This is a genomic window from Desulfovibrio aminophilus DSM 12254 (genome assembly GCF_000422565.1).
Taxonomy (GTDB): domain Bacteria; phylum Desulfobacterota; class Desulfovibrionia; order Desulfovibrionales; family Desulfovibrionaceae; genus Aminidesulfovibrio; species Aminidesulfovibrio aminophilus.
Genome location: NZ_AUMA01000009.1, coordinates 1 through 112,283 on the forward strand (window position 1 = coordinate 1; position 112,283 = coordinate 112,283).

The window sequence follows — 112,283 nt, forward strand, 5'->3', positions numbered from 1 at the left end:
TTGCTGCAAAAAATCCTTCTCCACAGTGAGTTGGCCAATCTTGGCGTGAAGCTCTTTGATCCGCGCCTCGTCGCTTTGTTGGGCCTTTTGGGCCTTGCCCGCAAAGCCGACCGCGATCTGCTCCTTGGCCTGCTGCTTCCACTGGGAAACCTGATTGGGATGCACGCCGTACTTGCTGGCAAGCTCGGACAGGGTGTGTTCTCCGGACAGGGCGTCCAGGGCGACTCGGGTCTTGAATTCTGCGGTAAACTTTCTTCGCGGCTTGGACATCAAAAGCCTCCTTCAGGCTTCTTACGTCCACCTTAGCTCATGGTCCAGTTTTCCGAACCCACTTCTGTCTTCCGCGCGCAGTGCATCCAGGGCTGCAGCTCCATCCTCATACGCGAAGACAAGATGCCCCATGTCTGTGAGATAGTCCGCGAGGGTCTCACAAATTCGCTTCTCATCATCAAGAATAAGGATTGTGTGCTGCATGAGGTCAACTCCACTCAACGGCAAACTACGCTATATTTGAAATAAAATCATCAATAACAATATAGCAGGCCCTACTTCACATAGCTGTCAACCATCCTATCAACCGATAGGAGACCAGGGTTGACTATGCATAGTGTAATCTTTGATCAACTGGCCAATGATTTTCTCGCTATAAGTCATGGTCCACGTGCCTCGGGACTCCTTCAGTCTTCAACATGATTCCGGCTTCAGGAGTTCACCCTGTTGACCATATCCATCGGTACCGCCAATCATGCTAGTCGATTATACCCGTTGGAGTCCAGTGGTGGCCCCAAGGGGGAGTGCCCTGCCGCTCCGGCACGTGAAAACACCAAGCACATGAGCTACGCAATTCCATCGATGAGAAGGGGCTAGAGTTTCCCATCGTGCGCTCTTGGGCTTGCATCCGGGGGGACATATTGGGCCGATCCCGCGCAACCCGCCGGGACAAAGTGCTCTTTCAACTTGCCCTGCTCTGGGGATGAACTCGATGAGAGTATCTTGAAAATCCTTCCGAACATCGCCCGCAGCATCTTGTCAATAAATTGTATTTATTAACTTTTTATAAAAAAGCCGACCTCATTCAAGGGCAAAAGCCGTCTTTGCTTCTGTTTTCGCACGTAGCTACCCGGTTCCTCAAAGGGAGTCAGGTTATGATCATCACCCACTCTTCGCTCCTTTATTGGCCGGAAAGACTGAGAAGCAACTCCCGGAGAATGGACCGCGTGATTTGGCCGGTGAAGAATGCCGTGAGGAGACTCGTCCCTAGGGCAGCCAGGATGATCATGGGAATCAACGCATACACACTGCGACGTGCTTCCTCTTGCATCGACTGCAAACCCTCCAAACGCTCCAGCAACCATCTCCAGAGCTTGGCTCGAGGTAAGGACTTTTGTATTTCTTTAAGCTGAATAACCAGTTGGCTCAACGCCTCCCGGATCTCGGTCTGAGTCATCGCCTCTCCCGTGGTCATTCGCTCCCTGGGATTGACCGCAATCACTGCATCCCGAATCTCGTGCAACAGGGCCAACACCCCCTCGGCCCGGTCCATGGCCTTCGCCGCCTCTGTCTGCTGGGTCTGACGCAGCCGCTCCACCTTGGAAACCGTGTCCGTCTCGTTGCTCATGCCGTATCTCCAGTTCTTTGATGACGCCCAAGGCCGCATATCTTCTGCCAAGCTGAGAGCCTTTGGCCCGATAGCCGCCAAGCCCGAAGCTCAGTCCTCTCAGCGCTCCGGCCTTCCAGTTTTCTCTCACCTCAACACCAGTCAACTCCAAACGCGCTTTGAAATCATTGAAATCAACGGCTGCCTGCAACGCCGACTCAATGCACGCTTGGAGAACGATTTTTTCAGGAGGTTCGCCCGTTCGAGCCAGGCGCTGCACATGCCGACTCGGCGACTGTCGCCGGGGTAAACGCGCGGCTTCACCAGGAGTCATGGCACCTAACCGCAGCCCCAGCTTCCGCTCGATCACCTGGATAATCCGCGCTGAGCGGGCGTAGTCATTGCTGTCAGAGACACGCGCCGGTCGGCCGAAGCGGTCTTGGCGCGTGGGGTCGATGGCCAGAGCGCAGAGGTGCAGGTGCTGGCAGCCAGCGTCTTCATGGATGGCCGCAAACCAAGGGACAGAGCCATATCCCATGCGTTCCATATAGTGGATCGCGGCCCAGGACCATTGTTCCATCGTCAACCGCTCCCCCGGGGCCAGACTCAAGGTCCGGTGCAAAACCGGTTTCGATAGGTCACGGCGAGCCGCCCGCAGCCACACAGAAAGCGGCAGGCCGCAGGCCTGAGCTCGCGCTTGGGCATCTGCATGGTCCTTTGAGCTCATCCGGACACCGACAATGTGTTCCAGGCGGTTTTTTTCTTCGGCCGAGCCATCAGTCATGCCTTCCGGACGCCGGACGGCCGAGCCCGCAGGGCGACGGGGGTCGGGTTTCCGTGCAACGGAAACATGCGTCCCTCCTTACACCGAGGCAAGAAGCGACGAATTCCCTATGGAGATCAGCGCCGCACATAATCAGGAGGCCCCGCCGTTTTTCCTTGGCCGACCGGGCTTACGAAGATGAGGCGATTGGGAGGCGGATTCCGGCGCAGAAGGAGCGCCGGCATTTATGCCCTGCCGGACAGCCTCGGCATCAAGCCAATTGGAGATGTCGCTGGCCCGCCATAACAGCTTGCCACCAAGGCGAAGTGCGGGAGGCAAAGACCGGCCACGGTGCCGCCGAAGGCGAATGCCTCGCGGAGTGGTTCGCAGGAGTTCCGCCAGTTCCTCTATCGTCAGCAGCTTATCCACGAGCGTTTCACCTCATCTTCACGTCGTTTCCCTCTGCTTAGCGGCGGACGCTCTCCACTGAAATCCGCATGATTCATCACTTGGACTCTCTTGCCGACCTAGCGCGCGAGCGGCGGATGCCGTTTTCGCATCTGGGCAGATGCCCCTCGCCGGATTTCGCAGACGGAGGAGCGCGACAGGAGTATGGAGACAATTTGGAGACGGTATCAGTGAAAGAGGAAGAAACAGCGCGGAAAAAGCGGAGACAATACGGAGACAGTCAAGGTGGAAAATCGTTTCTGAAGGCCTAAAATGAAAAAGCGGATTGGTATTTAACCATCCGCTTTTCAATGCTTTCTTGGTCGGGGCGAGAGGATTTGAACCTCCGGCAACCAGCTCCCAAAGCTGGCGCGCTGCCAGACTGCGCCACGCCCCGACCGGTGGCGGTTGCTTACGTGAAAAGCCGTCCGCCCGCAAGGCGCGTCAGCCCAGGCCCACCCCGGCGATGGCCTCGCCGCAACGCGCGCAGCGCCCGTCCTTGACCTCCAGCCCGGTGACCGCGAAGCCGAGACGGCGGATCACCACCTGGCCGCAGGCAGGGCAGAAGGTGTGCCCGTGCTCATTGCCCGGCACGTTGCCCACGTAGACGTAGCGCAGACCGGCCGCGTTCCCGGCGGCCGCGGCGCGCTCCAGGCTGGCCAGGGGCGTGGGCGGCAGATCCTGCAGCTTGTACTGCGGGTGAAAGCGCGACACATGCCAGGGCGTGTCGGGGCCCAGCTCCCGGGCGATGAACCCGGCGATGTCCCGCAGTTCCCCGTCCGAGTCGTTGAGTCCGGGGATGAGCAGGGTCGTGACCTCCAGCCACCAGCCCAGGGACCGGATGCGGCTGAGGTTCTCCAGCACGGGCGCGAGCTTGCCACCGCAGCGGTCCCGGTAGAACTCCTCGGTGAAGGCCTTCAGGTCGATGTTGGCCGCGTCCACCAGCCCCGCCAGTTCGTCGAGACAAAAGCGGGACATGAAGCCGTTGGACACGAGGATGTTCTTGAGGCCCCTCTCGCGGGCCAGCCGGGCGGTGTCCTGCACCAGCTCGAAAAAGACCGTGGGCTCGGAGTAGGTGTAGGAGATGCTGGCCGCCCCGCATTCCAAGGCCGCCGCCAGAAGCGATTCCGGGGTCGCCGGATGCCCTGCTATGCGCCCCCCCCCGCGCGGCGGCTGGGAGAGCGAGGCGTTCTGGCAGAAGGAGCAGGAAAAGTTGCAGCCGGGCGTGCCGAAGGAAAAGGTCTGGGTTCCTGGATGAAAATGGTAGAGCGGTTTCTTCTCAACGGGGTCCAGGTTGGCCGCGGCCACCCGGTCGTAGACCAAGGTCAGGAGTGTTCCGGCCTGGTTCTCTCGCACGCCGCAACGGCCGCGATCACCGTCGTCGATGCGGCAGAAATGGTTGCACAGGCGGCACTGGACCTTGCCGCCGCCCAGCGCTTCCCACAGCCTGGCCTCGCGCATGGTTCGCCTCCGGAGTATGCCGCCATTGTATCCCAGCCCCGGCGAAAAGCAACGGCGAGACGCGGAATCAGCGCCTAGTCCCCTTATTCGTGGCGTTGACCCCCACGTCCACGCCGATGACCATGTTCTCGTACCAGTCCCGTTCGGGATGACTGCGCGGCACGGACTCGATGCGCAGACCGTCGGTGGCGTTCTCCGTGATGGTCGTGACCTCGTCGGCGTTGCGGGTGCCGAAGGTGTTGTCCTGCCTGTTCTTGGCCGTGTCCTTGTTGGGAAACTTTCCGGCGGCGGCGGGCGTCGAAAAGGCGACGGCCAGAACCAGGCAAAGGACGGCGACGAATGAACGCATGGCGGCTCCTCGCGGGGTTCGGAACCCCGTCTTCACGGGAAACACTGTCCCTCTTTTTCTCGAACCATGCAAGCTTCGCGCCGGGAGAAAGCGAGGAAAGGCCTTGAACTCCGCGTCGCCTGGACTTATATTTTGGAACAGGCGCTTTGCCGACAACAGACACAGGAGAACCGCCCCCCCATGCCCAAGCGTACGGACGCCTACAAGGCCGCCGGAGTGGATGTCGAAGCCGCCGGCGAATTCATCTCGCGCATCAAGAAAATGGTTGCCGGAACCTTCACCAAGGGTGTGGTCACGGACATCGGCGGCTTCGGCGGCCTGTTCAAGCTCGACCTGAACAACGTGGAGAACCCCGTGCTGGTGGCCGGGACCGACGGCGTGGGCACCAAGCTCAAGCTGGCCTTCCAGTTCGACCGCCACGACACCATCGGCATCGATCTCGTGGCCATGAGCGTCAACGACGTCCTGGTCCAGGGCGCCAAACCGCTGTTCTTCCTCGACTACTTCGCCACGAGCAAACTCGACACCGAGCGCGCCGTGAGCGTGCTCTCGGGCGTCGCCGACGGCTGCAAGCAATCCGGCTGCGCCCTGCTGGGCGGCGAGACGGCCGAGATGCCGGGCTTCTACGCCGAGGGGGAGTACGACCTCTCGGGCTTCTGCGTGGGCATCGTGGACGACCGGCGCATCGTGGACGGTTCGACCATCACCATTGGGGACCGGATTCTGGGTCTGGCCTCCAGCGGCCTGCATTCCAACGGCTACTCCCTGGCGCGCAAGGTGTTCGACGCCTCCGGCCTGAAGCCCTCCGACCCCTTCCCCGGCGACGAAGCCCGGACTGCGGCCGAGGTGCTCCTCCAGCCCACGCGGATCTATGTCCAGCCGGTGCTCAACCTGCTGCGCGACCTGACCATCAAGGGCATGGTGCACATCACCGGCGGCGGCTTCTACGACAACGTGCCGCGCGTCCTGCCCAAGGGCGTGGCCGCGAGCTTCAGCTTCGGTTCCTGGCCCGTGCCCCCGGTCTTCCGCTGGCTCAAGGAGCAGGGGGGGCTGGACTGGCCGACCATGCTCCAGACCTTCAACTGCGGCGTGGGCTACATGCTCATCGTGGGCAAGGACGTGGAGGAGGACGTGCGCAACAGGCTCAAGGGCATGGACCTGGAGGCTTACGTCATCGGCGAGATCGTCAAGGCCAAGTCCGGCCAGGAACAGGTGGTCGTCAGCTTCCCCGCCGAAAGCTGCTGAGACCGCTCAGCGTCTTTCCATGGGCCGCCGGGAGTTCGCGCTTCCGGCGGCTCATTCGTTCCAGCCCGGCCCAACGTTCTCGATGCGGGTCAGCTCCAGCGTGAAGTGGCCCACGGCCACCTCGCTGCGGACCTTCACCGGCAGGCGGCGCTCGTCGGCAGAAATCCAGACGATGAGCTTGGCGCCCGGGCTCTTGCGGAAAACCCCGCCCACTTCGGCGACATTCGGCTCCACCCGGAAGCAACGGAACTCCCCGGCCTCGGTGCGCACGGTCTCGATCCCCCCGATGCGGGCCATGCCGCGCACGAACTTCTTGCCGTCCGTCACCGGACCCTCGAAATCCATCCCCGTGATCAGGGGTCGGGTGCGGAAGTGAAAGAGCATGGACAGCGGGTCGAAGGCCTGGGGCGGCCAGATGAACAGCTCGTGGCGCACCTCGCCCTGGATGCTGCGCACGGCCCGTGAAAGCAGCCAGTTGAACTCCACCCGGGCGTCCTTGTGGTAGCCGCCCTCGTTCTGGTCCGAATGGAAGGACAGGGCCCGGGTGAGGTCGTAGTCGGTCTCGGACTCGATGGTCGTGCGCACCTTGTAGAAGGCGTCCACGAAGGAGTTGCTCCGGGCCTGGCCGCGAAAGCGCAGCACCGGCCCGTCCGGACGCCGCTCCACGGGCAGAACCTCCAGCACGGCCGTGCCCGCCGGAACCACGGTCCAGGAGATGGCGTAGGTCAGGCGTTCGCCGGGAGCGAAGGGAAAGCCCGGACGCTGTCCGGCGCGGGCCGGAACGGCCGCGGCCAGGAGCGCCAGGCCCAGAAGGAACGCAAGCAGTCGGGCCGGAACGCGCATTCGCACAAGGTGTGGTCAGAGGGTCCGGATGTCAAGATCGACGCCCGGCGGCGAAACACTTGCCCACAAGCCCGCCTCGCGTTAAAAATGAACCGAACCCGCTGGAAGAGGCTTCCTTTTTCCACCGGAAAACCGAGCAAAGGAGACCGCGACATGCTGTTACGGAAGCGGGCATGGGACATGATGCGGGAGGACTTCCCCTCCATCCGCGAGGACGACACCCTGGCCGAGGCCATCCGGGCCCTCACGGCCGCCATGAAGGAATCCCCCGAGAACCATACCGTGGTGGTGCTCAAGAAAAACGGCGCCTTCCGGGGCGTGACCACCATCTGGAACGTGCTCAAGGCCGTGCAGAACACGGTGCTCAAGGACGACGCGCTGAAGAACATCGAGGAGTCGGACTGGGACCAGACCTTCGCCCGGGCCTGCACGGTCTGCACCCAGACCGGCCTGGAGGCGCACCTGGAGACCGACGTGGCCATGCTCAAGCCCGGCGACGCCCTGCTCACGGTCCTGGACAAGTTCCTGGCCAAGAAACGCGGCTACGCCGTGGTCGAGGAAGGCGACCGGGTCATCGGCATCGTCTATGCCGGAGACCTGTTCCGCGAGATCGCCAGGGACATGGTCCGGGCGTTCTGATCCGCCACGGGCGGCAAGGAAACGAAAAGGCGGCCGGGAATCCCGACCGCCTTTTTTCGTCCGCTCGGCTCGGATCTACTTCTTCTGGTTCTGGGTCACGACCATGGCCTGGAGGTGCTTGGTCATCTCCGGGTCGTAGCCTCCGTCCTGGGACAGGGCGGACACGGCCTTGAGCGGGTCCATGGCCTCCGCGTGGGGCCGTTTGACGGTCATGGCGCAATAGGAGTCGGCCACGCCGCACAGCCGCCCGGCCGGGCTCAGGGCCGCGCCCGCGATCTTGCGGGGGTAGCCCGTGCCGGTGAGGCGTTCATGGTGCTCCAGGACGCAGGCCTCGACCTCCGGGAACTTGAGATCCAGCTTGGCCAGCATCTCATAGCCCAGCATGGGATGCTGGAGAACCTTGGAACGCTCGTCGGGCAGCAGGGGCTTGGGCTTCTCCCGGATGAACGGCGGGATCTTGGTCATGCCCATGTCGTGCAGGAAGAGCCCGGCGGCCAGATGGTCGAAGCTCTTGCGCTTCATCCCGCCCTCTTCGAAGTTCTTGGCGTTGAGCCGGATGTGCAGGGCCAACCCCATGATCCCGCTGTTGAAGGCGTGGTTGGGCAGGGAGTGCTCGGGATGCAGACGCCGGGTCAGGGCGCGGATGCGCTTGGGGTCGTTCCAGAGGTACTCGGTGAGGACCATGAGGTCGGTCCAAAGCTTGGCGAACACGGCCGGAACCGGCTGGTCCAGGAACTCGCCCAGGCGGCGGGTCATGGCCTGCTGGAAGATGTCCGCGATCTCCTTCTCCTGCAGGTTCTTGTCGATGAGCACCAAGTCGAGCTGGTAGCTGATGTGCTTGACGTAGACCGCGTGGTCGGCGCGGGAGACGAAGACCAGCCCCTCGTCCGTGAGCCCGGCCAGTTCCTCCACCTGTTCGTTGGAGAGGCGGCCGCCCACCTGGAAGTAGGGCATGATCCGGGCCACGTCCTCCTTGAAGCGAAAGATGTTCAGGGGTGGACGGTATTTGTTGAAACTGCCCAGGATGTCCTTGTTGATCTGGTAGAACTCCTCGGAAAGCCCGTCGGGCACGTCCATCTTCTGCTTGGCGCTCATGCTCCGCTCACTTTTCGAAGATTTTCACCACGTTGGTCTGGGTCTGGATCTGGTTGCGCCGGGGCTGCCCGGCGGTGACCACCACCGTATCCCCGGCGGCGAAGGCCGGGGAGTCGCAGACGAACCGTTCGGTTCGGTCCTGGTGGGAGTCCTCGCCCTCGGGCGGCGCGGCCGGGATCACCCCCCAGGAGAGGTTCGTGAAGTGGCGCACTCGGGCGTCCGGCGAGAGAGCGTAGACCGGCTGCTTGGGCCGGCAGGCGGCCAGGATGCGGGCCGTGGCCCCGGAGGTGCTGTGGCAGACGATGGCCTTGGAGCGGGTCTTCTGGGCCAGGAGCGCGGCGGCGTAGGCCAGGAAGCGCGCGGGATGCTCCTGGTCGCCAGGGGCCTTGGGCCCAGAGGAGGATTCGAAGTGGAACTCCTCGGCGGTCTGGGCGATCTTGCGCATGAAGGCCACGGCCTTGTCCGGATACTTGCCGATGGCCGTCTCCTCCGAGAGCATGATGCAGTCCGCGCCGTCCAGGATGGCGTTGGCCACGTCCGTGGTCTCGGCCCGGGTGGGCAGGGGGCTGTTGACCATGGAGAGGAGCATCTGGGTGGCCACGATGACCGGCTTGCCCGCCGCGTTGCAGGCGTTGATGATCCGCTTCTGGATCGCCGGGATGTCCGAAAGCTCGCATTCCAGGCCCAGGTCGCCGCGGGCCACCATGATCCCGTCGGCCTCCTCCAGGATGCGCTGGAGATTCTGGATCGCGCCCCGGCGTTCGAGCTTGGCGATGATCGGCAGGGTCTTGCCGAGCTGGCGCATCTCGGCCTTGAGGGCGCAGATGTCGTCGGAACTCTGGACGTAGGACATGGCCACCACGTCCACGCCGATCTGCAGGCCCAGGGCCAGATCCACCTTGTCCTTGGAGGTCAGGGCGTCCAGGGGCGTGGTCTTGCCCGGAAAGGCGATGCCCTTGCGCGGCGGGGCTATGCCCGCGTTCTCGGCGGTCATGCGCACCAGGAAGTCGTTCTCGCGGCCGGTGACGTGGAATTGGAGCATCCCGTCGGAAAGGGCCACCATGTCGCCGACCTTGAGGCTCTTGATGACCGCGGGCTGGTCCAGACAGATGACCGGTTCGCTCCGGCCCTCCTCCTGGCCCGGAACGCCCAGGAGCACCTCGTCGCCCCGGCTGATCTCCAGGGTGCCCAAGCCGATGTCGCAGGTGCGGATCTTGGGCCCGGAGAGATCCTGGAGGATGGACAGGGTCACGCCCAGCTTGCGTTCCAGCCCTCGGATGATGTCCACCAGCCGGATGAAGCCCTCCTTGCCGCCGTGGGAGAAATTCAGCCGGAAGATGCGCGCGCCGGCGTCCACCAAGGACTGAACGGCGTCCTCCTCCGAGGATGCCGGCCCCAGGGTGGCGATGATCTTGGTGTGCATGGTCCCGTCCCTTTCGCGGCGCGGCGGAGCGGGCGCGCCGTACAGTCTATATCAATAAAAAAATAAAACCATCGAACACACGATCGCCCTGCTTTCCGGCACCGGCGCGGCTCCCGGCCGGTACCCCTGGAAGCGAGTCATATCCTCATTTTTTCATGTTGGAAATGTCTTTTTCAGGTTGACATTCCCTTGTGTTTGGAACAAGGGTGGGAGTACGTATAAAAAACGTGGGAAAAAGTGCCGAAAGGTGGAGTCGGAATGAAGTTCCGCGGTCACGCGCACCGCAGCCTGGACCCCAAGGGCCGCATCATCCTGCCGCCGGAGTTCCGCGACCAGATCTTCGCGGAAGTCCAGGACGGCAGAATCGTGCTGACCATCTTCGAGGGCCACGTCATCGGCATCACCCCGGCGCAATGGGACAAGCTCGAGGCCGAGCTGCAAAAGAAAAGCAAGAACCCCAGCCGACAGCTGCGGGACTTCATGCGCATCCTCTACTCCGGCTACGAGGAGGTCCAGGTGGACTCCCAGGGCCGCATGCAGTTGCCCGCGCACCTGCGCAAGAGCGGCAAGCTGAACAAGGAGGTCGTCCTCCTGGGCGTGGGCGACCGTTTCGAGATCTGGGGCGAGGAGAGCTATCAGAGCCTGCTGGAGCAGGACTACAGCGATGTCTCCGACGAGTTGTCCGATGCCGGCGTCATTCTGCCCTTCTAACGGGGCGGAACCCTGCAACGGAGGCGCGTCGGGCGCGCACGTCACGGTTCTTTTGCGGGAGACCGTGCAGTGGCTCGCCCCCAGGCCGGGAGGTCGCTACCTGGACGGCACCCTGGGCCTCGGCGGACACAGCGAGGGCATTTTGCGGGCGGCCGGCGGCGAGGCCGAGATCCTGGGCCTGGACCGCGACCGGCAGGCCATGGATATGGCCGCGAAGCGGCTGGAGCCCTTCGGCGGGAGAGTGCATCTGGAGAACACGTCCTTCAGCGGCTTCGAGGCGGCCCTCGACCGCCTGGGCTGGGATCGCGTCGACGGCGCGGTGCTCGACCTCGGCGTGTCCTCGCTCCAGTTGGACACCCCGGAGCGCGGCTTCAGCTTCATCGCCGACGGGCCGCTGGACATGCGCATGGACCAGGGATCGGGCTTCAAGCCCGCGCGCGTCCTGGTGAACAAGGCGGGATTCGAGGAGTTGCGGAGGATCATAGGCGAATACGGCGAGGAGCCCATGGCAGGGCGCATCGCGCGGGCCATCGTGCGCGAACGGGAGCAGGAAGAGATCGTCTCCACGGCCCGCCTGGCCGAGATCGTGTCCCGGGCCTACCCCCCCGACCGTCGGCGCCAGGCCCGCAACCATCCGGCCACCAAGACCTTCATGGCCCTGCGCCTGGTCGTGAACCGCGAGCTGGACGAACTGAGCGAATTTCTGGAGCGCATCCCCGAGCGGCTCATGCCCGGGGCGCGCGTGGCGGTCATCGCCTTCCACTCCCTGGAGGACCGCATCGTGAAACAGGCTTTCCGCCGTCAGGAAAAAGGCTGCGTCTGCCCCCCCCGGCAGCCGCTCTGCACCTGCGGCCGGAAGCCGACCATGAAGATCCTGACCAAGAAACCGCAGGTTCCGGGCCAGGGGGAGATGGACGCCAACCCCCGCAGCCGCAGCGCCAAGCTGCGGGTGGCCGAACGGCTGCCGCTGGAAGGGGGCCGCGCGTGAGCGCCGCGCGTGGAGGATTCTGGGTCATGGTCCCTCTCCTGGCCCTGGCCCTGGCCCTCGGGCTGGCCTCGGTCTGGATGAACATCGAGCGGGTGGACCTGGCCTACACGCTGAAGAAGATGGAACACGAGCTGAGCGACAAGAGCACGCTGGCCGACAAGCTGGGAGTGGAGCGGGACAACCTCATGGCTCCCTATCAGCTCAAGCGGCTGGCCGACAAGTTCGGACTGGGACCGGCCGGTCCCGGGCAGATCCGCCGCCTGAACCAGGCGGAGGAAGCCGGGACGGCCAACCCTTGAGGCCCTAAGAGATGGCGAGAACAAAAAAGCAAGGCCGGGACTTCAGCAAGTTCAAGCTCGCGACCGTCGCCGGCCTCTTTGTCGTTCTCCTGACGGCCCTCTGGGTGCGCGCGGGCTATCTCCAGCTCTACCGGGGCTCGCAGTTGGAGGCCCTGGCCTCGCGCCAGAGCTACGCCGCCGAGTTCGAGCGCGGCCAGCGCGGGCGCATCCTCTCCCGAGACGGCACGGTGCTCGCCACCAGCGTGGAGGCCCACTCGGTCTACGCCCGGCCCATCGACGTGCCCCAGCCCGCCGCCGCTGCGCGCAAGCTGCGCGAAATCCTGGACATCCCCGAAGCCGAGGTGCGCAAGCAGCTCGGATCGCGCAAGAACTTCGTCTGGATCAAGCGCCAAATCAGCGACGTGCAGGCCAAGGCCGTGGCCGAGGCCCATCTGGACGGCGTGCATCTGACCACGGAGTACAACCGACTCTACCCCAACGGCCACCTGGGCGGCCAGATTCTCGGCTTCGTGGATGTGGACGGCAAGGGGCTGGAAGGCGTGGAGGCCACCTTCGAGGAGCTCCTGGCCGCCGGGCAGGCCAAGCTCGTGGTCCAGCGCGACGCCGCCGGCCGCCGCCTGTACCTGGACGATCAGGGCCGGGAGATGGACATCAACGGCCGCGACGTACGCCTGAGCATCGACTCCCATATCCAGGACCTCACCGAGCAGGCCCTGGCCGAGGCCGTGCGCAAGTACGAGGCCCAGAGCGGCATGGCCATCGTGGTTCACGTCAAGAGCGGCGAGATCCTGGCCCTGGCCAACTACCCCTTCTTCAATCCCAACGTCAGCCGCAGCAGCCCGGCCTCCGTGCGCCGCAACCGCGCCGCCCTGGACGTCGTCGAACCCGGCTCGACCATGAAACCCTTCCTGGTGGCGGCCGCCCTGGAGGAGAAGGTCGTCACCCCGGAGCAGCTCATCGACTGCGAGAACGGCAAGTGGAAAATCCGTTCCAAGATCATCCGCGACGACCACCCCCACCGCTGGCTCACGGTGAACCAGATCATCCGCTACTCCAGCAACATCGGCGCGGCCAAGGTGGGTCAGGCCCTGGGCTCCCAGCGTTTCTACGACTATCTGCTGCGTTTCGGCTTCGGCTCCCGTCCCGGCGTGACCGCCCTCTCCGGGGGCAGCGGCATCCTGCACCCCGCGCAGTCCTGGTCGGACATCGACCTCGCGGCCATCTCCTTCGGCCAGGCCATCGGCGTCACGGCCCTGCAGATGGCCAAGGCCTATCTCTGCCTGGCCAACATGGGCGAGGCCAAGCCCCTGCGCCTGGTTCTGGACCCGGCTCCGGAAGCCCCGGAAGCGGGGGGACGGGTGGTGAACGAGAAGGCCGCGCAGGCCGTCCTGTCCATGATGCGCGAGGTGGTGGAGATGGACGGCACGGGCAAAAAGGCCCGCATCCCGGGCGTGCCCGTCGCGGGCAAGACCGGCACGGCCCAGAAGGCGGGCAAGGGCGGCTACAGCGACGAGCGGCTGTCCTCCTTCGTGGGCCTGATCCCCGGCGACAATCCGGAATTCCTGGTCCTGGCCCTGGTGGACGAACCCAAAACCATCTCCTACGGCGGCGTGGTCGCCGCGCCCGCCGTCAAGGACATTGCATCCCGGGCCCTGGCCTACTATGGAAGGCTGCCTGACGCGCCTGAGGAGGCCGAGGAGACCCGGCCCGACCCGGACCCATCGAGCATGACGGCCCAGGTGCTGCCCGCCGGGCAGCCCCGCACGCCGGGGGAAATGGTCCCGGACCTTTCCGGCCTGCCTCTGCGGCGGGCCGTGGAGCTTTTGGTGCAGAAGGGCATCGTCCCGGTCGTCAAGGGCCGGGGCATGGTCGTCAGTGGACAGAAACCCGCCGCGGGCGAACCCTGGCCCGAAGGGAGGGAAGGCAAGGATGATGTTTTTGTTCTCATCCTCTCCTAGCAACAGGCGCAAGGCGAAAAGGAACGAAGAGACCGACATGCGCTGGCTGGAACTTTTGGATCGCGTCCGCGCTGGACTCATGGTCCGCACGGATTCGCGGCTGATCACCCCGGGCGAGGTCTTCGCGGCCATGCCCGCCGCCGGGGACAAGCGCGACGGCTTCATCGCCGACGCCGTGTCCCGGGGCGCGGAATTCGTGGTGGCCGAAGGCCCCGTGGCTCGCGACATCCTGGGCGGGGCCGCGCTCATCGAACGCCCGGACGCCACCGAGGCCCTGGGCGAGCTGGCCAAGGCCTACTTCAAGACCGGCCAGGCCGTGATGAAGATCATCGGCGTCACCGGCACCAACGGCAAGACCACCACGAGCTACCTCATCGAGCACATCCTGACCTCGGCGGGCCTCAAGGTCGGCCTGCTGGGCACCGTGGCCTACCGCTGGCCGGGCTTCAGCCTGGACGCCAGCCTGACCACCCCCGGCTGCTGGCAGCTCCACGAGCTTTTCGCCAACATGGAGAAAAGCGACGTGGACGTGGCGGTGATGGAGGCCTCCTCCCACGCCCTGGATCAGAACCGCGTGGCGGGCCTGGAATTCGACGCGGCCGTGCTGACCAACGTGACCCAGGACCATCTGGATTACCACGGGGATATGGAAACGTATTTCCGCGCCAAGTCTAGACTTTTTCACGACTGCCCTCGGCCGGACAAGCGCTGCGTGCTCAACTGGGACGACCCCTACGGCCGCCGTCTGTTGGCCGACACGCACCCCTCCCTGGGCTACGGCCTGACCGACGCGCCCCTGGGCGACACGACCCTGGCCGGGACCATCCTGTCCTGCACCGGCAAGGGTCTGCACCTGCGCATGTCCTACAAGGGCAAGACCTGGGAGTTGGATTCCCCGCTGGTGGGCGCGCACAACGCCCAGAACCTCCTGGCCGCCCAAGCCGCCTGCCTCTCGCTGGGATTGTCCTGCAAGGAGGTCCGCCGCCTCGCGGAGTTCAAGGGGGTGCCCGGCCGTCTGGAGCGCGTGGACAACGAGCGGGGCCTGGCCGTGTTCGTGGACTACGCGCATACCCCCGACGCCCTGGTCAACGTGCAGAAGACCCTGCGGGCCCTGGACTTTCAGCGGCTCATCACGGTCTTCGGCTGCGGCGGCAACCGCGATCGCACCAAACGCCCGCTCATGGCCAGGGCCGTGGCCGAATACGCCGACGTGGCCGTGCTCACTTCGGACAACCCGCGTTTCGAAGACCCCTCGGCCATCATGGACGACGCCCGCCCCGGGCTGTCCCAGGGCGGCCGCGAGATCGAGATCGTCGAAGACCCGGACCGCTACCGGGCCCTGTGCGAGGCCGTGGCCCTCATGCGCGAGGGCGACGTGCTGCTGGTGGCGGGCAAGGGGCACGAGACATACCAACAGGTGGGCGGCAAGAAGCTGCCCTTCAGCGACGTGGAGGCCGTGCGCCGCGCCATCCGGGAGGTTCTGGGGTGAAGCTGACCCTGCGCGAGATGGAGACCTGCCTCACAGGCGCGCCGGAAACCCCGCAAGGGGTCGACCGTCCCGTGGCCGCCGTGCGCACGGACAGTCGTTCCGTGGGCCGGGGCGAGGTCTTCGTCTGCCTCTCCGGCGAACGCTTCGACGGGCACGAATTCGCGTCCCAGGCCGTGGCCCAGGGGGCCCTGGCCGTGGTCGCCGCGCGGCCCCTGCCTGAAATCACCAAGGTTCCGGTGATCGTGGTCCGCGACACCGTGGCCGCCCTCGGCCGTCTGGGCCGCTTCCTGCGCGACCGCACGCGGGCGAAGGTGGTGGCCGTCACCGGCACGGCCGGAAAGACCACGGTGAAGGAAATGATCGCCCGAGTGGCCGGGACGCGCCTTTCCGTGGCCAAGAACTTCAAGAACTTCAACAATCAGATCGGCCTGCCCCTGTCCATCTTCGCCGCCAGCGGCGAGGAGGACGTCTGGGTGCTGGAGGCTGGCATCAGCAAACCCCACGACATGGCCGAACTGGGCTTCATCCTGGCCCCGGACTTGGCCGTGATCCAGAACATCGGCCCGGCCCACCTGGAAGGACTCGGCAGCCTGGAGGGCGTGGCACGGGCCAAGGCCTCCCTGCTCAGGCACCTGAAGCCCGAGGGTGCGGCCCTGGTGAACCGCGACTATCCCCTGCTCTGGAACGAGGCCCTGGCCCTGCGCCCCGACGCCGTGGCCTTCTCGGCCACGGATGCCTCGGCCGCGCATTTCTGCGCCTTTCTCGGCCCGGAGCCCGACGCCACCGGCCGTTTCCGGCTGAAGACCCCGGGCCTGGACCGCGAACTGGTCCTGCCCTTCTGCGGCGCGCACTTCGCGGAGAACGTCGCGGCCACGGCCGCCGTCGCCCACCACCTGGGCCTGCCGCCCGAGGCCGTGGTCGAAGGGCTCTCCGGCTTCACCCGCCCGGACCAGCGCTTCTGCTGCCTGCCCGGCGCGGCCTGGACGCTCATCGACGACACCTACAACGCCAACCCGCTGTCCATGACGCGGGCCATCGAGACGGCCCGGAGCATGGCCGGGGACCGGCCCCTGGTCCTGGTCCTCGGCGCCATGGGCGAACTGGGTCCGGAAGCCGCCGAGGCCCACGAGGAGCTGGGACGCTTCCTGCGCGGCGTCGCGCCGGCGCGGGTCTTCTTCCAGGGCGGTTTCGCCCGCGACGTGGCCCGGGGCTTCGGCTCCAACGGCTCGGCCCCGCTCACGGCCGTGGACGATCCCGACCAGATGCTCAACGCCTGGCGGCAGATGGGTCTGCCCGGCGGCGTGGCCCTGGTCAAGGGCTCCCGCTCCGCGCGCATGGAGCAGTATGTGGCCGCCCTGGCCCGCGAACTGGGATGCTCGGTCCCGGGAGGCAAGACGGCATGATCTACCATCTGCTCTATCCCCTGGCGACCCAGATCGGGGCCTTCAACGTCTTCCGGTACATCACCTTCCGCTCGATCTACGCCCTGCTCACGGCCCTGGTCCTGACCATCGTGCTCGGCCCGGCCATGATCCGCTGGCTGACCAAGCTCAAGTGCGGGCAGTACATCCGCGAGGACGGCCCGCAGCACCAGTGCAAGCAGGGCACCCCGACCATGGGCGGTCTGCTGGTGGGCCTGGCCGTGGTGGGCAGCACGCTGCTCTGGGCCGACCTGCGCAACCACTACATTTGGCTGGCCCTTTTCGTCTTCACCGGCTTCGGGGCCGTGGGCTTCGCCGACGACTACATCAAGGTGGTCAAGAAGCGGAACAAGGGCCTCTCGGCCCGGGCCAAGTTCCTGGGGCAGCTCCTGGTGGCCGGCGTGGCCGTGACGGCGCTCATCTTCGAACCGGTCTACTCCACCAAGCTCTCGGTGCCCTTCTTCAAATACTTCGTGCCGGACCTGGGCTGGTTCTACCTGCCCTTCGCCCTGGTGGTGCTCATCGGCGGGTCCAACGGCGTGAACCTCACCGACGGGCTGGACGGCCTGGCCACCGGGCCCATTGTCGTGGCCTCGGCCACCTTCGCCATCTTCGTCTACGTGGCGGGTCACGCGGGCATCGCGGACTACCTGAACATCGCCCATCTCCCCGGCGTGGGCGAGGTCACGATCATCTGCGGCGCGCTGGTGGGCGCGGGGCTGGGCTTCCTCTGGTACAACGCCTATCCGGCCCAGGTTTTCATGGGCGACGTGGGCAGCCTGTCCATGGGCGGCCTGCTCGGCTTCATCTCCGTGCTCTGCAAGCAGGAACTGCTGCTCGTCCTGGTGGGCGGCGTGTTCGTCTTCGAAACCCTCTCGGTGATCCTCCAGGTCGGCTACTTCAAGGTCACGGGCGGCAAGCGGATCTTCCGCATGGCTCCCCTGCACCACCATTTCGAGATGAAGGGCATTCCGGAATCCAAGATCATCATCCGGTTCTGGATCTTCTCCATTCTCATGTCCCTCATGGCCCTGAGCACGCTCAAGCTGAGGTAGGACGACGTGACGACATCGGTGCGAAACGCGACGGATCGGGTCCGCGACAAGCAGGTCGTGGTCGTGGGCGCGGGCAAGTCCGGCCTGGCCGCCGCGCGTCTGCTCCTGGAAAACGGGGCGCGCGTGGCCCTGGCCGACGCCAAGCCGGAGATTTCCGCCGAGGTTCTGGGCGATCTGGCCGGACGCCTGGACCTCCGCCTGGGCGCGCACACGCCGGAACAGTTCCGCGACGCCGACCTGGTGGTCCTCTCCCCCGGCGTCCCGGCCAAGAAGATCGCCGCCGCCCTGGCCCCCGTGGCCCCGGAAAACGTGGTGGCCGAGCTGGAGTTCGCCTCCTGGTTCCTGGAGGCCCCCATCCTGGCCGTCACCGGCACCAACGGCAAGACGACGACCACAACGCTCGTCTCGCGCATCCTCGAGGACGCGGGCAAGACCGTGTTCACCGGCGGCAACATCGGCACGCCCCTGTGCGAATTCATCCTCCAGGGCGGCCGCGCCGACGTGGTGGTCCTGGAGGTCTCCAGCTTCCAGCTCCAGAACTGCCGGACCTTCAAGCCCAGCGTGGCCGTGCTCCTGAACTTCGCGCCCAACCACCTGGACTACCACCTGGACATGGAGGAATACCTCTCGGCCAAGCTGAACCTCTTCGCCCGCATGGACGGGAACGGCACGGCCATCCTGCCCGAGGAGATGCGCGACGAACTGTCGAAACGCGACTTCACCCGCGCCCGCATGGTCTGGTTCGCGCCCACGGACCGCTTCCCGGCCCCGCACCTGCACGGCGCGCACAACCGGGCCAACGTGGAGGCCGCCTGGCAGGCCGCGAAACTCTTCGGCGTGGGCGAGGAAAGCGCCCGGGCCACCGTGGCCGCCTTCCTGCCTCTGTCGCACCGGCTCCAGACCGTGACCGAGAAGAACGGCGTGCTCTTCGTGGACGACTCCAAGTCCACCACCCTGGACTCCACGGCCGCGGCGGTGAAGAGCTTCGAACGGCCCGTGCGCCTGCTCCTGGGCGGGGTCTTCAAGGGCGGCGACGTGGCGAGCCTGCTCCCGGCGCTCGACGGCCGGGTGGTGGAGATCGGCCTGTTCGGCGCGGCCCGCGAAATCTTCGAGCCTGTCCTGGGCGGCCGTTTCCCGCTCTTCTGGGAGCTGGACCTGGACAAGGCCGTGCGCCGTCTGGCCGCGAACAGCCGTTCCGGGGACGTGATCCTGCTCTCCCCGGCCACGGCCAGCTTCGACGCGTACACGAGCTACGGGGCCCGGGGCGACCACTTCCAGCGCATCGTGAGGGAACTGCCATGATGAACGAGGCCGGACGCGTTCCCGAAACCGCCAAGCACCCGGACTGGTGGCTCCTGGTGGCCGCCCTGCTTCTGGCGGGATTCGGGATCATCATGGTTCTCTCGGCCAGCGGGATCATGGCCGAGCGCTACTATGGGGACAAGTACATCTTCTTCAAGAAGCAGGCCGTGTACGCGGCCCTGGGCCTGGTGGCCATGTTCTCGATCTACCGTCTGCCGCGCAAGTTCTTCTACAACACGACCTATCTCTGGGTTCTGGGCGTGATCCTGCTCCTGGGCCTCTGCGCCCTCACGCCCCTGGGCGTGTCCGCGGGCGGCGCCAAGCGCTGGCTCCGCCTTGGTCCCGTCTCCATCCAGCCCCTGGAGTTCGCCAAACCGGCCCTGGTCCTCTACCTAGCCTATTTCTTCTCGCGCAAGCAGGAGTTGGTGAAGACCTTCAGCGTGGGCTTCCTGCCGCCCTTCTTCGCCACCGGGGTGCTCTGCCTGCTTCTGCTCCTCCAGCCGGACTTCGGCGGCGCGGTCTTCTTGGCCATGCTCCTCTTCTTCATGTGCTTCGTGGGCGGCACCCGATTCATCTACCTGCTGCTCTCGTTCCTCTTCGCGGGTGGGGCCGGCTGGCTGCTGATCAGCTCCTCGCCCTACCGCTTCAAACGCTGGACCGCCTTCCTGGACCCCTTCAAGAGCGCCCAGGCCGAGGGATACCAGCTCGTGCAATCCTTCTACGCCTTCGGCTCCGGCAAGCTCTTCGGCGCGGGCCTCGGCGCGGGCCGCCAAAAGCTCTTCTACCTGCCCGAGGCGCACAACGACTTCATCATGGCCGTGGCTGGAGAGGAACTGGGCTTCATCGGCCTCTCGGCCGTGCTGTTGGTGGTGGCGATCCTGCTCTGGCGGGCCTTCTCCATCGCCTACCGCCAGGAAGACCTGCAGGACCGCTTCACGGCCTTCGGCATGGCCTCCATTCTGGCCCTGGGCAGCGTGCTCAACCTGGCCGTGGTCCTCGGCACGGTGCCGCCCAAGGGCGTGCCCATGCCCTTCGTCAGCTACGGCGGCAGCAGCCTGATCGTCTGCTTCGTCTGCGTCGGATTCCTGTTGAACCTTTCGCGGAGCGCGGTGCGGTGGAGAAAATCGTGATCACCACCGGCGGCACCGGTGGCCACATCTTCCCGGCGCTGGCCGTGGCCGGGGAAATCCTGAAGCGACACCCCCGCTGCGGGGTGCTCTTCCTCGGCGGCCCCGGGCCCGAAGGCGAATTGGCCCGCAAGGCCGGTCTGGAGTTCCGCGAACTTCCGGCCAAGGGCATCGTGGGCCGGGGGCTCAAGGGCCTCTTCGCCTCCACCTGGCTCGTCGGCGGCCTGTGCAAGGCCCTGGCAGCCCTGCGCTCCTTCCGGCCCCAGGCCGTGATCGGCTTCGGCGGCTACGCCGGGTTCTGCCCGGTGTTGGCGGCCCGCATCCTGGGCATCCCCACGGCCGTCCACGAGCAGAACTCCGTGCCCGGCGTGACGAACCGCATCCTCGGAAAGGTGGCCCGGCGGATTTTCCTCTCCTTCCCGGACCGCGCCGGGGCCTTCCCGGCGGCCAAGACCCGGCTCACCGGCAACCCCGTGCGGCCGGAGATCGCCGCCGTGGGCGCGGCCGCCCCCCGGGCTCAGGGGCGCAACCTGCTCGTGCTCGGCGGCAGCCAGGGCGCGCGGGCCGTGAACGACGCCGTGATCGCGGCCCTGCCGCTGCTGCGCGAAGCCCGGGTGGAGATCGTGCACCAGGCCGGCCCCGCCGACGCCGAACGCGTGCGCCGGGCCTACGAGGAAGCCGGGCTGGACGGCTTGGCCGTGCGCGGCTTCATCGAGGACATGGCCGGGGAATACGCCCGGGCCGATCTCCTGCTCTGCCGCTCCGGGGCCACCACGGTCTTCGAGGCCGCCGCGGCAGGAAAACCCGCCGTGCTGGTGCCCTTCCCCCACGCCACCCACGACCACCAGACGGTCAACGCCCGGGCCCTGGCCGAGGCGGGCGGCGCGGTGGTCCTGGCCCAGTCCGGGCTCACGGCGCGCGTGCTGGCCGACACGGTGACGGAACTTCTGGACGATTCCTCCCGGCTGGCCGGAATGGCCCGCGCCGCGCGCTCCTTCGCCCGGCCGGACGCGGCCTCGGCCATCGTGGACGGGATCGGGGAACTGCCGCTTCGGGCGGCCTGAGAAGAGGACGAGAGAATGACCGCAGCCCAAGGCCCCATCGTTTCGTCGCACACGGCCCAGTCCGTGCACATCATGCGCAGCCGCGTGAACACCATCCACATGGTGGGCATCGGCGGCGCGGGCATGAGCGGCATCGCCGAGGTGCTTCTCAACCTCGGCTTCGCGGTCACGGGTTCGGACCTCTCGGCCGGGGCCGCCGTGCGCCGCCTCAAGACCCTGGGGGCCACGGTCTTCATCGGCCACGGCGCGGAGAACGTCACCGAGGCCGACGTGCTGGTGAAGTCCACGGCCATCGCCGAGAACAACCCCGAGTTGGCCCGGGCCCGCGAACTGGGCATCCCGATCATCCCCCGGGCCGAGATGCTGGCCGAGCTGATGCGCCTGAAGACCGGCATCGCGGTGGCCGGAACCCACGGCAAGACCACCACGACCTCGCTCCTGGCGACCATCTTCACCGAGGCCGAACTGGACCCCACGGTGATCATCGGCGGCCGCCTGAACACCTACGGATCCAACGCCCGCCTGGGCGAGGGCGAATACCTCATCGCCGAGGCCGACGAGTCCGACGGCTCGTTCCTCTGCCTCTCCCCGATCATCACTGTGGTCACCAACGTGGACAAGGACCACATGGACCACTACCCCGATCTGGCGGCCATCGACCAGGCCTTCACCCAGTTCATGAACCACATCCCGTTCTACGGCATGAACGTGGTCTGCGGCGACGACCCCGGCGTGCAGCGCCTCCTGCCCGCCATCAAGCGCCCGGTGTTGACCTACGGCCTGGGCAAAAGGAACCGCCTGCGCGGCGAGATCATGGCCTCGCATCTGCGCAGCGTGTTCAAGGTCGGCCTGGACGGCGAACCCTGGGGCGAGGTGACCCTCTCCCATCCCGGCCACCACAACGTGCTCAACGCCCTGGCCGCCATCGGCGTGGCCATCGAGGCCGGACTGCCCAAGGAGGCCATCCTCCAGGGCCTGGCCAACTTCGGCGGCGTGGGCCGCCGCTTCGAGAAGAAGGGCGAACGCAAGGGCGTGCTCGTGGTGGACGACTACGGCCACCATCCGGCCGAGATCAAGGCCACCCTGGACACGGCCAAGGCCTGTTTCCCGGAACGCCGCCTGGTGGTGGCCTTCCAGCCGCACCGCTTCACCCGCACCCAGGCCCTGTTCGGGGACTTCTGCAAGGTCTTCGACGGCGTGGACCAGCTCCTGCTGACCGAGATCTACCCGGCCTCCGAGGCCCCGATTCCCGGAGTCAACGGTTTGTCCCTGGCCCAGGGCATCCGACAGGTGAGCAAGACGGCGGTGCGCTTCTTCCCGGATTTCGCGGCCATGGAGCGGGCCCTGCCGGAATGCCTCAAGCCCGGCGACCTGTTCCTGACCCTGGGCGCGGGCAGCATCTGGCAGATCGGCGAGAACTGGCTCAACGCCGCAGAGGACGCGGAGTAGGATCATGGCCCTGAGCGTGCGCGAAAAACCGCTCCTGCGGGAGCTGACCACCCTGGGACTGGGCGGAACCGCCCTGGCCGAGGCCGTGGTGCGCGCCGAGTCCGATCTGGACGAACTCTCGGGGTTCTTCGCCCGTTCCGGCGGCCGTCCCTTCGTGCTCGGCGGCGGAAGCAACATCCTGGCCCTGGACGAGGATTCGGACCTGGTGCTGGTGAGCGTCCGCAACGCCGACCTGCCCGAGGCCCCGGCCGGGAACGGCGCGACGCTGGTCCGCGCGGGCGCGGGCCTGCCCCTGCCCCGGCTGCTCAAGTTCTGCGAGGAGACCGGGCTCTCCGGCCTGGAGCCCCTGGCGGGCATTCCCGGCCGCGTGGGCGGGGCCGTGGCCATGAACGCCGGATCCTACGGCGCGGAGATGAAGGACCTGCTCGCCCGGGTGCGTCTCTGGACCCCGGATCGCGGGCTGTTCTGGGTCGAGGCCCGGGACTGCGTCTTCGGCTACCGGCATTTCGAGGTCCCGTCCGGGATCGGCCGCCACCTCGTATGGGAGGCCGAGTTCCGCCTGGCCTGCGCCGACCCGTCCGCCGTGCGGGCCAAGGCCCGGGAGATTCACGAGCGCAAGAAGGCCACCCAGCCCGTGAACGCGCGCAGCGCGGGCTGCGTGTTCAAGAACCCGCCCGGCAAGAGCGCCGGGATGCTTTTGGACCAGGCCGGATTCAAGGGCCGCCGCGTCGGGAACATGGCCTTTTCGGAACTGCACGCCAATTTCCTGGTCAACCTGGGCGGAGGCCGGAGCGCCGAGGCCCTGGAGCTTCTGGACACGGCCCGGGCCACCGTGCTCGACCGGTTCGGGGAACGCCTGGAAACGGAGGTCATCATCCTGTCATGAGCACGCTGGCCATGCGGCAAGGCCGCCTCAAAATCGGCGCCAAGCGCGGCAACCGCTTCAAGAAGGCGTCCCGTCCGGCGGGCTCGCCCTCGCGACTGTCCTCCGGGGTGTCCCTGTTCGCCGGGCTCTGCCGGGGCGCGCTCTGCCTGACGCTCCTCCTGGGCGTCCTCGGCGCCCTCGGCGTGGGGCTGCTCTACGGCTACCGCTACGTGACCATCCATCCCTATTTCTCCCTGCGCGAAATCCAGGTCACGGGCAACGAACGCCTGAACTACGGCGAGGTGCTCACTCTGGGCGACCTGGCCCTGGGCCAGAACTGCCTGGACGTGAACGTGGCCGAGGTGGAGCGGGCCCTCTCCCAGAATCCATGGGTGGCCCAGGCCTCGGTGCGCCGCGAACTGCCCAACCGGCTGTTCATCCAGGTCAAGGAGCGCGTGCCCGTGTTCTGGGTCCAGCGCGAAGGCAAGCTGCTCTACGCCGACGCCTCGGGCGCGGTCATCGCGCCGGTGGAGCCGGGCCGATTCCACTCCCTGCCCCTCTTGGAGGTGGACAAGGAGAGCGCCGGAGACTCCCGGGCCCTGGCCACCATCGTGGGCATGATGCAGAGCCGCGACCTGCCCTTCGGTCTGGGACAGATCGCCTGGGTCCATCTGACCTCCTCGGGCGACGCGGAATTCCAGCTGGATACCGAGGGCTTCACCCTGCGTTTCCCCATGCGCGACTGGCGCTCGGAGCTGTCGCGCATCGCGGCGGTCTGGCAGGATCTGCGCCGCCGGGGAGAGCTTCCCGGGGTCGCCTCCATCGCCGCTGTGGAGGGCATGGTCTGCGTGAAGAAAAAGACGCCGCAACACTCTTCGTGAGCGCGCGGCATGACGGACGATAACGATACGGACGACGGACGGGCCGCGGCCCGAGAGAGCGAAACAAGGAGAGGAGAGGCATGGCCAAGAGCGACATCGTAGTGGGCCTGGACATCGGGACCACCAAGATCGCGGCTGTCGTCGGCGAGGTCACGCCCGACGGCGTGGACATCATCGGCATCGGCACGAGCCCGTCCACGGGATTGCGGCGCGGCGTGGTGGTGAACATCGAGCAGACCGTGCAATCCATCAAGAAGGCCCTGGAAGAGGCCGAGCTGATGGCCGGATGCGAAATCCGCTCGGTCTACGCGGGCATCGCCGGAAGCCACATCAAGGGCTTCAATTCCCACGGCGTCATAGCGGTCAAGGGCGGCGAGGTGACCCAGCGCGACGTGGACCGGGTCATCGAGGCGGCCAAGGCCGTGGCCATCCCCCTGGACCGCGAGGTGATCCACACCCTGCCCCAGGAATACATCGTGGACGACCAGCGGGGCATCGCCGACCCCCTGGGCATGGCCGGGGTGCGCCTGGAGGTCAAGGTGCACATCGTCACCGGGGCCGTGACCTCGGCCCAGAACATCGTCCGCTCCTGCCACCGCGCGGGCCTGGACGTCTCGAACATCGTGCTTGAGTCCCTGGCCTCCAGCAAGGCCGTGCTCACGGCCGAGGAGCGCGAGATCGGCGTGGCCCTGGTGGACATCGGCGGCGGCACCACCGATCTGGCCATCTTCTCCAAGGACTCCATCAAGCACACCTCGGTGTTGGCCCTGGGCGGCAACAACCTGACCAACGACATCGCCTTCGGCCTGCGCACGCCGATGATGAGCGCCGAGAAGATCAAGGTCGACCACGGCTGCGCCCTGGCGGACCTCTTGGCCGACGACGAGGTCATCGAGGTGCCCAGCGTGGGCGGCCGCGAGTCCCGGGGCATGTCCAAGAAGGTCCTGGCCGAGATCTGCGAGCCGCGCTGCGAGGAGATCCTGGCCCTGGTGGACCAGGACCTGATCAAGTCCGGCTACAAGAACCTCATCGGCGCCGGAGTGGTGCTCACCGGCGGCACCTCGCTCATCCACGGGATGCAGGATCTGGCCGAGCAGATCTTCGACCTGCCGGTGCGCATCGGCTACCCGTCCGGCATCGGCGGGCTCAAGGACGTGGTCAACAGCCCCAAGTTCGCCACGGCGGTGGGGCTCCTGCTTTACGGGGCCGAGGAGGAACGCGGCCACGAAAAGCCGTTCCGCATCCGCGACGAAAACGTCTTCAACCGCATTCTGGGCAAAATGAAGAAATGGTTCTCTGACATCGCGTAGAAACCGGGGATTTTGGGGATAACGAGGACAACCAGCAACGGTCACAGGGAGAGGAGGACATCATGCAATACTTCGAGATCGAGCACGACACGAGCGCCAAGATCAAAGTGGTGGGCTGCGGCGGCGGCGGCGGAAACGCCGTGAACAACATGATCCAGTCGGCCCTCAAGGGGGTCCAGTTCATCGTCGCCAACACCGACGGACAGGACATCAACAAGTCCCTGGCCGAGAACAAGCTCCAGATCGGCGAACGCCTGACCAAGGGCCTGGGCGCGGGCGCCAACCCGGACATCGGGCGCGAGGCGGCCATGGAGAGCATCGAGACCATCCGTGAGCAGGTCACCGGCGCCGACATGGTCTTCATCACCGCAGGCATGGGCGGCGGCACCGGCACCGGCGCGGCCCCCGTGGTGGCCCAGGCGGCCCGCGAGGCCGGAGCCCTGACCGTGGCCGTGGTCACCAAGCCTTTCTACTTCGAGGGCAAGCGCCGCCTGGAGCAGGCCGAGCGCGGCATCGCCGAACTTCGCAAGGTGGTGGACTCGATCATCACCATTCCCAACGACCGTCTCCTCCAGCTCGCGGCCAAGAAGGCCAGCTTCCAGGACATGCTCAAGAAGGCCGACGAGGTTCTCTACTACGGCGTCAAGGGCATCGCGGACCTGATCACCGTGCATGGCCTGATCAACCTGGACTTCGCCGACGTGAAGGCGGTCATGTCCAACTCCGGCCTGGCCCTCATGGGCACCGGCATCGCCTCGGGCGAAGGCCGCGCCAAGGAGGCCGCCATGAAGGCCATCACCAGCCCGCTGCTGGAGGACGTGTCCATCGAGGGCGCCAAGGGCGTGCTCATGAACATCTCCTGTTCGCCGGACATGACCATCGAGGAGGTCTCCGAGGCCGCCAACATCATCTACAAGGAAGCCGACGACAACGCGCAGATCTTCTTCGGCACGGTCTTCGACCCGGACGCCGGGGACGAGATGCGCATCACGGTCATCGCCACGGGCATCGACAACGTGCGCGCCGAGGCCGAGCGTCCGGCCCGTTCCGGCCTGACCCTGGTCAACCCCAAGGCCCAGAGCCAGGGCGTGGTGGCCCCGCCGACCCGCCGCATGCACAAGGTGGTCATGAGCGAAGACCGGAACATCCCGGCCTACCTGCGCGCCGGCATCAACAACGAGGCCCAGGCCGTGGAGCCCCAGCCCATGCGCCGCGCCGCCGTGGCCGGTCCCGGCGAGGAGGAGTTCATCTTCGAGGAAGACGAGCTGGACGTCCCGGCCTTCATCCGCAAGAAGGCCGACTAGCGCGTCCGGCGGGAACGGCATGGGCTCGACGCGCGGCCTCTACTTCGGGCGGACATCCCCGCCGCCCGTGGAACATGGCGGCCGCCTGCCCGTGGCCCTGGCCATTCCCGGCGACAAGGGGCCGGCGCTCTCCACCTTGGGCTGGCAGGCCGTGTACCGGCTGCTGGCCGCCGAGGCGGAACTCTCGGTGGAGCGGTTCTTCCTCGGCCGGGGGCACGACGTCCCCCTGTCGGAAGAAGGCAAGGCATCCCTGTCCTCGTTCCCGGTTCTGGCCTTGAGCGTCTCGTTCGAGGAGGACGTCCTCCGCCTCCTCCGAGCGCTCAAGGCCGCGGGAATCCCCAGGCTGCGAAGTGAGCGGCCCGATCCGCCCCTGCTGGTGGCGGGCGGGCCGCTCTGTTTTCTCAATCCCGCCCCCCTGGCCCCGTTCTGCGACCTGATCTGGGTGGGCGAGGCCGAGGCGGGCTTCGCGGACCTTCTCCGCGAACTCAAGGGGCACCTCTTCTCCGGCGGCGATCCCCAGGACTTTCTGGCCGCCGTGGCCGACCGGCCGGGCGTCTACGTCCCGGGCCGCACCCGCGCGGCCACGCCCAGGGTCGTGGCCGGGGACGGCGGCCCGCTCCTGGCCGAGCCCGCCTTCTCTTGCTTCACCGGACCCGAGGCCGTCTTCAAGGACGCCCTGCTCCTGGAAGTCAACCGGGGCTGTCCCTACGGCTGCCGCTTCTGCGCCGCCGGATACATCTACCGCCCGCCGCGCCACGCGGCCCTGGCCGACCTCCAGGCCATCGTGGAGGACATCCGGCCGCCCAAGGTCGGACTGGTGGGCACGGCCCTCACGGACTGGCCGGACCTGCTGCCCTTCCTGCGCTGGCTCGACGAACGCAAGGTGAAGTTCTCCCTCTCCTCCCTGCGCGCCGACGGGCTCACCGAGGAACTGCTGACCTTTCTGCGCGCCTGCGGGGTGCGCACCGTGACCCTGGCCCTGGAGGCCCCCAGCCGCCGCCTGCGGCTGGCCGCCAGCAAGAAGCTGGAGGAGGCCGACTTCCTGCGCGCCGTGGAACTCTGCGCCCGCCACGGGGTCAACCACCTGCGGGTCTACTGCATCATCGGCTGGCCCGACGAGAACGAGGCCGACTACGAGGAGTTTTCCGGCTTCCTGGGCGAGATCGCGACCGCCCGGGAGCGCGGACAGGTGCGCAAGAAGGAGTTCCTGCGCCTGACCCTGGGCGTGAGCTGCCTGGTGCCCAAACCCTGGACACCGTTCCAGTGGGCGCCCATGGCCTCCGAGGAATACCTGGACGACGCCCTGCGCCGGATCAAGGCCATGCTCAAGCCCTACAAGGGTTTCAGCCTGTCCGGCGACGACGCCTTCCTGGCCCGGGTCCAGGGCCTCATCTCGCGGGGCGGCGAGGACGTGGCCGAACTTCTGCTTCTGGCCGCCGACCACGGCGGCTGGAAAAAAGGCCTGGCCCTCTGGGGCGGCGACATGTCCGCCGTGCTGGACCACGAGCGCGGCAAGGACGAGGCCTTTCCCTGGGAGGTCGTGGACCTGGGCGTCCGCCGCGAACACCTCCGGCGCGAGTGGGAGCGGAGCAAACAGGCCAAGCCCTCCCCGGGATGCCCACCGGCGGGCTGCGAGGCCTGCGGCGTCTGCGGCCTGGGCCGCCGCCGAAACGGAACCTAGCGCCACGCCTGCACTCTCTTGCACAATCCGCGAAAATTGTGCATCATATTGCACAAATAGGCGCTTCAATTTGAGCGCAACACATCGGTATACAATGGGAATCATCCTTGGCACGGTCCCTGCTATTCCTCTTCATTCTTTCCCGCACCGTGCACATGGAGGTATGCGCATGAGCAAACGTTCGGTAATGGCGATCGCGGCCCTGGCCGCCCTGCTGGCCCTCTCGGCCGTGGCCTTCGCGGGCCAGGGACGCGGACCGGGAGGCGGCATGGGCTCGCTCTACGCCGGGCTGACCCCGGAGAAACAGGCCGCCGTGGACAAGATCTTCGAGAAGCATCAGAAGAAGATCTTCGAGCTGCGGGAGCAGTATTGGGCCAAGGACACCGAGCTGGACGCCTTGACCGCCTCGGGCAAGGCCGAGAAGGCCGACATCCAGTCCCTGGTGGCCGACATGTCCAAGATCCGGCTTCAACTGGACCAGGAGCGTCAGGCCTTGGCCGCCGAACTGTCCAAGGAAACCGGCGTGAAGTTCGGTCCCGGCGGCGGTTTCGGCCCCGGCATGGGCTTCGGTCCTGGCGGCTGCCCCGGCTACGGCGGCTGCGCCGGGTCCGGCGGCTGCCCCGCATACTAGAAGGTTTCTTCGTCAATCACCGGGAACGCGCGGGGCGGTTCGGGATGGCCCCGGGCCGCCCCTGTCCGCGTCCCGAGGGGATCGACGGAACCGGTCCCGGCCGCGCACGCTCGGGCCGCCGGAACCCGGAACAGGCATGGAAATCCGTCAGTCGAACAAGGAACAGGGGCCCATCGTGGCCGCGGTCCTGGCCCTCATCCTCCTGGGCCTGGGCAGTCTTTTCCTGACCTGGCAGAGCATCGAACGCCAGCGTCGGATCGTGGACGAGCACATGGTCCTTTCCGGCCGGGCCATTCTCTCCGGCGTCGAGGCCAACCTCTCCCGGGCCATGCGCGGCCTGCGCCAGAGCCCGAACATGGCCGGCGCGGCCCGCTCCCTGATCAAGGAACTGCTCCAGGAACTCGCCACTTCCGACGACATCGCCTTCGCCGGGATCTACGGCCCGGACGGCGGACTGCTCATCTCTTCCGGCAAGGACTCCGAAGAGTCCAAGCCGGGCCTGCCCGCCGAAGCCCTGGAATCCCTGGAGCGCGACGGTTTCTGGTTCGGACTGGCGCTCATCGGGAACAAGCGTGTCCTGCTCTCCGGGCTCCAGGCCCGGCCCGGACTCTCCATGTTCTGCAATTTCGCCGGACGCCCGCACGAGTCCGAAGAGGAGCCCGGCCTTGGCCGCGGCCGCGGCGGCATGGGCTTCGGCCGCCACCAGGGCGGCGAGGCTCCGCCGGTCTACCTCGTGGTGGGTCTGAACGCCGAGCGCCACCTGACCCAGTTCAACCAGTACCGCCGCGCGGCCCTGATCCAGACCGGCTATGTGCTCCTGGCCGCCATAGTGCTCTGGTCCCTGGCCTTCGCCTACCTCCGCCGCCGCGAACAGGCGCAGAAGCTCGTGCGCCTGGAACAGTTCCAGTCCAAGCTCCTGGACCACATGCCCGACGGTCTGGTGACCCTGGGCAGCAACGGCGAAATCCTGGCCGCCAACGGCTCGGCCGTTCGCCTGCTGTGCAGCGAGGACTGCAAGGACGCGGCCTGCCTGGCCGGACGCAACTGGTCCGAGTTCCCCTTCCCCGCCGGACAGGGTCGCCCGGAATGGCGGCAGCACGAATACCGGGGTCAGCTCCTGGAAGTTCTGGCCCTGCCCTACCGCAACGCCGAGGAGGAGAAGGGCGCGCCGGACAGCCTCGTGCTCATCCGCGACCGCACCGAAATCCGGGCCCTGGAGGAAGACCTCAACGAGGCCCGCCGTCTGGCCGCCATCGGCTCCCTGGCCGCGGGCGTGGCCCACGAGGTGCGCAACCCCCTGAGCTCCCTGCGCGGCTTCGCCCAGCTCTTCGCCGACAAGCTCAAGGGCCAGAAGCCCCTGGACTCCTACGCCGCCACCATGGTCCAGGAGGCCGACCGCCTGAACCGCGTGGTCACGGACCTGCTTTTCCTGGCCCGCCCCCGGGAGCTGGCTCCCGCCGAAATCGACTTGGCCCAGGCCGGAGCCACGCTCTTCGACCTGCTCAAGCTCGACCTGGAGCACAAACACGTGGCCGCGACCCTGGACCTGGAAGCCCCGACGGTCCACGCCGACCCCGACGGACTCCGGCAGGTGCTCCTGAACCTGGCGGTGAACAGCCTGGAGGCCCTCGGCGAGGAAGGCGGACGCATCGAGATATCCTCGCGCCGCAACGGCTCGGGCGTCTGGATCACTGTCACGGACAACGGCCCGGGCATGCCCGAGGAGGTCCGCCGCCAGGCCCTGGAGCCCTTCTTCACCGCCAAGACCCAGGGCACGGGCCTCGGACTGGCCATCGTCCAGACCATCATGCGCGGGCACAAGGGCAAGGTGCTCATCGAGTCCGAGCCCGGCCGGGGCGCCAGCGTGAAGCTCTTCTTCCCCGATCCGGCGCCCGCCGCCGAAACCACGGAGACCCTATGAACGACGACATCCGCACCGTGCTCGTGGTGGACGACGAGGCCGGGCATCGGCTCATGGTCCGCGCCGTCCTGGAGGACGCGGGCTGGAACGTGCTCGAGGCCGGTTCCGGCGAGGCCGCCCTCCAGGTTCTGTCCCGCCAGCCCGGGGGCCTGCCCCACGTGGCCCTGGTGGACATGCGCATGCCCGGCATGGACGGCCTGACGCTCCTGCGCGAACTGCACGCCCGGCGGCCCGGCCTGCCCGTGGTCCTGCTCACCGCCTTCGGCTCGGTGGGCACGGCCGTGGAGGCCATGAAACACGGGGCCTTCGACTATCTGACCAAGCCCGCCGACAACGAGGAACTCAAGGCCGTCCTGGACAAGAGCTACGAGTACCGCCGCCTGCTGGACGAGAACGACCGCCTGCGCCGCCGCGCCGGGGGCGAGGGCCCCGTGCTCGTGGGCGCGAGCGCGGGCATGAATCATGTGCGCGAACTCATCGACCAGGCCGGCCCCAGCGAGGCCTCGGTGCTCATTCTGGGCGAGTCCGGCACGGGCAAGGAGCTGGTGGCCGAGGGCCTGCACCGGGCCAGTTCCCGGGCCGCCCGGCCGCTCATCAAGGTCAACTGCGCGGCCCTGCCGGAAAACCTGCTGGAAAGCGAACTCTTCGGCTACGTCAAGGGCGCCTTCACCGGCGCGGTCAAGGACAAACCCGGCCGCTTCCAACTGGCCGCCGGGGGCACGCTCTTCCTGGACGAGATCGGGGAGATGCCCGCCGCGCTCCAGGCCAAGCTTCTGCGCGCCCTGCAGGAGAAGGTCGTGGAGCCCCTGGGCGGGGTCAAGGCCGTGGAGACCGACGTGCGCGTGGTGGCAGCCACCAACCGAGATCTGGCCGCCGAGATCAAGGCCGGACGCTTCCGCGAAGATCTCTATTACCGCCTGGCCGTGCTGGAGATCGACATCCCGCCCCTGCGCGACCGGGTGGAGGATCTGCCGCTGCTGGTCAGCCACCTCATGGGCAAGCTCGGCAAGAAGAACAACAAGGAAATCCGCAGCGTGACCCCGGCCTTCCTGGACGCCCTCTCGCACTACCACTGGCCCGGCAACGTGCGCGAGCTGGAGAACGTGCTCGAACGCGCTCTGATCCTCTCGCGTTCGGACGTGCTGGGGCCCGAACTCCTGCCGCCGCAAATCCTCGGACCCCAGCCCGAACAGGCCGCGAGCCCGGCGGCCCCGGCCGCGCCCGCCTCCCTGGAGGACGCCGAGCGCGAGGCCCTGGTGCGGGCCCTGGGGGCCCACGGCGGACACCGCGAAAAGACCGCCGACGCCCTGGGCATCTCGCGGCGGACCCTGCAATACAAGCTCAAGCGCTTCGGGCTCACGCGGCGCTGAGCGCGTTTGACAAGAACGCCCGGGACCGCTACTTCAAAGCCCCCCACAACCGACCCGGAGGTACGTCATGCGCGAACAAGTGCTGGCAGCCATCGCCAAAATCCGCCCCGTGCTCCAGAACGACGGCGGCGACATCGAACTGGTCGAGATCACCCCCGAGGGAGTGGTCAAGGTTCGCCTGCAGGGCGCCTGCAAGGGCTGTCCCATGTCCCGCATGACCCTCAAGCACGGCGTCGAGCGGGTCATCCTCAAGGAGGTCCCGGCCGTGAAATCCGTCGAGGCCGTGGACTAGGAGCCGCAATGAGCCAGATCGTCACCCGTTTCGCCCCCAGCCCCACGGGCTACCTGCACATCGGCGGGGCGCGCACCGCCCTGTTCTCCTGGCTGCTGGCCCGCCACTCCGGCGGACGTTTCCTGCTGCGCATCGAGGACACCGACCTCGAACGCTCCACGCCCGAAGCCACCCAGGCCATTCTCGATTCCATGCGGTGGCTCGATCTGCACTCCGACGGCGAGATCGTCTACCAGCAGGCCAGGGCCGCGCGCCACAACGAGGTCATCGACCAGCTCGTGGCCCTGGGCCAAGCCTACTGGTGCGACTGCGCCAAGGAGCGGGTGGAGGCCATGCGCGAGAAGGCCCGCGCCGAGGGCCGCAAGCCCAAGTACGACGGTTCCTGCCGCGAGCGGGGCCTGGGCCCGGGCGAGGGCCGCGTGGTGCGCATGAAGACCCCGCTGGACGGCTCCGTGGCCTACAAGGACATGGTCAAGGGCCCCATCGCCGTGGCCTGCGAGGAGCTGGACGACATGATCCTGCGCCGCTCCGACGGCTCGCCGACCTACAACCTGGCCGTGGTGGTGGACGACCACGACATGGGCGTGACCCACGTGCTGCGCGGCGACGACCACGTGAACAACACCCCGCGCCAGATCCTCATCTACCGCGCCCTGGGCTGGGACGTGCCCGAATTCGGCCACGTGCCCATGATCCTCGGCCCGGACAAGAAGAAGCTCTCCAAACGCCACGGCGCGCTCTCGGTCATGGAATACGAGAAGATGGGCTACCTGCCCGAAGCCGTGCTCAACTATCTGGCCCGCCTGGGCTGGTCCCACGGCGACCAGGAAATCTTCTCCCGCGGCGAGCTGGTGGCCTGCTTCAGCACCGAGAACCTGGGCAACTCCCCGGCGGTCTTCGACACCCAGAAGCTGGAGTGGCTCAACGCCCACTACATCAAGGAATCCGACCCGGCGAGGCTGGCCGTCCTGCTGCGCGACTTCCTGGGCCGCGACCTGGGCCCCGAGGCCCTGGCCGACACGCCCCAGATCCTGCTGGAGGCCGTGGTTCCGCTGCTCCAGCCCCGGGCCAAGACCCTGGTGGAGATGGCCGAGATGGCCCGCTTCTTCGTGGTCGACGCGGCGTTCATCGCCTTCGACGAGAAGGCCGTGCGCCAGCACCTCACCCCGGAGAACCGCACCCTGGTGGAGGAGTACGCCGACGCCCTCGAGCACCTGGAGGGCGGCTTCGACGAGGCCGCCATGGAGCCCATGACCGAGGCCTTCCTCTCCGCCCGCGACCTCAAGTTCAAGGCCGTGGCCCAGCCCCTGCGCGTGGCCCTCACCGGCCGCACCGTGAGCCCCGGCCTGTTCGAGACCATGCGCGTGCTCGGCCGGGAGCAGACCCTCAAGCGCCTGCGCCGGGTCACGGAACTCTAGGAAAAGCGTCCTTGCCTCGGGGCGGGTCCGGCGGTATCCTCAATCCGCTTGGCCCGACCCCGACGCGGAGGACGACCGTGCTCGAGTTTCTCGGCAAGAAGAAAACCTGCCGTCTCCTGGCCCAGACCGAGGGCCAGCACGTGGAGATGCACGCCCGCTTCCGGGCCTTTCTCACCCACAACTACGACGCCTTGTCCGCCCTGGCCGCCCTGGAACAGGTCTACCACTCCGGCAGCCCCTTCGGCATGGCCCAGGTGCGCAAGCTCTATGACGGGCTGGCCGCCTCGGTGCGCGACATGGCCGAGGCCCTGAACGTCCTGGCCCACGGCCGCTACGCCGCCCTGGCCGGGGCCCTGGAGCGCATCGACGCCGAGGCCCGGGCCGTCCTGGAAACCCGGGCCCTGCCGCCGGACTGCCCCCTGATTCTGCCCCTGGAGGCCGTCGGAGCCGCGCAGATTCCCTTCATCGGAGCCAAGGCGGGCAATCTGGCCCGCCTGGGCAACGAGCTGGGCGTGCCCGTGCCGCGCGGCTTCGCCGTCACGGCCCGGGCTTTCGAGCTGTTCCTGGACAGCGCCGGGCTCTCCGAAAAGATCGCCGGGCTGCTGGACGGCCTCGACCAGGAGGCCCCGCGGGCCCTGGAAACCACCTGCCGCGACATCCGCGCCCTGATCCTCGCCGCCGACCTGCCTCCGGAACTGGCCCGGGAGGTGAACGCGGCCTACGCCGCCCTGGAAGCCCGCACCCGGCCCGGGGTATTCGTGGCCGTGCGCAGCAGCGCCGTGGGCGAGGACACCGAGGCCTCCTTCGCGGGCCAGTACGCCACGGTCCTCGGCGTGGACCGGGCCGGGTTGGCCGCGGCCTACAAGACCGTGGCCGCCAGCAAATACACCCCGCACGCCCTGCTCTACCGCACCCGCCACGGCCTGGAGGACCGCGACGCGCCCATGTGCGTGGCGGTCATCGAGATGATCGACGCGGCCGCCGCCGGGGTGGCCTACACCCGCGACCCGGGCGCGCCCGGGGCCGAGACGTTCCGCGTGGCCGGGATCTGGGGCCTGGGCGAACCCCTGGTGGGCGGCGAGGTTTCGGCCGACACCTTCATCCTGGACCGCCGGGGCGGCGGAGTGCTGCGCGCCGAGATCGCGCGCAAGGAACGCCGTCTGGTCTGCGTCCCCGGGGGCGGCGCCCGCATGGAGGACGTGCCCGAGGAACTGCGGCGGGCCCCGGTGCTGGACTCGGACCGGCTGGCCGAACTCCTGGGCCACGGCCTGGCCCTGGAACATTTCTTCGGCGGCCCGCAGGATATGGAGTGGGCCGTCGGCCAGGACGGACGGCTGGTGCTCCTGCAATGCCGCCCCCTGGGCCTGGAGTCCGAGGAGCCCGAGGCCGGGGAGGTGGCCCGCGACCTGGAGCCGCTGCTCACGGGCGGACAGACCGCCTCGCGCGGGGCGGCCTCGGGCCGGGTCTTCCTGGCCGACGGCCGGGATCTCGCGGGCCTGCCGGAGAACGCCATCCTCGTGGTCCGCACCACCAATCCGGCTTACGCCGCCCTGGCCGGGCGCATCCGGGGGCTGGTGGCCGAGGTGGGCAGCGCGGCCAGCCACCTGGCCTCGGTGTTGCGTGAATTCGGGGTGCCCGCCCTGGTGGACGTCGCCGGAGCGACGGCATCGCTACCCGAGGAAGAGCTGGTGACGCTGGACGCCGACGGCCGACGAATCCTGCCCGGCGAGGTCTCCGAAGTGTTGGCCGCCCGGACCCGCCGCCGCGCTTTGGCCTTCGAGACTCCGGCCCACCGCCGCCTGCGCGCCCTGCTGGACCACATCTCGCCGCTGCATCTCACCGACCCGCACGCCCCGGAGTTCACCCCGGACGGCTGCCGGACCCTGCACGACGTGATCCGTTTCGCCCATGAGAAGATCATGAAGGTCGTCTTCGACCTCTCCGGCGCGGCCGCTGGAACCCAGGCCGCCAAGCTCACGGCGGCCGTGCCCCTGGACATCCGCGTGGTGGACCTGGGCGGGGGCCTGCGGCCCGGACTGAGCACCTGCGACACCGTGCGGCCCGAGGACATCGTCTCGCGCCCCATGCGCGCGGTCTGGCGCGGCTTCATGCACCCGGGCATCACCTGGTCCGGGGCCGTGAACTTGGACCTGCGCAACCTCTTCACCCTCTTCGCCTCCTCGGCCGCCGGACTGTCCGGGCCCGACGCCCCGGGCGGCGAGAGCTTCGCCGTGCTGGCCGCCGACTACCTCAACTTCAACGCCAAGTTCGGCTACCATTTCGCCAACGTGGACAGCATCTGCGGCGACGACCCGGCCCTCAACTACGTCACCGTGCAATTCGCGGGCGGCGCGGGCAACTATCTGGGCAAGTCCCTGCGGGTGAATTTCCTGGCGGGAGTGCTCACGCGCCTCGGTTTTACCGTGCATCTTTCCGGCGAACTGCTGGAGGCCTCGCTCCCAGGCCTTCCCGCCGAGGACATGGAGCGGGCCCTGGACCAGCTCGGACGGCTCCTGGCCTCCAGCCGCCTGTTGGATGTGGCCATCTCCCGCCAGGCCCAGGTGGAGCCCATGGTCGAGGCCTTCTTCAACGAGGACTACGACTTCCTGGACCGGGCCACGGCGGTCCGGCTGCCCGGTTTCCACGCCGTGCTCGGCCGCTGGAGCCGCGTCGAGGACGAGGGCCGGGTCTGGGTGGAGCAGGACGGTTCGGCCTGGATGCCGCGCCTGTCCGCCGGGTTGTCCGGCTTCCTGACGCGGCTGGTGGGCCCGCGCTACCAGGAGTTCCTGGACACCATCGGGGCCTACCACTACTTCCCGCTGGCCGTGGCCAAGGGTGCGGAGATGGCGGACGGCCGCCTCGAGGTTCTGGTCCGGCCCCTGTCCGGGGTGGTGGACCGCGCCGGAGGCATGGCCTTCGGCCTGCGCAACCTGGGGAACTACTTCGTCTTCAGGATCAACGCCGTGGAGAACAACGTGGTCTTCTCGGAGTTCGTGAACAGCCGCCGCCACATCCGGGCCATGCGCCACCTGCCGCTGGAGAGCGGCCGGACCTACGCCCTGGCCGTGGAGGTCGGAGACTCGCGCATGCGCGGTTTCGTGGATGGGAAGCCGGTGCTGGAATACGACGCGAGCCGCCGGGTGCGCGGCCACGTGGGGCTCTGGACCAAGGCCGACTCCGTGACCCGCTTCGCCGCCCTGGTCCAGGAGACGGCCTCGGACCGCAAGACGCTCTGCTAGGCGGGGTCGCCGGGCCAGCGGGCCGCCAGCACCCGGCGATGGAGCACCACGGGCTCGGACTCGATGCCGTAGGCCTCGTCGCCCGGGTAGAGCCGGGCCCGCTCGGGGTCGTCGCCCGCGAAGGCGCGGATGGCGTCCATGGACTCCCAATAGGTGACCAGGGTGATGACCAGCCCTTCCGGCGCGTCCCGCTCCAGGATCTGATGGCCCAGGAAACCCGGCAGGGACTCGGCGTCGCGGACACCGGTGCGGTCCAGATGAAGAAGAAACCCCTCGCGCCGGTCGCGGGGGCATCGGCAGCTCCATTCCCGGGCGATCACGGCCGGCCCCCTTGTCCGGCGTCGTCCAGGGCCTCCAAGGCCAGACGAACGGCCAGGGCCACGCACTCCAGGCAGGTTTCGCGCATGTTGCCGTCCTTGTAGCGCGCCTGCCCCTCGGGGGTGCGGAAGTCGCAACCGATGATCTCGTAGCAGTTGGTGGAGCCGTAGGCGGCCGTGAAGCCCTCGATGAGGTGCTGGGTCGGGGCGTAGGCCAGATCCAGGAGTTCCCGCTCGGGCCGGTCGCGGCCGACGAACAGGCTCAGGGCCAGGATGCCGCCGGTCACGGCCCCGCACGTCCCGCAGGTGCGCGCGAGGCCGGAACAAAAGGCCGTGGCCAGGCGTGGAATGAGAGGCGACTCCAGGCCCTTGGCCCGGGTCACGGCCAGGAGCACGCTTTCGGCGCAGAGCCAGCCTTCCTGCATGAGTTGGCGGGCGTTGCGTTCCACAGTCACGGGACACCTCCGTCTGGTTGCAAAAAAAAACCCCGGCCATCTGGCCGGGGCTCACGTACACTGGCTCGCGGCCGGAATTATTCGGTCTCGGCGGTGCGCTTGGCCGGCTTGACCACCGCGCCGGAACGGATGCAACGGGTGCAGGCGCTCACGGTCATGACCTGGCCGTTGGGGGCCTGATGGCGCACTTTCTGAAGGTTGGGCAGAAAGCGGCGCTTGCTTTTGTTGTTGGCGTGGCTCACATTGTTGCCGGACTGGGGAATCTTGCCGCAAATATCGCAAATCTGGGACATGGTGGCCTCCTCGCGCGCGTGGCGTCGTTCTTCGTCTTCAGGCCCCGGCCGGAGAGGGCTCCAGGCGGCGGGGAAGGGACTCTTTACCTCCTCTCCAGGCAAAACGCAAGGGCTTTTTTCTTGACAAGGACCACCGGCTCGGCTAGGGGGGTCGGTTGCGAGGGGTATATGTCCAAGATTTGGGTGGAACTGGCCGACATCCCGGCTGAAGGCCGGGTCTTTTCTTTTGAGGACCAGGGGTTCTGGCAGGAATCCCTGCGGACCTGCGTCCTCTCCGCGACCATCGCCGCGCCCCTGCGCGCGGAGGTCACGGTTCTGCCGGACGAGCGGGGCGCGCTCGTGCGCGGAACCCTGCGCGGCTCCGTCGTTCTGCCCTGTGACCGCTGCTCCGAGGATTGCGAACAGACCGTGGACGAGGAGTTCGAGGTTTACGAGGAACTGCCCGCCGAGGGCGGCGAGTCCGCCGAGGAGTCCCGCGTGGTCGAGGAGGACGGAGTCCAGCGCCTGAATCTGGGCGCGGTGCTCTGGGAGCAGTTCGTCCTGGCCCTGCCGCCCAAACCGCTCTGCCGCGAGGACTGCAAGGGCCTGTGCCCCCGCTGCGGCGGCAACCGCAACTTCCAGGAATGCGACTGCGCCGAGGGCGGCAACGACCCGCGCCTGTCGGTCTTCCGCAATCTGAAGATTTCCTAGCCCTCGGGTAATCATTGCCCCCGGGACCGAATCGCGATATTCTCAACCTTGAGGAGAAAATGCCATGGCTCAGCCGAAAAAGAAGACCTCTCAGTCCCGGCGCAACATGCGTCGCTCCCACGACCACGTGGCCGTTCCCAACGTCATCTACTGCGAGTGCGGCGAACCCACCCTGTCCCATCGCGCCTGTTCCGTGTGCGGCACCTACAAGGGCCGCAAGGTGACGCCCGACGGTGATGCTCAGTAAGACGCCACGCATCGCCGTCGACGCCATGGGCGGCGATTTCGGACCCCGCGTCAACGTTCCGGCCGCCGTGCGCGCGGCCGAGCAGGGCGCGTCGATCATCCTGGTCGGCGACGAGGCTCAGATCCGGGACGAACTCTCGCGCTGCAAGACCGAGGGTCTGGACATCCATGTCGTCCACGCCTCCCAGGTGGTGGGCATGGACGAAAAACCTTCCGAGGCCCTGCGCCGCAAGAAGGATTCCTCCATCCAGGTGGCCTGCCGTCTGGTCAAGGAAGGCCAGGCCGACGGCGTGGTCAGCGCGGGCAACTCCGGCGCGGTGGTGGCCTGCGGCATGTTCACCGTCGGCCGCATCGCGGGCATCGACCGGCCCGCCCTGGCCGGGATCATGCCCACGGAAAAGCGCCCCTGCATCCTCATCGATGTGGGCGCCAACGTGGACTCCAAGGCCTTCCACCTGGCCCAGTTCGCCATCATGGCGGACGTGCTGGCCCGCGACGTGCTGGGCGTGCCCAAGCCGCGGGTCGGGCTCCTGTCCATCGGCGAAGAGGAAGGCAAGGGCAATTCCGTGGTCAAGGAGGCCTTCGACCTCCTGCGCAAGTCCTCCATCAACTTCATCGGCAACGCCGAGGGCCGGGACATCTTCGCGGGCAACTACGACGTGGTGGTCTGCGACGGGTTCGTGGGCAACGTGGCCCTCAAGCTTTCCGAGGGTCTGGCCCGCAGCTTCGGCAACCTGCTCAAGGGCGAACTCAAGCGAGGGCTGCTGTCCAAGCTGGGCACGCTGCTCTCCCTGGGAGCCCTGACCCGCTTCGCCAAGCTCGTGGACTACGCCGAATACGGCGGGGCCCCGCTCCTGGGGCTCAAAGGCATCGTCATCGTCTGCCATGGCGCGAGCAACGTGAAGGCCATCACCAACGCCATCCGCATGGGCTCCACCTTCACCGCCAACCGGGCGCACCAACACATCGAGCGGGATCTCGAGGCCAACAGCGAGATCGCCCGCTTCGGCCGGCCGTCCGCCAAGGCGTCGTAACGCGAGCACGGTCCGGGCCGCCGGCCCCACAGGAGTCGCCATGACCAAGAGCTACATCCGTGGACTGGGCTTTCACGTCCCCGAACATATTCTGACCAACGCCGACTTCGAGCGCATGGTGGACACCTCCGACGAGTGGATCACCAGCCGCACCGGCATCAGGCAGCGCCACGTGGCCCAGGGCGAAACCTGCTCCGAGCTGGCCCAACACGCCTCCCTCCAGGCCCTGGAAAAGGCGGGCATGTCGGCCGAAGAGCTGTCGCACATCCTGGTGGCCACCTTCACCCCGGATGCCTACATCCCCTCGGCGGCCTGCACCCTGCAGCACCGTCTGGGCCTGTCCGGCCGCTACGCCGCCGACCTCTACGCCGCCTGCTCCGGCTACCTCTACGCCCTGGAGACGGCCCGCTCCCTGGTGGCCCTGCACCCCGAAGCCAACGTCCTGACGCTCGGCAGCGAGGTCATCTCCTCGCGCACGGACTACACCGACCGGGGCACCTGCGTGCTCTTCGGCGACGGCGCCGGCGCGGCCATCGTCTCCGGCGCCCCGGGCCATGACAGCGCCGAGATCCTGGACGTGATCCTCTCCTCGGACGGGGCCCTGGGGAACCTGCTGGCCGTGCGCGGCGGCGGTTCGGCCTTCCCCTACAAGCCGGGCGACACCATCCGGCGCGACTTCTTCGTCGAGATGCAGGGCCGGGAAGTCTTCCGCCACGCGGTGCGCTCCATGCTCTCGGTGAGCGCTGAGATTCTCGAACGCAACGGCCTGACCCCGGACGAGGTGGACGTCTTCATCCCGCACCAGGCCAACCTGCGCATCATTGAGGCCGTGGGCGACAAGGTCGGCGTGCCCCGCGAGCGCATCTTCATCAACGTGGACCGCTACGGCAACACCTCGGCGGCGGCCGTGGCCATCGCCCTGGCCGAGGCCCGGATCACCGGCTTCATCAAGAACGGCGACCTGGTCCTGCTGACCGCCTTCGGCGGCGGCTTCACCTGGGGCGCGGTGCTGTTGCGCTTCTAGCGCGCGTCCTCGCGGCGGTTTGCAGTCCGGGAATTTTTCGGATATTCGAACGCAGTCCGAGCGCACTGAACAAAGGATGAAAGCATGAGCGAACTTTCCCGCGTCGCCCTGGTCACGGGAGGCTCACGCGGCATCGGCCGCGCGGTCGCCGAACGTCTGGCCCGCGACGGCTTCGCCGTGTACCTCACCTATGTCTCCCGGCCCGAGGAGGCCGAAAAGACCGTGGCCGCCATCGCCGAATCCGGGGGCACGGCCAGGGCCTTCCGCGTGGACTCCGGCGACTCCGCCGCCGTGGCCGCCTTTTTCGCAGAGGAGATCAAGGACAAGGTCGAACTGGAAGTGCTCGTGAACAACGCGGGCATCACCCGGGACGGTCCGCTCATCCGCATGAAGGACGAGGACTACGACAAGGTTCTGGCCGTGAATCTGCGCGGCTGCTTCATCTTCCTGCGCGAGGCGGCCAAGATCATGATCCGTCGACGCGCGGGCCGGATCATCAACATGGCATCCGTGGCCGGGCAGATGGGCAACGCCTACCAGGCCAACTACTCCTCGGCCAAGGCCGGGCTCATCGGCCTGACCAAGTCCGCAGCCCTGGAACTGGCCCCCCGCAACGTCCTGGTCAACGCCGTGGCTCCCGGCTACGTGGACACGGAGATGACCGCCGTGCTGCGCGAGGACGTGATCCAGGAGATCATCAACGCCGTGCCTCTCAAGCGCTCCGCCACGCCCTGGGAAATCGCCTCCGCGGTCTCCTTCCTCGCCGGGCCGGACGCCACCTACATCACCGGACAGGTCCTCGCCGTCAACGGCGGCCTGTATATGTAATCTGGCGATAACACAGCATATTCACATCTGGAGGGAAATATGTCCATTGCCGAGAAAGTGAAGGGGATCATTGTCGACCAACTGGGCGTCTCCGCCGACGAAGTCAAGCCCGAAGCCTCCTTCGTGGAAGACCTGGGCGCCGACTCCCTGGACCTCACCGAGCTGATCATGGCCATCGAGGAAGAGTTCGACATCGAGATCGATGACGAGGACGCCCAGAAGATCGTCAAGGTCAAGGACGCCATCGACTACATCGAGAAGAACAAAAAGTAGAACGGCCGAGGCCGTCACCGCCGCCGCCAGGGATGGGCGTCTTATGCCCGGGCCGGGCGTAAGGCGCTCCTCCATTTCATTCCTTTTGGACGCGCGCCCGGCGAAAGCCCAAGCAACCCAGGATCATCCATGAAACGAGTCGTCGTCACCGGCCTGTCCGCCATCACGCCGCTGGGAACCGACCTGGCCTCCAGTTGGGAGGCCCTGCTGGCGGGCAAGTCCGGCATCGGTCCCCTGACCAAGTTCGACTGCGCGGCCTATGAGACCCGCATCGCCGGAGAGGTCAAGGGCTTCGAGCCCGAGCGCTACATCCCGGCGAAGCAGGTCAAGCGCATGGAGACCTTCGTCCAGTACGCCGTGGCCTGTTCCAAGATGCTGCTGGAGGACGCGGGCTGGCAGGTGCCGCCCGAGGAGGCCGCCACCACCGGCGTGATCATCGGCGTGGGCCTGGGCGGGCTACAGACCATCGAGTCCATGCATCAGAAGCTCCTGGAAAAGGGGCCCTCGCGCATCTCGCCCTTCTTCATCCCGATCATCATCGCCAACATGGCCGCCGGACAGGTGTCCATTGAAACCGGCGCGCGCGGACCCAACGTCTGCACCACCACGGCCTGCGCCTCGGGCACCCACGGCATCGGCTACGCCTACTCCGAGATCAAGCTCGGCCGTTGCGAGGCCATGATCTGCGGCGGCGCGGAGTCAACCATCACGTCCCTGGGCGTGTCCGGCTTCAACGCCCTCAAGGCCCTGTCCACGCGCAACGACGATCCCCAGCGGGCCTCCCGGCCCTTCGACCGCGACCGCGACGGCTTCGTCATGGGCGAGGGCAGCGGCCTGCTGCTTCTGGAGTCCCTGGAGCACGCCCGGGCGCGCGGAGCGCGCATCTACGCCGAGGTCGTGGGTTTCGGGGCCTCCGGCGACGCCTACCATATGACCGCCCCGCCCGAGGACGGCTCGGGCATGGCCCTGGCCATGAGCGCGGCCATCCGCGAGGCGGGCGTGCCCGTGACCGATATCGACCACATCAACGCCCACGGCACCTCCACGTCGCTCAACGACGCCTGCGAGACCCGGGCCATCAAAACGGTCTTTGGCAAGCACGCCTACAAGCTCTCCATCACCGGCAACAAATCCATGACCGGCCACCTCCTGGGCGCGGCCGGCGGCGTGGAGTCGGTCTTTTCGGTGTTGACCCTGTGCGAGGGCAAGATTCCGCGCACCCTGAACCTGGAGAACCCGGACCCGGAGTGCGACCTGGACTACGTGCCCGAAGGCATGCGCACGCAACGGGTGAACTACACCCTCTGCAACTCCTTCGGTTTCGGCGGCACCAACGCCTGTATGCTGTTCAAGAGATTCGAGGACTGAACCCGGGGCGCGACCCGGCCATGCAAGTGAGGCGGTCATGGAAGAATTGATGATGCAGGATCCGGGAGTCGCCGCGGCCATTTCCCGCGAGGTCGACAGGCAGATGTCCAAGCTGGAGCTCATCGCCTCGGAGAACTTCACCTCCACGGCGGTGCGCCAGGCCATGGGCAGCGTCATGACCCACAAGTACGCCGAGGGCTACCCGGGCAAGCGCTACTACGGCGGCTGCGAGTACGTGGACCAGGTCGAGAACCTGGCCCGCGACCGGGTCAAGGCCCTCTTCGGCGCGGGCTACGCCAACGTGCAGCCCCACTCCGGCTCCCAGGCCAACATGGCCGTGTACTTCGCGGTCTGCAAGCCCGGCGACACCGTGCTCGGCATGGATCTCTCCCACGGCGGACACCTGACCCACGGCAGCCCGGTGAACTTCTCCGGCCGTCTGTACAACATCGTCTCCTACGGCGTGGACAAGGAGACCCAGACCATCGACTTCGACCAAGTGGAGCGCCTGGCCAAGGAGCACAAGCCGAAGATGATCGTGGCCGGCGCCAGCGCCTACCCCCGGATCATCGACTTCAAGCGCTTCCGCCAGATCGCCGACGAGGTGGGCGCCGTGCTCATGGTGGACATGGCCCACATCGCGGGCCTCATCGCCGCCGGCGAGCACCCCTCCTGCATCGAGCACGCCCACTTCACCACCTCGACCACGCACAAGACCCTGCGCGGCCCGCGCGGCGGCCTCATCCTGGCCGCCGAGGACCAGGAAAAGGTGCTGAACTCCCAGATCTTCCCCGGCATCCAGGGCGGCCCGCTCATGCACGTCATCGCGGCCAAGGCCGTGGCCTTCGGCGAGGCCCTGGCCCCGGGTTTCCAGGAATACCAGTCCCAGGTGGTCAAGAACGCCAAGGCCCTGGCCTCGGCCCTGCAGGAGTCCGAGTTCAAGCTCGTCTCCGGCGGCACCGACAACCACCTCATGCTCATCGACCTGACCAACAAGGACATCACCGGCAAGGACGCCGAGATCGCCCTGGACAAGGCGGGCATCACGGCGAACAAGAACACCATCCCCTTCGAGACCCGCTCGCCCTTCGTGACCTCGGGCATCCGCCTGGGCACCCCGGCCTTGACCACCCGGGGCATGATCGAGGAGGATATGATCGTGGTGGCCGAGGCCATCACCGCGGCCATCGAGAACTGGCAGTCGGACGCCGTGCTGGAGGAGATCCGCGAGGAAGTGGAGGAATTCTCCCGCAGCTTCCCGCTGTTCGCCTGGTAGGAGGCGGCCATGAGCCGATTGCCCTGGCCCGACTACTTCATGAGCATCGCGCACCTGGTGGCCGAGCGCTCCACCTGCCTGCGGCGCAAGGTGGGGGCCGTGGCCGTGCGCGACAAGCGCATCCTGGCCACGGGCTACAACGGCCCGCCGTCCAACGTGCCGCACTGCGAGGACGTGGGGTGCATCCGGGAACGCCTGGGCATCCCCTCGGGCCAGCGCCACGAACTCTGCCGAGGTCTGCACGCCGAGCAGAACGTGATCATCCAGGCCGCCGTGCACGCCATCTCGCTCAAGGGCGCGATCATCTACTGCACGACCCAGCCCTGCCTGATCTGCACCAAGATGCTGGTCAATTGCCAAGTGGAGGCCATCTACTACGCCGGGGCCTATCCCGACGAGCTGGCCGAGGACATGCTCAAGGAGGCCGGTGTCCGTCATGAACTGCTGCAAGGAGACTTTACAACCCGCTGAGGCCCTCATGGCCCGGGCCGTGGAACTCGCCCGCCTCGGGCGCGGCGCCACGGCTCCCAATCCCTGCGTGGGAGCGCTGCTGGTCCGCGACGGAGCCATCGTGGCCCAGGGCTGGCACGAAGCCTTCGGCGGCCCGCACGCCGAGGTGGAGTGCCTGCGTCAGGCGCGAGAAAAAGGCGTGGACGCCTCGGCCTGCGAACTCTACGTCACCCTGGAGCCCTGCAACCACCAGGGCAAGACCCCGCCCTGCACCGAGGCCATCCTGGCCGCCGGAATCCGCAGTGTGGTCGTGGGCTGCGCCGACCCCAACCCCGAGGTGGCCGGAGGCGGCGCGGAACATCTGCGATCCAAGGGCGTGAACGTGCGCCTGGGCGTGCTCGAGGGCCCCTGCCGCGACCTCATCGAGGACTTCCGGCTCTGGAAGACCACCGACCGACCCTTCGTCATCCTCAAGATGGCCGCCACCCTGGACGGCCGCATCGCGGCCCGCGGCGGGCGTCCGGAACCGATATCCTGCCCCGAGTCCCAAATCGAGGCCCACCGGCTGCGTTCCGTCTGTCGGGCGGTGATCGTCGGCGGCAACACCTTCTATTCCGACGACCCGCTGCTCACCTGCCGCCTGCCGGGGCTGGCCCCGGACCATGTGCAGCCCTTCGCGGTGGTCGTCACGCGGCGGCTGCCCAAGGCCCACAACTTCAAGCTGCTCCAGGACCGGCCCGAGCGGGTGGTCTTCTGGACCAGCGAGGAGGAGGCCCGTTCACTGGCGTCCGGAACGCTCACGGAGCGCGGCTGCCGGGTCTGGGGCCTGGGCCGCGTCGAGGAGGGCCTGGACCTGCGCCAGGGTCTCGTCCGCCTGCGCGCCGAACTGAACTGTTGGAACGTGCTCTGCGAAGGCGGCGGCCGCCTGGCCATGAGTCTGGCCACCCAGGATCTGGTGGACGAGTTGACGCTCTTCCTGGCCCCCAAGGTGCTCGGCGACGAGCAGGCCAAGGCCCTGTTCTCCGGCCGCAAGGCCCAGAGCCTGGCCGAGGCCCGCGACTTCCGGCTCCTGGACTGCGCCCGCAGCGGCCGGGATCTCATGCTCACCTACCGCCCCAAGAGGACAGACTGATGTTCACCGGACTGGTGCTCGGAACGGGCGTGGTCGAGGCCGCGCAGCCGCGCGGCAGGGAAACGCGACTCACCGTGCGGGCGGACTTCCTGGGCGATGTGGTCAAAGGCGAATCCATCGCCGTCAACGGAGCCTGCCTCACGGCCGAGGCCGCCGACCGGGGCCGCTTCTCGGCCTACGCCAGCGCCGAGACCCTGTCCAAATCCTCCCTCGGCGGCCTGCGCGCCGGGGCCAAGGTCAACCTGGAGCGGGCCCTGGCCCTGGGCGATCGCCTGGGAGGCCATCTCGTCTCCGGCCACGTGGACTGCCTGGCCCAGGTGGAGTCGGTGACCCCGGCGGGCGAATCCGTGGTCATCCGACTGAGCTTCCCCCGAGAATTCGGCTCCCAGGTGGTGCCCAAGGGATCCGTGGCCCTGGACGGGGTCAGCCTGACCGTGAACGAATGCGGCGAGGACTTTCTGACCGTGAACGTCATCCCGGCCACCCAGGGTGAGACCACCATCGGCCAGTGGCGCCCCGGCAGGGTGGTGAACATGGAGACCGACCTCATCGGCAAGTATGTGCTGCGGATGCTCGGACCGTGGACCGAAAAGACCGGGGCCCCGGCTTCAGGCATGACCGCGGAATTCCTGCGGCGAAACGGCTTCTAGCCCGCCGCCCGCTCCGGTCCGGCCGCTCAGGCGGCTCGGAGGCCCATGACGCTCGAATCCCCCCAGGCCCGCATCAGCGCGGCCGCCACCGAGATATTCCTCTCCCGGCCGCAAAACTGCGCCGAGGCCGTGGTCCTGGCCCTCAACCGCCACCTCACCGGCGGCCTCGCCCCGGCCCAGGCCGCGGGAGTGGCCTCGGGCTTCTCGCTGGGCCTGGGCGGCGCGGGTTGCCTCTGCGGCGCGCTTTCCGGGGCCACGCTCTGTATAGGCCTGTTCCTGGCCCCCAAGGGCGACCGCCTGGAGCGCCGCGCCGCACGCAAGGCCGCCAAGGCTCTGCACCACTCCTTCCTGGAACTCCACGGCTCGGTCTGCTGCCGGGAACTCTGCCGGGCCCTGGGCGACGAAACCGAGGCCCGCGCAAAACGTTGCTCCGCGCTCACCGGCTACGCCGCGGCCGAGGCCGCCCGGCTCATCCTGGAGACCCGCCCGGAACTGGCGGGCACGGGCTTCGCCCCGGCTCCGGGCCTCTTCTCCCGCCTGCGCCGCCTCCTGCGCCCCTGATTCCCCGACCCGCTTCGCCCCGTCCGACGGCGCTTCGCGAACCACGGAAATTTCTCTTGCCTTCCGCGCCGGGCATTCACTACCCTTGACCGTAAGGAGAATGCCGTGTCCTTCAGCGCAGCCGATCCCGACAGCTTCGACACCATCCCCCCGCGCCAGTGGGCCGGGGCGGACGTGACCAGTTACGTGATGAGCTTTCCGGGCCTGCTCTGGCGCATCGAGCCCGCGCGGGCGCGCATCGAGTTCCTCAACGCCCACCGGGTCGAGGCCCTGGGCGAGAAGACCAGCCTGCTCCTGCGCAGCGCCGAATACCGCAAGGCCGCCATCGAGGAGCCGGACCTGCCTCTGGTGGAGAGCTTCATGGACGCCCTGGGCCGAGGAGGCCCCTCGGGCTGCGTGTTCCGCCTGCGGAAGACCGAAGGCCGCCGGACCTGGCTCAAGCTGCGCTGCTGGCCCCTGCCCGGCGACCCCCGCTACGCCGTGGGCTACCTCATCGAGGTCACGGACAGCGCCGAGACCATCAAGAGCATCATCGAGAAGGACTCCGAGCTTCAGCTCATGATCGATCTGGCCGAGAATCCCGTGCTTCTGGTGGACTTCGACGAAAAGACGGTCATCGCCCAGAACGCGGCGGCCTCGGAGCTGTTCCTCTACAGCCCGGACGAATTCCGGCGGCTGTCCTTCGCGGACCTCTACCACCAGGGCATGCGCGGCACGGTGCAGAAAATCGAGAACGAGGTGCTCTTCGACAAGAAGTGGGAGGGCAAGCTCGGCTTCCGGCGCAAGACCAACTCCGCCTTCACCGCCGACGCCGCCCTGCGTTTTCTGGTCTGCAAGGAACGCCGCCTGCTGCGCGTCTCGCTCACGCACATCGAGAGCCTGGGGGGCAACGGCGAGGAAACTTCCTCCGGCAACGGCCTGTGCGCCGGGCTGGCCAGGAGCCTGACCGAGCGGCTGGCGGGCAAAAACGACATCCACGAAATCCTGGAGATATTCCTCCAGGCGCAACTGCCGCGCCATTCCTTCGACGCGGTCATGTTCTCCGACATCCACACGAAGAAGAACAAGGTCTTCGTCTACGGCGCGGGCGAGCCCTTCGCCCACGTGGAGCCCGGAGAAATGTATTCCTATGAGGGAACCATCGCCCAAAGCATCGAACGCTTCCGGCTGGACCACCTCATCGTGGAGGACACCCTGGAGAGCATCAAGGCCATCGACTGGGCCTTGTTCATCCCCAAGGGAATCCGGTCCTATTTCGCCAAACCATTTTACCAGCGCGGAACGTTGCGGGCCGTGCTCGTGCTCTGCTCGCGGGAACCCAACGCCTTCCCGGCCTCGGGCCTGCCGGAATACACCTGCCTCTTCGAGCCGTTCGAGGCGGCCATCAAGTCCTGGCGGGCGGCCCAGCGCCGTTCCCGTTCCTCCGGCGGTTGATCCCCGGCGGCCAGCGGCCAGATTTACCCCCAACGCCCCGGCAGCGCCCGGGGCTTTCTTTTGTCATTTTTTCCTGAAATTGGTTCATCCAAAATTTCCATTTCATTTCAAAGCTGTTGCGGTTTTTCCCGTATTTCACCTTTCATTTTTTCAAGCTGGTTGTTCTTCAGCCGTGATTCATGCGATTGGTGTTACCAGAGAACGACGATCCGACATCCGACGGAGGTTGCCCATGAGCCCGGAATCCGCCGCCAGGCAGATCAGCAAGGAAGAACATTCCCTGGAAGCCCTGCTCAGCATGGTCCGGGACGAACGCTTCGAGCTGGGAGGACGCCTGCCCACGGAGCGCGCCCTGTCCGAGCAGTTGGGCGCCAGCCGCAACACCATCCGGGGAGCCCTGCGCGTACTCGAGGCCAAGGGGCTGGTGGAAGTGCGCCCGGGGAGCGGCTGCTATCTGCGCTCCCGCCGCGAGATCCAGGGTGAGTTGAACACGGAGGCCGTGGACTGGTCCTCCCGTCTGGAAGCCTGCTACCTCATCTTTCCCCGCATCGCGACGCTCTGCACCGAACGCATCAGCGCAAGCGGCATCGCCGCCATGGAACTGCGGCTCATGGACCTGAGCCGGGCCCTCTTCGCCCGCAATCCCGACGCCCTGCGCGAACACCTCAACGGCTTCGCCCGCGACATCGCCGGGGGCACGGGCAACCCGGCCCTGCGCGCCGTGGTCGAGGCGCTCTGCCCCGGCAACAGCCCACTGTTCGGAATCATCTTCTACCTCCAGGACTACGAACGGGAAATGCTCTTCGGGGACACGGCAAAGATCGTCCAGGCCATGAAACGGCGCGATGCCGGCGAAGCCGCGCGCTGCATGGAGGAGCGCATCCTGCGGCTGGCCTCCCTGCTGGAGCGCCACGCCGACGTGCCGCTCTCGCCGCTGCTCAAAAGCGAGGGCGAACGGCTGGAGGTCTTCGGCTGATGACACGCTGCACACGCAAGGAATTTCTCGGCCTGTTCACCGGCAGGTGGCGGCCGGCCCCCGAGGCCGTCCGGGAGGAGCCCGGAGCCGACGAAGGGTTGGACTCGCTCTGGGCCGACTTCCCCGACGCCCTGCTGGCCGAGGAGGCGCGGCGGCTGGGGCTGGACCCCGAGGGGCTGGGACGCGCGGCGATGCTCTCCGCCGTGCGTCGGGCCATGCTTTCGCAGCAGGAACCACGGAACGTGGACAAGGATACGGACCCCAGCGCGGGCCGCCCGCCGGCCCAGGAGGCGACGAGCCATGAAGCGAAAATGAACGCCGACCCGTCGACCGAGGCCCCACTGTCCCGGCACCCTTTTGCAAGGAGAGAAGGAACATGAATCCTGGTCCCGTGCCTTTCCTCGAGGCGCGCAAGCTGGAAAAGCGCTGGAAGGGCCCCGTTCCGGCGCTGGTGAACCTCCTGTTCACCCTGGCGATCTTCTACGCCACCTGGTGGATATTCCAGGATCCGCGCGGCCTCATGCGGCTGTACACCCCCTACGTGGGCTACAACTACACCCGCTGGATCCTCATCGTGCTCATCTGGATCGCCTACATCTTCGATTTCTGGCCCTTCAAGCGCACCTGGCTGGAGCGGGCGCACCCCCTGGTCAAGGGCGCGGTGCTCACCCTGCTCACGGCGGGCGTCCTGCTCACGCTCATGAAGGGCTTCTTCGAAGGCCTGCTCGGCAACTACGCCATGGCCTACTTCAATCCCGAGCAGCTGACCAAGCTGCCCGGCGTGACCGCCTTCTTCGCCGAGGAATACGCGGCCACGGCCTGCCTCATGTTCGCGGCCATCGCCTCCTGGCTCTCGCCCTCCTGGATCGTGGCCATGGAGTCCGCGCCCTGGCAGGATCTGAAGCAGCCCGCCCGCGGCCTGAGCATCTGGGTCATGACCTTCTTCCTGAGCACGCTGGTCTACTTCATGACCATGCACTCGCACATGGGCATCCTCTACTACCCCTGGCAGGCCTTCACCTCCATCACCCCGCCCTACTGGGAGAACTTCGCCAACACGGTCTCGGGCAACTTCCACATCGCCTGGATCATGTGCTGCACCGTGGTGGTCTGGCTGGTGGAGACCATCTGGGAGCGCTATCCCTTCAGCACGATCAAGAACCCCTGGCTGCGGCGCATCTCCCTGTTCGTGGCCATCATCGCCATCTCCCTGGCCCTGAACTTCTTCCTCTACTACGCCCAGGAGCTGGCCTGGGGCGAGGCCATCCGGGGCTCCCGCCGCGACGCGGCCCCCGACTGGCGCTGGCTGCACGTGGGCGAGACGGCCATCTTCTTCCTCGTGCCCGCCCTGTTCCTGTACATTTACTGCGACAACTGGCCGCGCAAGTTCTCCACCCCGGTGAACATGCTCGTGCGCACGATCATCATGGTCGTGGGCGGCCTGGCCATCTACGCCCTCTACTATAGGTACGCACACCTCTTCCTGGGCACCCAGAAGGGCTTCTCGCACCCGCAGCAGTTCCCCATGATCCCGATGATCTGGCTCATCAACATCTGGCTCATCAACACCTGGTTCATGGACAACTGGCCGGGCTGGAAGCTGCGCATGAAGACCGCCGAGGAACTGCGACAGGAGCACCTGGCCCGCGAGGCCGAGCACACCTGGAGCCCGCGCATGGTCCCCGGCTTGGCCGTGGGCGCGGTGGTCGGCGTGGCGCTCTACTTCGTCACGGTCTGGGCCCTGCCCCAGGTCTCCAACGCCATCAACCTGATCCCCAAGTAACGAGGAGAACACCATGTCCGACACGAACAACACCTCGTTCACCCGGCGGGACTTCATCAAGGGCGCGGCCCTGGGAGTGGGCCTCGGCGCCATCGGCGCCATGGGCCTCTATTCATACTCGCCCATGAGTCGCCAACACATCGCCCAGGTCCAGCGCAAGATGACCGACTTCGGCGTCTGCAAGAGCGTCAAGGCCCGGGTCATCTCCGAGACGAGCTGGTTCGACAACGCAACGCTCATGGGCGACATCAAGGCCGCCGGCGGCCTGCTCGTGGACCAGTACACCTACAACTGGCCGCCCTTCGGCGACGGCACGGGCCTGGGCAAGGGCTCGTACGAGAAGGGCATCGCCAAGATCAAGCACCTGCTGCCCAACCGCCTGGAAGAAGCCTGGGAGATCACCCGGAACCTTTCCGTACATCCCGAAAACCCCGGCGGCTTCGCGGCCCTGGTGGAAGTGGAACAGATGGACGGCAAGGTCCGCAAGTTCCTCCTGGACTCCGGCTGGTCCTACAAGTGGATGGACGAATGCTTCAAGCGCGAGGGCATCGACAAGATGCTGGCCAACGGCGAGATCGAGGCCCTGTTCATCTCCCACGAGCACTTCGATCACTACTGGGGCCTGCCCGTGACCCTCAAGTACGCCCCGGGCATCAAGGTCTACATCCCGGACACCTTCTACCCCTCCGGGCTGCAGTACATCGCCGACTCCGGGCACAAGGGCGAGGTGGTCAAGGTCAAGAAGGGTCTCTGCCCGATCCTGCCGGGCATGGCCACCTACGTGTTCGACGTGCCGATCATCTGCAAGGTCTTCGGTGAGCAGTCCATGTACTTCAACGTGGCCGACCTGGGGCTGGTGAGCATCACCGGATGCTGCCACCAGGGCATCATCCTCTTCGCCGACACGGCGTACAAGGAGCTCAAGTACGAGAACGACAGGTTCCACGGCCTCTACGGCGGCCTGCACATCTCGCCGTTCGACGACTGGGATCCCAAGTACGACGACCTGGTCATCGGCCTGAAGAAGTGGAATCTGGAGAAGGTCGGCTGCAACCATTGCACCGGCCTGGTCACGGCCAAGAAGTTCATCGACAGCGGCTATCCCGTGGTCCGGGGCACGGCCCGTTTCCGCACCAAGGACACGGCCTACCTGGGCAACGGCGACACCATCGAGTTCAAGAAGGCGTAACCTCCGACCGAGGGCTCCCCCTCGCACAGGGGGAGCCCTCTCCGGCGCGCGCATGAACCTCTTCGACATCACCCCGGTCCGCATGGAGGACGCCCAGGGGGCCTGGCTCCCGAGCTTTCTGCGCGCCCTGCTCCTGCGGACCCAGTTCAGCCACTCCCGGGCCCGGGCCCTGGGCTGGCGCGGCCTGCGCCCCTCCTTGGCCTTCGGCGAGTCCTGGACCTGCCGCATCGCGGGTCGCCCGGGCATCTTCGGCCTGCTCTTCGAGGGCGAGGAGATGACTTCCGAGGGACTGCGCGGCCGTTTCTCCCTGCACCTCTTCCCGGACCCGGGCGACCCCCGGGCCGAACTCCTGCCCCTGGACGCGGCCGTGACCGCCCAGCGGCCGGACTACTGGGATCTGGTGCGTGAATTCCAGGGCCGGGACGAGACGCGGGCCTCCTTCCGACTCGGCACGCTGGAGATGACCGCCGCCGCGGACGGCCGCTCCCTGGCCCTGGTTCTCGCGGCCCCCACACGGCGCAAGCTCATCTCCTTGGACGGCCTGGAATGGCCCCCGGGATCGGGAAACCACATCGTCCCCCCGGGCGGCCTGGAGTCGAACCTGGCGGCCTTCGGCCCGGCCCTGCGGTTTTTCCGCGTCCTGGCGGCCACCGTCACGCATGTCCTCGGTCGCGCGCCCCGGACCCGGAGCCTGGAAAGTCTGCCGGGCTGGATTCAGTGGCGACGCGGCGCGGAGGTCTTCCGCGGGAAGGACGAGGCCGTGCGCCTGTTGCGTCTGCGCCTGGAGTACGGCGAAGCCCCGGCCGGGGCGGCCGACGGGCCGCCGCGCCGCCAGCCCTGGGACTTCAGCCACGACCCGGCCTGGTTCGAGGCCCGCGACCCGGGCGGCCGCGAAAACCTGCCTGAACTGTTCGTACTCACCGGGTTCCTGGGTTCGGGCAAGACCAGCCTGCTGCGCCGCTTCGTGGAGCACTGCCTGCAGCGCGACCGCTTCGTGGCCGTGATCCAGAACGAGATCGGGGCCGTGGGCCTGGACGGCAAGCTCCTGGAGCGGGACTCCCAGGTCCTGGAGATGGACGAGGGTTGCGTCTGCTGCTCGCTCTCGGGCCAGCTCAAGAAGGGTCTGGCGCGCATCCTGGAGCGCTACCGGCCGGACGTGGTGGTCCTGGAGATGAGCGGGCTGGCCAACCCCAAGAACCTTCTGGCCGAGCTGCGGGAGCTGCGCGACCTGGTGCGCCGGGGCCCGCTGGTGGCCGTGGCCGAGGCCTCTGGGCTGGAGGAGCTGCTGCATGGCAGCGAGGTGGCCCGCGACCAGTTGGCCGCCGCCGACGTGCTCGTGCTGAACAAACGCGACCTGCTCGACCCGGACCGGGCGGAACAGTCGCGCGCGGCGGCCCAGGCGGTCAACCCCCGGGCCCTGGTCCTGGAGGCCGAACACGGCGACATCCCCTTCGGCCTGCTGCACGACCCGACCCTGGCGCGCGAGGGTCTGGCCTGGGACGACCTGCTGCCGCACTTCCACGAGCACGGCACCCACGCCGGGGAAGGCTTCGCCGCCCGGACTCTGCTTCTGGAGGCCCCGGTTCCGGCCGAGGCCCTGGGCCCGGCCCTGGAACGCGCGGCGGCCCGGGCCTTCCGGGTCAAGGGCATCGTGGACGTGCTCGGCGAGGAGTGCCCCGTGCTCGTCCAGGCCGTGGCCGGACGACTGGAGACCTCGCCCCTGCGCGGCCATGCCCGGCCCGAACGCTTCCTGGTCTGCATCGGCCGCGAGCTGCCCGAGGACTTCGCCGAAGCGCTGGCGCGCGACCTGGAGGTCGGGCGGGCCTGACGGGCTGCCGCGCTCAGCCCGTCATCAAGGCCATTCAAAAAAAACATCCACGCATAGCGCCGCCCCGCGCGGATTGTTCACCGGCCCGCTAAAGTTTTTCCTCAATCGTCCGATGGGAATCTCAGATCAGGGATGACAGTCCCCCCGGGGGACGGAACCACGGACGGTTTCATGCAGCCCATTCTCTTCTCCATCATCACGCCCAGCACGGGGCGCAGGCCGAAGGCCCTGGCCGCCGCCGTGCGCTCGGTGCGCGCGGCCGTGGACTTCGCGGGCCTGCCGGAGGGTGCGGTGGAGATGCTCGTGGGCTTCGACGGGGTGCGCGGGGAACGGCCGCCGGACCTGGACCTGGCCCGCTTCCTGGACCTGCCCAAGGACGAGGACTGGGGCAACGGCATCCGCGACATCCTGCTCAAGATCGCCAAGGGCGAACGCGTCCTGTTCCTGGACGACGACAACTCGCTCAAACCCCACGCCCTGGCCGCCTACATGGACCACCTGGATGCCGAAATGGTCGTGGCCCGCATCGACACGAGCCTGGCCTTCGACAAGCCGTTCATCCCCGAAGACGCCCCCGGCCGCGATCCCATCCGCCAGTGCAACGTGGATCCGCTCTGCCTCTCGCTCTCGCGCGAGCTGGTGGTCACGCGTTGCGGCGGCTGGGTGCACAAGGGCCGCTACGAGGCCGACTTCCTGAACATCCGCCTCTGGAGCCGCCGGGCCAGAAGCCTGCGGCTCATCGACGACATCGTGGCCACTTACGACTCCGGCCGCAGCCTGGACGCCCGCGCCCTGTCGCGGCGGCAGATGCACCTGCTGGACCGTCTGGCGGAGGAACGGCGCGGCCCGGCCCCGGGGTTCGCGGTCCGGGCCGCCGTATGACCTACTTCCCGACCAGCTTCCGACCGATGGAGAAGCCCGGACCGATCACCGGCCCGGTGGCGTGGTACATCCGGCCCGAGGGATCGTAGAGCACGGGCCGGACCTTCTCCATCACGGCCTTGCCCGCCTCGTTCAGCACCGACTCCTCGGCCAGCACGTCCACGATCTCGCCCACGAACTGCGTGTGCAGGCCCAACTCGTGGACGAAGAGCACCCTGCACTCCACCACCAGGGGGAACTCGCCCACATAGGGCGCGTCCACCGTGCCGCCGCGCACGGGCGTGAGTCCGGTGGCGGCGAATTTGTCCGTGTCGCGGCCCGAAACCAGGCCGAAGGCGTCGGCCAGATCGGCCTGTTCGGCCGAGGGTACGTTCACCGTGAAGGCCTTGCGGGCCATGATGCAGCCGTGGGTGTAGGTGGCCGCGCGCAGGGACACGGCCAGACAAGGCGGCTTGGAGCAGCAGATGCCGCCCCAGGCGGCGGTCATGGCGTTGGCCTTGCCCTCGGCGTCATAGGCGCCCACCAACCAGACCGGCGTGGGCATGGCCAGGGTTCCGGCTCCCAGGGATTTCTTCATCATCAACCTCCCGACGCCGAAAGCGGCGCCTGTCCAGGTCATGACCCAGACCGCCGCATTTGGCAAGAATCGGCCGGGCGCCCGGAACATCCATACAATACGCTGAATTTGCTGGTCGAATTTTGTTGCCCCCGCCCTCTTCCCCCCGGGGGGCCTTTTGGGCTATGAAGCGGGATTACGATTCTTTGACACATTGCGGCCGCCGGGACCCACTCGGCCTCGCGTGGCCGAGAGAGGTGAACCATGCCTTTGTGCACCATTGAAGAGGCCATGGAAGACATCCGGCGCGGCCGGATGGTCATCATGGTCGACGACGAGGACCGCGAGAACGAGGGCGACCTCGTCTGCGCGGCGGAAAAGGTCACGCCCCAGGCCATCAACTTCATGGCCACCCACGGCCGGGGCCTGATCTGCCTGGCCATGGAGCCCGAGTTCATCGACCGGCTCAGGCTGCCGCTCATGAGCCAGCACAACCAGACCAAGTTCGGCACCAACTTCACGGTCTCCATCGAGGCCCGCGAGGGCGTGACCACGGGCATCTCGGCCTTCGACCGGGCGACCACGATCCTGACCGCCGTGGGCGACACGGTGCAGCCCCAGGACATCGTCACCCCGGGCCACGTCTTCCCCCTGCGGGCCCGCGAGGGCGGCGTGCTCGTGCGCGCCGGGCAGACCGAGGGCAGCGTGGACCTCTGCCGTCTGGCCGGATTGAAACCCGCCGGGGTCATCTGCGAGATCATGCGCGAGGACGGCAACATGGCCCGCATGCCCGACCTCGTCCCCTTCGCCGAGAAGCACGGCCTGAAGATCTGCTCCGTGGCCGAGCTCATCCGCTACCGCATGAAGTTCGGCGGGCACATCGTGACCAAGGTGGCCGAGGCCGAGCTGCCCACCCGCTGGGGCCACTTCCGCACCGTGGCCTTCCAGTCCGAGGCCGACAACCGCACCCACATCGCCCTGATCATGGGCGACGTCCACCCGGACGAACCCACGCTCGTGCGCGTGCACAGCGAATGCCTCACCGGCGACGTGTTCGGCTCCATGCGCTGCGACTGCGGCCAGCAGCTCGCGGCGGCCATGTGCCAGATCAACCGCGAGGGCAAGGGCGTGCTGCTCTACATGCGCCAGGAGGGCCGGGGCATCGGCCTGGGCAACAAGATCAAGGCCTATCATCTCCAGGACGAGGGTCTGGACACCGTGGAGGCCAACCAGCGCCTGGGCTTCGCGCCGGACCTGCGCGAATACGGCACCGGGGCCCAGATCCTGGTCTCCCTGGGCGTCTCCAAGATGCGCCTGATGACCAACAACCCCAAAAAAATCATCGGCCTGGAAGGCTACGGCTTGGAGGTCGTGGAGCGGGTGCCCATCGAAATGACGGCCTGCGACATGAACCTGAACTACCTGACCACCAAGAAGGAAAAGCTCGGGCACCTGCTGGAGCTGAAGAACCGCAAGAACTGAGCGGAGGATATCATGAACATCAGGACCATCGAGGGAAAGCTGGAGGCCGGGAAACTCAGATTCGCCCTCATCGCCGCCCGCTTCAACGACTTCATCGTGGACAAGCTCGTCTCTGGGGCCCTGGACTATCTCCTGCGCCACGGCGCGGACGAGAAGAACATCACCCTGACCCGCATCCCCGGCGCCTTCGAGATGCCCGTGGTGGCCCGCAAGCTGGCCGCTTCCGGCAACTACGACGGCGTCATCTGCCTGGGCGCGGTGATCCGGGGCGCCACCCCGCACTTCGACTTCGTGGCCACGGAATGCGTCAAGGGCATCGCCCACGTGGCTCTGGAGACCGGTGTGCCCGTGGGCTTCGGCGTGCTGACCACTGACACCCTGGAGCAGGCCATCGAGCGGGCGGGTTCCAAAGCCGGCAACAAGGGCGTGGAAGCGGCCCAGGCCGTGCTGGAAACCGTGCGCGTCCTGGAGCAGCTCTAAAACATGGCGCAGAAAAAAGGCACGCGCCGGGCAGGCCGCACCCTGGCCTTCCAGGTGCTCTACGGGTTGGCCTTCGCCCCGGCCGAGGCCGCTCCCTCGCTGGAATGGACTCTCGCCGAAAATCCGGCGGCCCTGGACGAAACGTCCGACGAGGTCAAGACCTTCGCCTGGGAGCTGGTGCGCGGGGTCTGGGCCAAGCGCGACGAATTGGACCAGATCATCCACAAGCATTCCAAGCACTGGAAGCTGCACCGCATCGCCAAGGTCGAGCTGGCCATCCTGCGGCTGGCGCTCTACGAGATGCTGCACTGCGCGGACATCCCGCTCAAGGTGGCCATCAACGAGGCCATCGAGCTGTCCAAGCAATTCGGCGACGAGAACTCGCGCAACTTCATCAACGGCATCCTGGACGCCGCGGCCAAGACCGTGGACAACGGCGATCTCGGGGTGGACAAGAAATTCTGACGGGACAAGGAACATGGCGCTCGGCAAATACGATCCGGAACGCATCGAGAACAAGTGGCAGGACGAATGGAACTCGTCCCGCTGCTTCGAGGTCGAGGTCGACCCCTCGCGGCCCAAGTACTACGTGCTGGAGATGTTTCCCTACCCCTCGGGGAAGATCCACATGGGACACGTGCGCAACTACTCCATCGCGGACGTGGTGGCGCGCTACAAGCGTATGCGCGGCTTCAACGTGCTGCACCCCATGGGCTGGGACGCCTTCGGCCTGCCCGCCGAAAACGCGGCCATCAAGAACAAGTCCCATCCGGCCCAATGGACCTACGGCAACATCGCCGAGATGCGCGCCCAGCTCAAGCGCCTGGGCTACTCCTACGACTGGCGGCGCGAACTGGCCACCTGCCGGCCCGAATACTACAAGTGGGAGCAGCTCTTCTTCCTCAAATTCCTGGAAAAAGGCCTGGTCTACCGCAAGAACTCGCCGGTGAACTGGTGCGGGTCCTGCCAGACCGTGCTGGCCAACGAGCAGGTGGAGGACGGCCGCTGCTGGCGCTGCGACTCCGAGGTGGAGCAGAAGCAGCTCGAACAGTGGTTCCTGCGCATCACGGCCTACGCCGACGAGTTGCTGGACGACCTGAAGATGCTCGAGGGCGGCTGGCCCGAGCGCGTGCTGACCATGCAGCGCAACTGGATCGGCCGAAGCGTCGGCGCGCAGGTGAAGTTCCAGGTCAAGGGCATGGACGAGGTGGTGGAGGTCTTCACCACCCGGCCGGACACCCTCTGCGGGGCCACCTTCATGAGCCTGGCCGCCGAGCATCCCCTGGTGGAGAAGCTCATCGCCGGTTCGCCCGAGGCCGAGAAGGTGCGCGCCTTCTGCCGCGACGTGGCCAACATGGACCGCATCAAGCGCGGGGCCGACGACCTCGAGAAAGAGGGCGTCTTCACCGGCGCGTACTGCATCAACCCGCTCACCGGCCGGGAGATGCCCATCCACGTGGCCAACTTCGTGCTCATGGGCTACGGCACCGGCGCGGTCATGGCCGTGCCCGCCCACGACCAGCGCGACTTCGAGTTCGCCCGCAAGTACGATCTTCCCATGCGGGTGGTCATCCAGCCCAAGGGCGAGACCCTGAATCCGGCGGCCATGACCGCGGCCTACGCCGACCCCGGCATCCTGGTGAACTCCGGCGAATTCGACGGCCTGGAGAACGAGAAGGCCAAGGAAACCATCGTCGCCCGGCTGGCTGAACGGAACCTGGCCAAGCCCACGGTGAACTACCGCCTGCGCGACTGGAACATCTCGCGCCAGCGCTTCTGGGGCGCGCCCATCCCGGTGGTCTACTGCGAGAAATGCGGCATCGTGGGCGTCCCGCCCGAGGATCTGCCCGTGCGCCTGCCCGAGGACGCGGTCATGCGCACCGACGGCAAGTCGCCGCTGCCGTTCATGGACTCCTTCGCCCAGGCCTCCTGCCCCAAATGCGGCGGCCCGGCCCGGCGCGAGACCGACACCATGGACACCTTCGTGGAGTCCTCCTGGTACTTCCTGCGCTACACCTCGGCCCGCCTGGACACCGCGCCCTTCGACGCGGCCGCGCTCAAGTACTGGGCCCCGGTGGACCAGTACATCGGCGGCATCGAGCACGCCATCCTGCACCTGCTCTATGCCCGCTTCTTCACCAAGATCCTGCGCGACGAGGGCTACCCGGTCTCCGACGAGCCCTTCGCCCATCTGCTGACCCAAGGCATGGTGCTCAAGGACGGGGCCAAGATGTCCAAGTCCAAGGGCAACGTGGTGGACCCCAACGCCATGATCGGCCGCTACGGGGCCGACGCCACCCGTCTGTTCATCCTCTTCGCCTCTCCGCCGGAGAAGGATCTGGAGTGGAGCGACGCGGGCATCGAGGGCGCCTACCGCTTCCTGGGCCGCATCTGGCGGCTGGTGGAGGAGCTGGAGGGCGCGCTCGTGGCGGTCAAACCCTGCGCCCCGGTGGAGGGCGAGCTTTCGCCCCGGGCCAAGGATCTGCGCCGCAAGGAGCACGATACCGTGCGCCGCGTGACCCGCGACATCGAGAACGCCTTCCAGTTCAACACGGCCGTGGCCGCGCTCATGGAGCTGGTCAACGAGCTGTACGCGGCCAAGGACGAGCTGCGGACCCGCCCCGAAGGCCCCAGGGTTCTGTCCTCGGCCGTGGCCACAACCCTGGCCCTGCTCTCGCCCGTGGCCCCGCACCTCTGCGAGGAGCTGTGGCAGGTTCTGGGCCACGCCACGCACCTCTCCGAGGAGCCCTGGCCGCTCCACGACGAGGCCGCCCTGGCCCGCGACGAGGTGGAGGTGGTGGTCCAGGTCAACGGCAAGGTGCGCGGCCGGGCCAAGCTGGCCACCGACGCCTCCGAGGAGGAGGTGCGTTCGGTCGCCCTGGGCCTGGAGAACGTGGCCAAGCACCTGGAGGGCAAGGAGATCGCCAAGATCGTGCTCATCCCCGGCAAGCTGGTGAGCATCGTGGCCCGCTAGGGCCGCGGAGGAACGGCATGCGGCGGATCGTCCGGCTCTTCCCGCTCCTGGCCCTGCTGCTCCTGACGGCGTCCTGCGGCTACAACCTGGGCTCCGAGGGGCCGGTGAGCATCGCGCCCCAGGCCCGAGATCTCTATATCGAGCGGGTGGACAACCCCACGACCTTCCCCTGGATGGAGTCCCGTCTGCGCGGCCTCTTCCGCGACGAGATCACGCGCCGGGGCTGGGCCCGCTGGGTGGACCGCAAGCAGGCCACGGGCCTGGTGACCATCACGGTCCGGCGCTACCTGCGCAACACCTCGGTCTACGACCGCAAGGAAGAGACCCTGCGCTACAACGCCACGCTGTACATCTCGGCCCGCGTGACCTCCCCCCTGGACGGCTCCGTGCTCTGGGAGTCCGGCGAGGTCACGCAGACGGAGCCCTTCTTCCGGGGCGAGGAACGCGCGGTGGACGATCTCGTCACCGAGCTGGCCGTGCGCCAGCTGGTGGACCGCATGACCCAGGGATACTAGGAGGTCCGGCGTGGCCAGGCAGGGCTATTCCCTTCTCGTCTGTCCCGACCCGGTCCTGTTGCGCCGCAGGGTGGAGGCCCAGGCCGCCGCGGGCGGAATGGCCTCGGCCGAACGCAAGGTCTTCTGGGGCGACGAGCCCGATCCCCTGCCCGGAGCCTTCTGGGAGGCCCTGACCCTCAAGAGCCTCTTCTCCAGGCCCAAGATCCTGGTCCTGCGCCGGGCCAACGCCCTCAAGGCCGAGGCCTGGGACCGCCTGGACAAGGCCCTGCGCGCGGCCAATCCCGACGTCTGGGTCTTCCTCTGCCTGGAGGGGGCCTGGGAGCGCAACAAGGCTCCCGTGCCCGCCGTGCTGACCAAGCGCGGCCTCTGGAAGCACGCCGAGTCCTCGGGCTGGGTCTGGCAGTCCCGGGGCCTGGACGAGAAGGGTCTGCGCCTCTTCGTGCGCGACTGGACGGCCGAGCGCTCGCTGACCTTCGAGCCCGGGGCCCAGGAGGCCCTCTGCCGGGCTTTGCCGCTGGACGCCGCGGCCCTCTCCCTGGAGCTGGACAAGCTCGACCTGGCCGCCGGGGACGCCCGCCTCGTGCGCAAGGAGCACGTGGAGCTGGTCCAGGGCGAGGAGGAGATGGACCTCTTCGCGCTCCTGGACGCCCTGGCCAAGGGCGCGTCCCCGACCCAGATCTGGAAGCGGGTGCTGGACAACCGCGCCGAGTCCGAGGGCATGCTCTTTCCCCTGCTCGGGGCCCTGGCCCGCGAGGTCCGGCTGCTCTGGATGCTGGCCTCCGGCGAGGAGGACGACCTCAAGGTCCACCCCTACGTGAAGCAGCTCAAGGCCCCCCTGGCCCGCCGCCTGGGCCGTCCCGCGCTGACCCGGCTCCTGGACCTGGCCCTGGAGGCCGAGGTGGGCGTCAAGACCGGCGGCCGCAAGCCCGAGCAGGCCCTGGAGCTGCTGGTGGCCGAGCTGACCGGGATTCTCGGTCCTGCGAAGGCGCGGCGGTGAGCCCGGCCGAACGCCCGCACTACACCGGCCACCGGACCCGCCTGCGGGAGCGCTTGCAACGCGATCCCTCGGCCCTGGCGGACTACGAGCTGCTGGAACTTTTCCTGGCCCAGGTTCTGCCCAGGCGGGACACCAAGCCCCTGGCCAAGGCGTTGCTGGAACGCTTCGCCGGGCTGCCCGGGGTCTTCGCGGCCCCGGAGGCGCGCCTGCTGGAGGTGGACGGTTTCGGTCCCTCCCTGGCCGCGCACTGGACGCTCATCCGCGAACTCTGGGCCCGGCTCTCGGAAACCGCGCTGCGCTCCCGGGAAGTGCTCCGCGGCCCCGAGGAGGTGGTCCGGGCCGCCCGGGCCCGCTTCGGCCGCTCGGCCTCGGAGGAGTTCTGGGCCGCCCTGCTGGACAACAAGAACCGTGTCCTGGCCTGGGAGCGGATCAGCCGGGGCACCGTGGACCAGACCGCGGTCTACCCCCGGGAAGTCCTGGCCCTGGCCCTGAAGCACCAGGCCTCGGGCCTGATTCTGGTGCACAACCATCCCGGCGGCGATCCCACGCCCTCGGAGCCGGACGTGCGCCTCACCGCGCGGCTGGCCCGGGCCGCCGACGATCTCGGCCTGCGCGTGCTGGACCATCTCATCGTCACCGAGGACCGCCACGCCAGCCTCCAGGAGATGGGACTTCTGGAAAAGGGGAGATAATCATGTCCCATGCTTTGCACTGCGTCGTAGAAGGGAAGGTGCAGGGGGTCTTCTTCCGGGCCTTCACCCGCGACGAGGCCCTGCGCCTGGGCCTCACCGGCTGGGTCCGCAACCTGGCCGACGGCCGGGTGGAAGCCGTGGCTCGCGGCCCCGAGGCGGCCCTGGCGGCCTTCAAGGACTTTCTGCACCGGGGTTCGCCCATGGCCCGGGTGGATTCGGTGCAATGCGAAGCCGTGGACGACCCCGAGGAGTTCAACGGCTTCGAGATCCGCAGGTAGCCGGATCGACGCGTTTTTTCCGCCCCCGCACTTGCCATTGCCGCGATCGGCATTAGTTGGGAAGGGTGGCGGCCCAAGGCCGCTTTTTTTCACGAACCCAACCCCCAAACGAGGGATGCGCCTTGAAGAAGAAGAAATCCCCCATCAAGCCCCTGCCCATGCGCCGCAACGGCTCGGAGCCGCGGGCCGAGGAGGTGGAGCGGGCCATGTCCGCTCCCGCCGCCGGCTCCGCCTCGCCCGGCGGCCCCCAGGTGGAGTCCGGCGCGGAGGACCGCCTCCAGGCCGAGGCCCAGATCCCCCAGACCATGCCGGTGCTGCCGGTGCGCGACATCGTGGTCTTCAACTACATGATCCTGCCCCTGTTCGTGGGCCGGGAAAAATCCGTGAAGGCCGTGGACGCAGCGCTGTCCTCGGACCGCTACATCCTCATCCTGACCCAGAAGGACGAGACCGTGGACGACCCCGGGGCGGACGACCTCTACCAGGTCGGCACCGTGGGCATGATCATGCGCATGCTCAAGATGCCCGACGGCCGCCTGAAGGTCCTGGTCCAGGGACTGGCCCGCGCCCGGGTCAAGAACTTCATCCAGTCCGAGCCGTTCCACATGGCCGAGGTGGAGGCCCTGCCCGAGCAGGAGGTCAAGGAGCTGCGGCCCGAGCACGAGGCCCTCATGCGCACCTCGCGGGAGCAGAGCGACAAGATCCTCTCCCTGCGCGGCATCTCCTCGGCCGACATCATGGGCGTGCTGAACAACGTCACCGAGCCCGGGCGCCTGGCCGACCTCATCGCCTCCAACCTGCGCATGAAGGTGGAGGAGGCCCAGAAGATCCTGGAGTGCATCGAGCCCATCAAACGCCTGGAGATGGTCAACACCCAGCTCATGAAAGAGGTCGAAGTGGCCTCCATGCAGCAGAAGATCCAGAACATGGCGCGCGAGGGCATGGACAAGGCCCAGCGGGACTTCTTCCTGCGCGAGCAGATGAAGGCCATCAAGAAGGAGCTGGGCGACGAGAGCTCCGAGTCCGAGGAGTTCGAGGAGCTGCGCCGGGCCATCGAGAAGGCCGGGCCGCCCAAGGAGGTCCGCAAGGAGGCCCTCAAGCAGCTGAACCGCCTGGAATCCATGCACCCCGAGTCCTCCGAGGCCACGGTCATCCGCACCTACCTGGACTGGCTGGTGGAGCTGCCCTGGAAGAAGCTCTCCCGCGACCGCCTGGACATCAAGGCGGCCAAGACCATCCTGGACGAAGACCACTACGACCTGGAAAAGGTCAAGGAGCGCATCCTCGAATACCTCTCGGTGCGCAAGCTGAACCCGAAGATGAAGGGCCCGATCCTCTGCTTCGTGGGCCCGCCCGGCGTGGGCAAGACCTCGCTCGGCCGCTCCATCGCGCGCAGCCTGGGCCGCAAGTTCCACCGCATGTCGCTGGGCGGCATGCGCGACGAGGCCGAAATCCGGGGCCACCGCCGCACCTACATCGGCTCCATGCCCGGGCGCATCGTCCAGGCCATGAAGCAGTGCGGCACGCGCAACCCGGTGGTCATGCTGGACGAGATCGACAAGCTCGGCGCGGACTTCCGGGGCGACCCCTCGTCGGCCCTGCTGGAGGTCCTGGACCCGGAGCAGAACTTCTCCTTCACGGACCACTACCTGAACGTGCCCTTCGACCTCTCCAAGGTCATGTTCATCTGCACGGCCAACACCCTGGACACCATCCCGGGGCCGCTGCTGGACCGCATGGAGGTCATCCGCATCCCGGGCTACACCGAGCAGGAAAAGGTTCATATCGCCCGGCGCTTCGTGCTGCCGCGCCAGGCCAAGGAGAACGGGCTCACCGAAAAGGAGGCCCTGTTCAGCGACGAAACCCTGGCCAAGATCGTCCGCGACTACACGCGCGAGGCGGGCCTGCGCAACGTGGAGCGCGAGATCGGCTCCATCTGCCGCAAGATGGCCCGCAAGAAGGCCGAGGGCGAGAAGGGCCCGTTCAAGGCCACCCCGGAGAACCTGCACAAGTACCTGGGCGCGCCCAAGTTCCTGGACGACGAACGGGAGACGGTCCTGCCCCCCGGCGTGGCGGTCGGCTTGGCCTGGACCCCGTACGGCGGCGAGATCCTGCACATCGAGGTGAGCACCATGCCCGGCACGGGCAAGCTCATCCTCACCGGCAAGCTCGGCGACGTGATGAAGGAGTCGGCCCAGGCCGCGCTGTCCCTGGCCCGGGCCCGCGCGGACCAGTACGGCATCGCCCCGGACTTCCACGAAAAGCGCGACATCCACATCCACGTCCCGGCGGGCGCCACGCCCAAGGACGGCCCCTCGGCGGGCGTGACCCTGGTCACGGCGCTCATCTCGGCCCTGTCCGAGACGCCCATCTGCGCGGACCTGGCCATGACCGGCGAGATCTCCTTGCGCGGCCGCGTGCTGCCGGTGGGCGGCATCAAGGAGAAGATCCTGGCGGCCGTGTCCCACGGCATGCGCCGGGTGCTCATCCCGAGCCAGAACAAGAAGGATCTGGAAGAGGTGCCCGCGGAGCTGCTCAAGCGCATCGAGGTCAAGACCGTGGAGCGCATCGAGGAGATCTGGCCCCTGGCCTGCAAGAAGGCTCCCGGCAAGGGCGACAAGGCCAAGGCCGCTCCGGCCGAGAAGGCGGCTCCCAAGGCCGCCGCTGAAAAAGCCCCGAAGGCCCCGGCGAAAAAGGCCGTGGACAAAAAGACCACGGAAAAGAAGACGGCCCCCGCCAAAGCCCCGAAGGGGTCGAAGGGGCCCGGAAAGACCAAGCCCTCGGGGACGAAGAAGAAATAGCGCCGCGACCAAACACGGCGTCACGGCCGGGACGGAACCACCGTCCCGGCCTTTTTTCGTTCCGGGAACGAAAAAGGCCCCGGCGGAACCGGGGCCTTCTGGCGTCATGGGAAAAAAGAGACCGCTACTCGCTCTTGGGCGGCAGGATGACCTTGCTGACCTTGGTCTTGTCCGGAGCGCCGCCGTCGTTCCACTTCAGGGCGCCGTAGGCCACGCAGAAGACCGAGGCCAGAATGCAGGCCCAGTAGGCCAGGGCGATTTCGACGCTTCCGAATCCGAGCATGACGGCCTCCTTCGACGGGTCGGTGTTCCTCGTGTGATCTAGTCCCGGCCGCTTCGTCCTGTCAAGAACGCGCGCGAAGAGACCGACGTGGACGGCCGAACCCCGTTGACAGGTCGAACCGTTTTGGGCAGGAATAAGTACTCACTTTAAGCCGGGTTCAGCGCCCGGCGCACCCCATCGACGTTGACAGGACCGGAGGTTTTCCCATGACGATCGCGCGAGCCGCCGCCCTCGCCCTGGCCGCCTTGCTGGCCCTCGCGGGCTGCTCCAAGGAATCTGACAGCGTGAAGATCGGCGCGGTGCTCTCCGTCACCGGCCCGGCCTCCTTCCTGGGCGAGCCGGAGAAGAACACCCTGCTCATGCTCCAGGACGAGATCAACGCCAAGGGCGGCGTCGAGGGCCGCAAGCTGGAGATCGTGGTCTACGACGACGAATCCGACGTGAACAAGTGCGTCATGGCCGCCAGGAAGCTCCTGGACCAGGACAAGGTGGTCGCCGTGCTCGGCCCGAGCATATCCGGCAACACCCTGGCCATCATGAAGCTCTTCGGCCCGGCCAAGACCCCTCTGGTCTCCTGCTCGGCCTCGGAAAAGATCATCTCCCCGGTGGATCCCTGGGTCTTCAACACGCCGCAGCTGGACCGCCACGCCGTGCTGCGTATCCTCCAGGACGCCAAGAAGAAGGGCTACGCCAAGATCGCCATCCTCACCGTGTCCGACGGCTACGGCCAGTCCGGCCGGGCCGTGCTCCAGGAGCTGACGCCCGCCCAGGGCCTGACCCTGGTGGCCGACGAGGTTTTCGGCCCCAAGGACACGGACATGACCGCCCAGCTGACCAAGATCAAGGCCGCCGCTCCGGACGCCATCATCTGCTGGGGCACCAACCCCGGCCCGGCCGTGGTGGCCCGCAACCGCGTCCAGCTGGGCATCGACACGCCGCTCTACATGAGCCACGGCGTGGCCTCCAAGAAGTTCATCGAACTGGCCGGGGACGCCGCCGAGGGCATCGTCCTGCCCGCCGGGCGGCTCATCGTGGCCGGGCAGCTTCCCGACGACAACCCCCAGAAGGCCCTGCTGGTCGGCTACGCCGAGCAGTACGCCAAGCGCTTCAACGCCCCGGTGTCCACCTTCGGCGGCCACGGCTGGGACGCGCTCATGCTCACCGTGAACGCCATCCGCGCGGGCAAGTCGGCCAAGCCCCAGGACATCCGCGACAACCTGGAGAAGACCTCCGGGTTCCCGGGCACGGCGGGCATCTACACCTACTCGCCGACGAACCACAACGGCCTGGACGAAAACGCCTTCGTCATGGTCGTCATCAGCAAGGGCGACTGGAAGATCGCGGAGTAGCGGCGCGGGGGCCGGGAGGCGACCCCTTCCGGCCCCGCCCGAATCCGGACGCGGCGCATGGACCCGGCGAGCATCCTGCAATACTGCATCACCGGCCTGACCGTGGGCAGCACCTACGGCCTGGCCGCCCTCGGCTTCACCATCATCTTCAACACCACCGGAGTGATCAACTTCGCCCAGGGCGAATTCGTCATGCTCGGCGGCATGGTCAGCGTCTTCGCCCTGCGCGGAATGGGCCTGCCCGAGCCCGTGGCCGTGGCCCTGGCCGTGCCGGTCGTGACCCTGGCGGGCGCGCTGGTGGAACGCCTGGTCATCCGCCCGGCCTCGGGGCGACCGGCCATGGACCTGATCATCATCACCATCGGCGTGTCCATCCTCCTCCGGGGCTTGGTCATGCTCGTCTGGGGCAAGGACACCCACGCCCTGCCGCCCTTCTCCGGCGAGACGCCCATCCCCTTCCTCGGCGCGGCGCTCATGCCCCAGAGCCTCTGGGTGCTCTCCATCACCCTGGCGCTGCTGGCCGGGCTCAAGTACTTCTTCTCCGCCACCCTGCACGGCAAGGCCATGCTGGCCTGCTCCCACGACGCCAAGGCCGCCTCCCTGGTGGGCATCGGCGTGCGGCGCATGGTGCTCCTCTCGTTCATGATCTCGGCCTTCGTCGGGGCCGTGGGCGGGGTCATCCTCGCGCCCCTGACCATGACCAGCTTCGACGTGGGCGTGCTCCTGGGACTCAAGGGCTTCGCCGCCTGCATCCTGGGCGGTCTGGGCAACCCCTTCGGCGCGGCCGCCGGGGGCCTGATCCTGGGCGTGCTGGAGTCCCTGGGCGCGGGCCTGATCTCCTCGGCCTACAAGGACGCCATCGCCTTCGTCATCCTCCTGGCCCTGCTCTTCGTCCGGCCCTCGGGCCTGTTCGGCGCCAAGGACGCCAAGCGGGTCTGAGATGGGCGGCTTCCGCGTCGACGCCCTGCGGCTCTGCGCCCTGGCCGCCGCCCTGGCCCTGGCCCCCCTGGTGCTGTCCGGCGGCTACCACCTCACGGTCCTGACCATGTGCTGCCTGCACGCCATGATCGCCGTGGGCCTGAACCTCCTGGTGGGCCACGCCGGGCAGATATCCCTGGGCCACGCCGGATTCTACGGCCTGGGGGCCTACACCACGGCCGTGCTCACCTCGACCCTCGGCCTGCCCGTGCCCCTGGGCATGGCCGCCGGGGTGCTGGCCGCCGCGGCCGTGGCCTTCCTGGTGGGCGTCCCCTCGCTCAAGCTCACCGGCCACTACCTGGCCATGGCCACGCTGGGTTTCGGAATCATCCTCTCCATCCTCTTCAACGAAACCGTGGCGATCACCGGCGGCCCCTCGGGCTTCACCGGCATTCCCCGCCCGGCCGTGGCCGGAACGCCGCTGGGCGATCTGGCCTACTACTTCATCGTCGCCGGGTCGCTCTGCCTGGTCCTGCTCCTGTCCCTGAACCTCCTCCACTCCCGCCTGGGCCGGGCCCTGCGCGCCCTGCACACCTCGGAAAAGGCGGCCCAGGCCATGGGCATCGACGTGGCCCGCCACAAGCTCTTCGTCTTCGTGCTCTCGGCGGGCTTCGCCGGGCTGGCCGGGGTGCTCTACGCCCACTACCTGACCTTCATCGCCCCGGCCTCCTTCGGCTTCTCCTTCTCAGTGGAGCTCATCGTCATGGTCGTGCTCGGAGGCATGACCAGCCTCCTCGGCTCGGTGCTGGGGGCCTTCTTTCTGACCGTGCTGCCGGAGTTCCTGCGCGTCTTCGAGAACGTGGAGGTGCTCCTCTTCGGCCTGATCCTCGTGCTCTGCATGCTCTACCTGCCCGGCGGGCTGGCGGGCGGCTTGGCCGCGCTGACGGAACGGCTCCGCCGGACGGCCCGGGAACGGACGCGTTCCGGGGAGGCCGCCGATGGCTGAGCCGCTGCTCTCCTGCTCGGGCGTGAGCGTGCGCTTCGGCGGAGTCCAGGCCCTCCTGGACGTGGACTTCCAGGCCGAAGACGGGAGCATCGCCGCGATCATCGGCCCCAACGGCGCGGGCAAGACCACCCTGCTCAACGTGCTCTCGGGCATGGTTCCGGCGGATTCCGGCTCCGTCCGCCTGGGCGGCCGCGACCTGAGCCGGGCCAGGGCCTTCGAACGCAGCCGCGCGGGCATGGTGCGCACCTTCCAGAACCTGGAAATCTTCTCCAACATGAGCGCCCTGGAGAACGTCATGACCGGCTGCCACGGCCGCCTGGAGCTGCCGGTCTGGCACAGCCTGCTGCGCACGCCCCGTTCCCGGGCCCTGGAGCGGGACATCCGGCGCGATGCCGAGGCGGCGCTGGATTTCGTCGGCCTCGCGGACGCGGCCGATACCCCGGCCCGCGATCTGGCCTTCGGTAGGCAACGCCTCCTGGAACTGGCCCGGGCCCTGGCCGCCGGGCCGATGCTCCTGCTTCTGGACGAACCGGCCGCCGGGCTGAACATGTCCGAGACCAGGGCCCTGGGCGGCCTGATCCGGCGCATCCGCGACGAGCGCGGGGTGGCCGTGGTTCTGGTGGAGCACGACATGGACCTGGTCATGGGCGTGAGCGACGCGGTGCTCGTGCTCTGCTTCGGCCGGGTCATCCGCCACGGCGCGCCCGCCGAGGTCCAGCGCGACCCCGAGGTGGTGGCCGCCTATCTCGGCGCGGACGAGGACGAGGCATGAGCGGCCCCCTGCTCACGCTGAAGAACGTGGACGTGTTCTACGGCAAAATCCACGCCGCCCGGCGGGTCTCCCTGCACGTCAAGGCGGGCGAGATCGTGGCCCTCATCGGCGGCAACGGCGCGGGCAAGACCACGCTCCTGACGGCGGTCTCCGGGCTGCTGCGCCCGGCCGGGGGCGAAATCGCCCTGGCCGGGGAGAGCATCCTGGGGCTGGCCCCGGAGCGCGTGGTGCGTCTGGGCCTGTCCCACGTGCCCGAGGGGCGGCTCGTGTTCAGCCCGCTCTCGGTGGAGGACAACCTCCGGCTCGGGGCCTACACCCGCCGCGGCCGCGAAGGCCGCGAGGCCGCCGCGCGCACCCTGGCGCGGATCTACGAGATGTTTCCGGTGCTGGCCGAGCGCAGGGCCCAGGCAGCGGGCACCCTCTCCGGCGGTGAACAGCAGATGCTGGCCCTGGGCCGGGCGCTCATGGCCGGGCCGAGACTCCTGCTCCTGGACGAGCCGGGCATGGGCCTGGCCCCCCTGGTGGTCCGGGACATCTTCCGGCTCATCGTGCGGCTGCGCGACGAGCTGGGCCTGACCGTGCTCCTGGTGGAGCAGAACGCCCGGAGCGCGCTGCGCATCGCGGACCGGGGCTACGTGCTGGAAACCGGCCGGATCATCCTCCAGGGACCGGCGGACGAACTGCTGGCCAACAAGGACGTGCAGCGGGCCTATCTGGGCCGCGACCTCGACGCCCGCTAGCCAAAGGGAGGCGGCGATGTACTGGCAAGCCGACTGCGAATGCATGAACCGCTCGGACCTGGAGATGGTCCAGCTGGAGCGCCTGCAATCCACCCTGACCCGGGTGGCCCGCAACGTGCCGCTCTACAGCAGGCGGTTCGCCGAGCTGGGCCTGGATCCGGACCAGATCCGCTCCCTGGACGACGTGCGGCGGCTGCCCTTCACCACCAAGGCCGACGTGCGCGACAACTACCCCTATGGTCTGTTCGCCGTGCCCCTGCGCGAGGTGGTCCGGCTCCAGGCCTCCTCGGGCACCACCGGCAAGCCCACGGTGGTCGGCTACACCAAGGGCGACGTGCGCCGCTGGTCCGAGCTGGTGGCCCGGGTGCTCACCGCCGGGGGCGTGACCAAGGACGACGTGGTCCAGATCGCCCTGAACTACGGCCTGTTCACCGGCGGCTTCGGCTTCCACTACGGGGCCGAGCGCATCGGGGCCTCGGTCATCCCCAGTTCCAGCGGCAACACCCGTCGGCAGATCATGATCATGCAGGACTACCGCGCCACGGCCCTCATCTGCACCCCGAGCTACGCCCTGCACCTGGCCGACGCCCTGGCCGAGATGGGCGTCGGCCGCAACGACCTGACCCTGCGCGTCGGCCTCTTCGGGGCCGAGCCCTGGTCCGAGCCCATGCGCCGCGAAATCGAGGAGCGGCTCGGCGTCCAGGCCACGGACAACTACGGCATCAGCGAGGTCATGGGCCCGGGCATCGCGGGCGAGTGCCTGGAGCGCCAGGGGCTGCACATCAACGAAGACCACTTCCTGGCCGAGATCGTGGACCCGGAGAGCGGCGAGCCCGCGGCCCCGGGCGAAACCGGCGAACTGGTGCTGACCACCCTGACCAAGGAGGCCTTCCCGGTGGTGCGCTACCGCACCGGCGACCTGACCCGGCTCATCGACGAGCCCTGCCCCTGCGGCCGCACCTTCCGGCGCATGGCCCGCATCCCGGGCCGGGCCGACGACATGCTCATCATCCGGGGCGTGAACGTCTTCCCCTCCCAGGTGGAGGCCATCCTCCTGGAGAGCGGACTGGCGGGCCCGCACTACCAGATCGTCCTGGACCGCGAGGACCGCATGGACAAGGCCACGGTCCTGGTCGAGGCCCCGGAATCCTTCTGCACCGACCGCATCTCCGAGTCCCAGGGCGTCATCGAAAGCCTGCGTCGCAAGCTGGAGGAGCTGGGCGTGTCCTTCGACGTCCGCCTGGTGGAGCCCAGAACCCTGGAACGCCCGGAAGGCAAGGCCAAACGGGTGCTCGACCGCCGGACCCTCTGATCCGGGCATTGCCTTTTCCGCGTCAGCGCCTATTCTAACCCGGTCCGCCCCCGGCGTTGCCAGACGCCCGCTTTTCGGGCTATGACCCGGGGGCTTTCATCCCGTTCGGAGGTTCGATCCATGCCCATTTTCGAATACAAGTGCGGCAAGTGCGGCCAGGAGTTCGAGGAACTCGTCTTCGGCGAGGACACTCCGGCCTGCCCCAAGTGCGGCTCGACCAAGACGTCCAAGCTCATGTCCCGCTGCCGGGCCAAGAGCGGCGGCGACGGAGGCGGTGACTTCGACATGGCCCCCTCGGGCGGCGGCGGAGGCGGCGGCTGTTCCAGCTGCTCCGGCGGCAGCTGCTCCACCTGCGGCCACTAGCATCGACGGAGCCGCCCACCAGGGGCGGCCTCTCCCGCATGAGCCCGAAAGGATGTCCATGAAGACACTGACCATCGCCACCCGGGGCAGCGCCCTGGCCTTGTGGCAGGCCGAGCACATCTCGGCCCTGCTCCGCGCCCGTCACCCCGGCCTTTCCGTGAACCTGCTCACGATCAAGACCATGGGCGACAAGATCCTCGACGTGCCCCTGGCCCAGGTGGGCGGCAAGGGCCTGTTCGTCAAGGAGATCGAGGAAGCCCTGCTGGACGGCCGGGCGGACATCGCGGTGCACAGCATGAAGGACGTGCCCACGGAGCTGCCGCCCGAGCTGGTGGTGGGCGTGAACCCCGAGCGCGAGGACTGCACCGACACGCTCCTGTCCGTGAACTTCGACGGGCTCAAGGCCCTGCCCAGGGAGGCCAGGGTCGGTACGAGCAGCCTGCGCCGCCAGGCCCAGCTCAAGGCCCTGCGCCCGGACCTCCGGGTGGAGTCGCTGCGCGGCAACCTGGACACTCGGGTGCGCAAGCTCGTGGAAGGACAGTACGACGCCATCGTGGTGGCCACCGCCGGGCTCAAGCGCCTGGGTCTCTCCGCGCCCAAAAGCGAAGTTCTCGGACCGCCGGATTTCCTGCCCGCCGTGGCCCAGGGAGCCCTGGGCATCGAGTACCGCGCGGACCGGCCGGAAGTGGCCGAGCTGCTGGCCTTCCTGGACCATCCGGAAACGAAGATCCGGGTCCGGGCCGAACGCGGCTTCCTCACCGGCCTGGACGGCGGCTGCCAGGTGCCCATCGCGGCCCATTCCCAGGTGATGGGAGGGATCGTGCATCTCACCGGCTTCGTGGCCGACACCGAGGGCGGCCGGGCCGTGCGCCTGGAACACGCCGGGCCCGTGGCCGAGGCCTGGGAGATCGGGGCCGAACTGGCCCGCCGGGTGCTGGCCGCCGGAGCCGCCGAGGTGTTGAAGGAAGTCTATGCCGCGGGAATCAGGCACTGATCCCGACAGGGCCGCGCTGAAGGCCCTGCAAGCCCTGCCGGGCATCGGCCCGAGCATGGCCCGCGATCTGCTGCGCCTGGGCTTTCACCGGCCGGACGACCTGCGCGGGGCCGACCCCGAAGAGATGTACCGGCGGCTGGAGGCCCTGGAGGGTCGCCACGTGGACCGCTGCGTGCTCTACGTCTTCCGCTGCGCGGTGCATGTGGCCGAAACCGGCGGCCCGGACCCCGCGCTGCGCCTGTGGTGGAACTGGAAGGACCGCGCCTGACGGGCGCTTCGGATCGTCCCTCCCGTCATGCGCCGGCGGCCGCCTAAATCCAGAGCGTCTTGAGGATTTCCCGCACGATGGCCTGGCGGGCCTCCATGAAGTCCGCGCGCGGATTGTCGGAGAGGATGTTCAGGGCGAAGGGATAATTCTTCCCTTCCTTCTCCACCCAGCCCACGAACCAGCCCAGCCGCAGGCCGTTCTTCTCGGTCATGCCCGTCTTGCCGCGCAGGATGCGGCCCTCCACGTCGTGCTCCAGGACCATCATGTCCTTGACCGCCTTCTGGGCCTTCTCCGAGAAAACGAGCTCCCCGGCGCTCAGGCGGCGCAGGAAATCCACCTGTCCCAGGGCCGAGATGCGCAGATCGCCCTCGATCCAGAAGGGGTCCGGCCCGCTCGTCTCGGCGTTGCCGTAGTTCATCTGCGACAGGCGGTTGCGGATGGACTCCCGGCCCATGCCGTCGGCGATCTGCTGGAAGACCCAGACGGCCGAGGAGCGGAAGGCGTCCTTCATGGTCAGATCGCGGTTCCAGGCCGGGTTGCCCCGGTCCTTGCCGTCCCAATGGAAAACCTGATCCGGGCCGGACACGGCCCCGCTGTCCAGAGCCAGAAGCGCGTTCACGATCTTGAAGGTCGAGCAGGGCGGGAAGTTCCGCTCGGCCACCTCGTGGTTGTAGATCACCAGGCTCTCGCGGCGCGGATCGTAGAGCACGAAGGAGCCGTTGACCCCGTACTGGGCGAAGAAGCGGCCGAAGTTCTCCCGGCCTTCCAGGCGGGGTTCCTTGGAACAGGCCAACGCGGCCAGAAGCAGGACCAGCGCGCCCAGGACGATGGACAGACGACGCATGACTTTTCCCTTTTCAGCCTTCGCTCACGCCGGCGTCGGCGAACGAGGCCATGTTGTTGAAGATGTCGGCGGCGCAGCGCAGCAGGAAGACGGTCATGGCCGCGCCCGTGCCCTCGCCCAGGCGCAGGCCCAGGTCGAGCACCGGCTTGAGCCCCAGGGCCGCCACGGCCCGGGCGTGGCCCGGTTCCGCCGAGGCGTGGGACAGCACGCAATACCCGCGCACGTCCGGGCAGATGTGGGCGGCGGCGGTGTAGGCCGCCGTGGAGATGAAGCCGTCCACGCAGACCACCTGGCGGTTTTTCGCCCCGCCGAGAATGAGTCCGGCCAGACAGGCGATCTCCAGCCCGCCCAGGGCGGCCAGAATCCCGAAGGCGTCGGCCGAGGCCACGACCCCGGCGTTGGCGGCCAAGCCGCGCTCCACCACGCCGATCTTGCGGGCCACGGCGTCGGGGGCGAGCCCGGTGCCCGGGCCGGTCATCCCGCGCGCCGAAAGCCCCAGGTAGGCGCAGTAGAGGGCCGTGGACGGCGTGGTGTTGGCGATGCCCATGTCGCCGGTGCCGAGCACGCGCACACCCTCGGCGGCCGCGCGGTCGGCCAGGGACACGCCCAGAAGCAGCGCGGCCAGACACTCGTCACCGGTCATGGCCGGGCCCTTGGCCAGATTGGCCGTGCCCTGGGCCACCTTGCCCCGGATCAGGGCCGGGTGCTCGTCGAAGTCATCGCCCAGGCAGCCCGCGTCGACCACGTAGAGCTGAACGCCGGAGGTCTTGCAGAGCACGTTGATGCCCGCGCCGCCGTTCAGAAAGTTGAGCACCATCTGGCGGGTCACTTCCTGGGAGAAGAGGCTCACGCCCTCTTCCGCCACGCCGTGGTCGCCGGCAATGGTGTATATCCGCGCCGGGTCGGCGCGGGGACGGCCGCCGTCCTGGACGCAGGAAAGCTGGACCGCGAGGTCCTCCAGGCGGCCCAGGCTGCCGCGCGGCTTGGTCAGGTTGTCCAGGTGGGCCCGGGCGGCGGGCTCCAGGCCCGCGTAGTCCACGGGCCGGATGGCGGCGACGACGGCTTCCAGTTCCTTGCGCATGAAGTGTCTCCAGACTGAGTTGCGGAACACCCGCTGATACGCCCCGGACGCGGGTTCTGTAAACCCCCGCCCCCCCGGCGTTCCCCGGCGGTTGCCGGGCCGAGCGGCACTGTGCTACGGCTGGCCGACATGGAACGCCGACTCTGCGTCCTGCACGCCAATTGCCAGGGCGACCCCCTGGCCGCGCTGCTGCGGCTCTGCCCGGAATTCGCAGCGCGCCACGACATCCGCCTGTTCACCAACTACACCCGCGAGCCGGTGCCGGACGAGGCCCTGGCCTCCTGCGGCCTGTTTCTCTACCAGCACCTGGGCCCGCAGTGGGGCGATCTCTCCTCCGAGGCCCTGCTGAAGAAAATCCCCCGCGAGGCGGCGGCCCTCTGCGTGCCGAACATGTTCTTCATGGGCTACTGGCCGCTCTGGCACAACGCTCCGGGCTTCGACTTCCGCGACCGCTTCCTGGACCATCTCCTGGACATGGGCCTGTCCAAGGCCGAAATCCTGCATCTGTACCTGCGCACGGACCTGGCCCGAAAATACGACCTCCAGGCGCTCCTGGACGAATCCCTGGAGCGTGAGCGGCGGCGTCAGGCCCACACCCCGGTGCGCTATCTGGACGCCGTGCTGGCGGGCTTTCGTGAGAAGATGCTCTTCAACACGGTGAATCACCCCGGACCGGAACTCATGGCCCTGGCCGCCCGGGGCGTGCTGGCCGAGCTGGGCCTGACGGCCCCGGCCGAGGCCGACCTGCTCTCCGCGGCGCGGCTCTTTCCCGAGTTCCAGATGCCCATCCACCCCCAGGTGGCCGAGTTCCTGGGTCTGCCCTTCGCCGGGCCGGACACCGAATACCGCGTCTTCGGCAAGAAGAAGACCTTCGCCCAGTACGCCGAGGCCTACGTGGACTGCCGCCTGCTGGGCATCGACGACTTCACCGCCTACCTCCACCTGCGATGAAGAACAGCGTTGAAACCGTCGTCTGCCTGGGCGGGACGTTCTTCTCCCCGTCCCTCAAGGAGCTGGGCCTCGAGGTCCGGCATCTGCCCCTGGCCCGGGGCGAAATCCTGGACTGGGACGGCGTGCGCCGCCGCGCCGGGCTGGAGCCGGACCTGCTCTTCTACCTCGACCGCAGCCTGCCGCCGCCGATCGTGGGCCTGGAGACCCTGCCCTGCCTCACGGCCTTCTGGTGCATCGACTCGCACATCCACTCCTGGTATCCGGCCTGGGCCCAGGGCTTCGACCTCTGCTTCGTCAGCCTCAAGGACCATCTGCCGCGCTTCCGCCTGCGCCTGCCCCCGGAGCGGGTGGTCTGGCTGCCGCCCTTCGCGGACCACGGCCACCATCCCCCGGCCGGACGCGTGGAGCCGGAATGGGATCTGCTCTTCGCGGGCACCGTGGACCCCGAGACCACGCCCGGCCGGGCCGCGTTCCTGGCCGAGCTGGGCCGCCGCCTGCCGGGTCTGGCGGTACGCCGGGGCGTGTTCCGCGAACTCTACCCCCGGGCGCGGCTGGGCCTGAACATCGCCGAACGCGGGGATCTCAACTTCCGGGTCGTGGAGGCCCTGGCCTGCGGGGCCTGCCTGCTCACCCCCCGGGTGGGACACGGCCAGGACGAGCTGTTCCGCGACGGAGAGCATCTCTTCGTCTACGATCCCGATGACATGGACGGACTGGTGCGGCTGGTGGAGGAACTGCTGGCCGATCCGGAACGCGCCGCGCGGGTGGCCGAAGCCGGGCGACTGGCCGTGGAGACCGCACACCGGCCCATCCACCGGGCCAGGGCCGTGGCCGAGGCCGTGCGCGGGCTGGACGCGGCCGCCGTGGTGGCCGAACGCCTGGAGCGGGCCCGGGAGATCCGGGAGACGTACCTGAAGCTCGTATACCTGCACTGGGCCGAGGCGGCCCGGGAACCGGCGGCTCGGGCGGCCTACCTCAAGGCGGCGAAACACTAGCGACGCGTTGCGGCGCGCCCCTTCCCAGAGCCGTTCGAGAATCGCGGCCGGCGGGGATTTTTCGACGGCCCGCTACAGCGGCTTGCCGGAGACGATCATCTCGGCCAGGGTCAGGTCCACCCGGGGCAACTGGCGCAGCCGGGAGCCCAGGAACTCCATCTCCAGACGGGCCAGGTCGCGGTAGAGCGCGGTGCGGTCGAGCACGGGGAAGTCCTCCCGGCCCGCGCACAGCTCCTGGGAGCGGAAACAGCCCGGGAAGGTCTGGCGGCCGCCGTCCGGGCGCACGGTCACGGTGGGCACCCCATGCAGGCGGCAGATCATCAGACGGTGGGAATAGACGCCGCAGAGTCCGTCGTCGTTGAGCGGGCACATGACGGCCGGGCGCTCGCCCCGGTCCAGGGCCTCGCGGGCCTCGCGCAGGTAGGCCGCGGCCCGACGCTCATACTCCTGGCGGCGGTCCTCCGGCATGGCCTCCAGGCCCTGCCAGAGATAGGCCCACTCCACGTAGGTGTGGTGCTGGAAGAAACTCCGGCAGCAGTTGTCCGCGCAGCCGGAACAGCTCAGGCCCAGCCCCTGGGCCGAGGCGTCGTAGGCTATGCCCATGCGCTCATAGAGGGCGGCCAGCTTGCGGAAGACCGCCTGGGGCGTCGTTTTCACGCTTTCTCTCCGAACCAGTCCAGGATGCGCACGGCGCAGTCCTCCGGGCTTCCGGCTCCGGTGTCCACGCTGAAGTCGGCGGCCGCGCGGTAGAGCGGCTGGCGCTCGGCGTACAGTTCCTCGAAACTCCTGCCCGGCCTCACGGCCAGACCCCGCCCGCCGCCGTGCCCCACGCGCTCCAGGAAGGTCGCCAGGTCGATCTCCAAAAAAACCACCGGCCCGAGCATCCTGAGCCGGTCCACGGCGCGCCGGGAATAGACCACGCTGCCGCCGGTGGAGATCACCACCCGCTGCGCGCCCAGGCTGCCCACCTGATGTTCCTCCAGTTGAAGAAAGGTCTCCAGACCCACGCTGTCCAGGAGTTGTTGCAGGGGCAGGCCATAGTAGGACTCCAGGAGCCGGTCGGTGTCCAGGTGGGCCCAGTCCAGGCGGCGGGCCAACAGCGCCCCCAGGGTGGACTTGCCCGCTCCGGCCATGCCGATGAGGCTCAGGCAGCGGCGCGGGGTGTCGTCGCGGGGCAGGAGGACGGCGGAAGTGGCGATCATGGCGGGGTCAGCGGACGATGCAGACCTTGTCTTCGGCGTCGCGCTCGGCCACGAGCACATTCACGTGCTCATGGTCCTGGGTGCTCACCTTCTTGCCCACGTAGTCGGCCTGGATGGGCAGCTCGCGGTGACCCCGGTCGATGAGCACGAGCAGCTCCACCCGCTTGGGACGCCCGTAGTCCAGAATGGCCTCCAGGGCGGCGCGGATGGTCCGGCCGGAGAAGAGCACGTCATCCACCAGGACCACGCTGGCCCCCTCCAAATCGAAGGGGATTTCGGTGCAGTTGATGCGCGGCTGGATCTCCAGGCTGGACCAGTCGTCCCGATAGAGGTTGATGTCCAGCTTGCCCAGGGGAATGCGCCGCCCCAGGCGTTCGTCCAGGCGCTTCTTCAGCCGTTCGGCCAGATCGGCGCCCCGGCGCTGGATGCCGATGAGCGCGAGCTTTTCGGACTCGCCCCGGCGTTCGATGACTTCCGAGGCCAGCCGGTCCAGGGTCCGGGCCATCTCCCGGCTGCCCAGCACGGTGCGGCACTGTTCCATGGCGGCGTCCTACTTGACGAGGCTGCGGCGGCAGAAGTCCACGGCCGGGTTGGAGAGATCCTCGACCTCGGGCCAATAGAGCTTGAGGCGCATGAGCCCGAAGAGCAGCGTGACGAGGATGAGCGCGGTCTGCCGCTCGGGCACGCCCTCCTGGATGGCGTCCTTGGCCTTGGCCTTGCGCAGGCAGTCCTCGAAGAAGGATTCCATGCGGTAGACCAGGGAGGCCATGGATTTCTTGGCCGCGTCCAGGATGCCGTAGGTGGAGAGCACGATCTTGATGTCGGCCTCGTTCGCGCGCACGAAGGAAAGATGGTTCTCCAGAACCTTTTCTATGGTCCCGTAGGCGCCGTCGGTCGTCTCCCGGCACTGGACGATGAAGCGGGAATAGGCCTCCTCCAGGTCGCGCAGGATCTGGAGCAGGATGTCCTCCTTGCTCTCGAAGTGGCGGTAGATGGTGCCTTCGGATATGTTCGCCTGCTTGGCCAGGCTGGCTGTCGTGGTCCTGTGGAAGCCCACCTCGGCGATCATTTCCTTGGCGGTGTTGAGGATGAGTTCCTTGGTCGTCATGGCGGAACCTCGGTTTCGTTGTCGAGCCGATCCGGTCGCTGGCGCGGCCCGGCGGCCTGAAGTGATCGCTCAATCAGGAGCTTGGGCGACGTTAGCCCAAGCCCGCATCGTGGTCAACAGACCGGGTTCGGCGGTCAACTTCCTGTTTGACAAAAATGGGCCGCGGTCTTACCTCTGTTTGCCGCGCAGAGCGCAAGGAGGAAGACATGATCGAACTCACCCCGTCCGCGAAAAAGCAGCTGGAAGGCTACTTCGCGGACAAGGATGTCACCCCCGTCCGGGTCTACCTGTCCACGGGCGGCTGAGCGGGGCCTCGGCTCTCGCTGGCTCTGGACGAGCCGCATCAGGACGACGAGACATTCAACGAAGGCGGATTCACGTTTCTGGTCGAAAAGGATCTCCTGACCCAGACCGGGACCATCCAAATCGACATGACCTACTACGGGTTCTCGGTCACCTCCGAGAAACCCGTCGGCGGAGGAGGCGGCGGTTGCTCCTCCGGCTCTTGCAGCACGGGCGGATCCTGCGGAACAGGCGGATCCTGCTCCTGCTGACCTTTTCGGACCAATGGCCGGGGCGGCGTCCGAAAGGATGCCGCCCCGGAATTTTCCGGCGGCATCCGGCAGTGCGCTCCCAGGCCTGAACATCCCAAGGAGGATATGCCCATGGTCGAACTTTCCGATGCCGCGAAAAAGCAGCTCGAGGACTACTTCTCGGACAAGACCGCGAGCCCCATCCGGGTCTACGCCGGAGGCGGCTGCTGCTCCGGACCCCGTCTGGCCCTGGCTCTGGACGATCCGCGCGAGAACGACGACAGCTTCGCCGCCGGAGGGTTCACCTTCCTGGTGGACAAGGCCCTCCTGGCCCAGACCGGGAACATCCGCGTGGACATGACTCCCTACGGCTTCTCCGTGGAGTCGGACAATCCGCTGGAAGGCGGCGGATCCTGCGCCTCCTCGGGCACCTGCGGCGGCTGCGGCAGCAGCGGCAGCTCCTGCGGCGGCTGAGCCGACGAACCTGACGCCGAAGGGCGGTTTCCCACGGGAAGCCGCCCTTTCCTTTTGTCCGCGCCTTGCCGCTGGCCCTGAATTGGGGTAAGCCACCCTCCCATGCATGAACTTTCCCTGGTGCAGAGCATGATGACCATCATCCTCGAGGAGCGCGACCGGCACGACCTGGGCAAGGTCAGCCGGGTGCGGGTGCGCAACGGCGCCCTGGCCGGAGCCGTCACCGAGGCCCTGACCTTCGCCTGGGAGGCCCTGACCCCGGGCTCGGAGCTGGAGGGCGTGGAGCTGATCGTCGAGGAGGTGCCGCTCAAGGTGCGTTGCGGCTCCTGCAAGACCGAGTTCGCCCCCGAGGACCGACACTACATGCCCTGCCCCAAATGCGGCGAATTCCTGGGCCACGAAGTGCTGGCCGGCAAGGAACTGCTCATCGAATCCATCGAGGCCGACTAGGCCCTGGGAGAAGACATGGAAATTCCCGTCGTGCGCAACGTCCTGGAGGCCAACGACCGCCTCGCCGAATCCCTGGCCGCGATCTTCCGGGCCAAGGGCATCCTCTGCCTGAACCTCATGAGCTCGCCGGGCGCGGGCAAGACCTCGCTCCTGGAGCGGACGCTCTCCGACCTCAAGGACGAATTCCGCATGGCCGTCATCGAGGGCGACCTCCAGACCGACAACGACGCCCGCCGCGTGGCCGCCACCGGGGCCCAGGCCGTGCAGGTCAACACCGAGGGCGGCTGCCACCTGGACTCGGGCATGGTCCTGGACGCCCTGAAGAGCATCGACACCGAGGGCCTGGACATCCTCTTCATCGAAAACGTGGGCAACCTGGTCTGCCCGGCCGAGTTCAACCTGGGCGAGGACCACAAGATTTCGATTCTCTCGGTCACCGAGGGCGACGACAAGCCCGAAAAATACCCGCTCATGTTCCACATCTCCTCGGTCATGCTCCTGAACAAGACCGATCTGCTGCCTTATGTGGACTTCGACCTGGAGCGGGCCTCGGCCCACGCCCGCAAGCTGAACGCCGAGATCCACGTCCTGCCCGTGTCCTGCAGGAACGGCGAGGGCCTGGACCAATGGTACGGCTGGCTGCGCCGGGCCCGGGCCGCCAAACGCGGCTGAACCGATCCCGCGACCGCAAGGGCCGCCCCGCCGGGGCGGCCCTTTTTTCGTCCCGCCGGACCCAGGCCCCACCCGGGAACCCTTTCACGGCGTGATGCCCAGGGGGCCTTGTCCTCCTTCGATCCTCGCGGGGCATGGACTTTTGCGACGGTTGTGTTATCGTGCGCCCGCGATGCAGCTTCTTGGCATTTTTATCGAATGATTTCGGGTAATTGGTTTTGTGACACAGCGGCTTTCGCCGCGCCAGTCCCGGACGGAGGGTCCATGTCCTTCAGCCTATTTCCCAAGTCCCCAAAGTTCTTCGATCTCTTCAGGGAGCAGAACCGCACCATTGTCCAGGCGGCGACGGTCCTCGAAAAAATCGTGCAGGAAGCGGGAGATTGCGAGGAACGTTGCCAGACCGTGAACATGATCGAAGCCGAAGGCGACGTCATCACCCGCAAGATCACCCATCAGCTCTCCACCACCTTCATCACCCCCATCGACCGCGAAGACATCCACGAGATCAACGTTTCCCAAGAAGCCATCCTGAACTACATCCAGGCCATATCCGCGCGCATCGGCGTCTACGGCTTCGCCCGGGTGCGCTTCCCGGCCCGGCGCATGGTCTCCAACCTGCGGATGATGGTCACCGAAATCGGGGCCATGCTGGCCAAACTCGGCGGCAAGGAAGAGGTCGAGCTGAACGTCCGACGGGTCAAGGAACTCAAGGGCGAATGCGAGATGCTCCTGTTGAGCGGCCTGGCCGAGATCTACGACGTCTCGGCCAAGGACAACTGCGCGAACATCCTGGAGATCATCAAGTGGAACCAGGTGTACGACCGCATCGACAAGGCCGTGGCCCGCAGTTGGGGCCTGGCCAAAACCATCGAAGGAATCGTGCTCAAGAATGCCTGATCCGTTCGTTCTCCTCGTCGGCGTCGTGATCGTGGCCCTGGTCTTCGACTTCACCAACGGCGCGCACGACACGGCCAACGCCATCGCCACCATCGTCTCCACCAAGGTTCTCTCGCCGAGGAGCGCTGTGCTCATGGCCGCCGTGCTCAACCTGGCCGGGGCCTTCATCGGCACGAAGGTGGCCCACACCATCGGCTCGGGCATCGTCCACCCGGACATGATCAGGGGCTGCCAGGCCCTGACCCTGGCGGCGCTGGGCGGCGCCATCCTCTGGAACCTGCTCACCTGGTACCTGGGCCTGCCCTCCTCGTCCTCGCACGCCCTCATCGGCGGGCTCATGGGCGCGGCCGTGGCCTACCGGGGCTTCGGCACCCTGCACTATCTGTCCATCGCGGAAAAAATTCTCCTGCCCCTGGTGCTTTCGCCCCTGGCGGGATTCCTGGCCGGATACGCGCTCATGCTCGGGCTCTCCTGGGCCTTCCACGACGCCTCGCCACGAGGGGTGAACCACGCCTTCCGCAAGCTCCAGATCCTTTCCTCGGCCTTCATGGCCACCAGCCACGGCATGAACGACGCCCAGAAGACCATGGGCATCATCACCCTGGCCCTGTTCGTGGGGCACGAGATTCCCGACCTCAGCGTTCCCTTCTGGGTCAAGCTGGCCTGCGCCTGCGCCATGGCCATGGGCACGGCCATGGGCGGCTGGAAGATCGTCAAGACCATGGGCCACAAGATCTTCAAGCTGGAGGCCGTGCACGGTTTCGCGGCCGAGACCTCGGCGGCGGTGGTCATCACCGGGGCATCGCTCTTCGGCGCGCCCATCAGCACCACCCACACGATCTCCACCGCCGTGCTCGGCGTGGGCTCCTCCAAGCGCCTCTCGGCCGTGCGCTGGGGCATCGCCGGAAACATGGTCGTGGCCTGGGTTCTGACCCTGCCGTGCTCGGCCCTCATGGCCTGGATCATCTTCGAGCTGCTCGGCCTGCTCGGTCTCACCGGCGTCTTGGCCGCCCCCGGCGTTTGACATTTCTCCCCGAGGCGTTATCTGAAAGGGCCGGTTTCACCGGCCCATTTCTTTTCAAGGAGCACGACATGAGCGATTCCTGCAAAAGCTGTCCTTCGTCCGGCTCGGGCTGTTCGCCCGACTCCTGCGGCCAGAAGCCCGAGGACGTGAAGCTCAAGAAAGTCCTCTCGCGCATCAAGCACAAGTTCGTGGTCATGTCCGGCAAGGGCGGCGTGGGCAAGAGCACCGTGGCCTCCAACATCGCCGTGGCCCTCTCCCTGGCCGGGAAAAAGGTCGGCCTGCTGGACGTGGACGTGCACGGCCCCAGCGTCCCGCGCCTGCTGGCCATGGGCGGCCAGAAGCCGCACTTCGGCGAGGAGGTCATCGAGCCCCTGCCCTGGAGCAAGACCCTTTCGGTCATGTCCCTGGGCTTCATGCTCCCGGACAAGGAGCAGGCCGTGATCTGGCGCGGCCCGGTGAAGATGGGCCTCATCCGCCAGTTCATCCAGGACGTGGCCTGGGGCGACCTGGACTACCTCGTGGTGGACTGCCCCCCAGGCACCGGTGACGAACCCCTGTCCACGCTCCAACTCCTGGGGCAGGACGCCAGGGCCGTGGTCGTGACCACGCCCCAGGGCGTGGCCGTGGACGACGTGCGCCGCTCGGTGTCCTTCGTGCGCCAGGTGGGCAACGAGGTCTTCGGCATCGTGGAGAACATGAGCGGCTTCGTCTGCCCCGGCTGCGGCCAGACCCACGACATCTTCACCAAGGGCGGCGGCGAAGCCCTGGCCCGGGAGATGGGCGTGCGCTTCCTGGGCCGCATCCCGCTGGACGCCGAGGTCGTGCGCTCCGGCGACGAGGGCTACCCCTTCCTGAAGGTCCACGGCGACACGCCCACGGGCAAGGCCATGCGGACCATCATCGAGCCCATGCTGGCCCTGGGCTGAACCTGGGTCTTTCGAAGAAAGAAAAGGCGGGCCTCGGCCCGCCTTTTTTCATGCCTCCACATCTCCCGGCGCGGTCTTGAGCCGGAAGCGGAAATCCGCTCCCTCGGCTCCGGGGGCGGTTTCGGCCAGCCAGACATCGCCGCCGAAGTTGCGCGCGATCTGGCGGCAGATGGCCAGGCCCAGGCCGGCGCTGCCGTTCTTGTCCACGGCGTTGGGGTCCACCCGGAAGAAGCGTTCGAAGACCTTCTCCCGGTAGTCGGCGGGCACGCCGGGCCCCTGGTCGCGCACAGAGAACTCCACCCATTCCGGCCCGGCCTGGACCGAAAGGATCACGGTCCCGCCTTCGGGACTGTGGCGCAGGGCGTTGCCCCCCAGATTGTGGAAGATTTCCAGCAGGCCCTGGGCCTCGGCCAGCACCGGCAGCGGCGTGTCGGGCAGCTCGGAGACGAGCCGCACGCGCTTCTCCGCCGCCGTCGGGGCCAGGTCGGCCAGGGCCTCCTCGGCCACCAGCCCGGCGTCCACCGCCACCGGCTCCACCCGCCGCCCGGACTCCTCGGACCGCGCCAGGGCCAGCATGGCCGTGAGCACGCCCTCCATGTGGCGGGAATTGCGGATGATGGTCGAGAGAAAGGCGGTGCGGCCCTTGTCGTCCGGCGGCGGGGCGTCGCGCAGGGTCTCGGCGTAGCCCCGGATGCTCGTCAGCGGGGTGCGCAACTGGTGCGAAACGTTGGTCACGAAGTCGCGCAAGGCCCGCTCACCCCGGCGCAAGGCGCTCACGTCGTGGAACACGAGCACCACCCGGCGTCCGGCGGGCTCCACGAAAGGCACCACGCTGACCCGCAGCTGCCGGTCCCCGGGCAGCTCCAGATCCAGTTCCTCGCGCCGGTCCTCGGACGCCGCCAAAACCCGCAGCACGGCGTCCTGAAGCTCCACGCGCCGGGTCAGTTCGAGCACGGTCTTGCCCGGGGCCGTGAGCGGCAGGGGTATGATCTCGTGCATGGCCCGGTTGAAGGTCAGCAGACGCCCCTGGCAGTCCAGGACCATGACCCCTTCGGACAGGCCCTCGAACATGGCCTTGAGCTGTTCCTTCTGGGTTTCGATGGTCGAGACGTGCAGTTCGATGCTGGCGGCCATGGCGTTGACGGCCTCGGCCAGGGGCCGGAACTCGCCGCGCGGCGGGGCCCAGAGCCGGTCCTGATAGCGGCCCGCGCCGATGGCCTTGGCGCGTTCGGCCACGGAGCGCACACTCCTCGTCAGACTGCGGGTCAGCAGCCAGGAGAGCAGAAGCACCAGGGCCAGGGCCGAGGCGAAGCCCCAAAGCAGGCCGCCGCGCACCTCCGCCAGCCGCGACCGCACCTGGGACACGGGAATGGCCACACGCAGCACCCCGGCGGGCAGGGCTCCCGCGGCCTCCACGCGCCGCGCGGCGTAGAGCATGTCCTTGCGCAGGGTGGCGCTGTAGCGCACGTCCATGCCCTGGCCCCCGGCCAGCGCCTGGAGCACCTCCGGCCGCCGGGAGTGGTCCTCCAGCCCGCCGAGGCCCTCGAAGCTCACCTCCGAATCGGCCAGGACGCGGCCGTGGTCGATGAGGCTGATGCGGATGCCGGAGCGGGCGCCCAACGTCTCCACCCAGGCCTCGAGCCGGGCGGGGTCGTCGATGGGCGCGTGGTCGGCCAGAAGCCAGCGCACGGCTTCCAGATGGCGGACGGCGCGCTGCTCAGTTTCGGAAAGCAGTTCGCGCTCGGTCCAGGACAGAGAAAAAACGAGCAGACCCAGGAGTACGAGGAGCACGCCCCAGCCCCAGGCCAGAAGACGGGCCCGAAAGGATTCCAACATGGTCGACCTCCGACGCTGCCCGCTGCCTAGCACGGTTGGGGCCGACCCGTCATCCTCCCTAGAAGCCGCTCATGCAGTCGTACAGCTCCTGGCTGACCTCCACGCGGACGCGGCCGTCCTCCTCGCGCACGCGCACGTTCAGCTCCGGCACCAGGGCCATGTCCTCGGCCACCTCGTGCCACTTGGCCAGCAGAACCTCCGCCTCGCCCGGCTCGGAGGCCACGTTCTCGGCCAGAACCCATTCGGAATCGCTCATGCTCTCCCCCTTCAGACGTATTCCCGCCGGTTCAGGCCCAGCAGGCAGAAGACTTCATAGGTGATGGTGCCCCACCAGCCCGCCAGTTCCTCGGGCGTGATGGTCTCGCCTTCGCCGCCCAGCAGGTGAACCAGGTCGCCGGGCTTGACTTCGGGCAGGCCGGTGACGTCCACGGCCGTGAGCTGCATGCAGACCCGGCCCAGGATGGGCGCGCGCCTGCCGTGCACGAGCATGGCCCCCTTGTTGGACAGCCCCCGGCTGTAGGCGTCGGCGTAGCCCACGGCCACGATGGCCACAGTCATGTCGGTGGGAGCCTTGAAGGTCCGGCCGTAGCTGATGCTCACGCCCTTCTTCAGGGGATGCACCGCCACCACCGGAGTGCGCACCTCCATGGCGGGCTTGAGCCCTCGGCCCAGCTCGGCCAGGTCCGTACCCAGGAAGGGGTTGCAGCCGTAAAGCGCGATGCCCGCGCGCTGGGACTGGTGGTGCAGAGTCTTGTGGGCCAGGATGCCCGCCGAGTTGGCCAGGTTGGCCTCGACCTTGAACCCGGCCTCGGCCAGGGCCGCCAGGGCCTCGTCGAAGATGCCCCCCTGCTCCCGAACGAACTCCCCGCCCTCGGGGTCGTCGGCCGTGGCCAAGTGGGAGCTGGCCATCACCGGCTTGACGCCGGGCAGGGCCTTGAGCCGCTCCAGCAGAACGCCGAGGTCGTCCCGGACGAAGCCCAGCCGGGCCATGCCGGTGTCGAACTTGAGGCTCACCGGCAGCGGGCGGCCCCACTGCTCGGAACGGCGGTGGATTTCCTCCAGTTGGGCGAAGCCGCCCACGAAGGGGATGATGTTCTGGTCGAAGAGGGCGTCGTACTCCTCGCCGTCCAGGGGCCCCAGCAGCGAGACGATGCGCCCCGCGCAGCCCGAGAGGCGCAGCTTGACCCCCTCCTCCACGGTGCCCACGGCGAAGGTTTCGGCCCCCGCCTGGGCCAGGACGCGGGCCACCTGCACGAGCCCGTGGCCGTAGGCGTCGGCCTTGATGACCGGAATGACCGCGCCCCCGATCTTGCACAGCAGGCGGTAATTGGAGGTGATGCGGTCCAGGTGGATGCGGGTGCGGATCTTGTTGTAGGTGATGGTCATGGAGGCTCCCGCCGGTCAGGGCTTGCGGAGGATGTAGAAGACGTAGCCGTAGCTCGTGCCGTGGCGGCGGAAGATGTCCATCTCCGCCTCCTCGGCGGCGATGACTTCCAGGGCCTCGGAGTCGTCCGCGCGGCGGACGCGCATGGCCTCCAGGTTGCGCCGCAGGGGATCGTAGTAGTCCTTGCGCCAGGCCGACAGCGGCAGTGGAAAGGAGCCCAGGATGTCGTACCCGGCGGCGCGGGCCGCCTCCATGTTGGCCGGGGCCTGCCGCATCCCGGGGTAGCCGGTCTCCCAGTAGCGGACGGCCTCCTGAGGCGGATCGGAGACGAGCCAGGCCAGCTCGGTGCAGGCCAGGACGCCGCCGGGCCGGAGCAGCCGCTTCCAAAGCCGCAGTCCCCGGTCGAAGCCCAGGTTGTAGATGGAGCCCTCGGCCCAGATCAGGTCGAAGGAGCCGTCCTCGAAGGGCAGCTCGGCCATGTCCGCGGCCAGGGTCTCCAGGCGGCCGTCGAGGTCCGCCGCCCGGGCGCGGGCGCGCAGTTCGTCAAGGAAGGGCTCGTGGAGATCCACCGCCGTGATCCGGGCTCCGGGCAAGGCCCGCGCCAGAACCAGGGTCTGCATGCCCGGGCCGCAGCCCAGGTCCAGCACGTGCAATTCCTCCGGCAGGCTTCCGGCCAGGACCAGCGCCCGCAGGGTTGAGGCCTCGTCGCCGGGCCCCTGGCGGGGCAGGTTCCGATGCGCCTCGAAAAAAAAGTCGGAATTCATGATCCGGTCATTTCCTCTTGAAGAGTTTCTCCAGGTCGGCCTCGTTGAAGGCCACCAGCGCGGGCCGCCCATGCGGGCAGTAGTCCCGCTCCGGACAGTCCAGCCACGCGGAGAGCAGGGCCAACGCCTCGTCCCGGGCCAGCACGTCGCCCGCCTTGATGGCCGAGCGGCAGGACAGCATGGTCCAGAGACCGGCGAGATTCCTGGATTGCCCGCTCACCGCGGCCCGGAAATACTCCATTGCCTTGCCGGCATCAAGTCCCGGCGGCACGGCGGTCAAGGCCAGACGCCCGGCTCCCGCCTCGCGGAAGCCGAAGCCCAGACGCCGCAGGTCCGCGCCGACCTCCTCCAGCAGCTCGGCCTCGGACGGGTGCAGGTCCAGCTCCAGGCCCACGGCCAGGGGCTGGGACTCGCCCCGGGTACGGCCCGAGCGCATGTTCTCGAAGAGCACCCGCTCGTGGGCCGCGTGCTGGTCCAGCAGGGCCAAGCCGTCGGGAGTGCGCAGCACGAGATAGGTGTCGGCCACCTGTCCCAAGTAGGTCAGGCCGGAATCGCCCAGGGACACGGGCGCGGAGGCGGCCGAGGGAGACTGGGGGCGCGGCGGGGACGGGTCGGCCGGCCGCTGGGCCTCGCCCCCCCTCCCGGCGGAAAAAGGCGCGACCGGGGACTCGCCGTAGGAGGAACGGAACTCGCGGTAGGAGCCGAACTTGGGCGGCTCCACGGGCAGCGCGCGCTGGGAGGGCGCGGCGAGGGACTCCCGCTCCTCGCGGGACGGCGGCGTCTCGAAGAACGCCGTGGGAGCCATGACCTCCAGGGCCTGGAGCAGGGCCCGCCGAACCAGGGAGAAGATCGCGCCCTCGTCGCGAAAGCGCACCTCCAGCTTGGCCGGATGCACGTTCACGTCCACCTCGTCCGGGGGCAGCTCCAGAAACAGCGCCAGCTGGGGGAATTCCGAGGTCAGCAGACGGCCCTGGTAGGCGTTGCGCGCGGCCCGGGTGAGCAGCCGGTCCTGCACGGCCCGGCCGTTGACGAAGCAGAGGATGCGGTCGCCCCGGCCCTGGGCCGTGGCCGGGTCGCCCGCCAGGCCGCGGGCCCGCGCGCCGTCGAGGTCGAAATCGAAGGGCCGCAGCCCCTGGCAGACCGCCGGAGGCCAGAAGCGGGCCAGCCGCGCGGCCAGATCCTGACCCGGAGGCAGGCGGAACGACTCGCGGCCGTCCAGGGTCAAGGAAAAGGCCGCGTCCGGCCGGGCCAGGCTCATGCGCATGAGGATGTCCTGGCAACGCCGGGCCTCGGTGGCCTCGGAGCGCAGAAACTTGAGCCGGGCGGGCACGCTCTGGAACAGCCCACGCACCTCCACCCGGGTGCCGGCGGCCAGGGCCGCCGGGCCCTCGTCGCGCAGCCGTCCGTTCTCCACCTCCACGTAGCGGGCCTCGGACTCCCCGGGGAAGCGCGAGGTCATGCGCAACAGGGACACCGAGGCGATGCTCGGCAGGGCCTCGCCACGGAAGCCGAAGGTGGCGATGCGCCAAAGATCGGCGGTCGAGACGATCTTGCTCGTGGCGTGGCGGGTCACGGCCAGGGCCAGTTCGCCCGGCGGCACCCCGCCGCCGTCGTCCTGCACCGCGATGAGGGCCAACCCGCCGCGCGACAGTTCCACGTCCACGCGCCGGGCCCCGGCGTCGAGGCTGTTCTCGGCCAGCTCCTTGACCACGCTGGAAGGGCGTTCGACCACCTCCCCGGCGGCGATCTGATTGCGCAGGGCCTCGGGCAGGAGGACGATGGGACGCCGGGACATGGCTAGAACTCGAAAAGATTCACCGTGATGGCCACACGGTTGTCGTCGTAGCCCTGCTCGAAGGAGAGCATGAGGTCGAAGCACTGGTGCCGCCAGGTCAGGCTCAGGAAGCGGTTGACCGAGCTGCCCATGAGCAGATCGTAGCGGAAGTCCGCGCCCAGGATGAGATCGCGGGTCAGGTAGTAGTCGCCGCCCACGCGCAGCATGTTGTAGTCCCGGTCGCGGTAGCGCTTGTACTCGTGGACCTTCTCCAGGAAGTCCAGGCCGAAGAAGAGGTCGCCCAGATACTCCTTCTCCACGCGCACGAAGTGTTCGTGCTCGGTGACGGCACTCTGGTAGGGCGAGTAGCGCGTGCGCGAAATGAGGCTCAGGTATTGCTCGGGCTTGTAGGTCAGCTCCAGGGTGGTGTCGGTGAAGGGGCGGCGCGGGTAGAGGTTCACCAGATCCTGGCGCTGGGCCTCCTCGTAGTCGTAGCCCTGCTCCAGCCGCAGGCGCAGGAAGTCGAGATAGTCCGTGGCCAGGGCGGGCCGGGCGTCCGTGCCGTCCGAAACCAGGGTCACCCGGTCGCGGCGGCGGTCCAGCACGTTGGTCAGCGAGAACGTGCTGACGTTGCGGCCCATGAGCCGGTCGCGGTCGTCGAAATAGGGCAACCGGGACTGGCCCGTGATCCGGGGCATGTAGGAGTATTCCAGGCGCGGCACGACGGAGTGCTTCATGGCCATCCAGCGGCTCTGCCCGGCGTTGGCCAGGCTCGGGGCCAGACTCTCCCGCCGCAGGTCGAAGGCCCGGTAGAACTCGGTGAAGGCGTCGAAACCCATCTCGTAGTTGGTGCGCGAGAGGAAGGAATTGTCCGAGGTGTGCGCGCCCTCGGAGACTCCGGCGGAGTTCACGTAGGGAGCCTCGTTGCCCCAGCGGTCCACGCCGTACATGGTCTGGCGGATGCCCGCCCGGGGGATGACCGAGCCGTAGCGCGAGGACAGGGGCAGGCTCACCGTGGGGCTGGTGTCCAGACGGTGGCCGGTGGTGCCGGACTCCCGCCAGTAGTAGCCGTATTGGGCGTCGCCCTGGAACTCCAGCGGGGTGGCGCCGATGCGGTTCTTGTAGGCGAAGGCGTCCAGTTCCGGCACGCGCTGGAGCGTGGGATCGTCGCCGCTCTTGCCGTTGCCGTTCCAGTAGGCCAGGTTCTGGGTATACTGCGCGGTTCCGGCCACTCCGAAACCGTCCCAGGAGCGCGAGATCTGGGCCGTGCTCGTGCGGTTCTGGGCGTCCAGGGAGTCGAGATCGCGGCCGAAGCGGTCCAGGAACTCCTGGCGGCTGCGAAGATAACCCATGCTCCCGGAACGGAACTCGCGCAGGTAGTTCTGGTCCGAAACCATGTCCACGTCCAGCAGGGTCTTCCACTTGGTGGACTCGGGCAGGTGGCCGTCATACTTGCTGCGCCACCACCAGCGGCTGCGGTTGGGCCGGGTCAGGCCGTCGCCGCGGAAGACGCGGTCCTCCTCGGCCTCGGTCCTGGCCACCTTGGCGTCGGACAGGATGTCGAAACGCCACAAGCCCTTGGTCCGGGCGTCCTGGGCGTGCCGGAACTCCAGGCCCTGCATGTAGCCGCGCCTGCTCATCCAATTCTGGTTGAAGGTGACGTCCATCTCGTCGTTGATGGCCCAGTAGTAGGGAATGTTCAGACCGAATCCCAGGCGGTCGCTGCGGTAGACCTCGGGCATGAGCACGCCGCTCTGGCGCTTCTTCATCCCCGGAATGGCGGTGTAGGGCAGGTAGGCCACGGGCATGTCCTTGACCCGCAAGGCCGAATGCCAGACCTGGGTCCGGCCGTCGATGTTGATCTCGCCCTCGCGGGCCGTCAGCGACCAGGCCGGGCTCGCCCCGACGCAGCGCGTGACCGTGGCGTTCTTGAAGGAGTAGATGGCGCCCTTATGCTTCTGCACATACTCGGACTCGAGGAAGACATGCGGCTTGGAGACGAAGACCTTGCCGCGCTTGAGCCAGCCCACGCCGGAGGACAGGTCGAACTCGGCCTCCTCGGCCTCCAGGATGTCGCCCTCCCAGTTGACCCGGACGTTGCCCTTGAGGAAAACCCAGCGGGTGGCCTCGTAATAGCGGGCGAAATCGGCGCGCAAGATGTTGCGGCCCTGGGAGAGGGTCACCTCGCCCTGGGCCTCCACGTACTTGGCGTCGTGCTCGGTGACGACCTTTTCGGCCGAAAAATGCCACGGAGCCTCGGGATCGGCCGGAGCGGAGGACGAGACCACGGCGGCGTCGGGGCTCGAAAGGGACGGCGCCTCCGGGGGCAGAAACTCCCGCAGTTCGGTGGGCGAACTGACCTTGCCCGGCAGGGCCAGGGGCATGCCCGCCAGAAGCACGGCCACCAGGGCCACCGAGAACAACCGTCGCGCCACGTCGCGCCGCAAACCGCCTCCCGCCTAGTTCCCGAGATGCGGGTCTTCCCGCTCCAGGTAGTCCCGGACGTACTCGCGGGCCGCGTCCTCCAGAGAGGTGAAGGGGGCCTCGTAACCCGCCGCCCGGAGCTTGCCCATCTCCGCCTGGGTGAAATACTGGTACTTGCCGCGCAGGCCCTCGGGCATCTCCATGTACTCGATGACCGGCTCCAGGGAGAGGGCCGCGAACACCGCTCGGGCCAAATCGTTCCAGGTCCGGGCCTTGCCCGTGCCCACGTTGAACACGCCGTTGGCCTCCGGGTGCTCCAGAAGCCACCACATCACGTCCACGCAGTCCTTGACCCAGACGAAATCGCGCATCTGCCCGCCGTCCGGGTAGTCGGGGTGGTAGGACTTGAACAGGCGCATGCGCCCGGTCTCGCGGATCTGCTTGCGGGCCTTGCAGATCACGCTCATCATGTCGCCCTTGTGGAACTCGTTGGGCCCGAAGACGTTGAAGAACTTGAGCGAAGCCAAGCGCTCCAGGGCCCCGGAGCGCAAGGCCCAGAGGTCGAAGAGCTGCTTGGAGTAGCCGTACATGTTCAGGGGCTTGAGCCGCTCCAGCCCGGCATGGTCGTCGGAGAAGCCCAGGGAGCCGTCGCCGTAGGTGGCCGCGCTGGAGGCGTTGATCATCCGCACCCCGTGGTTCAGCGCGAAGCGGCAGAGCATCTGGGTGTAGCGGTAGTTGTTCTCCATGAGGTGGTCGGCGTCGGGCTCGGTGGTCGAGGAATTGGCGCCCATGTGGATCACCGCGTCGGTCTCGAAGGGATCCTCACCCTTGAGCAGCATCTTGAAGAACTGGTCCTTGTGCAGGTAGTCCTCGTACTTGAGGTTCACCAGGTTCTTCCACTTCTCGTCCCGGCCCAGCTCGTCCACCACCAGAATGTCCGTGACGCCCATCTGGTTGAGCTTCCAAACCATTGCGCTGCCGATGAATCCGGCGCCGCCGGTGACTATGTACATGCGCGCTCCTTGAGGATCCGGTCCAGTTTCGAAAAAATCTAAACAATTCTCATAATGGCTTTCCGGGACGGACGCAACCGGCGCGGGCCGGGACTTTTCACCCCCGCGCCGGGGCCGCCGAGGCCGTGGCGGGGCTGGCGCGCGCCGCGGGCAGGCTCAAGGAGGTCATCCGCTCGGCCCGCGACGCCGGATGAGCCGCTGCCCGGCCGCCTTACGGGATTCTTTCCTTGCAACGCGGAGTCGGTTCTCCTATACTGTTCACAATGACTTTTCATTTCCATCACTCAGGAGAGAGAACCCCAACGATGCCAAGGAGATGATCATGAAACACATGCAACGTTCGCTGGTCGCCATGGCCGCGCTTCTGCTGCTGGCCTCCACGGCCTTCGCCGCGCCCAAGATGACCCCCAAGGTCGACAACTTCATCCTCTTCCAGGACTACTCCGGTTCCATGGCCATGGACTACAAGGGCGGCGCCAAGACCAAGATCGCCCTGGCCAAGGAAACCCTTCTGGCCATGAACGCCAAAATCCCGGCCCTGCCCTACAAGGGCTCCCTGTACACCTTCGCCCCCTACGGCAAGTTCCAGGAACTCAAGCCCTACGACAAGGCGGGCCTGGACGCGGCCATCGGCAAGATCAAGACCGACTACGAGATCTACGGCCGCCAGACCCCCATGGGTGACGGCCTGATGTCCCTCGACCCGGTCATCGGCACCAGCTCCGGCCGCATCGCCGTGGTCCTGCTCACCGACGGCGAGAACAACCTGGGCACCGACCCCGTGGCCGAGGCCAAGGCCCTCTACGCCAAGTACGGCAACCGCCTCTGCATCCACGTGGTCAGCTACGCCGACACCGCCCACGGCAAGCGCATCGTCGACGAGCTGCGCGCCATCTCCAAGTGCGCCGTGTTCGTCGAGGGCGCGGCCCTCAAGGACGGCGCGGTCATGGACCAGTTCGTGAAGGACGTCTTCTACGACATGGGCGCCGCTCCCGCCGCCTCCGACAAGGAAGTGATCGTCTTCCGCAGCCTGAACTTCGGCTTCGACAAGTTCGCCATCACCGACGAGATGATCCCCTCCCTGGAGCAGGCCCTTCTGCTGCTCAAGCAGCGTCCCGAGATGGAGATCGTGGTCGAAGGCCACACCGACTCCATCGGCACCGAGGTCTACAACCAGGGCCTGTCCGAGCGCCGCGCCAAGTCCGTCTCCGACTGGCTGGTGAAGAACGGCATCGACTCCCAGCGCATCGAGTCCGCGGGCTACGGCAAGATGAAGCCCAAGTACGACAACTCCACGGCCGAGGGCCGGGCCCTCAACCGCCGGGTTGAAATCCGCAGCAAGTAGGTGTAAGCCGATTGCATCCGGCCGGGGGCGGTCCTTCGGGACCGTCCCCGCCGGACAACAATCTCACCCCCTTGCCGAGATCATGAACACGAAAGCCTTTCTCCTGAAGCTTCCCCCGATCCTTTTCCTGCTCATCCTGACCGCCGCCCCGGCGGCGCGGGCGCAGGACGGCGCGTTCGCCCCCGGCCAGCCCCAGGCCCTGGTGATCACCGACCCGCAGCAGATGATCCTCGACGAACTGCACGACCGTCTGGCCAGTTTCGCCCGGCAGTGGATCGCCACGCTCAAGCGCAACCAGCTCTCCGGTCCCGGCAACTGCGAGGTCCAGCGCGCCGCCGACGGCCGCTACGTGGCCCGCTACAACGCCATCCGCGACGACGACGCGCCCATCTGCCAGGTCCGGGCCTCGACCTACAAGCCCGGGGCCTACATCGGCTCCATCCTTTACAAGGTGGAGGTCTTCGAGAGCTACGGCGACACGCCCCAGGCGGCCAAGGCCGGGCCCTTCCAGGCCGCCTCCCGGACCACGCTGAACGAGATCTTCAGCATCGCCAACAAGGACACGGCCTGGTCCGCGCCGCGCTAGACCGGCCGGAGCGCAACGGCTTTTTCCGGGCGGCGGGGGATGAATCCCGCCGCCTCTTTTTTCGCCCACCACAATGAAAACGACCGGTCGACGGGTGCTCCCCGCCGACCGGCCGCGATCGTTCCAGCGTATGAGACTGCGCTGCGCGCCTATTCCCCGACCTTGGCCTTGATCGCCTGGCCGATCTTGCGGCCCAGCTCCACGCACTGGCCCAGAGCCTCGTGGGTCGGCACGTTCTTGGCCTTGACCCCGGGCTCCACGACCTCCATGTTCATGTCGGTCAGGGCCTGGGTCAGGATCTTCACGCACTCGCCGCTCCAGCCGAAGGAGCCGAAGGCCGCGCCGATCTTGTTCTGCGGCCGCAATCCCTTGACGTAGGTGATGAGGTTGCCCACCAGGGGCAGGATGCCGTTGTTGTGGGTCGGCGAGCCGAGCACCAGGGCGGCGGCGTCGAACAGCTCGGTCATCACCGCGCTGTGGTGGTTGGCCTTGAGGTCCATGATCCGCACCAAAACGCCCTCGTCCATCAGGCCGTCGGCGATGGCCTCGGCCATGGACTCGGTGCTGTGCCACATGGTGTCGTAGGCGATGACCGCCTTCTTGAGGGGCTTCTGGAGGGCGAATTCGCGGTAGGCCTCGAGCACGTAGCGCACGTCCTCGGCCCCGCGCCAGATCAGGCCGTGGTCCGGGCAGAGCATGTCCAGCTCCAGGCCCATGTCGGCCACGGTGGAGAGGGTCTTCAGCACCACCGGGGAGTACGGCAGGACGATGTTGGCGTAGTACTCGGCCATGGCCCGGCGCAGGACCGCGCGATCAACCTGGTCGGCGAAACGCTCGCCCGTGGCCATGTTCTGGCCGAAGGCGTCGTTGGTGAAGGCCAGCTTGTCCGGGGAGACGTAGGTGAGCATGCTGTCCGGCCAGTGGAGCATGCGCGTCTCCAGGAAATGCAGGGTGCGCTTGCCGATGGACAGGGTGGCGCCGCTGGGGACCACCTCCACCGGCCAGTCGGCGGAGGCGTGGAAATGGGCCCGCAGGGCCTTCTCGCCCATGGGCGAGGTGTAGATCTTCTCCGGTTTGTAGCGCTCCACGGCCAGGGCCAGGGAACCCGCGTGGTCCGGCTCCAGGTGGTTGATGACGAAATAATCGATCTTCCGGTCCTGGAGCACCTGGGCGATGCTGCAGAAGGTCCGGGACGCGAACTCCTTGTCCACGGTGTCCACGAGCACGACCTTCTCGTCCAGGATGAGGTAGTTGTTGTAGGTGGTGCCCAGGGGAGACTGGGAATAGCCGTGAAAATTGCGCTTGTTCCAGTCCACCACGCCGACCCACCAGATGTCTTTCTTGATCTCGACCGGACGCATGCGTCACTTCGCTCCTGCTGATGGTTCAAACGGAAAGGGGCCGCCCCGCGCACGGCGGAAGCGGCCTGGAAAATGGTTTCGTTCCGGGCTCAATCCTCGGGCTCGAAGCTTTCCTTGGGCGCCCCGCAGATGGGGCAGGACCAGTCCTCCGGCACCTTGTCGAACGAGGTGCCGGGCTTCACGCCGTTGTCGGGATCTCCGGCGGCGGGGTCATAGACGTAGCCGCAAATGGTGCAGACGTACTTCTTCATGGGGTCCTCGCTTGTGGTCGGCAGTTCACACCCGGCTTCCTTGGTGGAGCCCGGCCCGGCCAACGGCCGGAAGCACTTCCTGGTGCCGCCGCAGATGGGACAGCGCCAGTCGTCCGGCAGATCCTCGAAGCGCGTGCCGGCGGGGATCTTGCCCTTCCGGTCGCCCTTGTCCGGATTGTAGATGTAACCGCAGTTCACCGTCTGGCACTGGTACATCTCCTCGGGCCTGGCCATGGCTCACCTCGCGAAGCGGGGCGGGACCGATGGTCCCGCCCGTTTTGGAATAGTGCCTTATTTGCCCGCCGCCCACAAGCCGTGCAGGTTGCAGTATTCGCGCGCCTTGAGCGAGGCCGGTTTCTTGCCGCAGAGGCAGAACGAGGCCTCGGGCTTGTCCCCGGGCTTGAGCAGCTTGGTGTAGACCTCGTCGTCCGCCGTCAGCTCGATCCACTCGATCCAGTGTTTCTCTTCCATGGGATGCGGCACGCCGCCGACCTTCACGGTCACGGTGTCGCCGGACACCTCGATGACCGGAACGTGTTTCTCGCGGGCCGCGTCCACCGTGTTCTCGGTCATCAGACGCATGGGCTTGCCGCAGCAGACGAGTTCCCCCGCTCCGCCGTGGACCACGAGGACGATGTTGCCGCAGGTATCACACTTGTAAACTTCACCGATGCCGGCCATGAGCGCCTCCTTTGGGTATTGACACCCCTCTACCATTTTTCCGTGTACTCTTCATAGTGGGCCCGAGGATGATCGCAGGCCGGGCAACGCTCGGGAGCCTCCGCGCCCTCGTGCAGGTAGCCGCAGTTGCGGCAGCGCCAGATCACGGTCCCGCCGCGCTTGAAGACGGTCCCATCCTCGAGGTGCTTGGCCAGGGCCTTGAAGCGCCGCTCATGGTAGACCTCGGCCTTGCCGATGGACGTGAAGGCCAGGGCGATGTCCTTGAAGCCTTCCTCCAGGGCCACTTTGGCGAAGTCGGGATACATCTCCGAGTTCTCGTGATGTTCGCCCTCGGCGGCCTGCCGGAGGTTTTCCAGGGTGCTGCCGATGATCCCGGCGGGGAAGGCCGCCGTGATCTCGACCTCGCCGCCCTCAAGGAACTTGTAGAGCCGCTTGGCGTGCTCCTTCTCGTGGTTGGCGGTTTCCTCGAAGATGGCCTGGATCTGGACGTAGCCTTCGTTCTTGGCCTTGCTGGCGAAGTAGGTGTAGCGGTTGCGGGCCTGGGCCTCGCCAGCGAAGGCGGTGAGCAGGTTCTTTTCCGTGCGCGTTCCCTTGAGACGCATGTGTGCCTCCTATGGCCCGATGCACGTCGGGCGTGTTCAGGTTATGTCTCGGTATGGGCGCGCCGCACCTCGGACGCCGAGTCACGACGCGCGGCCGGTAAAGTCGCGGTCACTGGCGCATGGCCCGGCACTCGGGGCAGAGGCCCACGAACTCCAGACTGCAGCCGCTGACCTCGAAGCCATGGGAGTGCTCTTCCGGCAGCTCCGGCAATTCGGGCGGATAGTCCACGTCCACCACCCGCGAGCAGACCGAGCAGCGCAGATGCGGATGCGGCATGGCGTTGCCGTCGAAACGCTTCTGCGCGCCGGCCGGGCCGATCTTCTGGGCCAACCCCTGGGAGCACAGCAGCTCCAGGTTGCGGTAGACCGTGCCCAGACTGATCCGGGGCATGACCCGCCGGACCATGTCGTAGACCTCATCCGCCGTGGGATGGGACGTGACCTTGCAAAGCTCGCTCAGGATCACCTTGCGCTGCCTCGACAACCGTTGCTTTCGTCCTTGCGTGTCCATGGCCTCTCCAAGTAAATCGATAACCATTACTATTAATCGCAAGGGCAAAAGTCAAGGCCTTTCGCGGTCGTCCTCCCAAAACGTTTTAAACCGTGAGGAGTTGCTGAAGATCCGCAGTAGACAGAGCGAGTTCCGGAAGAAACCGCACCCCGAGCTGCCCCGAGTCCACCCAGCGGATTTCGCAGCGCAGATCCTGCAGGGCGCCCTTGTCGTTGAGTCCCGGGACGCTGCAGATGACCTCGTCCCCGACGGCGAAGAGGCTGCCCGCGTTGCCCGCGGCCAGGGTGAAGCGGGCGCCGCCCATGCTGATGTCCACCAGGCCCAGGCGGAAGACCTCGCCGTCCTTGCGCAGCATGGCCTGCCGGTTGAAGACGTAGGCCCGCAGGTAGATGCGGTGGTATTGCCGTCTCTCGGTGAAATCCTGGTTCATGGCCCCCCTCCAGGCGTGTGAAAAAGGGCGGCCTGCTCCAGGCCGCCCTTTCCTCATAGCATCATTGCTTGCGCAAGACCACGGCACGATCAATCATTCTCAAACCTACTGGCGGAACTTGGCCACCAGTTCGGCCAGCTGCTGGGACATCTGGGCCATGCCCTGGATGTCCGCGTTGGCGCTCTGGATGCCGTCGGCCACGTCCTTGGAGAGGCGACTGATGTGCATCACGTTCTCGTTGATGGCGTTGCTCGTGGCCGACTGCTGCTCGGCAGCCGTGGCGATGCTGCGGACCATGTCCACGATGTGGTCGGATTGGCCCACGATCTCGTCCAGAACGCCGCCCGCGTTGCGGGCCATGTCCGCGGTCTTGACCACCCTCCCCTGGGTGTCGGCCATTTCCTTGACCACGTCGGCGGTGCTCTGCTGGATGAGCGAGATGGCCTCCTCGACCTCCTTGGTGGCGGTCATGGTCTTTTCGGCCAGCTTGCGCACCTCGTCGGCCACCACGGCGAAGCCCCGTCCGGCCTCGCCCGCCCGGGCGGCCTCGATGGCCGCGTTGAGCGCCAGCAGGTTGGTCTGGTCCGCGATATCGTTGATCACGCCCATGACTTGGCCGATGTTCTCGGCCCGGGTGGAGAGTTCGCCCAGGGACTGGGCCAGGGACTGGGTGGTCTCGGCCACCTCGTTGATCTCTCCGACGGTCTGCCGGACAACCGCTCCGCCGTCGCGGGCCACCTTGTTGGAGCGGCCCGAGGCGTCGGCGGTGTCCGATGCGTTCTTGGCCACCTCGAGCACCGTGGCGTTCATCTCATCCATGGCCGTGGCCAGTTCCCCGGTCTGGGCCGCGGTGGTGTCCACGTTCCGCGCCAAGCCGTCCATCTGCGTGGAGAGTGTCAGGGAGGCCTTGTGCAGGCTCGCTGAAACCTCCGTGACCTGGTTGGCCACGGTGAGCAGATTCTGGCGCTGGGCCTCGATGTTCTTGCGATCGCGCTCCTCCTGGGAGAGGTCGATGAGCACGCAGATGGCCCCCACGGGAACGCCCTGGGCGTCCTTCAGCGGGGAAACCTCGTAGTGCAGCGGGAACTCCACTCCGTCGGCGCGGGTGTAGCGCACCGTGCCGTTGAGCGAACGCCCCTCCCCGATGGCCTGGCCGGTGATGCTCTTGCCCTCGGTGCCCAGGCGGATGATCTCGGAGGTGGTCCGCCCCAGCAGTTCCTCCTCCTTCTTGCCCAGGATGTTGCGCAGGGGCAGGTTCACGAACTGGAAGCGGCGCGTCTTGTCCGTGACGAAGATGGGCACGATGATGCCGTCCAGCACGCTCTTGTTGTACTGGAGCTGGTCCTTGATCTGGTTGACCATGGCCGCCAGGTTGCGGGCCAGGCCGCCCACCTCGTCCTCGCCCTTGACCTCGAAGGAGGCGTCCAAACGGCCTTCGGCCACCGCGTTGGCCGAGGAGGCGATGCCGCGCACGCGGTTGACCACGGAGAATTTCATGAACAGGAGCAGGGCCGCCAGCAGACCGGCCATGCCGAAGAGCGAGATGGCCGCGTTCTTGTACAGGGTCATGCGCAGCCCGGCGAACTGCTTGGTCAGATCCTGGGCCATGACCATGCTGCCCAGGATGGTCTTGGTCTTGCCGTGGCAGTGATGACAGGCGGGTTCGTTCTTGATGCTCTTGACCTCGACGAAGAAATCCGTGCCGCCCAGGTTGAACAGGCCGCCCTGCTCCACCGGCTCCTTCAGGCTGCGGGTGACGATCTCCCTGCAGGCTTCCGCCGAGCACCATTCAAGCACGCTTTTGCGGATCAGGGTGGCGTCCGTGGAGTAGGTCACATTGCCGTTGAAGTCGGTGAGAAAGGCCGCCATGCCCTTGTAGCGCCGGGAGATGGCGTCGAACTGCTCGGTTGTGCCCGCGTTGTCGCCCCGGGCCATGGGCTTCTCGATGCTCATCTGGACCATGTCGGCGTGCAGCTTGGCCATGTCGTGGGTCTCCGCGAGCATGGACTCCCGCTGCCAATAGGCGTTGGCCAGGAACAGGGTTGTGAACGCGCCGACGGTCAGGAACGAGGTCAGCACCAGGACCTTCATGCCCAGGGACATCTTGCGCAGAATGTTCATGCCGGTCCTCCTAGTGCGCCCCGCCGAAGATCAGCGGCTTGTAGTCGAAGGCGGCGACCCGCTCGGGGTTGTGGCAGACTTCGCAGTCCTTGACCTCCAGCTTGGCCTTGATGAGCGCCTTGTCGCCCCCGGACTCGGCGTGGTCCGCGCCGGGACCGTGGCAGACCTCGCAGCCGGCGTCGGCCATGGCGGGCGTCTTCTCGAAGCTCTCGAAGCCTCCGGGCTTGCCGTAGCCCGTGGCGTGGCAGTGGTAGCACTCGGTCAGTTCGGACGGGGTCAATTTGGCGGCCATGATGCGCACGCTCTTGGCCGAATGGGCTTTTTTCGAATACTTCTTGTAGTTGTTGTATTCTTTTTCGTGACACCCGGCGCAGGCCTCCGTGCCCACATAGCGCCCGGAATCGCCCTCGCCGGAGCCGGACGGAGGATAGGCCAACACCAGTCCCGCAGCCAAGGCTATAATGGCCAGGGGATACATGAAACTCGCCCGCATCGTTCTCCCCCCTCGACAGAATGGAAAAAATTGGAAAATCGCGATGTTCCTTCCTTTTCGTCCTTTTTGCGAACAGCTATAGGGTGTTTCCAGGGATTGGTAAAGACTTCCGGCCGACGGAGGGAGGAAAAAATCAAAAAACGCCGCCGCGACGGGATCGTCGCGGCGGCGTTCATTCGAAAACCGTCGAATCTCTACCAGTCGAGAGTGGATTTGAAGGCCGCGGCCAGTTCTTCCACCGGCGCGCGCAGCACGGTTGCCGCCCCCCGCTTCAGGGACAGCTCCGGTCCCGCGCCCACCCGGCCCAGCAGGCCCAGATCCTGGCCCGCGAACAGGGCCTCGAAGGCCTTCGCCGACTCGGGCCGCACCGTGACCACCAGACGGCTCTGGGACTCCGAATAGAGCAGCGCCGTGTCCAAAAGCCCGGCGTCGGCGGGCGCGGGCGAGAGGTCCAACTCCGCGCCGAGCCTGCCGCCCAGGGCCATTTCGGCCAGGGCCACGGCCAGGCCGCCGTCGGAACAGTCGTGCGCCGCGGTGACGAGGCCCGCCTGGGTGGCGGCGAAGAAGGATTCGTAGCGCTTCCGGGCCGTGCGCAGATCCACCTGGGGCGCGTCCGGGCAGGCCGCGCCCAATTCGGAAGCCAGCTCCGAACCACCCAGTTCGTCGCGGGTGCGGCCCAGGACGTAGACCAAATCGCCCTCGCGCTTGAAGTCCGAGGTGACGCAGCGGTTCACGTCCGGCACGATGGCCAGGACCGAGAAGAGCACCGTGGGCGGAATGGAGATCTTGACCCCGCCGCCCTTGTAGTCGTTCTTCATCGAGTCCTTGCCCGAGACGCACGGAACGCCGTAGCCCCGGCAGAAGTGGGCCAGGGCCTGGTTGGCGCGCACGAGCTGGGCCAGCTTGCGGCGGCCGTCGGGCGTGGACTCGGATTGCACCGGGTCGCACCAGCAGAAGTTGTCCACCCCGGCCATGCGCTTCGGGTCGCCGCCCACGGCCACGGCGTTGCGCACGGCCTCGTCGATGGCGCAGGCCATCATCCAGTAAGTGTCCAGGTCGGAATACTTGGGGCAGATGCCGTGGGATATGGCCAGGCCGCGCTCCGAGGCGTGCTGGGGCCGGATCACGGCCGCGTCGGCCGGGCCGTCGCGGAGCACGCCCACCAGGGGCTTGACCACGCCCCGGCCCTGGACCTCGTGGTCGTACTGCCGGATGACGTATTCCTTGCTGCAGATATTCAGGCGGCCGAGCATGCGCTTGAGCAGACCGGCCTGGTCCGCCGCCTCGGGCAGGGCCGCGGGCCTGCGTTCCAGAGCCTCCCAGACCGCCTCCAAGCGCATCTGGGGCACGCCCTCGTGCAGGAACTCCATATCCAGACAGGCCACGGGCTTGTCGCCGTAGCGCACGAGGAACAGGCCCGAGTCGTTGAACGTTCCGAGCACCGTGGACTCCACGTCCATCTCCCGGGACAGGGTCAGGAAGCGATCCAGGTTCTCCGGCGGCACGGCCACGGTCATCCGCTCCTGGGCCTCGGAGACGAGGATTTCCCAGGGTTTGAGCCCGTCGTACTTGAGCGGGGCCTTCCTCAGGTCCAGGTCGCAGCCGCCCGGATCCTGGGCCATCTCGCCCACGGAGGAGGACAGGCCGCCCGCTCCGTTGTCGGTGATGGCGTTGTACAGCCCCAGGTCGCGGGCACGCATGAGGAAGTCGTACATCTTGCGCTGGGTGATGGGGTCGCCGATCTGCACGGCCGTGGCCGGGGAGCCCTCATGCAGTTCCTCGGAGGAGAAGGTGGCCCCGTGGATGCCGTCCTTGCCGATGCGGCCGCCGCACATGACGATGGCGTCGCCGGGCAGGGCGGCCTTCTCGTGGCCCGGACGGCCCGCCACGGTCGTCGGGATGGCGCCGATGGTGCCGCAGAAGACCAGGGGTTTGCCCAGGTAGCGTTCGTCGAAGACGATGGAGCCGTTGACCGTGGGGATGCCGGACTTGTTGCCGCCGTGCTCCACGCCCTCGCGCACCCCTTCCAGGACGCGGCGCGGATGGAGCAGACGGGGCGGCAGCTCACCCTTCCAGAACGGCGAGGCGAAGCAGAACACGTCCGTGTTGCAGAGCAGGTTCGCGCCCATGCCCGTGCCCATGGGGTCGCGGTTCACGCCCACGATGCCGGTGAGCGCCCCGCCGTAGGGGTCCAGGGCCGAGGGGCTGTTGTGCGTCTCGACCTTGATGCAGACCGAAACCTCGTCGGAGAACTTGATCACGCCCGCGTTGTCCTTGAACACCGAGAGACAGAGGTCGTCCGCGCCCTGGGCCCGGCGGATGTCCGCCGTGCTGCCCTGGATGAAGGTCTTGAACAGGCTGTCCACGGTTTCGCGGCGGCCGGTTTCGCGGTTGTCGTAGTCGATGCGCGCGGTGAAGATCTTGTGCTTGCAGTGCTCGCTCCAGGTCTGGGCCAGAACCTCCACCTCGGCGTCCGTGGGCTCGGCGGGCAGCCCCCGGGCGACACGGGCCGCGCGCACCTGGGGATCGGCGTACCAGGCCCGGATGGCGTGCAGTTCCTCCAGGGACAGGGCCAGGGTGTTGGCCCGGCTGAAGGCCATGAGGTCCGCGTCGCTCATGGTCGAGAGCGGCACCTCGGCCACGCCCTCGTCGGCCCTGCCCGTGACCCTGGCGGCCCGGGCCTCGAAACCCGGTTTCTTCCGCCACTGGGCGGCGGAACGGCACTCGTGGCGCTGGATCAGGTCGTTGGCCAGCAGGTCGCGGCCGATGCGGGCGGCGTCGGCTTCGGAGAGCGCGCCGGAAATGAGGTACTGCACCGAGGTGTAGACCTTGAGATCCCAGGCCTCCTCGGGCGGCAGGCCGAGGGCCAGGACCAGGGTCTCGCGGGCCGTGCGGCCCTCGTTGTCCGTGACCCCGGGACGGAAGCCCACCTCGATGATCCAGTCGAAGCCCTCGGCCAGGGGCGTGTCGGAGAGCACGTGCAGCACGGGATCGTGCAGGGCCTGGCTGGCCGGAATCCGGTCCAGGCGCTCGGCGGGAAGTCCTTCCACGGTATAGACGCGGACCAGGCGCACCCGCTCCACGGCGATGCCCAGCTCGTTTCTGATCTTGCGGGCGACCCGTTCGCCCACCACGTCCCGCACGTGGGACAGGAGCCCCACCTCGAAGCGGCGCAGCATGTGCATGTCTCCTTTTCCGGCCGAGGGAGTCGGCCGCCTATTTGGCCCAGACCACGATGTCGCCGCCGGCGCCCTTGGCCGAGTAGGCGGCGCGGTCGGCGCGATTGAGCAGACTGGCGGGGGTGTCCTGGGGGCCCAGGCCGGTGAGCCCGGCGCTGATGGTCACCTTGCCCGCGAACTGGGCGCTCACGGCCTGGCGCAGGCGTTCGCCCACGAATTCCAGTTCGCGGTCCCCCACCTCGGTGACCACGACGGCGAACTCGTCGCCGCCGTAGCGGCAGGGAAAGTCCATGCCCTGCCGGACCTCGCGGGTCAAGATCTCGCCGATCAGGCGCAGGATGGCGTCGCCCGCCTGGTGGCCCTTGGTGTCGTTGATGGCCTTGAATCCGTCCAGGTCGAAGAAGACCAGGCCCATGGGCCGTCCGGTCCGTTGGGCCCGACGCACCTCGCGCTCCAGGATGACGTGGAACTGGGCGTGGTTGAAGAGTCCGGTGAGTCCGTCATAGAGGGCCCGCAGCTTGAGTTCCTTCTCCAGGCGGCGCACCGCGGACAGATCCCGGGCGACCACCAGGGCGGCCCGCTCCCGGCCGCGCGACTTCTCCAGCCGGGAGAAGATCAGCTCGTAGGTTCCGCCTCCCTCCCCCCGAGTCAGCGTGGCTTCCACCACCGGCGGATCGGGCTGTTCCAGGAACTCCGGCCCCCAGGCTCCGGTGAAGGTGGCCTCCGGGGTGAACAACTCGAACAGGCTTTCCCCCCGGCCCTCCTCACCCTCCAGGGAAGAAAAGCCGATGATCCCCCCCTCGTCCACGGTGAAGACCTTGTCCTGCATGGAGCCGATGAGCCGTTCCAGGAAGTCGCGGCGGCGCAGGGCCTGTACCTCCAGGTGCGAGAGGTCGCGCAGCCCCTCCACCAGGAAGAGGATGCGCCCCGGCCCGGCGGCCGCCTCGCGCTGGGCCGTGAGCGAGGCGCAGGCGTCCCGGCCCTTGCCCGACGCGTTGCGGTCCGAAAAGCAGACGATGCGGTTGAACGAGGGCCGCGCCGTGTCCTCCAGGAACTCCTGCCACTCCCGGCCCATGAACAAACCGAGGCGGTCTTCGAGGACGCGCTCCAGCTTGCGGCCGCGCGCCTGGGAGGCGTCCAGGCCCGCCAGTTCGCGGAAACGGCGGTTGGTTTCCACGATCTCGCCGCGTTCGCCGAGCCGGGCCACGGCCAGGGGCATGGAGTCGAAGGCCGAGGCCCGTTCCTCGATGACCGCCTGTCGCGCGCAGTAGTTCTCATAGGCCTGGCCCACGAAACGCAGATAGAGATCCAGCGCGCCCGCGTCGCCCAGCCGAACGTCCTGGGCGCGGTGGCGGAACTCGCCCCACTTGCGGTCGCTGGAGCGCAGGGACACGCCCTTGAGCCGCAGGGACCAGGGCAATTCAGCCGAGGGCAGGGGCCCGGCCACCGCGGCGAGTCCGTCCTCGACGGTGCTGCGGAAGAGCAGGTAGCCGCCGCCGTGGGGCGACTTCAGGGCCAGGTCGAAAGTCCGCAGATCGAAGGACAGGGCCAGTTGCCGGGCCACCAGCCGGGCCACGGCGTCCACCCCGCCCTCGGCCGCCAGAAGGTCCATGCTCATGAAGTAGGCTTCCTGCATGGCCTTGATGGAGTGCCGGAAGAAGCCCTCGTCGGCCCGGCCGCCCAAGCCGAGACCCTGGAGCAGCGCCTCGAAGCGCACCAGACAGCCCTGGCGCAGTTCCTCCATCTCGGCCTCGCGCAGGTTCAACACCGCGCGCAGACGATGGCTGAAGCGCACGGCCGGGAAGGGCCCGCGTCCGGTGGACAGCTCCACTTCGGCCCACTGGGTGGCCAGGATCACGGCCCGCTGCAGGGGCTCGCGATCCTCCATATCCTCCAGGCAGTGGTGCCCGCTGAGGCCCTCGCCGATCTCGGGCGGCAGGCCCCACTTGGCCAGGAGCAGCCGGGACAGGCCCGGATGGTCCATGCCCCAGGCTTCCCTCTCCGCCGCCAACTGGCCGGGGAGCAGCACGGTGAGCGTCGGTCCCGAGTCGCGCCGGGTCAGCAACTCCGGGGAGGCCGAACGCAGAAACAACAGGGAGACGTCCTTGATCAAGGCGCAGATGTAGGCCAGGTCGGCCTGCTTCGGGCAGATCCGCCGGGCCAGGGCCTCGGCGGCCACGGCCGACCAGAGCGCCAGGCGCCAGTCCTCGGAGGCGTCGTAGCCGGATTCGCGCAGGGCCTGCTCCTGCTCCTTGCGCAGGGAGACGAGCAGCGCGGTCTTGAGCAGCTCACGCGCGCCCAGAACGACGGCCGCGCGCTGGATGTCCGAGACCTTCTTGCCCAAGCCGAAGAAAGGTGAATTGACCAGGGCCAGGATGGTGGTGGCCAGGGCGGGATCGGCGCGGATGATCCCCGCCAGCACCTGAAAGTCGGGTTCGGAACGGGCGGCCTCGATCATCAGGCGCAGAACCACGGGAGAAGGGCTGAAACGGCGCAGCGTCTGGGGGGATTCGACGACCTGGTCCAGGGTCATGGGCGTCCCCTTCCCGGCCTCACTTGCGGCGGGCCAGGACGAAATCGGCGGCCTGGACCAGGATCTCACGCTCACGGCTGCCCGGCAGGGCGGCCAGGGCGCGTTTGGCCTCGCCCACGTAGCGGGCGGCCTCGGCGCGGGTCCGGTCGGCGTAGCCCTTGTCGCGCACGCGGGCGACGATCTCCCGGCGCGCGGCCTCGTCCAGCGACTTCTCCCGGATGCGGGCCAGAACCTCGGAGCCGTCGGGCTCCTCCTCCAGGAAGAGGAGCAGCGGCCAAGTGAGCTTGCCCTCGCGCAGATCGCCGCCTTCGGGCTTGCCCGTCACCGACTCCGGAGAAATGTAGTCCAAGGCGTCGTCCACCAGCTGGAAGGCCACGCCCACGTTCAGGCCGTAGGTTCCGGCGGCGTCCTCCAGCTCCCGTTCGGGGCTGGCCAGGGCCGCGCCGCAACGGCAGGCCGTCTCGATGAGCCGGGCGGTCTTGCCGATGATGATCTCCAGGTAGACCCCCCGGTCGGCGCGGGCCTCGGCCACGTGCGCGATCTCGCGGATCTCGCCCGCCGCCGTGGCCATGATGCCTTCGGCCAGGAGGTAGTTGATGCGCGGGATGTCGTAGCCCGCGCCCAGGCGGTTGGCCAGGGCCAGGAGCGCGTCGCCCGCCAGGATGGTCTCGGTCGCGCCGAAGGTCAGATGGGCGGCCGTCTTGCGGCGGCGCGTCTCGGCTCCGTCGAGGATGTCGTCGTGAATGAGCGTGGCCGAGTGGAGCATCTCCAGGGCGCAGGCCAGGGGGGCCACATCGTCCCCGGGGTAACCCAGGGCCCGGGCCGAGAGAATGGTCAAGACCGGCCGGATGCGCTTGCCCCCGCCCAGAAGGACGTAACGGGCCACGTCGCGCACCAAGCCGTCCAGCTTTCCGGTCTCGACCTCCAGGAAGGCGTTGATGACCGGAAGCTCCTGTTCGAAATAGGCCAGCAGGTCGTTCATGGGCTCGGAGTACTTTCCCTGATTTTCCGCCGTCGCGCAAGCACTTTCGCGGTTCCTCAGCGGTTCATGAACAGCGCGGCGCAGGCCGCTCCCAGCCGCGACAGGGCCAAGTCCAGATCCCAGTCGACGGGCGGGCGCGACCCCACCCGGTTGGACACCGCGCGCACCTCGACGAAGGGAACGCCGACCCGGGCGCAGCCGTAGGCCAGGGCGAAGCCCTCCATGTTCTCCACGTCGGCCCGGAAGGACCGTTCCAGTTCGACCGCGCGCTCGGGCGTTCCGGTGACGCCGCTGACCGTCAGCGAGACGGCCTCGGGCCAGAGCCCGGAAAGGCCCAGGTCCAGGCGCGCGGCGGCCTGGCGGGGATGCAGGTCCAGGCGGTCCCAGACCGTGGTCCCGTCGGCCTCGCCCAGGGCGAAGCCCAAGGCCCGGGGGTCGACGCCGTGCGGGCCCAGCAGCCCGTATTCCGGCCAGATCTCCTGGCGCACCACGCAGACCGTCCCCAGAGGCAACGCGCGGAGGTCGAAGGCTCCGGCGACGCCCAGGTTGGCCACACCCTCGATGCCCGGCAGGGACAGTATCCGGCCCAGGGCCAGGGCCGCGTTGACCACTCCCAGGCCCGTGACGCAGGGCACGATCTCCCTGCCCGCCAAGACGAAAAGCTTCTCGCGCCCGGACTCGACCTCGGGCGGCTCACGAAGAAAGCCCAGGGCCCCGCGCATCTCCTTGGCCGTGGCCGCGACGAGGGCGATGGGCATGGCGGCTCCTCCGGCCTACAAACGCCAGAGGTCGACGCCCAGGCGGGCCAGCTCGGCGCGGTCGAAAAAGCCCTTCACGTCCAGGATCAGGGCCTCCCCGGGGCGGGCGAACCAGGTCTTCAGCTCGGCCGGGGCGATCTTCCGGTACTGGTCGTGGGCCACGGCCAGGACCAGGGCGTCCAGGCCGCGCAGCTCGTCCAGGTCAGCAAGGCGCAGGCCGTATTCCTCGTGAGCCTCGGCCGGATCGGCCATGGCGTCGTGGACCAGAACCTCCAGGCCGTATTCCTCCAGCTCGCGCACCAGATCCACGACCTTGGTGTTGCGCAGGTCCGGCACGTTCTCCTTGAAGGTCAGGCCGAGCACGCCCACGCGCGCGCCCTTGACCGCCGCGCCCTTCTGAATGAGCCGCTTGATGGCCGCCTCGGCCACATACTTGGCCACGGAGTCGTTGATGGTCCGACCGGCCAGGATGACCTGGGGGTGGAAGCCCAGGGACTCGGCCTTGAAGGTCAGGTAGTAGGGGTCCACACCGATGCAGTGGCCGCCCACCAGCCCGGGCCGGAAATGCAGGAAGTTCCACTTGGTCCCGGCGGCCTCCAGCACGTCCAGGGTATCGATGCCCATGCGGCCGAAGATCATGGACAGCTCGTTCATGAGCGCGATGTTCAAATCACGCTGGGTATTCTCGATGACCTTGGCGGCCTCGGCGGTCTTGATGTTCGGCGCGCGGAACACGCCCGCCGCGACCACCGCGCCGTAAACCCCGGCCAGCAGCTCGGTGCATTCCGGCGTCTGCCCGGCCACCACCTTGACGATGGTGGCGAGCGTGTGCTTCTTGTCGCCTGGGTTGATGCGCTCCGGCGAGTAGCCGACCTGGAAGTCGCGGCCGCAGGCCAGCCCGGACTCGCGCTCCAGGATCGGCACGCAGAGTTCCTCGGTGAGGCCGGGCCAGACCGTGGACTCATAGACCACCACGCTGCCGGGGGCGAGGT

111 protein-coding genes, 1 tRNA gene and 2 pseudogenes (1 of these 114 running past the window's edge) are annotated in these 112,283 nt (G+C 67.7%); 72 read left to right on the forward strand and 42 right to left on the reverse strand.

Annotated features, from left to right (window positions below; translation table 11 throughout):
- The 7 genes and pseudogenes from H587_RS0106535 to H587_RS0106560 form a co-directional block, all read right to left on the reverse strand.
- Positions 1-270: IS3 family transposase (locus tag H587_RS0106535; RefSeq protein WP_034608794.1), on the reverse strand; the 270-nt coding region annotated here is incomplete at its 3' end.
- A gap of 901 nt (positions 271-1,171) precedes the next feature.
- On the reverse strand, positions 1,172-1,618 hold the full coding sequence (locus H587_RS21050) for a hypothetical protein (protein ID WP_027175583.1): 447 nt from the start codon (positions 1,616-1,618) through the stop codon (positions 1,172-1,174).
- A gap of 337 nt (positions 1,619-1,955) precedes the next feature.
- Positions 1,956-2,381 (reverse strand): annotated as a pseudogene (locus H587_RS21370) (relaxase/mobilization nuclease domain-containing protein); the annotation flags it as partial.
- Between the two features lie 132 nt (positions 2,382-2,513).
- Positions 2,514-2,789 carry a helix-turn-helix transcriptional regulator gene (locus H587_RS21375; protein WP_084630486.1) on the reverse strand — a complete coding sequence of 92 codons (276 nt, stop codon included), beginning with the start codon at positions 2,787-2,789 and terminating at the stop codon, positions 2,514-2,516.
- 338 nt (positions 2,790-3,127) lie between these two features.
- Positions 3,128-3,204 (reverse strand) — tRNA-Pro (locus H587_RS0106550).
- 47 nt (positions 3,205-3,251) lie between these two features.
- Positions 3,252-4,268 carry an AmmeMemoRadiSam system radical SAM enzyme gene (amrS, locus tag H587_RS0106555; protein WP_027175584.1) on the reverse strand — a complete coding sequence of 339 codons (1,017 nt, stop codon included), beginning with the start codon at positions 4,266-4,268 and terminating at the stop codon, positions 3,252-3,254.
- A 67-nt stretch (positions 4,269-4,335) separates the two neighbouring features.
- The gene (locus tag H587_RS0106560) at positions 4,336-4,617 is read right to left on the reverse strand and encodes a hypothetical protein (RefSeq protein ID WP_027175585.1); all 282 of its coding nucleotides are present in this window, start codon (positions 4,615-4,617) and stop codon (positions 4,336-4,338) included.
- A gap of 180 nt (positions 4,618-4,797) precedes the next feature.
- Here H587_RS0106560 and purM point away from each other — a divergent pair, with 180 nt between their 5' ends.
- A complete protein-coding gene (purM, locus tag H587_RS0106565; protein ID WP_027175586.1) occupies positions 4,798-5,862 on the forward strand; it encodes a phosphoribosylformylglycinamidine cyclo-ligase in 1,065 nt (354 codons plus the stop codon).
- Between the two features lie 51 nt (positions 5,863-5,913).
- Here the strand turns inward: purM and H587_RS17575 are convergent, their stop codons facing one another.
- A complete protein-coding gene (locus H587_RS17575) occupies positions 5,914-6,705 on the reverse strand; it encodes a DUF3108 domain-containing protein (protein WP_051202505.1) in 792 nt (263 codons plus the stop codon).
- Positions 6,706-6,858: 153 nt separating this feature from the next.
- Between H587_RS17575 and H587_RS0106575 the strand changes: the two genes are divergently transcribed.
- Positions 6,859-7,344, forward strand: a complete 486-nt coding sequence (locus H587_RS0106575; protein WP_027175587.1) for a CBS domain-containing protein — start codon at positions 6,859-6,861, stop codon at positions 7,342-7,344.
- A gap of 75 nt (positions 7,345-7,419) precedes the next feature.
- On the opposite strand, the gene H587_RS0106580 is transcribed toward H587_RS0106575, so the two are convergent.
- Positions 7,420-8,439 (reverse strand): HD-GYP domain-containing protein, encoded by a 1,020-nt coding sequence (locus H587_RS0106580; RefSeq protein ID WP_027175588.1) that lies wholly within the window; start codon positions 8,437-8,439, stop codon positions 7,420-7,422.
- 7 nt (positions 8,440-8,446) lie between these two features.
- Entirely contained in the window at positions 8,447-9,862 is a 1,416-nt protein-coding gene (gene pyk / locus H587_RS0106585; protein WP_027175589.1) for a pyruvate kinase, read from the reverse strand.
- Between the two features lie 258 nt (positions 9,863-10,120).
- On the opposite strand from pyk, the gene H587_RS0106590 reads away from it, so the two are divergent.
- The 22 genes from H587_RS0106590 to H587_RS17585 all read left to right on the forward strand — a co-directional run bounded on the left by H587_RS0106590 (position 10,121) and on the right by H587_RS17585 (position 37,637).
- The gene (locus H587_RS0106590) at positions 10,121-10,573 is read left to right on the forward strand and encodes a division/cell wall cluster transcriptional repressor MraZ (RefSeq protein ID WP_027175590.1); all 453 of its coding nucleotides are present in this window, start codon (positions 10,121-10,123) and stop codon (positions 10,571-10,573) included.
- Entirely contained in the window at positions 10,548-11,561 is a 1,014-nt protein-coding gene (gene rsmH / locus H587_RS17580) for a 16S rRNA (cytosine(1402)-N(4))-methyltransferase RsmH (RefSeq protein WP_051202506.1), read from the forward strand. Before H587_RS0106590 ends, rsmH begins: the two co-directional genes overlap by 26 nt.
- Positions 11,558-11,860, forward strand: a complete 303-nt coding sequence (locus H587_RS0106600) for a hypothetical protein (RefSeq protein ID WP_027175591.1) — start codon at positions 11,558-11,560, stop codon at positions 11,858-11,860. The genes rsmH and H587_RS0106600 overlap by 4 nt, the downstream gene beginning before the upstream one ends.
- 11 nt (positions 11,861-11,871) lie before the next feature.
- The gene (locus H587_RS0106605; protein WP_027175592.1) at positions 11,872-13,818 is read left to right on the forward strand and encodes a penicillin-binding transpeptidase domain-containing protein; all 1,947 of its coding nucleotides are present in this window, start codon (positions 11,872-11,874) and stop codon (positions 13,816-13,818) included.
- 37 nt (positions 13,819-13,855) lie between these two features.
- On the forward strand, positions 13,856-15,307 hold the full coding sequence (locus tag H587_RS0106610; protein WP_027175593.1) for a UDP-N-acetylmuramoyl-L-alanyl-D-glutamate--2,6-diaminopimelate ligase: 1,452 nt from the start codon (positions 13,856-13,858) through the stop codon (positions 15,305-15,307).
- Positions 15,304-16,710: a UDP-N-acetylmuramoyl-tripeptide--D-alanyl-D-alanine ligase gene (locus H587_RS0106615; RefSeq protein ID WP_027175594.1), complete on the forward strand. Its 1,407-nt coding sequence runs from the start codon at positions 15,304-15,306 to the stop codon at positions 16,708-16,710. The genes H587_RS0106610 and H587_RS0106615 overlap by 4 nt, the downstream gene beginning before the upstream one ends.
- Entirely contained in the window at positions 16,707-17,783 is a 1,077-nt protein-coding gene (gene mraY / locus H587_RS0106620) for a phospho-N-acetylmuramoyl-pentapeptide-transferase (protein WP_027175595.1), read from the forward strand. The genes H587_RS0106615 and mraY overlap by 4 nt, the downstream gene beginning before the upstream one ends.
- Before the next feature lie 18 nt (positions 17,784-17,801).
- Positions 17,802-19,085, forward strand: a complete 1,284-nt coding sequence (murD, locus tag H587_RS0106625; RefSeq protein WP_027175596.1) for a UDP-N-acetylmuramoyl-L-alanine--D-glutamate ligase — start codon at positions 17,802-17,804, stop codon at positions 19,083-19,085.
- Positions 19,085-20,215: a putative lipid II flippase FtsW gene (ftsW, locus tag H587_RS0106630; RefSeq protein ID WP_027175597.1), complete on the forward strand. Its 1,131-nt coding sequence runs from the start codon at positions 19,085-19,087 to the stop codon at positions 20,213-20,215. Before murD ends, ftsW begins: the two co-directional genes overlap by 1 nt.
- On the forward strand, positions 20,200-21,276 hold the full coding sequence (gene murG / locus H587_RS0106635; RefSeq protein ID WP_027175598.1) for an undecaprenyldiphospho-muramoylpentapeptide beta-N-acetylglucosaminyltransferase: 1,077 nt from the start codon (positions 20,200-20,202) through the stop codon (positions 21,274-21,276). Before ftsW ends, murG begins: the two co-directional genes overlap by 16 nt.
- Before the next feature lie 72 nt (positions 21,277-21,348).
- Positions 21,349-22,725: a UDP-N-acetylmuramate--L-alanine ligase gene (gene murC, locus H587_RS0106640; RefSeq protein WP_027175599.1), complete on the forward strand. Its 1,377-nt coding sequence runs from the start codon at positions 21,349-21,351 to the stop codon at positions 22,723-22,725.
- A 4-nt stretch (positions 22,726-22,729) separates the two neighbouring features.
- Positions 22,730-23,611, forward strand: a complete 882-nt coding sequence (murB, locus tag H587_RS0106645; protein ID WP_027175600.1) for a UDP-N-acetylmuramate dehydrogenase — start codon at positions 22,730-22,732, stop codon at positions 23,609-23,611.
- Positions 23,608-24,471: a cell division protein FtsQ/DivIB gene (locus tag H587_RS0106650; RefSeq protein ID WP_027175601.1), complete on the forward strand. Its 864-nt coding sequence runs from the start codon at positions 23,608-23,610 to the stop codon at positions 24,469-24,471. Before murB ends, H587_RS0106650 begins: the two co-directional genes overlap by 4 nt.
- Positions 24,472-24,551: 80 nt before the next feature.
- Positions 24,552-25,781, forward strand: coding sequence for a cell division protein FtsA (gene ftsA, locus H587_RS0106655; protein ID WP_027175602.1), 1,230 nt, complete (start codon positions 24,552-24,554; stop codon positions 25,779-25,781).
- 62 nt (positions 25,782-25,843) lie between these two features.
- A complete protein-coding gene (gene ftsZ, locus H587_RS0106660; RefSeq protein WP_027175603.1) occupies positions 25,844-27,085 on the forward strand; it encodes a cell division protein FtsZ in 1,242 nt (413 codons plus the stop codon).
- A 19-nt stretch (positions 27,086-27,104) separates the two neighbouring features.
- Entirely contained in the window at positions 27,105-28,766 is a 1,662-nt protein-coding gene (locus H587_RS0106665; protein ID WP_027175604.1) for a radical SAM protein, read from the forward strand.
- 169 nt (positions 28,767-28,935) lie between these two features.
- Complete coding sequence (locus tag H587_RS0106670) at positions 28,936-29,397, forward strand: periplasmic heavy metal sensor (RefSeq protein ID WP_169432753.1); 462 nt, start codon at positions 28,936-28,938, stop codon at positions 29,395-29,397.
- A 136-nt stretch (positions 29,398-29,533) separates the two neighbouring features.
- A complete protein-coding gene (locus H587_RS0106675; RefSeq protein ID WP_027175606.1) occupies positions 29,534-31,318 on the forward strand; it encodes a two-component system sensor histidine kinase NtrB in 1,785 nt (594 codons plus the stop codon).
- Positions 31,315-32,688: a sigma-54-dependent transcriptional regulator gene (locus H587_RS0106680; protein WP_027175607.1), complete on the forward strand. Its 1,374-nt coding sequence runs from the start codon at positions 31,315-31,317 to the stop codon at positions 32,686-32,688. The genes H587_RS0106675 and H587_RS0106680 overlap by 4 nt, the downstream gene beginning before the upstream one ends.
- A gap of 67 nt (positions 32,689-32,755) precedes the next feature.
- Positions 32,756-32,980 carry a NifU family protein gene (locus H587_RS0106685; RefSeq protein WP_027175608.1) on the forward strand — a complete coding sequence of 75 codons (225 nt, stop codon included), beginning with the start codon at positions 32,756-32,758 and terminating at the stop codon, positions 32,978-32,980.
- 8 nt (positions 32,981-32,988) lie between these two features.
- On the forward strand, positions 32,989-34,398 hold the full coding sequence (gene gltX, locus H587_RS0106690) for a glutamate--tRNA ligase (protein ID WP_027175609.1): 1,410 nt from the start codon (positions 32,989-32,991) through the stop codon (positions 34,396-34,398).
- A gap of 77 nt (positions 34,399-34,475) precedes the next feature.
- On the forward strand, positions 34,476-37,637 hold the full coding sequence (locus tag H587_RS17585) for a PEP/pyruvate-binding domain-containing protein (protein WP_051202507.1): 3,162 nt from the start codon (positions 34,476-34,478) through the stop codon (positions 37,635-37,637).
- On the opposite strand, the gene H587_RS0106700 is transcribed toward H587_RS17585, so the two are convergent.
- From H587_RS0106700 to rpmB, 3 genes are all read right to left on the reverse strand, one after another.
- A complete protein-coding gene (locus tag H587_RS0106700; RefSeq protein WP_027175610.1) occupies positions 37,634-37,957 on the reverse strand; it encodes an antibiotic biosynthesis monooxygenase family protein in 324 nt (107 codons plus the stop codon). The genes H587_RS17585 and H587_RS0106700 overlap by 4 nt on opposite strands.
- Positions 37,954-38,409, reverse strand: a complete 456-nt coding sequence (locus tag H587_RS17590; protein ID WP_051202508.1) for a C-GCAxxG-C-C family protein — start codon at positions 38,407-38,409, stop codon at positions 37,954-37,956. Before H587_RS17590 ends, H587_RS0106700 begins: the two co-directional genes overlap by 4 nt.
- Positions 38,410-38,486: 77 nt before the next feature.
- A complete protein-coding gene (gene rpmB / locus H587_RS0106710) occupies positions 38,487-38,702 on the reverse strand; it encodes a 50S ribosomal protein L28 (protein WP_027175611.1) in 216 nt (71 codons plus the stop codon).
- A gap of 168 nt (positions 38,703-38,870) precedes the next feature.
- Between rpmB and H587_RS0106715 the strand changes: the two genes are divergently transcribed.
- From H587_RS0106715 to H587_RS17605, 19 genes are all read left to right on the forward strand, one after another.
- Positions 38,871-39,392, forward strand: a complete 522-nt coding sequence (locus tag H587_RS0106715) for a YceD family protein (RefSeq protein ID WP_027175612.1) — start codon at positions 38,871-38,873, stop codon at positions 39,390-39,392.
- A gap of 64 nt (positions 39,393-39,456) precedes the next feature.
- A complete protein-coding gene (rpmF, locus tag H587_RS0106720) occupies positions 39,457-39,639 on the forward strand; it encodes a 50S ribosomal protein L32 (protein WP_027175613.1) in 183 nt (60 codons plus the stop codon).
- Positions 39,629-40,672, forward strand: a complete 1,044-nt coding sequence (gene plsX / locus H587_RS0106725) for a phosphate acyltransferase PlsX (protein ID WP_027175614.1) — start codon at positions 39,629-39,631, stop codon at positions 40,670-40,672. The genes rpmF and plsX overlap by 11 nt, the downstream gene beginning before the upstream one ends.
- Positions 40,673-40,712: 40 nt before the next feature.
- Positions 40,713-41,696, forward strand: coding sequence for a beta-ketoacyl-ACP synthase III (locus H587_RS0106730; protein ID WP_027175615.1), 984 nt, complete (start codon positions 40,713-40,715; stop codon positions 41,694-41,696).
- Between the two features lie 84 nt (positions 41,697-41,780).
- Positions 41,781-42,524: a 3-oxoacyl-[acyl-carrier-protein] reductase gene (gene fabG, locus H587_RS0106735; RefSeq protein WP_027175616.1), complete on the forward strand. Its 744-nt coding sequence runs from the start codon at positions 41,781-41,783 to the stop codon at positions 42,522-42,524.
- Between the two features lie 39 nt (positions 42,525-42,563).
- Positions 42,564-42,797, forward strand: a complete 234-nt coding sequence (gene acpP / locus H587_RS0106740; protein WP_027175617.1) for an acyl carrier protein — start codon at positions 42,564-42,566, stop codon at positions 42,795-42,797.
- A gap of 129 nt (positions 42,798-42,926) precedes the next feature.
- Complete coding sequence (gene fabF, locus H587_RS0106745) at positions 42,927-44,165, forward strand: beta-ketoacyl-ACP synthase II (protein WP_027175618.1); 1,239 nt, start codon at positions 42,927-42,929, stop codon at positions 44,163-44,165.
- A 37-nt stretch (positions 44,166-44,202) separates the two neighbouring features.
- Positions 44,203-45,441, forward strand: coding sequence for a serine hydroxymethyltransferase (gene glyA, locus H587_RS0106750; protein ID WP_027175619.1), 1,239 nt, complete (start codon positions 44,203-44,205; stop codon positions 45,439-45,441).
- 9 nt (positions 45,442-45,450) lie between these two features.
- Positions 45,451-45,912 (forward strand): deoxycytidylate deaminase, encoded by a 462-nt coding sequence (locus H587_RS17595; RefSeq protein WP_034608748.1) that lies wholly within the window; start codon positions 45,451-45,453, stop codon positions 45,910-45,912.
- The gene (ribD, locus tag H587_RS0106760) at positions 45,878-47,023 is read left to right on the forward strand and encodes a bifunctional diaminohydroxyphosphoribosylaminopyrimidine deaminase/5-amino-6-(5-phosphoribosylamino)uracil reductase RibD (protein WP_245560833.1); all 1,146 of its coding nucleotides are present in this window, start codon (positions 45,878-45,880) and stop codon (positions 47,021-47,023) included. The genes H587_RS17595 and ribD overlap by 35 nt, the downstream gene beginning before the upstream one ends.
- On the forward strand, positions 47,023-47,673 hold the full coding sequence (locus tag H587_RS0106765; protein ID WP_027175621.1) for a riboflavin synthase: 651 nt from the start codon (positions 47,023-47,025) through the stop codon (positions 47,671-47,673). Before ribD ends, H587_RS0106765 begins: the two co-directional genes overlap by 1 nt.
- 45 nt (positions 47,674-47,718) lie before the next feature.
- Entirely contained in the window at positions 47,719-48,234 is a 516-nt protein-coding gene (locus tag H587_RS17600; protein WP_051202509.1) for a C-GCAxxG-C-C family (seleno)protein, read from the forward strand.
- A gap of 105 nt (positions 48,235-48,339) precedes the next feature.
- Positions 48,340-49,668 carry a PAS domain-containing protein gene (locus H587_RS20800; protein ID WP_051202510.1) on the forward strand — a complete coding sequence of 443 codons (1,329 nt, stop codon included), beginning with the start codon at positions 48,340-48,342 and terminating at the stop codon, positions 49,666-49,668.
- A gap of 232 nt (positions 49,669-49,900) precedes the next feature.
- Positions 49,901-50,644, forward strand: coding sequence for a FadR/GntR family transcriptional regulator (locus H587_RS21225; RefSeq protein ID WP_027175623.1), 744 nt, complete (start codon positions 49,901-49,903; stop codon positions 50,642-50,644).
- A complete protein-coding gene (locus H587_RS0106785) occupies positions 50,644-51,024 on the forward strand; it encodes a hypothetical protein (RefSeq protein WP_027175624.1) in 381 nt (126 codons plus the stop codon). The genes H587_RS21225 and H587_RS0106785 overlap by 1 nt, the downstream gene beginning before the upstream one ends.
- On the forward strand, positions 51,021-52,427 hold the full coding sequence (locus H587_RS0106790) for a hypothetical protein (protein WP_027175625.1): 1,407 nt from the start codon (positions 51,021-51,023) through the stop codon (positions 52,425-52,427). The genes H587_RS0106785 and H587_RS0106790 overlap by 4 nt, the downstream gene beginning before the upstream one ends.
- 13 nt (positions 52,428-52,440) lie before the next feature.
- Positions 52,441-53,616, forward strand: a complete 1,176-nt coding sequence (locus H587_RS0106795; RefSeq protein ID WP_027175626.1) for a twin-arginine translocation signal domain-containing protein — start codon at positions 52,441-52,443, stop codon at positions 53,614-53,616.
- A gap of 52 nt (positions 53,617-53,668) precedes the next feature.
- A complete protein-coding gene (locus tag H587_RS0106800; protein ID WP_027175627.1) occupies positions 53,669-55,444 on the forward strand; it encodes a CobW family GTP-binding protein in 1,776 nt (591 codons plus the stop codon).
- A gap of 171 nt (positions 55,445-55,615) precedes the next feature.
- Positions 55,616-56,326 (forward strand): glycosyltransferase family protein, encoded by a 711-nt coding sequence (locus H587_RS17605; RefSeq protein ID WP_034608750.1) that lies wholly within the window; start codon positions 55,616-55,618, stop codon positions 56,324-56,326.
- A 1-nt stretch (position 56,327) separates the two neighbouring features.
- Here the strand turns inward: H587_RS17605 and H587_RS0106810 are convergent, their stop codons facing one another.
- Positions 56,328-56,903, reverse strand: coding sequence for a flavin reductase family protein (locus H587_RS0106810; RefSeq protein WP_027175628.1), 576 nt, complete (start codon positions 56,901-56,903; stop codon positions 56,328-56,330).
- A 243-nt stretch (positions 56,904-57,146) separates the two neighbouring features.
- Here H587_RS0106810 and H587_RS0106815 point away from each other — a divergent pair, with 243 nt between their 5' ends.
- The 9 genes from H587_RS0106815 to lon all read left to right on the forward strand — a co-directional run bounded on the left by H587_RS0106815 (position 57,147) and on the right by lon (position 67,101).
- A complete protein-coding gene (locus tag H587_RS0106815; protein WP_027175629.1) occupies positions 57,147-58,364 on the forward strand; it encodes a bifunctional 3,4-dihydroxy-2-butanone-4-phosphate synthase/GTP cyclohydrolase II in 1,218 nt (405 codons plus the stop codon).
- 9 nt (positions 58,365-58,373) lie between these two features.
- Entirely contained in the window at positions 58,374-58,844 is a 471-nt protein-coding gene (ribH, locus tag H587_RS0106820) for a 6,7-dimethyl-8-ribityllumazine synthase (protein ID WP_027175630.1), read from the forward strand.
- Positions 58,845-58,847: 3 nt separating this feature from the next.
- Positions 58,848-59,309, forward strand: a complete 462-nt coding sequence (gene nusB / locus H587_RS0106825; RefSeq protein WP_027175631.1) for a transcription antitermination factor NusB — start codon at positions 58,848-58,850, stop codon at positions 59,307-59,309.
- Positions 59,310-59,322: 13 nt separating this feature from the next.
- Complete coding sequence (gene leuS / locus H587_RS0106830) at positions 59,323-61,818, forward strand: leucine--tRNA ligase (RefSeq protein ID WP_027175632.1); 2,496 nt, start codon at positions 59,323-59,325, stop codon at positions 61,816-61,818.
- Between the two features lie 17 nt (positions 61,819-61,835).
- Complete coding sequence (lptE, locus tag H587_RS0106835; protein ID WP_027175633.1) at positions 61,836-62,333, forward strand: LPS assembly lipoprotein LptE; 498 nt, start codon at positions 61,836-61,838, stop codon at positions 62,331-62,333.
- Positions 62,334-62,343: 10 nt separating this feature from the next.
- Positions 62,344-63,330, forward strand: a complete 987-nt coding sequence (holA, locus tag H587_RS0106840) for a DNA polymerase III subunit delta (RefSeq protein ID WP_027175634.1) — start codon at positions 62,344-62,346, stop codon at positions 63,328-63,330.
- Positions 63,327-64,022 carry a RadC family protein gene (radC, locus tag H587_RS0106845; protein WP_027175635.1) on the forward strand — a complete coding sequence of 232 codons (696 nt, stop codon included), beginning with the start codon at positions 63,327-63,329 and terminating at the stop codon, positions 64,020-64,022. Before holA ends, radC begins: the two co-directional genes overlap by 4 nt.
- A gap of 2 nt (positions 64,023-64,024) precedes the next feature.
- The gene (locus H587_RS0106850) at positions 64,025-64,300 is read left to right on the forward strand and encodes an acylphosphatase (protein ID WP_027175636.1); all 276 of its coding nucleotides are present in this window, start codon (positions 64,025-64,027) and stop codon (positions 64,298-64,300) included.
- Positions 64,301-64,506: 206 nt separating this feature from the next.
- Positions 64,507-67,101, forward strand: a complete 2,595-nt coding sequence (gene lon / locus H587_RS17610) for an endopeptidase La (protein ID WP_156904481.1) — start codon at positions 64,507-64,509, stop codon at positions 67,099-67,101.
- 124 nt (positions 67,102-67,225) lie between these two features.
- Here the strand turns inward: lon and H587_RS20810 are convergent, their stop codons facing one another.
- On the reverse strand, positions 67,226-67,384 hold the full coding sequence (locus tag H587_RS20810; RefSeq protein ID WP_169432754.1) for a symporter small accessory protein: 159 nt from the start codon (positions 67,382-67,384) through the stop codon (positions 67,226-67,228).
- Between the two features lie 206 nt (positions 67,385-67,590).
- Between H587_RS20810 and H587_RS0106865 the strand changes: the two genes are divergently transcribed.
- The 9 genes from H587_RS0106865 to H587_RS0106905 all read left to right on the forward strand — a co-directional run bounded on the left by H587_RS0106865 (position 67,591) and on the right by H587_RS0106905 (position 75,106).
- Positions 67,591-68,733: an ABC transporter substrate-binding protein gene (locus H587_RS0106865; protein ID WP_027175637.1), complete on the forward strand. Its 1,143-nt coding sequence runs from the start codon at positions 67,591-67,593 to the stop codon at positions 68,731-68,733.
- A gap of 57 nt (positions 68,734-68,790) precedes the next feature.
- The gene (locus H587_RS0106870) at positions 68,791-69,672 is read left to right on the forward strand and encodes a branched-chain amino acid ABC transporter permease (RefSeq protein WP_027175638.1); all 882 of its coding nucleotides are present in this window, start codon (positions 68,791-68,793) and stop codon (positions 69,670-69,672) included.
- Between the two features lies 1 nt (position 69,673).
- On the forward strand, positions 69,674-70,657 hold the full coding sequence (locus H587_RS17615; protein WP_034608753.1) for a branched-chain amino acid ABC transporter permease: 984 nt from the start codon (positions 69,674-69,676) through the stop codon (positions 70,655-70,657).
- Entirely contained in the window at positions 70,650-71,429 is a 780-nt protein-coding gene (locus tag H587_RS0106880) for an ABC transporter ATP-binding protein (RefSeq protein WP_027175639.1), read from the forward strand. The genes H587_RS17615 and H587_RS0106880 overlap by 8 nt, the downstream gene beginning before the upstream one ends.
- A gap of 8 nt (positions 71,430-71,437) precedes the next feature.
- A complete protein-coding gene (locus H587_RS0106885) occupies positions 71,438-72,169 on the forward strand; it encodes an ABC transporter ATP-binding protein (RefSeq protein WP_027175640.1) in 732 nt (243 codons plus the stop codon).
- Between the two features lie 16 nt (positions 72,170-72,185).
- On the forward strand, positions 72,186-73,481 hold the full coding sequence (locus H587_RS0106890) for a phenylacetate--CoA ligase family protein (RefSeq protein WP_027175641.1): 1,296 nt from the start codon (positions 72,186-72,188) through the stop codon (positions 73,479-73,481).
- A 120-nt stretch (positions 73,482-73,601) separates the two neighbouring features.
- On the forward strand, positions 73,602-73,844 hold the full coding sequence (locus H587_RS0106895) for an FmdB family zinc ribbon protein (RefSeq protein WP_027175642.1): 243 nt from the start codon (positions 73,602-73,604) through the stop codon (positions 73,842-73,844).
- A 58-nt stretch (positions 73,845-73,902) separates the two neighbouring features.
- Positions 73,903-74,838: a hydroxymethylbilane synthase gene (hemC, locus tag H587_RS0106900; protein ID WP_027175643.1), complete on the forward strand. Its 936-nt coding sequence runs from the start codon at positions 73,903-73,905 to the stop codon at positions 74,836-74,838.
- Positions 74,816-75,106, forward strand: coding sequence for a helix-hairpin-helix domain-containing protein (locus H587_RS0106905; RefSeq protein WP_051202511.1), 291 nt, complete (start codon positions 74,816-74,818; stop codon positions 75,104-75,106). The genes hemC and H587_RS0106905 overlap by 23 nt, the downstream gene beginning before the upstream one ends.
- Positions 75,107-75,149: 43 nt before the next feature.
- Here H587_RS0106905 and H587_RS0106910 read toward each other — a convergent pair whose 3' ends face one another.
- Positions 75,150-75,950 carry a penicillin-binding transpeptidase domain-containing protein gene (locus H587_RS0106910; protein WP_027175645.1) on the reverse strand — a complete coding sequence of 267 codons (801 nt, stop codon included), beginning with the start codon at positions 75,948-75,950 and terminating at the stop codon, positions 75,150-75,152.
- Positions 75,951-75,963: 13 nt separating this feature from the next.
- Positions 75,964-77,031 carry a nicotinate-nucleotide--dimethylbenzimidazole phosphoribosyltransferase gene (gene cobT, locus H587_RS0106915; protein WP_027175646.1) on the reverse strand — a complete coding sequence of 356 codons (1,068 nt, stop codon included), beginning with the start codon at positions 77,029-77,031 and terminating at the stop codon, positions 75,964-75,966.
- A gap of 129 nt (positions 77,032-77,160) precedes the next feature.
- Between cobT and H587_RS0106920 the strand changes: the two genes are divergently transcribed.
- Together H587_RS0106920 and H587_RS0106925 are read left to right on the forward strand one after the other, a co-directional pair.
- A complete protein-coding gene (locus tag H587_RS0106920) occupies positions 77,161-77,982 on the forward strand; it encodes a WcbI family polysaccharide biosynthesis putative acetyltransferase (RefSeq protein ID WP_027175647.1) in 822 nt (273 codons plus the stop codon).
- Entirely contained in the window at positions 77,979-78,977 is a 999-nt protein-coding gene (locus H587_RS0106925) for a glycosyltransferase family protein (RefSeq protein ID WP_027175648.1), read from the forward strand. The genes H587_RS0106920 and H587_RS0106925 overlap by 4 nt, the downstream gene beginning before the upstream one ends.
- 72 nt (positions 78,978-79,049) lie before the next feature.
- Here the strand turns inward: H587_RS0106925 and H587_RS0106930 are convergent, their stop codons facing one another.
- The 4 genes from H587_RS0106930 to H587_RS0106945 are packed head-to-tail and all read right to left on the reverse strand — an operon-like array spanning position 79,050 to position 81,287.
- Positions 79,050-79,634, reverse strand: a complete 585-nt coding sequence (locus H587_RS0106930) for a hypothetical protein (RefSeq protein ID WP_027175649.1) — start codon at positions 79,632-79,634, stop codon at positions 79,050-79,052.
- Entirely contained in the window at positions 79,631-80,179 is a 549-nt protein-coding gene (gene thrB, locus H587_RS0106935) for a homoserine kinase (RefSeq protein WP_034608755.1), read from the reverse strand. Before thrB ends, H587_RS0106930 begins: the two co-directional genes overlap by 4 nt.
- A 7-nt stretch (positions 80,180-80,186) precedes the next feature.
- The gene (pyrR, locus tag H587_RS0106940) at positions 80,187-80,720 is read right to left on the reverse strand and encodes a bifunctional pyr operon transcriptional regulator/uracil phosphoribosyltransferase PyrR (protein ID WP_027175651.1); all 534 of its coding nucleotides are present in this window, start codon (positions 80,718-80,720) and stop codon (positions 80,187-80,189) included.
- A 9-nt stretch (positions 80,721-80,729) separates the two neighbouring features.
- Positions 80,730-81,287: a TetR/AcrR family transcriptional regulator gene (locus H587_RS0106945; protein WP_027175652.1), complete on the reverse strand. Its 558-nt coding sequence runs from the start codon at positions 81,285-81,287 to the stop codon at positions 80,730-80,732.
- 206 nt (positions 81,288-81,493) lie between these two features.
- Between H587_RS0106945 and H587_RS21065 the strand changes: the two genes are divergently transcribed.
- From H587_RS21065 to H587_RS0106980, 7 genes are all read left to right on the forward strand, one after another.
- Entirely contained in the window at positions 81,494-81,841 is a 348-nt protein-coding gene (locus H587_RS21065; protein WP_245560835.1) for an IscA/HesB family protein, read from the forward strand.
- 111 nt (positions 81,842-81,952) lie between these two features.
- Positions 81,953-82,294 carry an IscA/HesB family protein gene (locus H587_RS0106955; RefSeq protein ID WP_027175654.1) on the forward strand — a complete coding sequence of 114 codons (342 nt, stop codon included), beginning with the start codon at positions 81,953-81,955 and terminating at the stop codon, positions 82,292-82,294.
- Between the two features lie 102 nt (positions 82,295-82,396).
- A complete protein-coding gene (locus H587_RS0106960) occupies positions 82,397-82,744 on the forward strand; it encodes a hydrogenase maturation nickel metallochaperone HypA/HybF (protein ID WP_027175655.1) in 348 nt (115 codons plus the stop codon).
- 15 nt (positions 82,745-82,759) lie between these two features.
- Complete coding sequence (gene hypB, locus H587_RS0106965) at positions 82,760-83,416, forward strand: hydrogenase nickel incorporation protein HypB (RefSeq protein ID WP_027175656.1); 657 nt, start codon at positions 82,760-82,762, stop codon at positions 83,414-83,416.
- A 264-nt stretch (positions 83,417-83,680) separates the two neighbouring features.
- On the forward strand, positions 83,681-84,313 hold the full coding sequence (locus tag H587_RS0106970) for a DUF47 domain-containing protein (RefSeq protein WP_027175657.1): 633 nt from the start codon (positions 83,681-83,683) through the stop codon (positions 84,311-84,313).
- Entirely contained in the window at positions 84,306-85,337 is a 1,032-nt protein-coding gene (locus H587_RS0106975; protein WP_027175658.1) for an inorganic phosphate transporter, read from the forward strand. The genes H587_RS0106970 and H587_RS0106975 overlap by 8 nt, the downstream gene beginning before the upstream one ends.
- Positions 85,338-85,405: 68 nt before the next feature.
- Positions 85,406-86,263, forward strand: a complete 858-nt coding sequence (locus H587_RS0106980; protein WP_027175659.1) for an Mrp/NBP35 family ATP-binding protein — start codon at positions 85,406-85,408, stop codon at positions 86,261-86,263.
- Positions 86,264-86,311: 48 nt separating this feature from the next.
- Here the strand turns inward: H587_RS0106980 and H587_RS17625 are convergent, their stop codons facing one another.
- Genes H587_RS17625 through rfaD form a run of 7 tightly spaced genes read right to left on the reverse strand, consistent with a single transcriptional unit; the run spans position 86,312 to position 95,458 of the window.
- On the reverse strand, positions 86,312-88,099 hold the full coding sequence (locus H587_RS17625) for a HAMP domain-containing sensor histidine kinase (RefSeq protein ID WP_051202512.1): 1,788 nt from the start codon (positions 88,097-88,099) through the stop codon (positions 86,312-86,314).
- 58 nt (positions 88,100-88,157) lie between these two features.
- Positions 88,158-88,355: a hypothetical protein gene (locus H587_RS0106990; protein ID WP_034608757.1), complete on the reverse strand. Its 198-nt coding sequence runs from the start codon at positions 88,353-88,355 to the stop codon at positions 88,158-88,160.
- A gap of 11 nt (positions 88,356-88,366) precedes the next feature.
- Entirely contained in the window at positions 88,367-89,485 is a 1,119-nt protein-coding gene (gene alr, locus H587_RS0106995; protein ID WP_027175661.1) for an alanine racemase, read from the reverse strand.
- Between the two features lie 15 nt (positions 89,486-89,500).
- Entirely contained in the window at positions 89,501-90,247 is a 747-nt protein-coding gene (locus tag H587_RS0107000; protein WP_027175662.1) for a class I SAM-dependent methyltransferase, read from the reverse strand.
- 7 nt (positions 90,248-90,254) lie between these two features.
- Complete coding sequence (gene mutL, locus H587_RS0107005; protein ID WP_027175663.1) at positions 90,255-92,042, reverse strand: DNA mismatch repair endonuclease MutL; 1,788 nt, start codon at positions 92,040-92,042, stop codon at positions 90,255-90,257.
- Positions 92,043-92,044: 2 nt separating this feature from the next.
- Positions 92,045-94,468 (reverse strand): LPS-assembly protein LptD, encoded by a 2,424-nt coding sequence (locus tag H587_RS17630; RefSeq protein WP_034608760.1) that lies wholly within the window; start codon positions 94,466-94,468, stop codon positions 92,045-92,047.
- 12 nt (positions 94,469-94,480) lie between these two features.
- The gene (rfaD, locus tag H587_RS0107015) at positions 94,481-95,458 is read right to left on the reverse strand and encodes an ADP-glyceromanno-heptose 6-epimerase (protein ID WP_027175664.1); all 978 of its coding nucleotides are present in this window, start codon (positions 95,456-95,458) and stop codon (positions 94,481-94,483) included.
- Between the two features lie 322 nt (positions 95,459-95,780).
- Here rfaD and H587_RS21230 point away from each other — a divergent pair, with 322 nt between their 5' ends.
- Both H587_RS21230 and H587_RS0107025 read left to right on the forward strand, forming a co-directional pair.
- A complete protein-coding gene (locus H587_RS21230; RefSeq protein ID WP_084630514.1) occupies positions 95,781-96,803 on the forward strand; it encodes an OmpA family protein in 1,023 nt (340 codons plus the stop codon).
- Positions 96,804-96,885: 82 nt separating this feature from the next.
- Positions 96,886-97,389 (forward strand): hypothetical protein, encoded by a 504-nt coding sequence (locus tag H587_RS0107025; RefSeq protein ID WP_027175666.1) that lies wholly within the window; start codon positions 96,886-96,888, stop codon positions 97,387-97,389.
- A 149-nt stretch (positions 97,390-97,538) separates the two neighbouring features.
- On the opposite strand, the gene H587_RS0107030 is transcribed toward H587_RS0107025, so the two are convergent.
- The 14 genes and pseudogenes from H587_RS0107030 to H587_RS0107090 all read right to left on the reverse strand — a co-directional run.
- Positions 97,539-98,750 carry an FprA family A-type flavoprotein gene (locus tag H587_RS0107030; RefSeq protein WP_027175667.1) on the reverse strand — a complete coding sequence of 404 codons (1,212 nt, stop codon included), beginning with the start codon at positions 98,748-98,750 and terminating at the stop codon, positions 97,539-97,541.
- Positions 98,751-98,839: 89 nt separating this feature from the next.
- Complete coding sequence (rd, locus tag H587_RS21075; protein ID WP_245560841.1) at positions 98,840-99,001, reverse strand: rubredoxin; 162 nt, start codon at positions 98,999-99,001, stop codon at positions 98,840-98,842.
- 15 nt (positions 99,002-99,016) lie between these two features.
- Positions 99,017-99,235: pseudogene (locus tag H587_RS21080) on the reverse strand (rubredoxin); the annotation flags it as partial.
- Positions 99,236-99,292: 57 nt separating this feature from the next.
- Positions 99,293-99,682: a desulfoferrodoxin gene (locus H587_RS0107040; RefSeq protein WP_027175669.1), complete on the reverse strand. Its 390-nt coding sequence runs from the start codon at positions 99,680-99,682 to the stop codon at positions 99,293-99,295.
- Between the two features lie 29 nt (positions 99,683-99,711).
- On the reverse strand, positions 99,712-100,284 hold the full coding sequence (rbr, locus tag H587_RS0107045; protein ID WP_027175670.1) for a rubrerythrin: 573 nt from the start codon (positions 100,282-100,284) through the stop codon (positions 99,712-99,714).
- A 109-nt stretch (positions 100,285-100,393) separates the two neighbouring features.
- Entirely contained in the window at positions 100,394-100,795 is a 402-nt protein-coding gene (locus H587_RS0107050) for a Fur family transcriptional regulator (protein WP_027175671.1), read from the reverse strand.
- Between the two features lie 85 nt (positions 100,796-100,880).
- Positions 100,881-101,225: a PilZ domain-containing protein gene (locus H587_RS17635; protein WP_034608763.1), complete on the reverse strand. Its 345-nt coding sequence runs from the start codon at positions 101,223-101,225 to the stop codon at positions 100,881-100,883.
- Positions 101,226-101,330: 105 nt separating this feature from the next.
- The gene (locus H587_RS0107060; protein ID WP_027175672.1) at positions 101,331-103,346 is read right to left on the reverse strand and encodes a methyl-accepting chemotaxis protein; all 2,016 of its coding nucleotides are present in this window, start codon (positions 103,344-103,346) and stop codon (positions 101,331-101,333) included.
- A gap of 10 nt (positions 103,347-103,356) precedes the next feature.
- Complete coding sequence (locus H587_RS0107065) at positions 103,357-103,839, reverse strand: cytochrome c family protein (RefSeq protein ID WP_051202513.1); 483 nt, start codon at positions 103,837-103,839, stop codon at positions 103,357-103,359.
- A gap of 194 nt (positions 103,840-104,033) precedes the next feature.
- Positions 104,034-107,018, reverse strand: a complete 2,985-nt coding sequence (locus H587_RS0107070) for an AIR synthase-related protein (protein ID WP_027175674.1) — start codon at positions 107,016-107,018, stop codon at positions 104,034-104,036.
- Between the two features lie 37 nt (positions 107,019-107,055).
- Positions 107,056-109,551: a sensor domain-containing diguanylate cyclase gene (locus H587_RS0107075; protein WP_027175675.1), complete on the reverse strand. Its 2,496-nt coding sequence runs from the start codon at positions 109,549-109,551 to the stop codon at positions 107,056-107,058.
- A 19-nt stretch (positions 109,552-109,570) separates the two neighbouring features.
- Positions 109,571-110,533 (reverse strand): polyprenyl synthetase family protein, encoded by a 963-nt coding sequence (locus H587_RS0107080; protein ID WP_027175676.1) that lies wholly within the window; start codon positions 110,531-110,533, stop codon positions 109,571-109,573.
- Positions 110,534-110,589: 56 nt separating this feature from the next.
- Positions 110,590-111,291 carry a futalosine hydrolase gene (gene mqnB, locus H587_RS0107085; RefSeq protein WP_027175677.1) on the reverse strand — a complete coding sequence of 234 codons (702 nt, stop codon included), beginning with the start codon at positions 111,289-111,291 and terminating at the stop codon, positions 110,590-110,592.
- Positions 111,292-111,306: 15 nt separating this feature from the next.
- Positions 111,307-112,283, reverse strand: partial view of a nucleotide sugar dehydrogenase gene (locus H587_RS0107090; protein WP_034608765.1) — the 3' portion only. 337 nt of this gene lie beyond the right edge of the window; only the last 977 of its 1,314 coding nucleotides appear in the window; its start codon lies beyond the right edge, outside the window — the gene reads right to left on this strand; the stop codon is at positions 111,307-111,309.

Coding starts and splice junctions, on each gene's coding strand:
- H587_RS21050 (WP_027175583.1), bottom strand. CDS start 1,618: ATGAGCAACGAGACGGACACGGTTTCCAAGGTGGAGCGGCTGCGTCAG.
- amrS (WP_027175584.1), bottom strand. CDS start 4,268: ATGCGCGAGGCCAGGCTGTGGGAAGCGCTGGGCGGCGGCAAGGTCCAG.
- H587_RS0106560 (WP_027175585.1), bottom strand. CDS start 4,617: ATGCGTTCATTCGTCGCCGTCCTTTGCCTGGTTCTGGCCGTCGCCTTT.
- purM (WP_027175586.1), top strand. CDS start 4,798: ATGCCCAAGCGTACGGACGCCTACAAGGCCGCCGGAGTGGATGTCGAA.
- H587_RS17575 (WP_051202505.1), bottom strand. CDS start 6,705: ATGCGCGTTCCGGCCCGACTGCTTGCGTTCCTTCTGGGCCTGGCGCTC.
- H587_RS0106575 (WP_027175587.1), top strand. CDS start 6,859: ATGCTGTTACGGAAGCGGGCATGGGACATGATGCGGGAGGACTTCCCC.
- H587_RS0106580 (WP_027175588.1), bottom strand. CDS start 8,439: ATGAGCGCCAAGCAGAAGATGGACGTGCCCGACGGGCTTTCCGAGGAG.
- pyk (WP_027175589.1), bottom strand. CDS start 9,862: ATGCACACCAAGATCATCGCCACCCTGGGGCCGGCATCCTCGGAGGAG.
- H587_RS0106590 (WP_027175590.1), top strand. CDS start 10,121: ATGAAGTTCCGCGGTCACGCGCACCGCAGCCTGGACCCCAAGGGCCGC.
- rsmH (WP_051202506.1), top strand. CDS start 10,548: ATGCCGGCGTCATTCTGCCCTTCTAACGGGGCGGAACCCTGCAACGGA.
- H587_RS0106605 (WP_027175592.1), top strand. CDS start 11,872: ATGGCGAGAACAAAAAAGCAAGGCCGGGACTTCAGCAAGTTCAAGCTC.
- H587_RS0106610 (WP_027175593.1), top strand. CDS start 13,856: ATGCGCTGGCTGGAACTTTTGGATCGCGTCCGCGCTGGACTCATGGTC.
- mraY (WP_027175595.1), top strand. CDS start 16,707: ATGATCTACCATCTGCTCTATCCCCTGGCGACCCAGATCGGGGCCTTC.
- ftsW (WP_027175597.1), top strand. CDS start 19,085: ATGAACGAGGCCGGACGCGTTCCCGAAACCGCCAAGCACCCGGACTGG.
- murC (WP_027175599.1), top strand. CDS start 21,349: ATGCGCAGCCGCGTGAACACCATCCACATGGTGGGCATCGGCGGCGCG.
- murB (WP_027175600.1), top strand. CDS start 22,730: ATGGCCCTGAGCGTGCGCGAAAAACCGCTCCTGCGGGAGCTGACCACC.
- H587_RS0106650 (WP_027175601.1), top strand. CDS start 23,608: ATGAGCACGCTGGCCATGCGGCAAGGCCGCCTCAAAATCGGCGCCAAG.
- ftsA (WP_027175602.1), top strand. CDS start 24,552: ATGGCCAAGAGCGACATCGTAGTGGGCCTGGACATCGGGACCACCAAG.
- ftsZ (WP_027175603.1), top strand. CDS start 25,844: ATGCAATACTTCGAGATCGAGCACGACACGAGCGCCAAGATCAAAGTG.
- H587_RS0106665 (WP_027175604.1), top strand. CDS start 27,105: ATGGGCTCGACGCGCGGCCTCTACTTCGGGCGGACATCCCCGCCGCCC.
- H587_RS0106670 (WP_169432753.1), top strand. CDS start 28,936: ATGAGCAAACGTTCGGTAATGGCGATCGCGGCCCTGGCCGCCCTGCTG.
- H587_RS0106675 (WP_027175606.1), top strand. CDS start 29,534: ATGGAAATCCGTCAGTCGAACAAGGAACAGGGGCCCATCGTGGCCGCG.
- H587_RS0106680 (WP_027175607.1), top strand. CDS start 31,315: ATGAACGACGACATCCGCACCGTGCTCGTGGTGGACGACGAGGCCGGG.
- H587_RS0106685 (WP_027175608.1), top strand. CDS start 32,756: ATGCGCGAACAAGTGCTGGCAGCCATCGCCAAAATCCGCCCCGTGCTC.
- gltX (WP_027175609.1), top strand. CDS start 32,989: ATGAGCCAGATCGTCACCCGTTTCGCCCCCAGCCCCACGGGCTACCTG.
- rpmB (WP_027175611.1), bottom strand. CDS start 38,702: ATGTCCCAGATTTGCGATATTTGCGGCAAGATTCCCCAGTCCGGCAAC.
- H587_RS0106715 (WP_027175612.1), top strand. CDS start 38,871: ATGTCCAAGATTTGGGTGGAACTGGCCGACATCCCGGCTGAAGGCCGG.
- rpmF (WP_027175613.1), top strand. CDS start 39,457: ATGGCTCAGCCGAAAAAGAAGACCTCTCAGTCCCGGCGCAACATGCGT.
- plsX (WP_027175614.1), top strand. CDS start 39,629: ATGCTCAGTAAGACGCCACGCATCGCCGTCGACGCCATGGGCGGCGAT.
- H587_RS0106730 (WP_027175615.1), top strand. CDS start 40,713: ATGACCAAGAGCTACATCCGTGGACTGGGCTTTCACGTCCCCGAACAT.
- fabG (WP_027175616.1), top strand. CDS start 41,781: ATGAGCGAACTTTCCCGCGTCGCCCTGGTCACGGGAGGCTCACGCGGC.
- acpP (WP_027175617.1), top strand. CDS start 42,564: ATGTCCATTGCCGAGAAAGTGAAGGGGATCATTGTCGACCAACTGGGC.
- fabF (WP_027175618.1), top strand. CDS start 42,927: ATGAAACGAGTCGTCGTCACCGGCCTGTCCGCCATCACGCCGCTGGGA.
- glyA (WP_027175619.1), top strand. CDS start 44,203: ATGGAAGAATTGATGATGCAGGATCCGGGAGTCGCCGCGGCCATTTCC.
- H587_RS17595 (WP_034608748.1), top strand. CDS start 45,451: ATGAGCCGATTGCCCTGGCCCGACTACTTCATGAGCATCGCGCACCTG.
- ribD (WP_245560833.1), top strand. CDS start 45,878: ATGAACTGCTGCAAGGAGACTTTACAACCCGCTGAGGCCCTCATGGCC.
- H587_RS0106765 (WP_027175621.1), top strand. CDS start 47,023: ATGTTCACCGGACTGGTGCTCGGAACGGGCGTGGTCGAGGCCGCGCAG.
- H587_RS17600 (WP_051202509.1), top strand. CDS start 47,719: ATGACGCTCGAATCCCCCCAGGCCCGCATCAGCGCGGCCGCCACCGAG.
- H587_RS21225 (WP_027175623.1), top strand. CDS start 49,901: ATGAGCCCGGAATCCGCCGCCAGGCAGATCAGCAAGGAAGAACATTCC.
- H587_RS0106785 (WP_027175624.1), top strand. CDS start 50,644: ATGACACGCTGCACACGCAAGGAATTTCTCGGCCTGTTCACCGGCAGG.
- H587_RS0106790 (WP_027175625.1), top strand. CDS start 51,021: ATGAATCCTGGTCCCGTGCCTTTCCTCGAGGCGCGCAAGCTGGAAAAG.
- H587_RS0106795 (WP_027175626.1), top strand. CDS start 52,441: ATGTCCGACACGAACAACACCTCGTTCACCCGGCGGGACTTCATCAAG.
- H587_RS0106800 (WP_027175627.1), top strand. CDS start 53,669: ATGAACCTCTTCGACATCACCCCGGTCCGCATGGAGGACGCCCAGGGG.
- H587_RS17605 (WP_034608750.1), top strand. CDS start 55,616: ATGCAGCCCATTCTCTTCTCCATCATCACGCCCAGCACGGGGCGCAGG.
- H587_RS0106810 (WP_027175628.1), bottom strand. CDS start 56,903: ATGAAGAAATCCCTGGGAGCCGGAACCCTGGCCATGCCCACGCCGGTC.
- H587_RS0106815 (WP_027175629.1), top strand. CDS start 57,147: ATGCCTTTGTGCACCATTGAAGAGGCCATGGAAGACATCCGGCGCGGC.
- nusB (WP_027175631.1), top strand. CDS start 58,848: ATGGCGCAGAAAAAAGGCACGCGCCGGGCAGGCCGCACCCTGGCCTTC.
- leuS (WP_027175632.1), top strand. CDS start 59,323: ATGGCGCTCGGCAAATACGATCCGGAACGCATCGAGAACAAGTGGCAG.
- lptE (WP_027175633.1), top strand. CDS start 61,836: ATGCGGCGGATCGTCCGGCTCTTCCCGCTCCTGGCCCTGCTGCTCCTG.
- H587_RS0106850 (WP_027175636.1), top strand. CDS start 64,025: ATGTCCCATGCTTTGCACTGCGTCGTAGAAGGGAAGGTGCAGGGGGTC.
- lon (WP_156904481.1), top strand. CDS start 64,507: ATGTCCGCTCCCGCCGCCGGCTCCGCCTCGCCCGGCGGCCCCCAGGTG.
- H587_RS20810 (WP_169432754.1), bottom strand. CDS start 67,384: ATGCTCGGATTCGGAAGCGTCGAAATCGCCCTGGCCTACTGGGCCTGC.
- H587_RS0106865 (WP_027175637.1), top strand. CDS start 67,591: ATGACGATCGCGCGAGCCGCCGCCCTCGCCCTGGCCGCCTTGCTGGCC.
- H587_RS0106870 (WP_027175638.1), top strand. CDS start 68,791: ATGGACCCGGCGAGCATCCTGCAATACTGCATCACCGGCCTGACCGTG.
- H587_RS17615 (WP_034608753.1), top strand. CDS start 69,674: ATGGGCGGCTTCCGCGTCGACGCCCTGCGGCTCTGCGCCCTGGCCGCC.
- H587_RS0106880 (WP_027175639.1), top strand. CDS start 70,650: ATGGCTGAGCCGCTGCTCTCCTGCTCGGGCGTGAGCGTGCGCTTCGGC.
- H587_RS0106890 (WP_027175641.1), top strand. CDS start 72,186: ATGTACTGGCAAGCCGACTGCGAATGCATGAACCGCTCGGACCTGGAG.
- H587_RS0106895 (WP_027175642.1), top strand. CDS start 73,602: ATGCCCATTTTCGAATACAAGTGCGGCAAGTGCGGCCAGGAGTTCGAG.
- hemC (WP_027175643.1), top strand. CDS start 73,903: ATGAAGACACTGACCATCGCCACCCGGGGCAGCGCCCTGGCCTTGTGG.
- H587_RS0106905 (WP_051202511.1), top strand. CDS start 74,816: ATGCCGCGGGAATCAGGCACTGATCCCGACAGGGCCGCGCTGAAGGCC.
- H587_RS0106910 (WP_027175645.1), bottom strand. CDS start 75,950: ATGCGTCGTCTGTCCATCGTCCTGGGCGCGCTGGTCCTGCTTCTGGCC.
- cobT (WP_027175646.1), bottom strand. CDS start 77,031: ATGCGCAAGGAACTGGAAGCCGTCGTCGCCGCCATCCGGCCCGTGGAC.
- H587_RS0106920 (WP_027175647.1), top strand. CDS start 77,161: ATGGAACGCCGACTCTGCGTCCTGCACGCCAATTGCCAGGGCGACCCC.
- H587_RS0106925 (WP_027175648.1), top strand. CDS start 77,979: ATGAAGAACAGCGTTGAAACCGTCGTCTGCCTGGGCGGGACGTTCTTC.
- thrB (WP_034608755.1), bottom strand. CDS start 80,179: ATGATCGCCACTTCCGCCGTCCTCCTGCCCCGCGACGACACCCCGCGC.
- pyrR (WP_027175651.1), bottom strand. CDS start 80,720: ATGGAACAGTGCCGCACCGTGCTGGGCAGCCGGGAGATGGCCCGGACC.
- H587_RS0106945 (WP_027175652.1), bottom strand. CDS start 81,287: ATGACGACCAAGGAACTCATCCTCAACACCGCCAAGGAAATGATCGCC.
- H587_RS0106955 (WP_027175654.1), top strand. CDS start 81,953: ATGGTCGAACTTTCCGATGCCGCGAAAAAGCAGCTCGAGGACTACTTC.
- H587_RS0106960 (WP_027175655.1), top strand. CDS start 82,397: ATGCATGAACTTTCCCTGGTGCAGAGCATGATGACCATCATCCTCGAG.
- hypB (WP_027175656.1), top strand. CDS start 82,760: ATGGAAATTCCCGTCGTGCGCAACGTCCTGGAGGCCAACGACCGCCTC.
- H587_RS0106970 (WP_027175657.1), top strand. CDS start 83,681: ATGTCCTTCAGCCTATTTCCCAAGTCCCCAAAGTTCTTCGATCTCTTC.
- H587_RS0106975 (WP_027175658.1), top strand. CDS start 84,306: ATGCCTGATCCGTTCGTTCTCCTCGTCGGCGTCGTGATCGTGGCCCTG.
- H587_RS0106980 (WP_027175659.1), top strand. CDS start 85,406: ATGAGCGATTCCTGCAAAAGCTGTCCTTCGTCCGGCTCGGGCTGTTCG.
- H587_RS17625 (WP_051202512.1), bottom strand. CDS start 88,099: ATGTTGGAATCCTTTCGGGCCCGTCTTCTGGCCTGGGGCTGGGGCGTG.
- H587_RS0106990 (WP_034608757.1), bottom strand. CDS start 88,355: ATGAGCGATTCCGAATGGGTTCTGGCCGAGAACGTGGCCTCCGAGCCG.
- alr (WP_027175661.1), bottom strand. CDS start 89,485: ATGACCATCACCTACAACAAGATCCGCACCCGCATCCACCTGGACCGC.
- H587_RS0107000 (WP_027175662.1), bottom strand. CDS start 90,247: ATGAATTCCGACTTTTTTTTCGAGGCGCATCGGAACCTGCCCCGCCAG.
- mutL (WP_027175663.1), bottom strand. CDS start 92,042: ATGTCCCGGCGTCCCATCGTCCTCCTGCCCGAGGCCCTGCGCAATCAG.
- rfaD (WP_027175664.1), bottom strand. CDS start 95,458: ATGTACATAGTCACCGGCGGCGCCGGATTCATCGGCAGCGCAATGGTT.
- H587_RS21230 (WP_084630514.1), top strand. CDS start 95,781: ATGAAACACATGCAACGTTCGCTGGTCGCCATGGCCGCGCTTCTGCTG.
- H587_RS0107025 (WP_027175666.1), top strand. CDS start 96,886: ATGAACACGAAAGCCTTTCTCCTGAAGCTTCCCCCGATCCTTTTCCTG.
- H587_RS0107030 (WP_027175667.1), bottom strand. CDS start 98,750: ATGCGTCCGGTCGAGATCAAGAAAGACATCTGGTGGGTCGGCGTGGTG.
- rd (WP_245560841.1), bottom strand. CDS start 99,001: ATGAAGAAGTACGTCTGCACCATTTGCGGCTACGTCTATGACCCCGCC.
- H587_RS0107040 (WP_027175669.1), bottom strand. CDS start 99,682: ATGGCCGGCATCGGTGAAGTTTACAAGTGTGATACCTGCGGCAACATC.
- rbr (WP_027175670.1), bottom strand. CDS start 100,284: ATGCGTCTCAAGGGAACGCGCACGGAAAAGAACCTGCTCACCGCCTTC.
- H587_RS0107050 (WP_027175671.1), bottom strand. CDS start 100,795: ATGGACACGCAAGGACGAAAGCAACGGTTGTCGAGGCAGCGCAAGGTG.
- H587_RS17635 (WP_034608763.1), bottom strand. CDS start 101,225: ATGAACCAGGATTTCACCGAGAGACGGCAATACCACCGCATCTACCTG.
- H587_RS0107060 (WP_027175672.1), bottom strand. CDS start 103,346: ATGAACATTCTGCGCAAGATGTCCCTGGGCATGAAGGTCCTGGTGCTG.
- H587_RS0107065 (WP_051202513.1), bottom strand. CDS start 103,839: ATGCGGGCGAGTTTCATGTATCCCCTGGCCATTATAGCCTTGGCTGCG.
- H587_RS0107070 (WP_027175674.1), bottom strand. CDS start 107,018: ATGCTGCGCCGCTTCGAGGTGGGGCTCCTGTCCCACGTGCGGGACGTG.
- H587_RS0107075 (WP_027175675.1), bottom strand. CDS start 109,551: ATGACCCTGGACCAGGTCGTCGAATCCCCCCAGACGCTGCGCCGTTTC.
- H587_RS0107080 (WP_027175676.1), bottom strand. CDS start 110,533: ATGAACGACCTGCTGGCCTATTTCGAACAGGAGCTTCCGGTCATCAAC.
- mqnB (WP_027175677.1), bottom strand. CDS start 111,291: ATGCCCATCGCCCTCGTCGCGGCCACGGCCAAGGAGATGCGCGGGGCC.